This window comes from Rhizobium sp. 21-4511-3d (genome assembly GCF_053522545.1).
Genome location: NZ_JBNWCF010000001.1, coordinates 492979 through 602427, shown reverse-complemented (window position 1 = coordinate 602427; position 109449 = coordinate 492979). Strand labels below are relative to the sequence as shown.

The window sequence follows — 109449 nt, the reverse complement described above, 5'->3', positions numbered from 1 at the left end:
ATGAGAGCGGTACCGAGAGAAGAGCGGGACATGAGGCAATCCTTTCCATCATTGGATTTAGTGGTATATGCCACTATATTGAGCCGAGACGGATTATCCGCAAGAGCAGCCGCCAGATTTTTTAACGCCGATGTTGACGGCAGAGGGCCGAAGCGCGGATACCGGCGCAAGGAGAATGGCGATGAGTGACCAGAACACGCGTTTCGAGAGCTGGCAGGTCTGCAGCAACAGCGCGATCCGCCGTGCCACGCGCCAGCTCGGCCAGCTCTTCGACGAGGTGCTGGCGCCGAGCGGCCTGAAGGGTACGCAGCATACGCTGCTGACGCAGATCCATATGAGCGGCAATCCCTCGCTGAAATTCCTGGCCGACAGCATGGTCATGGACCTTTCGGCGCTCGGCCATACGCTGAAGCCGCTGATCCGCGACGGCCTGGTGGAACTCGTGCCCGACACGAAGGACCGGCGCGTCAAGCGCGTGACGCTGACCGCTTCTGGCCTCGCAAAATGGGAAGAAGCCCACCGCCTCTGGCAGGACGCCCGTCAGCGCTTCGACCAGAACTTCGGCCCCGAAGCTGCCCAGGAACTGCGCAACGCCCTCAATCTGATCTCGTCCGATACTTTCGCGGACAGCTTCCGGCAGTGAGGGTTAGAGCCAGGTGTAGCCGCCCCGGCTCTGGGGACTGCAAGTGATCTCCGGACGGGAGGATATGTCCGGACTGTTGAAGCGGCTCTCCCCCTTGAAGGTCCAGCTGCCGTAGGACCAGTTGAGGACCCTGCGCCCCTCGGGATCATCGATGACCAGAATAGCATGGTTGCGAAGATATAGCGCTCCCCCACCGCGCTGCGTTACCGGCCGTTCGCGCAATGTCAGTATCGACAGGTCAAGAGTATTGCGGACAGGCTCCACGCCGGACTGAATGCAGTAAGGACGGCCTGCGGCAATTTCGACCGCTGACCGGTGCACTGCGGCAGCGGTGCCCGCGGTAACGACGCCGATCGTCACGAAAGCCAGAAAGCCGACGGCGCAGATCCGTTTGAGAAACGCATCCGGCCACGCGAGCCTTCGATGAGCGGCAGCGCAGGCCAGCGCTATCGCGGCAACCACAATGATGGCGATCATACCTGACATGCGCGCCAGCAGGCCGAACCAGATCAGGAATATCGCCGGCAACATCGCAGCAAAGAGAATGGCCGCCAGCCAATCGCTTGCATTGGAATATCGGGTGAGCGCGGCCTCGCCTGCAGAGTAAGCAGACCTCACGGAACGGGACCGGGTTTTGCGGGCGGCGACAGTACGGACAGCGAGCGGGACGGAAAACACCAGCAGCGATGTGGATGTCAGAACAATCGCCAACGCGACATCGAGGCCCATCCGGTCATCGAAACGCGAGGCTGTCCAGACTCGGTAGTTCACGCAGGCAAGAACGACAGCCAGCAGCCAGAAGACCTTCTCCCAATGGCGATCGAGGCGTAGGGCGAGCCATACCAGCGCCGCCAGAGGCACGACTGCGACGATCAGGGAGAAGGCAAGGACCGCAATCATCCGCAACGACGCCTACAGCCGGATCACGTAATCCTTGCGAGTCGTTTCAATGACTTCCCAGGTTCCCTTGAAGCCGGGTCTGAGGATCATGCGGTCGCCGGCCTTGAGGTGAACAGGTGCGTTGCCGTCTTCGGTAACGATCGAGTGGCCGGAGAGGACGTTGAAATATTCCCATTCGTCGTAGGAAATGCGCCACTTGCCGGGTGTCGCTTCCCAGATGCCGGCGTAGAGGCCGCCCTCGGCTTCCTCGAAATTCCAGGTGCGGAACTGCGGATCGCCGGAAAGGATGCGGTCCGCATCGGGAGCGCCGGCCTCCGGTTCGACCGCGTCGATATCGAAAACGAACTGGTTCGGCATAGGGCCTCCTAGCGGGCGGATGTAAGGAGCTTCATGCCGAAGCCCATGAAGATGACGCCGGCCATGGCATCGATGGCCCGGCGGCCGCGGGCATAGGCACCGGCAACGGCCGGATTGCGCAGGATCGTCAGCACCAGCGTGTACCAGAGCGACGAGACCAGAACCATGGTGGCGACGGCGAGCGCGCCATGCATCCAGGAGTGATCGGCAGGCAACGTCGCGGCGAAGAGACTGGCGACGAAGAAGGCGGATTTCGGATTGGCGAGATTGGTGGCGAGGCCGGACCAGAAAGCCTGCTTCGGGCTGATTGCGGGGCAAAGCACGGGTTCGCCCGGCAGCGCACCGTTCCGGTAGGTGCGCCAGAGCAGCTTGGCCCCGAGCCAGAGAAGATAGGCGCCACCGGCGATCTTCAGGAAGAGATAGGCGAAGGGGGCGGCCGCAAATAGCGCGCTGATGCCGAGCCAGCCCGCCAGTCCCCAGCAGAATGTGCCGAGAATGACGCCCGCGATCACCGCGACCGCAGCGCGCGCAGAGCCTTCGAGCGCCGTGCGCACCACGAGGAAGAAATTCGGGCCGGGCGTGATGGCGGCAACGGCCCAGATGGCGGCAACGGAGAGAAGAAACATGGGGCTGCGGACTCGCGAGAATGGATTTCGAGCGCGAGCTTAGAGGCTTTGCATCCGGCGGCCAAGGCCGTGGGCGGCGCTATTCGAGCCCGACGCGCGTTGCTCCATCTCGAAAGGGTGCCTGATCGGCCGGGGCCAGGTGGAAGGCGATGAAGAAATCGTCCATGCGATAGCCGGGATATCGTTGGTTCAGCGCCGCGACATGCGCCCGCCCCTCATCGAGCCGGCCTGCGATCGCAAGGCAGAGCGCCGCAATCGCCATGATATGGGCATGCGCATTCGGGCGGGCCGCCGCCCTCGCCGCCCAATCGGCTGCCTCGTCGAAACGGCCGAGGCGCACCAGCGCGATCGCCCGGCTTGCCAATATGCCGAAGAGCATCGGATCGAAGGGGCTAAGCGATTGCGACTGGTCGGCAGCGGCCAGCGCCGACAGCGGATCGCCGGATTGGCATTGAACGAAGGCCAGCGAATAATGCGCGATCGCAAAGCTCGGGCTGAGATCGACGGCCTGCTGCAGCTCGGCGACCGACTGGTCATGCTGCTTGCGCAGGAAATGTGCCCGGCCGAGGGAGAGATGGGCGGCCGGATCGCGGTCGTCGGCCATCAGCCCCTGATTGGCGGCGCGATAGGCGAGCTCGGTTTCCGTGTCACGGTCCGCCCAATGCTGAAAGGCGCTCTGGAAATGCGTGAAGGAGAGCCCGGCATAGGCGCGTGCGAAAGTCGGATCGAGGCTGATCGCCGTTTCGAAGAAATGCCGTGCCTGGTCGTTATCACCCTTGGTGAAGCGGAACATGTGCCAGAGGCCGCGGTGATGCGCCTCCCAGGCATCGAGCGAATTGGGCGGCTTCAGGATGGCACGGTTGCGTTCCAGCGTCTCCACCTCGCGCTCGATCGAGGCGACGACGCGGGTGCCAATCTCTTCCAGCAAGGTCAGCGTTTCCGCCGCGTTCTGATCGAGGCTGTCGGCCCAGACGATGGTGTTGGTCCGCGCCTCCGTCAGCTCTAGCCGGACGATAAGGCGGGTTGCGATGCGCTCGAAGGTGCCGTTGACGACGTAATCGACATCGAGTGCGGCGGCGATCTCGCCGGGAGAGCGCGGCCGCTCCCTCAGCGCAAACATCGTGCCCTGGGCGATCACCCTCAGCGTGCGCAGCTTCGAGAGCCGGGTGATGATGTCATAGACCAGCGCATCCGCCGTGCCGCCGGGGATTGCCAAGGCCGACATATCGTTGAAAGGCATGACGGCGATCGAGGCGCGGCGGGCGCCGCTCTTGGCAGGCTCCGGCGGTTGCGGCTCGGCGGGCTGTGCAGCTGCTGAAGTTCTCGCACTTCGGGCGCCTTCCCAGGTCCGGCGCAGCGAACCGGCATCGAGCCCTTCAGCGGCGAAGACTCTGGCCGCAGCCTTCATATGCTCCTCCGCCTCGCGGAGACGGCCCTCCGAGGCGAGTGTCGCCAGCAGCAGTTCATGCGGTTTCAGATCGAAAGGGGCGATCTCGATCCAGCGGTCGAGATAGGGCAGCCGTTCGCTGGCATCGAGCCGATCGGCGATGGCCGCGAGGATTTCCGCCTGGATTTCACGGAAGCGGCGGCGTTGGGAAACCAGCCATGTCTCGAAGGCCGGATGGCGCTCGATGACGAGGCCATCGAGGAACTCGCCGGATGACCGGTCCGCAAGCTGGCGCAGCCGCTCCCGCGGCAGGCCGCCCAATCCCTCGCGGCAGGCGGCAGCGGCCTCGACGGCATCGATCGCGCAACCGGCAAGATCGAGTGCGACGGTATCGCCATGGGCGATGATGCGCTCGCCGATCAGCGAGCGGATCCGGCTGAGGCACCAGCGCAATTCGCCACGCGGATCGTCGGCCACGTCCCAGAGGAGATCGCAGAGCTGCGCCCTGCCCTGCGGATAGGGAGCAAGGATCAGATAGGCAAGCAGCGCCCGCACCTTGCGCGATCCCGGCAGCTTCAGTTCCGCTCCCTCACGGCGGATGGCCATCGGCCCGAGGAGGCAGATTTCGAGCGGCGGCCGCTGCTGGTCCGCCGTTTCCACGGTCGTTCCCACGCCTGATGACACGGCGCCCCCCATGGCCTGCGCCTATACCAGAGCCGTTCGAAGCGGCAGCACCTGTTCACCGGGCGGCCGCTCTTTAATGCTCAACCAATGTGACCCAGGGAGGTCCAAATGTCTACTTCCGCGGCCCTTGCCGGCATGCCCGCTCAACCTGTAACCGATCTCGCAGCGCTGAAAGCCCGCCAGCAGGGCGCCTGGTCATCGGGCGACTACGCCGTCGTTGGAACGACGCTGCAGATCGTCGGCGAAAGCCTCTGCGAAGCGCTCGATCTGCGTGCCGGTTCGAAGGTTCTCGATGTTGCGGCCGGCAATGGCAACGGCGCGCTCGCGGCCGCCCGCCGCTGGTGCGAGGTGACCGCCACCGATTACGTCCCTGCCCTTCTCGACAAGGCGATGGAGCGGGCGAATGCCGACCGGCTGGCGATGGAATTCATGGAGGCCGATGCCGAGAATCTGCCGTTCAAGGATCAGAGCTTCGACTATGTGATGTCGATCTTCGGCGTGATGTTTACGCCCGACCAGGAGCGCGCGGCCGCCGAGCTCATGCGAGTCTGCAAACGCGGCGGGTCGATCGGCTTATCGAACTGGACGCCGGATGGCTTCATCGGCCAGCTGTTCAAGACGATCGGCAAGCATGTGCCGCCACCGGCCGGCGCCCGCTCGCCGGCCCTCTGGGGCACGCGCGCCAGGCTCGAGGAGCTGTTTCCGGCACATGTCGCGTCGATTGCCGCGACGCCGCGCCAGTTCGTGTTTCGCTACAAGTCGCCGGCGCATTGGCTGGAGGTGTTCCGGACCTTCTACGGTCCGGTGCTCAAGGCCTTCGGCGCGCTGGACACGGCTGGCCAGATGGCACTTGCCGGCGACTTGACCGACCTGATGACCCGTTTCAACCGGGCCGAGGACGGAACGATCGTGGTGCCGAGCGACTATCTCGAAGTGGTCATCACGCGGCACTAGAGGGGGCGCAGGCATGCAGCGGGCGGAAGCGTCCGCTGCATGTCGCGAGACAATTTCACGAGGCATATCATGTCCGAGACGAACGAATTCATCTCCGAGGTGACGAAGGCCGCCCATCAGCTCCAGACACTTGGACAGGATGAGGCTCACCATCTGATCCTCCGGTCGGTCACCGACATACGCACGATGCGCGCGCTGGTCGGCATTCCGGCCAACAGCAATCACGACGCCGTCTTCGATCTCCTGAAGATCGCCACATCGGCCACAAGGCAGACGCCCGGCGATCTCGCACGGGCGCTGCTGATGGCGGCCGACATGATGCGCACACTCGACATGGTGATCGACAGCCGCGCCGCCATCTGCCTGACCGGCATCTGCCAGTCGAAATAGCGGTGTGGGTGTTCGCTCGGATGTGGCTCGTCACATACGATTGACGGGCCAGACGTCATGAGGACGCGACGATGCCGCGCAAGAGCAGGTCGATGCCATCCAGATAGTCCTTTCGGTCGTCGTGGGCGGGCAGCTGCGCCGCCACGCTGCGCGTAAACGGATAGCTCTCGGGATCGAGTGCCGACCAGGCTGCCGAGACTTCCCCGAGAAAACTTGCTCGCTCCAGCCCTTGGACAGCTGCAAGCTTGGCGTTCGCCGCGTTTTGACCCGCCACGCCGAGAATGTAATTGAGCAAGGCAGAAACGGCAGACCATTCGTGTTCGGCAGAAACGCCGAGAGAGCGGACCTGCTGACCGATGCGCTCGAAAATGCGCACCATCGGCAACTGCCCGGGCGCCGACATCAACGCCGCGCCGACCCATGGATGGGCGTCGATGGCATCGAATAGATCCAGCGCCAGGGCGCGGATCGTTTCCTGCGGCGATGCTCCCGCCTGCTTTGCTTCCATTGTCCGGGCGATGATCTCGTCACAGGCTGCCGTCACAAGATCGCTTTTATCAGCGACGTGCCAATAGATGGCACCCGGCCCCGTCGCGAGCAGCTTCGACAACGCCTGGAAGGTCAGACCGCCTTCTCCGCCTTCATCCAACAGCCGGATAGAGGCGTCGATAATCTGTTCTCTGGTGAGGGACCGCTGCCGCCTCGATCGTGTGTCGTTCCGTTCTTTCATGGAACATCCTTGACATGAATGGAACGGCATTCCAACTATGGAATGACATTCCATTAGAATTGCGAGGCAGTTTGTCATGCAGAAATCAATAACGATCATCGGTGCCGGTCTTGGAGGGCTCATGCTCGCCAGGGTCCTCCACGTCCACGGCATCACATCGACCATCTACGAAGCAGAGGCGTCTCCAACCGCGCGTACTCAAGGTGGCATGCTGGATATCCACGAGGAGAACGGACAGCGGGCACTCAAGGACGCCGGGCTGTTCGACGAGTTCACCAAGCTCGTCCACCCTGGCGGCCAGCAGAGCCGGGTCCTCGACATGAACGGCAAGGTCCTGTTCGATCATCCGGACGATGGCACCGGCGGCCGGCCGGAGGTGCCGAGAGGCGAGCTTCGCCGTATTCTGATCGAGTCGCTTCCTGACGGTGCGATCCGCTGGGATCACAAGGTGACGTCGGTCAGCGCGCTGGGCAGCGGGCAACATCTGGTGAAGTTCGCGAACGGTACGACAGCGGCCGCCGATCTTCTCGTGGGTGCGGACGGGGCGTGGTCGAAAGTGCGTCCGCTCATTTCAAGCGCCAAGCCGGTATACTCCGGCATTTCGTTCATCGAGACCTATCTTCACGATGCCGACACCAATCACAAGCAGACCGCGGATGCCGTCGGCGGCGGTTCGCTGTTCGCCGTCGCTCCAGGCAAGGGCATCCAGGCCCACCGCGAACCGGGCCAGGTAGTGCATGCCTACATCGCCCTGAAGCGCTCGGAAGAATGGTTCGAACGCATTGACTTCTCCGATCGCGCAGCGGCATGCGCGGCCATCGCCGGAGAGTTCGATGGTTGGACTCCCGAACTCACCGCCCTGATCACGCGTGCCGACACAGTGCCGGTTCTGCGCATGCTCCACACTCTGCCCGCCGACCATCATTGGGATCGCATCCCGGGCGTGACGCTTGTCGGCGACGCGGCGCATCTGATGATCCCCTCAGGCGAAGGGGCCAATCTAGCAATGTACGATGGCGCGGAACTCGGGAAGGCGATCGCCCATGAAAACGATATCGAAACAGCGCTTTCTGTATATGAACGGGAACTCTTCGCTCGCAGCGCGGCTGCGGCAGTGGATGCCACCGGCACGATGGACGTGCTGTTTGGAGCAGACGCGCCCCAAAGCTTGCTCGACTTCTTTGGGATGAATGTCCCGAGTTGAATATCTGCCTGTGGCCCGGCCGCCGAAAACGTCCTGCTTTCAGGGGGTCTCGGCGGCCGGATCATTAAAACCTGCTGACGCCGGTGTCAGAGGTATGTGACGAACTGCATCAGATCTTCGCCAGCGACTGTTCGAGGTCGGCGATGATGTCCTTGACGTCTTCGATCCCGATCGACAGGCGCACGACGTCGGGGCCGGCGCCGGCGGCGATGCGCTGCTCGTCGGTCAGCTGGCGGTGCGTCGTCGAGGCCGGGTGGATGACCAGCGAGCGGGTGTCGCCGATATTGGCGAGGTGCGAGAACAGCTCGAGGCCTTCGACGAAGGTCTTGCCGGCCTCATAGCCGCCCTTGACGCCGAAGGTGAAGACCGAGCCGGCGCCCTTCGGCGAATAGCGCTGCTGCAGCGCATGGTTCGGATCGTCTTCCAAACCGGCATAGTTGACCCAGGCGACCTTGCTGTGCGCTTTCAGCCATTTGGCGACGGCAAGGGAGTTCTCGCTGTGGCGCTGCATGCGCAGCGGCAGCGTCTCTATGCCGGTCAGGATCAGGAAGGCATTGAAGGGCGAGATTGCCGGGCCGAGGTCACGCAGGCCGAGAACGCGGCAGGCGATCGCAAAGGCGAAGTTGCCGAAGGTCGAGTGCAGCACCACGCCGTTATATTCCGGGCGCGGGCTCGACAGCATCGGGTAATTGCCGGATTTAGACCAGTCGAAAGTGCCGCCATCGACGATGATGCCGCCCATCGAATTGCCGTGGCCGCCGAGGAACTTGGTCAGCGAGTGGATGACGATATCGGCGCCGTGTTCGATCGGGCGAATGAGATAGGGCGATGCCATCGTGTTATCGACGATCAGCGGCAGGCCGTGCTTGTGGGCGACCTCGGCGATCGCTGCGATATCGACGAAGGTGCCGCCCGGATTGGCGAGGCTTTCGATGAAGATCGCCCGGGTTTTGCCGTCGATCTGGCTCTCGAAGCTCTTGGGATCGGCGACATCGCCCCAGCGCACCTGCCAGCCGAAATTGTCGAAGGCGTGGCCGAACTGGTTGATCGAGCCGCCATAGAGGCGCTTGGCGGCGACGAAATTGTCGCCCGGGCGCATGATGGTGTGGAAGACGATCATCTGCGCCGCATGGCCGGAAGCGACGGCGAGAGCGGCCGTACCGCCTTCGAGTGCGGCAACGCGCTCTTCGAGCACGGCCTGCGTCGGGTTCATGATGCGGGTGTAGATATTGCCGAAGGCCTGCAGACCGAAGAGCGAGGCGGCGTGGTCCGCGTCGTTGAAGACGTAAGCCGTCGTCTGGTAGATCGGCGTCGCGCGGGCGCCGGTCGCCGGATCGGGCTGCGCGCCCGCGTGAACTGCCAGTGTATTGAAGCCAGGATTATTGCTTGCCATGAGGCCCTCCCATCGTTGTCGATGGCCGCAGCATAACCAAGGCGCAGCAAATGTTAATCGCCTACCGTTTCAACCAACGGAAGAAACGTGGAAAATCCGTTCGCTATCCCGCAAGCCGCGGAATTTCGATTGCCGGGCAGCGGTCCATGACCACCTTGATGCCGCCGGCTTCGGCGCGCCGGGCCGCATCGTCATCGCGCACGCCAAGTTGCGCCCAGATGACCCTCGGACGCACGGCGAGCGCCAGCGTCTCGGTCACCACTTCCTGCAGATATTCCGAAGCGCGGAACACATCGATCATATCGACCGGCACCGGTATGTCCTCCAGTTTGCCGTAGACCAGCTGGCCGTGAATCTGCTTGCCCGCCTGGCCGGGATTGACCGGGATCACCTGGTAGCCGCGCGAGAGCAGATATCCCATCACGCCATTGCTTGGCCGCGCCGGGTTTGGCGAGGCGCCGGTGAGAGCGATCGTCCGCACCGAATTCAGAATGTCGGCAATATAGCTGTCGCTGTAGTGATCGTGATCCATTGGCCCGTCCCCCGTCGGCATTTTTCCACCCAGTTGAAACCTGCAGTTATTTGGAGCGTATATATAGCCATAGGGTTCCCAAGGAGGAATGGCTCATGAAAAAACTTGCGCTCACGCTCGCCATCGTTCTGGTGGCATCTCCGTCTTTCGCGATCTCCCGTCTCAACCCGCTGGCGATGAGCTGCGCCAGTGCCCGGGCGGCGGTGCATAACCAGGGCGCAGTGATCTTTCGCTGGACCTCGCCGCGCGGCCTGCCGCTCTACGACCGCTTCGTGCGCAACAGCCGCTATTGTGACGCCAACCAATATGCCGAGTGGAAAAACATACCGACTCGCGACGATCGCTCCTGCCCGGTACTCAATTGCCAGAACATAGACAATCTGGACGGGAATTTCCTGATTCCAGACAATTCATTGTGACGTATCGGGGCGTGTGAGAAACCGCTCTCACCCGGGAATGACGGGCGCTGCATTTCGCGCATTTGCGAGGCGATTGCGATGAAATGCAGCCTATGGGAGCACAATTTTCACGATGCCAGAGTAATAGAATAATCTCTATATTTCAGCAGGATAACCAGTTGGTGAATAGATCCGGACACAGATGTTCCACTTCCGTTTCATCTTTAAGCCAGCTTCGTTCACGCGTATATTAGAAGCACCTCACAGTTGAGTTCGACGAATCGGAATAAACGCATGAGGAGTGCTCGCAAAACGGGTCCATGCAAAGTACGGTCTTTCGATTCCGCGAGGCTCAAACAACCGATAAACGTGCCGTCAGGTTGCAAAATATGACAGGCGCATTGCTTTTTGCCCGGCCGGGGCTCATACCGCTGCAGCAGTCTCGCCCCACCGTTTCCGGTCTCGATCGTGCCCCTCGACGTCATTCTTCTGGTTCTCTTCGGCGCTCTTCTCCACGCGACATGGAACGCCATCATCAAGGCCGGCGTCGACAAGTCGCTGGATGCGGCGCTGGTATCGGCGGGCGGCGCGGTCTCGGCCCTTCCCTTCCTCGCCTTCCTGCCGCTGCCCAATGCGGCGGCATGGCCGTTCATCGGCTGCTCGGCGATCCTGCAGTTCGCTTATTTCCAGCTGGTGGCCGGCGCCTACAGGGCGGGTGATATCGGGCTGGTCTATCCCTTGATGCGCGGCTGCGCGCCGCTCCTGATTGCCGCGACCAGCAGCTTCGTGCTTGGCGAAACGCTGACCGGTGGCGCCTTGATCGGCACGATGACGATCTGCGCCGGCATTCTGACACTCGCCTTCGAGGCCCGGCACGGCAGCCGCCACGCGATCATGCTGGCGCTGATCAATGCCTGCGTCATTGCCACCTATACCTATGTCGACGGCATCGGCGCCCGGCTTTCCGGCAATGCGATTTCCTATACGCTGTGGATGTCGCTGCTGCCGCCGGTGCTGCTGTTTGCCTGGGCGATCTCGCGCCGCGGCGCCCGCGTCGTCGCCATCCATGTCCGGGTGCACTGGTGGCGTGGTTTGATCGGCGGCGCAGGCTCGATCGCTTCCTACGGTTTCGCACTCTGGGCGATGACCAAGGCGCCGGTCGCAACCGTCGCGGCGCTGCGCGAAACCTCGATCCTCTTCGCGCTGATCATCTCAGTACTGGTGCTGAAAGAGCGCGCCAGCCCCTGGCGCTACCTCGCCGGCGTCATCATCGCCGCCGGCGGGTTGATCCTGAAGCTTGGGTAGCTTCAGGCGGCCGACTGCGCAGGAATGACCTCGCGCGAAATCTTCTCGCCATTTTCCCGTTCGGCAACGGCAAGATCGAAGGCCGACTGCAGGCTCAGCCAAAACTGCGGATCATTGCCGAAATAACGTCCCAAACGCAGCGCCGTGTCGGGACTGATGGCGCGGCGCTCGTTCAAGATTTCGGATACCCGGCCCGAATTGATGCGCAGCGCCAAGGCAAGCGCGTTGCCGCTCATATTACGAGCCTCAAGCTCTTCCTTGAGAATGCTTCCGGGGTGAACCTCAAACATGTTCGTCCTCAATGATAGTCGACAATTTCCACATCCCAGGCGTGGCCGTCCTCGAAGCGGAAACACAAGCGCCACGGCCCGTTGATAATCATCGCCCATTGGCCTTTGCGATCGCCCGACAATTTGTGCAAGCCCACTGATTTCAGCGGGCTCAGATCGTCGAGTGATTTTGCGTTGTGCAGCATGACCACGCGCTGCTTTGCCTTAACGACGTCGAGGCCGGAAAACTTCGACTTGCCGGTTTTCAGGAACTGTTCAGTCGCGCTTGTCGCCACGCTACGGATCATTCGCCAAACATACTACGCGCAGCGTAGTATGTCGAGCGTTACTCCTCCGGCCAGACCGGCATGCGCTTGCCGAGGAATGCGCCGATCCCCTCTTCTGCATCGGCTGTCAGCATACTGTCGACCATGGTTTCGGCGGCGAAGGTGTAGGCTTCCTCAATCGGCATTTCGAGCTGGCGATAGAAGGCTTCCTTGCCGATGCGGATCGCTTCCGGCGATTTCGAGGCGATGACGGAGGCGTATTTGGTGACCACCTGCGTCAGATACTGCTTCGGCACGATGCGGTTGACGAGGCCGAAATCCTTGGCGGTCGAGGCGTCGATGGTTTCGCCGGTCAACAGCATTTCCATCGCCTGCTTGCGATGCGCGGCGCGCGATACGGCGACCATCGGCGTCGAGCAGAACAGCCCGATATTGACGCCCGGCGTGCAGAAGGTCGCGGTGTCGGTGCAGATCGCCAGATCGCAGGAAGCGACCAGCTGGCAGCCTGCTGCCGTCGCCAGGCCGTCGATCTCGGCGATCACCGGCTTCGGCAGACGGGCGATCTCCAGCATCAGGTCGGCCGCCAGCGCAAAGCTCTCCTCGAAGAAGGCGACGCCGTCGTCGGCATCGGCGCGGTGCGCGGTCAGCTCCTTCAGGTCATGCCCGGCGGAGAAGACGTTGCCGGTCGAGGCGATGATGACGACGCGGACCGTGGAGTCTTCGCCAGCGGCTTGGAGCTCGCCCATCAACGTTTCCATGACGGCGATCGACAGGGCGTTGGCTGGCGGATTGTTCAAGGTCAGCCTGAGAACGCCGTCATTCAGCTGGCGCAGCACCAGCGCGCCCTCGCCCGCCTTGTCTGGATCTTTCCGGAAGGAAACGACTTCGGCCATTGGTCTAACTCCCTGCATGTATCTTTCGTGCTAGATGTTCTGCCACAGCCAGCCGGCAATTTCGAGGAGAAGCGATGCAACCGGTCATGACGATCGACGAGGTCCACCGTTTTCTGGAGACGGACTTTCCGCAGATCCACACGGACGGACGCGTGCTGGAGGTGATCGATATCGCGCCCGGCAAGGCCTCGATGCGGCTCGATCCCTCAGAACGGCATCTGCGGCCGGGCGGCACGGTTTCCGGCCCGGCGCTTTTCACACTGGCGGATGTCACCGCCTATGTCGCCGTGCTCGCGCATATCGGCCCGGTGGCGCTTGCAGTGACCACAAATCTCAACATCAATTTCCTCCGATTGCCGAAGCCGGAGCCGACCTTCTGCACCTGCCGGATTCTCAAGCTCGGCAAGCGTCTGGCGGTGATCGACGCCTCGATCTTTCAGCGCGATGAGAGCGAATTGATCGCGCAGGCCACCGCCACCTACTCGATTCCGCCGCGATAAATGTGAGGTATCATAATACCATATACTTATCGTGTTGATTTTGCTTATCTATTTTTTCGATCGCCCAGTTTCGCGATATTGACCGCGGAAGGCATTGCCTCTATACACACCGCCAGAAATGCAGCCTTTCCGGGCTGCTTTCTTTTTGGTGCGTCCCAGGACCACTAAACCAAGCAACAAGAAACGCCCTTCGCCTTCGGGCACAAGGGATCCAAAAGAGAGTAACTACTATGGCAACTTTCTCCCAGAAGCCTGCAGAGGTGGAGAAGAAGTGGGTCATCATCGACGCCGAAGGGCTCGTCGTTGGCCGTCTCGCTTCCATCATCGCTATGCGCCTGCGCGGCAAGCACAAGGCAACCTTCACGCCCCACGTTGACGACGGCGACAACGTCATCGTCATCAATGCCGACAAGGTCGTATTCACCGGCAAGAAGTATTCCGACAAGGTTTACTACTGGCACACGGGTTACGCCGGCGGCATCAAGGAGCGTACCGCTCGCCAGATCATCGAAGGCCGCTTCCCGGAGCGCGTTCTCGAGAAGGCCGTTGAGCGCATGGTTCCGCGTGGCCCGCTCGGCCGTCGCCAGATGAAGAACCTCCGCGTTTACGCTGGTTCCAACCATCCCCATGAAGCACAGCAGCCGACCGTCCTCGACGTCTCCAAGCTGAACAAGAAGAACGTAAGGAGCGCCTAAGAATGGCTGACCTCTCCTCCCTGAAGGATCTCGGCACGTCCGCTGAAGCAGCTGCTCCGGTTCACGTCCGCAAGGTCGACTCGCTTGGCCGTTCCTACGCGACCGGCAAGCGCAAGGACGCCGTAGCCCGCGTTTGGGTCAAGGCCGGCTCCGGCAAGATCATCGTCAACGGCAAGGACTTCACGGCATACTTCGCCCGTCCGGTTCTGCAGATGATCCTGCGTCAGCCGATCGTCGCTGCTGCCCGTGACGGCCAGTTCGACATCATCGCAACGGTTGCAGGCGGCGGTCTTTCCGGCCAGGCCGGTGCCGTTCGTCACGGTCTGTCCAAGGCTCTCACCTACTTCGAACCGGGCCTGCGCTCGGTCCTGAAGAAGGGTGGCTTCCTGACCCGCGACAGCCGCGTCGTCGAGCGTAAGAAGTACGGTAAGGCCAAGGCCCGCCGTTCGTTCCAGTTCTCGAAGCGCTAATCGCTTTCTGGATATGCTTTTTGGAAAGGCCGGGTGCAAACCCGGCCTTTTCTTATTGGCGGGACGCGTGCTTTGACATCCCAAATTTGTGAACTATAATTCACAGATGATCGAAGTTCGCCAGACTGCCTTGTTCGGGAAATGGCTCGGCGAGCTTCGGGACGCGCATGCCCGCATCCGCATCGTCACACGCATCCGTCGCCTGGAACTCGGCAATCCCGGTGATGTCAAACCGGTCGGCGGCGGCGTCAGCGAGATACGCATCGACTACGGACCTGGATACCGCGTCTATTTCACCCGTGTTGGCGACGCGATCGTCATTCTCTTGTGCGGCGGGGACAAATCCTCGCAAAGCCGAGACATTGCCCAGGCCAAGCAATTGGCGAAGGAGATCTAAGATGCCTCTCGAAACCACGCGCTTCGACGTTCAGGATCATCTGAAGACGGAGGATGAGCGCATGCTCTATCTCGAAGCGGCGTTCGAAGACGGCGATCCGGCCCTCATTGCCCACGCCCTCGGAGACGTCGCTCGCGCCGCAGGCATGAGCGCGGTCGCCAAGGAGGCGGGCGTCACCCGTGAGGCGCTCTACAAATCGCTGAGCGAAACCGGAGATCCCCGGCTTTCGACATTCTTCGGCGTGATCAAGGCCCTTGGCCTGAAGGTCTCGATCTCGCCTGCTGATGCGGATGCCGCCTGACGCCTATTCCTCCTTGTGAAAGAAGGCCTCAAGCCGGTAGCCATCGGGGTCGATGATGAAGGCGGCGTAGTAGAACTGGCCGTAATCGGGGCGGATGCCGGGAGGACCGTTGTCTTCGCCGCCATTGGCAATGCCGGCGGCGTGGAAGGCCTTGACGGATTCCTCGCTGGGCGCGGTGAAGCAGAAGTGCAGACCGGATCGCCGGTCGGCCGGGACCGGGCGCTCGACCTGGCTCACCCAGAAGGCCGGGCCATCGGCACCGTAGCCGACCGTTCCGTCGAAATTCGACAGCCGCTCATAGCCGAGCGGCGCAAGCAGCGCGTCGTAGAAGCGGCGCGAGCGCTCCAGATCCTTCACCCCAATCGATACGTGATCGAACATGCCCATGGGCGCCTCCTTGTCCGTTTCCGCAAACTTCATGGAAGCGATTGCCGAAGTCAACGCGGCATTCGGCAGCCCTGGCTTGCCCGATAAGGGGCCGGCTGTTAAACCGGGATGAGGTTTTCAACCGGACAAGACAGGACCTGACATGGGAGCCACCCCGTCCGCAGACAGATAAGCCGCAGCGACCCTTGATGTTGTTGCGGCGTCTGTCCCGTCAATCCAGACCGATGAGAAGACAGATCGCCGTCGAATGAACGTTCGAACGGATGAAGACACATGCCTTTTCGAAACAGAGACTGGACATACCCCCTCCCCGTGGCGCTGCTTCTGCTTGCGCCCTTCGATATCCTGGCTTCGCTTGCCATGGATATCTATCTGCCCGTCGTGCCCCAGATGCCGGCAGCGCTCGGCACATCGGCCACCGTCATCCAGCTGACGCTCAGCCTCTACATGCTGATGCTCGGCGCCGGACAGCTACTCTTCGGCCCGCTCTCGGACCGTATCGGCAGGCGGCCCGTGCTGCTCGGCGGCGCGCTGCTCTTTGCCGGTTCGTCGCTGATACTGGCCGCCACCTCCTCCGCGCCGATCTTCGTCGTCTTCAGGCTGCTGCAGGCGGTGGGGGCATCGGCTGCGCTGGTCGCGACATTCGCCACCGTGCGGGACGTCTATGCGGCACGGCCTGAAGGCGCCGTCATCTATAGCCTGCTCGGCGCCATCCTCTCCTTCGTCCCGGCTCTCGGGCCGATTGCCGGTGCGCTAATCGCCGGTCATCTCGGATGGCGGGCGATCTTCGTCCTGCTTGGCGTGCTGATGCTGACGGCGACGATCGCGGCCCTCGCACGATGGCACGAGACCCGGCCGGAGACGGCGGCAGCCGGCGCGATCGGTATCGGTACAATCCTCAGAAGCGGTGCCTTCTGGACCTATACGATCGGCTTCAGCGCGGCGATGGGGTCGTTCTTCGTGTTCTTCTCCACTGCGCCCCGGGTGCTGATCGAAAGGGCCGGTTTCTCGCAAATGGTTTTCAGCCTCTCGTTTGCGACATCGGCGATGGTGATGATCGTTGCCGCCCGCTTTGCCGGGCGCTTCGTCAAGCGCTGGGGAACAGCGGGCAGCCTGGCGCGGGGCATGGGGCTGCTCATTCTCGGCGCGATGCTGCTCGGCTTCGGCGAACTCTTTCTCGCGCCGTCCTTCGTCAGCTTCATCCTGCCGATGTGGATCATCTCGCTCGGCATCGTCCTGACGACGGCGGTGACGGCGAATGGGGCGCTGGCCGATTTCGGCGACAGGGCGGGAACGGCGGTGGCGCTCTATTTCTGCATCCAGAGCCTGATCGTTGCCTGCGCCGGGACGGGATTCGTGCTCGTTCTCGGCGGCGATACGGCCTGGCCGCTTGCGGGCTTCTGCACCGTCTCGGCTGCGGTCACTCTCCTCGCACTCCGGCGCCTCAGATAACAGACGACGCGATGGCGGCGGTCCACCTGCCGCCATCGCTTGCAATCAGCAGCATCCTCGCCTAGGCCTGTCTTCCGAAGAGGAATTGCCATGTCCAGCCAGCCCTCACCCTTCGCCGAAACGCCAGAGCCGCCCTATTCCGTCGTGACCTTCTCCTCGACGCGAACCGAGGGCGATCATGGTTATGGCGCCATGGCCGACCGGATGGCTGAGCTTGCGTTGCAGCAGCCGGGTTGTCTTGGCGCCGAGAGCGCCCGCGATGCCGGCGGCTTCGGCATCACCAATTCCTATTGGGCCGACGAGGAAAGCCTGAAGGCGTGGAAGCAGGTCGCGAGCCATCTTGCCGCCCAGCGCATCGGCCGCGACCGCTGGTACAAGCAATACAAGGTTCGCATTGCGCGCGTGGAACGCGCCTATGAATTCACCGCCTCTGATGACGGCGAGCAAGCCTGAGATCGGCGGACAGCCGTCGCCCGGAGCCTTCGCTTGCAATCGGCGGCGTCCTCGCCTAGGCCTTTCTTCCGAAGAGGAATTGCCATGTCCAGCCAGCCCTCACCCTTCGCAGAGACTCCGGAACCGCCTTATTACGTGGTGACCTTTTCGTCGCAGCGCACGGGCGAGGAAAGCGGCTATCTGGAAATGGGCGGCGCGATGGTGGAACTCGCGCAGCAGCAGCCCGGCTATCTCGGTTTCGAAGGCGCTCGGACCGCCAGCGGCTTCGGCATCATCAATTCCTACTGGAAGGACGAGGCGAGCATTCTCGCCTGGAAAGCGGTCGTCGACCATGTCGAGGCGCAGCGCCGCGGCCGGTCCGACTGGTATTCACGCTATGAAATTCGCGTCGCGCTGGTGCAGCGCGCCTATGGCTTCGACAAGACTGCCGCGACAAAGGGAGATTAACTTGGCCAATAAGACCATCGACCACGCCTTTACGGCTAAGAGCCTGACCTCTGCCGCCAGCGACCCGACATTTGCCGGCGCTCTCTCCTTTATGCGCCGCCGCTTCACCAAGGATCTGAAGGGCGTCGATGTTGCCGTATGGGGCGTGCCCTTCGATGCCGCGGTCTCCAATCGGCCGGGCACGCGGTTCGGGCCGCAGGCGATCCGCCGTGCATCGGCGATCTTCGACAACGATCCGCAATATCCATTCAACCGCGATCTCTTCGCCGATATGGCGGTCATCGATTACGGCGACTGCCTGCTCGACTACGGCAATCACCAGGAGACCCCTGCGGCGATCGAGCGTGAGGCGACCACGATCCTCGACAGCGGCGCCTTCATGCTGACGCTCGGCGGCGATCACTACGTCACCTGGCCGATCCTCAAGGCGCATGCCGCCAAGCACGGCCCGCTGGCGCTGGTGCAGTTCGACGCGCATCAGGATACCTGGCTTGACGACGCCGGGCGCATCGATCACGGTTCCTTCGTTGCCCGCGCGGCGCGCGACGGCATCATCGACCCGGATCGCTCGATCCAGATCGGTATCCGCACGCATGCGCCTGACGATTGCGGCATCCAGATCCTCTATGGCCATCAGGTCGAGGAGATGAGTGCGGGCGAGATAGCCTCGACGATCATCTCGCATACGAAGGGGGCGCCCGCCTACCTGACCTTCGATATCGACTGCCTTGATCCGGCCTTCGCGCCGGGCACCGGCACGCCGGTTGCCGGCGGCCCTTCGAGCGCCAAGATCCTGTCGGTGCTGCAGCGGCTGCATCAGCTCGATATCAAGGGCGCCGACGTCGTCGAGGTCTCGCCGCCCTATGATCACGCCGACGTCACCGCCATTGCGGGGGCGACGGTCGCAATGTATATGCTGGGCCTTCACGCCGAAAGGCGCGCGGCCGCCAAATGACGGCTGTTATCAAACTGATTCAACTTCATGGCAAACTGATTCCGAAAGAACCCGGAACCTATTGAAAGCGCAGGATTATCATGGCAGCGAAGATATTCATCGATGGCGAAGCTGGTACGACGGGTCTGCAGATCCGTGAGCGCCTGGCTGGCCGCCGCGATATCGAGCTGCTGTCGATCCCGACCGAAAGCCGCAAGGACAAGGCGGTTCGCGCCGAACTTCTGAACAAAGCGGACGTCGCGATCCTCTGCCTGCCTGACGATGCGGCCAAGGAAAGCGTCAGCCTGATCGAGAACGACACGACCAAGGTCATCGACGCCTCGACGGCGCATCGCGTCGCCGAAGGCTGGGCCTATGGCTTTGCCGAACTCAGCAAGGATCAGGCCGGCGTCATCGCCTCGGCCAAGCGCGTCGCCAATCCGGGCTGCTGGCCGCAGGGCCCGATCGCGACGCTACGTCCGCTAATCGAAGGCGGCCTGCTGCCTGCCGATTTCCCGGTCACCGTCAACGGCATCTCGGGCTATAGCGGCGGCGGCCGGACGATGATCGAGGACTATGTCGAGAAGGGCGAGGATGCGCCGGAATACATGCCCTACGGCCTTGGCTTCAAGCACAAGCACCTGCCGGAGCTGCAGCGCTATGCCAAGCTCGGCCGCGTGCCGTTCTTCCAGCCTGTCGTCGGCAATTTCGCGCAGGGCATGGTCGTCACCGTGCCGCTGCAGCTGTCGCACCTGCCGAAGGTGCCGACCGGCGCTGAAATCCATGCCGCGATCGCCGACTATTTCGCCGGCATCAAGGGCGTCGTCGAAGTCGCGCCGTTCGAGAGCACCGAGCGCACGACCGATCTCAACCCCGAGATCTACAACGACACTAACCGCATGCGCCTGCACGTCTTCGCCAACGATGCGAATGCGCAGGCCCTGCTGGTCGCCGTCTACGACAATCTCGGCAAGGGTGCCTCGGGTGCGGCCGTCCAGAACATGGATCTGATGATCGGCGCCTAAGCGTCACGCTTGATTTCCGGTGGCTGCCTCCATGCGGCCGCCGGCGACCCACTTCCGCAGGCAATCATGTCCGCCTCCCTCTCCTTTGACAGTTTCTCGTCCTGGCTGGTGTCAGCGCTTCCCGATCACGGCGTCTACGCATTGATCTTCTTTGCGCTGATCGCCGGGCTCGCTCGTGGCTTCTCGGGCTTCGGGGCCGCGCTGATCTTCATTCCGCTCGGCGGCGCGATCGTCGGGCCGAAGCTGATCTCGCCGGTGCTGCTGGTCATCGATGGGTTAGCGACGCTCGGGATGATCCCGGACGCCTGGCGCAATTCGAACCGGCGTGAGGTCTTCGTGATGATTGCGGGGGCGGCACTCGGTGTTCCCGTCGGAACGGCAGTGCTGACGCTGATGGACCCGTTTCTGCTGCGCTGGATGATCTGCGCCGTGGCGATCTGCCTGCTGGCCCTCCTGGTTTCCGGCTGGCGCTACCACGGCGAGCCGTCTGCGCCGCTGAGCTCCGGCGTCGGCCTGCTGGCTGGGCTGTTCAGTGGAGCCGCCCAGCTCGGTGGGCCGCCGGTGGTTGCCTATTGGCTCGGCGGCAAGAGCGACTTTCAGCGCGTGCGCGCCAACGTGATCTTCTACTTCTCGATCTCCACGATCTTCAGCACCATCAGCTATTATGTCGGCGGCCTCTTCGTTCAGGCCGTCTTCGCGCTGACGATCGTCATTCTCCCGGCCTATGCAGTCGGGCTTTACGGAGGCTCGAAGCTGTTCGGGCTGGCGAAGGAAAGCACCTTCCGCCTGATCTGCTACCTCCTGATCGGAGCCTCCGCGATATTCGGTCTGCCCGTCCTCGACGGCATCCTTCGCTAGGCGGGCTGGCGCAGCAGGCCCATCTTGACGCTGAGCTTCTCGCCCGGGCCATGCGCAAAAGCAAAGAGCAGCCCGGCCAGGAAGGTGAAGTGATCGACGAAGAAGCCGAACTCGGCCTGATTGCCTTCCCAGCGGTTCGGACCGTGGAAAGCGAAAGCGAGGAAGATCACGTAGACGCCGGCAAGCAGCGCCGCTTCGCTGAAGAAGGCGCCGGTGAGGAAGGCCATCGCGAGACCAACCTCGAAGACGGCCGCGACCCAGGCGAGGAACAGCGGGAACGGAAATCCTGCCGCGGCGATATAGCCCGCGGTCGCGCCCATATCCATGAACTTGAAGCTCGTCGCCATCAGGAACATCGCACCGAAGATCAGTCTTGCGGCGAGAATTGCTGTCGTCTTTGCCATTGTCTTACCCTCTTTCGTGGCCGCAGCCATTGTGGAACCATGCCACAAGGACGGGTGGCAGACAGCATTGCCGACAAGGGGCGCGATATTTTTCTCACGGCATCAAAAAAGCCGCGGCGCATGGCACCGCGGCTTGAAGAATTCGGGAATGTGTCGGCGCGTCAGCTGCGCTCGGCAATCACCGTCTCGCGGGTGAATTCGCCGTAATAGCCACGCCAGTTGGCGATGGCGAAGCCGAAGACGACGAGTGCGCCGCCCTGGTGCAGCAGGCCCCAGTGCAGCGGCACATGCAGCAGCAGCGTGGTGATGCCGATCGCCGCCTGGATGGTTACCAGCGCGAAGAGCACGACGGCGCGGCGGGCATGGGTGGTCTGCGGCGCGGCGCGCAGCGCCATGATCATGTTGATCAGCGTCAGCGCGAAGAGCGTGTAGGCGCCGATGCGGTGGACGAACTGCACGGTCTTCGGGTTCTCGAAGAAATTGATCCAGGCGGGCTGCTGGATCAGCAGGTCGCCGGGAACGACCGAACCATCCATCAGCGGCCAGGTATTGTAGGTGAAACCGGCATCGAGACCGGCAACGAGCGCGCCGAGATAGATCTGGAACAGCGCGAAGATGGCGATAACAGCCGCCCAGGTCTTGGAGCTCGAGGTCGGCGCCGCTTCATTGGAGTGCGGCGAGAGACCGCGCATGATCCACATGCAGGAGGCGAAGATCAGGCAGGCCATAACGAGGTGGGTTGCCAGGCGGTACTGGCTGACATCCGTGCGCACGGCAAGGCCAGACGAGACCATCCACCAGCCGATGAAGCCCTGGAGGCCGCCGAGTGCCAGAATACCCGCCAGCGGCCAGCGCAGACGGCGCTCGACCTTGCCCGTGATCCAGAAATAGAGGAGCGGCAGCGCGAAGATGACACCGATGCCGCGGGCGATCAGGCGGTGAGCCCATTCCCACCAGAAGATGCCCTTGAACTGTTCGACCGTCATGTCGCTATTTAACTGCTGGAACTCGGGAATACGCTGGTAGAGCTTGAATTCCTCATCCCATTCGGCCGCGTTCAGCGGTGGGATGACGCCGTGGATCGGCTTCCATTCGGTGATCGACAGGCCCGAATTGGTGAGACGCGTCGCGCCGCCGACAAGCACCAGACAGAAGAGCGCGAGCAGCACGAAACCCAGCCAGATGCGAATGGCGCGGCGGTTGCGGTCCTGCTTGCGGACTTCGCCCCGGATTGCATGCTCGGTGGTGATATCTGCGACGGCCATGATTGCTCCTTGTTATCGGCAGTTGATTTGCCCTAGCGGCTCATGCAAAACAAGCCCCGAACCTTTGCGGCATGCCGTCGCGCTGGTTCCATCCTGCAATCCGGAAGCCAAGACTGATGCCCGTTCGCCTGCGCAAATTCATCGGCACGATCCTGATCATCATCCTCGTGCTCGGCTATGCGCTGATCGCGAACACGATCGCGGTGGCGACGCTCGGCGAAGCTCCCTGGTGGGGCCATCTCCTCTATTTCGCGCTGACCGGCCTGATCTGGATCCTGCCCGCCATGCTGATCATCAAGTGGATGGCAGGTCCGAAGCAGCAATAGGCATTAACAGGCAGATAACCCTGATCTGCGGAAAACCCGCCTGCTTCGCTTGCGTTTAAACCCTCTCTAGGCCTTGGCCGCTATATCTTCCGGCACGCAATCTTGACCGGAGATCTCCCGTGCGGACGCAGAAGCTCGATGCCGACCACCAGCCGCTTGACGATGCAGGCAAGGCCGATGCCGGTATTTCCCGGCTGAGATCGGTCGGCGCGCAGCTGGCGATCGCCGATCTGGACATCACCGTCCACACAAAACTGGAGCCGTTGGAGAGCGACTGGCGGGCGCTTGAGAAAGATCCCCTCGCCTCGCTGCATCAGGGCTATGAGTGGTGCCGCTCCTGGGTGCGCGCCTATGATAGGCCGCTTGCCGTGCTGAAGGGCACTGCGCAGGGCAAGGCCGCCTTCATCCTGCCGATCGAGATCGAAAGCCGCCAGGGCGTGCGGATCGCCAAGTTCATCGGCGCCGATCACAGCAATATCAATACCGGCCTGTTCTCGGCCGCCTTCCTCGAAGGCGCAGGCGGTCTCGATGCCGGTCGTTTCGCAGCGATCCTCAGAGAGGCGCTGCATGGAAAGGCCGATCTCCTCCTGCTGCAGAACATGCCGCTGGAATGGCGCGGGCGGGAAAATCCACTCGGGCTGTTGCCGATGGTGCAGAACCAGAACCACGCCTACCAGCTGCCGCTGCTCGAAAATTTCGAGGCGACGCTGAAGCAGCTGAATGCCAAGAGCCGCCGCAAGAAATTCCGCGTGCAGTCCAAGCGGCTGGAGGCAATCGGCGGCTTCGACTATATCGACGGCGGCTCACCCGCCGAACAGCATGCGCTGCTCGACCTGTTCTTCAGGCAGAAGTCCGAGCGCTTCCGTTCGCTCGGTCTGCCCGACGTCTTTGCCGATGCCGCGACGAAGGCGTTCCTGCATGGGCTGATCGATATTCGCGACGGCAGCGACTATGGCCTGGAAATGCATGCGCTGCGGCTGAAGGGCGAGTTCGACGGCAAGATTGCGGCCGTCTCGGGCATCTCGCGCAAGGGCGATCACGTGATCTGCCAATTCGGTGCGATCGACGAGAACCTCGTTCCGGATGCCAGCCCCGGCGAATTCCTCTATTGGCAGATGATCTCCGGATTGCAGAACAAGGGCGTCGCGCTCTTCGATTTCGGTCTTGGCGACCAGACCTACAAGCGCTCCTGGGCGCCCGTCGAGACCGACCATCATGACGTGGTTCTGCCGCTGTCGCTGAAGGGCCGGATTGCAGGGACGGCGCATCGCGCCATCACCCGCAGCAAGGCCTATATCAAGGCGCGGCCGGGCTTTTACAGAACAGCCCAGCGCCTGCGCGCCAAGATCGGTATCTGACCGCCTCAGGCGGCGTGGCGGGTGAGATCGGGCTCGGCGCTTTCGCCGCCCGACATCAGCACGACGCGCTGGTAACCGGCCTTTTCGAACTCGGTCATGGCGGTCACGAACTCGTCTTCCAGCACTTCCGGCATGGAGAGGATGATCTCGACATCCTTGCTGCGCGTCAGCCGCGACACGCCGGCGACATCGGCCGCGCCGCATTCGACGACGACGATATCGTAAGCCGACATCAGGGCATCGAGCAGCAGCGACAGGCGGTCGGCGCCACGCATCGCCTTGCGGACATCGCTGGTGCCCTGCGGGATGAGATGCGCATCGGACGAGCGGTCGCCGTGGATCGTGTCGCCGAAGGCAGCTTCGCCACAGAGCAGGTCGGTAACGCCAGGCGCTTCCAGGTCTTCGGCCATCATTGCCGTCGGATAGCCGGAGCCGGTCATGTCGACGAGGATGGCGCGCTGGCCGGAGGCGGCGAGCCTGCGGGCAAGCGCAACGGTGGCTGCGGAGCCGTCGTCACCGGTCGGTGAAATGGCGATCGCCAGCGGCGCGCGGCTGCCGGTGAGATAGTCCGCAACGGAGCCGATCGAGAATTCATTCTCCTCCACAGCTTCGACGGCAACGGCGGGCTCTTCGGCTTCCGGTTCGTCTGCCGGCGCAGAGAGCATGCTGGGGGCCACCGCACGTTTCGTCTTTGCCGGAGCGGCAACGATGATCGTTTCCTCTTCCTCGATACGGGCAACCGGCAGGGCGGGACCAACAGGACGCAACGCGCGGCCACTGAAGAGCTCGGCGAGCATGATGACGATCGAGGTGATGATCAGCGTTGCGAAAGCGGCGACGATGACGATCGGGACGACCTTCGGGAAATAGGGATCGACCGGCTGGATCGCCTTGGAGACGACGCGGGCATCGGCCGGGCTGGAATTGCTGTCGGCGCGCGATGCGGCTTCGCGGTAGCGCACCAGATAGGTTTCGAGCAGCTGGCGCTGGGCATTGGCTTCGCGCTGCAGCGCGTTCAGGCCGACTTCGTCTTCCCCGGCCTTGGCGCTGTTCTGCTGCAGGGCGCCGGACTGGCGCTCGAGCTCGGTGGCACGCAGATCGGCGACCTTGGACTCGTTCTCGATGCTTGTCAGAATCTTCTGCGTCTCGGCGCGGATCTGCGTCTTGATGTCGGCGAGCTGGGCGCGGAGGCTGCGCAGGCGCGGATGATTGTTGAGCAGCGAGGTGCTGAGATCGGAAATCTGCGACTGCAGACCGGACTCGGTGCCCTTCAGGCGCTGCATCGACTGCGAGTTCATGATGTCAGGCAGCGTATCGGAGGCTTCGCCGGAGGACAGCGCGTTGCGCACCGCCTGCGCGCGGGCTTCGGCATTCGCCTTCTCGCCGCGCACACGGGTCAGTTCGGCGGAGATGTCGTTCAGCTGCTGCGTCGGGAAGTTGCTGCCGCCATTGGTCGGCAGCAGGCCGTGCTGAGCGCGGTATTCGGCAACCTTCTGCTCGGCGTCATTGACCTTCTGGCGCAGGCTTTCGATTTCAGGCTCGAGCCAGCGGGTGGCTTCGGAATTGGAGGCGAGCTTAGCGCCGCTCTGGGTAGCGAGATAGACGGAAGCCATCGCATTCGGAATGCGGGCAGCGAGCTTCGGATCCTTGGAGGTGAAGTTGATGCCGATGACGCGCGAGCCCGGCACCTGGAAGACCTGGAGGCGCTCGGTGAAGGCATCGATGACGCGCTCTTCAGGCGGGTTTTCAGCCGGGTTCTTCTTCAGATGCAGGGCAACGAGGATATCCGTCAGCGCCGAGCCGTTGGCGGCCTCGTCGAATTCCGGGAGCTCGTAGAGCTTCTCGCTGTTGATGACCTTCTTGATAAGGTCGGCAGACTGCAGCAGCTGCACCTGGCTCGCAATATTCAGCTCGTCGAGCAGCGGGCCTGCCGTGGCGTCGGATGTCTGGGTATTGGCAAAGGCCGGGGCGCGCTGCTCGATCAGCAGGCGCGTCTCGCCGCGATATTTCGGCGCGATCATCTTGGCGCCGGCGAAGGCAACCCCTGCCCCGATCAGCGTGATCGCAACGACCTTCAGCCGCCGTTCCCATACGGCACGGACAAGCTGGCCAAGATCGATGTCGACATCCTGATTTCCCGATACGCCGGACATACTCGTACTCCAAGAACAAAGGTGCCGCGAAGCGTAAACGACTATAGTAACCCAAGCGTTAATTGCCCCGCCCTCAAGTAAGAGGCGGGAGAATGCACCGGGGACAAAAAAAGCTGCGGATTTTTACCAGCCATTAACCCTAACGGATCGATAACGGCGGGGACCAATTTGTTTTCTGTGAGCCTGCACGGATGCCTCTCGCTACGCCAAAGATGTTTCTGGCCCTTGGCCTTGCCGCGATGACTGCGGTCCTGAGCGGCTGCAACACCTATAAGCCGGCGCCGAAGGCTTTCCAGCAGGCGACGATCCAGCCCTATACGCTGGATAGCGGCGACCGCTTGCGCATCACCGTCTTCGACCAGCCGAGCATGACCAACAGCTACACTGTCGATCAGGCCGGCTACATCGCATTCCCGCTTGTCGGCCAGGTCCCTGCCCGTGGCCGCACCCTGCAACAGCTTTCTGGCCAGCTGGCTGGTAAGCTGCGCCAGGGTTATCTTCGCGATCCCGATGTCACCATCGATGTCGATCGCTACCGCTCGATCTTCGTCATGGGCGAAGTCGGCCAGCCCGGTCAATACGCCTATGTTCCCGGCCTGACGGTTCAGAATGCCATCGCCGTTGCCGGCGGTTACACCTCGCGCGCCAATCAGGCCAGCGTCGACGTGACGCGCAAGATCAACGGTCAGGTCATCACCGGCCGCGTCAACATTTCCTCCGCCATCATCGCTGGCGACACGATCTATGTACGCGAACGGCTGTTCTGATCTGACATGACAGACGAACAACGGCCTCTCCGCATCATTCACTGCTTCAGGTCGCCGATCGGCGGAATCTTCCGCCATGTCCGCGACCTGGTCGAAGAGCACAGCAAGGCTGGACACGAGATCGGCATTCTCTGCGACAGCTCGACCGGCGGCGAGCACGAGGACCGGCTGTTCGACGATATCCGTCCCTATCTTTCGCTTGGGCTGACGCGCGTGCCAATCCGCCGCGCCCCTGGCCTCTCCGATATCCCGGTGATCTGGGATACATACAAGACAATCAAAAGTTTGCGGCCTGATGTGCTGCACGGACACGGCGCCAAAGGCGGTGTGCTCGCGCGGCTCGTTGGCTCAGCCCTGCGGGTGAACAGGTATCGCGTAGCCCGCCTCTATACTGCGCATGGGGGAAGCCTGCATTATTCCCGCACCTCGCTCCTCGGGCAGTTCGTGCTCAAGATGGAGCGGCTGCAGGAATATCTGACCGATGCGCTCGTCTTCATCTGCGAATACGAGCGCGACACCTATGCCAAGAAGGTCGGCAAGCCGAAAACCAAGACGCGGCTGATCTATAACGGCATCGGGGAACGGGATTTCCAGGTCATTCCCACCCGATCCGATGCGGTCCATTTCATCTATATCGGCATGCTTCGGGACCTTAAGGGTCCCGATCTTTTTGTGGATGCCTTCGCCAAGACCGAGCGGCTGGCCGGGCGCCCCCTCTCCGCGCTGATGATCGGCGACGGGCCGGACCGCGACAAGTACCGCGACATGATGGTCGAGCGCGGCCTCGGCAAGCGCATCAGCATGTTGCCGGCAATGCGCGTGCAGGAGGCGTTCACGATGTCGCAGAATGTCGTGGTTCCCTCCCGCGCCGAGGCCATGCCTTATATCGTTCTGGAGGCACTCGGCGCCGGCAAGACGGTGATCGCCAGCCGCGTCGGCGGCATCCCGGAAGCGCTCGGCAAGGAGAGCGCGGCACTGGTGACGCCGGGTGACGCGACCGACCTCGCGCGGGTCATGGCCGAGGCGTTAGCCAAGCCCGAATGGGGGCATCAGACCATGCCTTCGACGGAAGCGGTGAAGGCGGTGTTTTCAGCACCGGTGATGGCGAAAGATGTGCTGAAACTATACTACGAGCTCATCGGCCAGACGCCGACATCTTCAAATATATAAGATCCTGTAAACCTTTCTTAGGGGCTTCCTGCTATGCCGTTTGTATCAACGAGCGGCGGAAGCCTCATGAACAAGGCAGAAAAGAGCGGTCAGTTCGACGTCGAAACGCTGCGCAAGCAGGTCTCGGACATCCATGCGCGCGGCGATACGGCCGAGAAGGCGGATGAGGCAGGGTCGATCAACCCCTACGCCCTGCAGATCGCCGAACAGTTTCGCGAAGGCACGCATTCGCCCGCCATCATCATCGGCCAGTTCCGGCTCTTCGAATTCGCCTCGCAATTCGTCATCGGTCTCCTCGCCTTCCTGATCTGGCCGGGCGACGGCAGCACCGAGACCTTCGCCTCGCGCGTCGCGCTCGCCTTCTTCATCTCCGCCTTTGCCGTCGTCAGCCTGCAGATCAGCGATACCTATTCGATCCCGGCGCTGCGCTCGCGCGTGCGGCTCTTGCCGCGGATCTTCCTCTCTTGGGCAGCCGCGTTCCTGCTGACGGAAATGGTCTTTGCGCTCTTCAACGAGACCTCGTGGGCGAAGATCAACCTGCATCTTGCCTGGTTCTCGGCCGCCGGCCTGTTCCTCATCGGCACGCGCTTCCTCGTCGCCTACGGCATCCGCAACTGGGCGCGCAACGGCGTCATGGAGCGGCGCGCCGTCATCGTCGGCGGCGGCGATCCGGCCAAGGATCTGATCCGCCTGCTCGAATTGCAGCCCGACAACGACATCCGCATCTGCGGCATTTTCGACGATCGCGGCGAGAAGCGCTCGCCGATCATGGTCGCCGGCTATCCGAAGCTCGGCACCGTTGCCGAACTCGTCGAGTTCGTCCGCCTGACGCGCATCGACATGCTGATCATCGCCCTGCCACTCAGCGCCGAAGCCCGCATTCTGCAACTTCTGAAGAAGCTCTGGGTGCTGCCGGTCGATATCCGCCTTGCCGCCCATGCCAACCGCCTGCGGTTCCGCCCGCGCGCCTATTCGCATGTCGGCACCGTGCCGATGCTCGATATCTTCAAGAAGCCGATCCAGGACTGGGATTCGGTCGCCAAGCGCGGCTTCGACATCTTCTTCGCGACACTCGCCCTGCTCCTGCTCTGGCCGGTGATGATCGCAACGGCTGTTGCCATCAAGCTGACCTCGAAGGGCCCGGTCTTCTTCATGCAGAAGCGCCACGGCTTCAACAACGAAGTCATCAACGTCTTCAAGTTCCGCTCGATGTACACGAACATGAGCGACCCGAGCGCGAAGGCGGCCGTGACCAAGGGCGACCCGCGCGTCACCCCCGTCGGCCGCTTCATCCGCAAATCGTCGATCGACGAGCTGCCGCAGCTCTTCAACGTGCTGCGCGGCGAGCTGTCGCTGGTCGGTCCGCGCCCGCATGCCGTCGCTGCGCAGGCCCACAACCGTGCCTTTGGCGATGTCGTCGAGGGCTACTTCGCCCGCCACCGCGTCAAGCCGGGTGTCACCGGCTGGGCGCAGATCAACGGCTGGCGCGGCGAAGTCGACAATGACGACAAGATCAAGTTTCGCACGGCCTACGATCTTTATTACATCGAGAACTGGTCGCTCTGGTTCGACCTGAAGATCCTGTTCCTGACGCCGATCCGGCTGCTCAACACGGAAAACGCGTATTGAGCGCGATCGAGGCGACATATCCGCGCGTTGCCGACCCGCAGCGCGTGACGCTGCGCATCATCGGCTCGGCTCTGGTCGCCTTCGGCGTGTTCCTCTCCGGCTTCGTCATCAACGAGCCGGCGCCCTACGAGCTCTGGATGGCGGGGCTGACCGGCATCTGGTTCATCCTCGGGCTGCGCATCTCCCGATATAGCGGCATCCTGCTGGCACTGCTGATCACCTTCAATGTCGGCGGCATGCTGTCGCTGACGCAGATGAAGGACATGACGGGCGGGCCGATGTATATCGCCGTCTCGACCTTCCTGGCGCTGACATCGGTCTTCTATGCGGCGATCATTGAGGACAATGCCAAGCGCCTCGTGCTGATCTTCAATGCCTGGGTGTTTGCCGCCGTCATCACCTCGCTGCTCGGCATCCTCGGCTATTTCCACGCCTTCCCCGGCTCGGAAGTCTTCACGCTCTACGACCGCGCCAAGGGCGCCTTCCAGGATCCGAACGTCTTCGGTCCGTTCCTCGTCGCCCCCTCGCTCTACCTCGTGCACGGCATGCTGACGCGCAGCCTGCTGAGCTCGCCGGTGCGCGCCCTTGCGCTGCTGATCCTGGCGCTCGGCGTGTTCTTGTCCTTCTCGCGTGCCGCCTGGGGCCTGTTCCTGCTGACCATCGTCATCCTCATCTTCGTCATGCTGCTGAAAGAGCGCACCGGCGCCTTCCGGCTGAAGATCCTGATGATGTCGATGGCGGCGGTGATCCTGATGGTCGCCGCGCTCGTCATCGCACTTCAGATCCCGCAGGTTGCCGATCTCTTCAGCACCCGCGCCCAGCTCGTGCAGCAATATGACGGCGAATATCTCGGCCGTTTCGACCGCCACCGCATCGGCTTCCAGATGATGATGGAGCGGCCGCTCGGCATCGGCCCGATGGTGTTCGGCACGATCTTCCCCGAGGACGAGCACAATATCTGGCTGAAATGCCTGACGACCTACGGCTGGCTCGGCTTCGTCACCTATGTCTCGATGCTGATCTGGACCATCTATCTCGGTTTCAAGAACCTGCTCAAGGACCGCCCCTGGCAGCCCTTCCTGATGATCGCCTGGATCTGCGTCATCGGCCATGCGACGATCGGCAACGTCATCGATATCGACCACTGGCGCCACGTCTATCTGCTGTTCGGCATCGTCTGGGGCTGCGCCGCACTCGAGCACCGCCACCAGCTCGCCGAGATGCGCAAAACCGGCGTCAGCGCCACTTGAGAAGCGGCCCGTCCGCGCTAAACTTCTCCTCATGATCACGGGAACACAGATACGCGGCGCCCGCGCCATGACGGGCATGAGCATCGAGGAACTGGCCGCTGCATCCGGCCTTTCCGCAAAAATCATTTCGGCGCTCGAACAGGGCGAAGGCAGCGGCGAGCCGCAGGCCTTTCTCGCGGCCAAGCACGCGCTGGAAGCGGCAGGCATCATCTTCATCGCAAGCGGCAATCATGACGAAGGCGGTCCCGGCGTGCGCCTCAAGGCACGCGGCAACGGCGACGACGGTCTGCGGCCCGAAGAGCTCAACGCCACCAATGACGATTAATCCGGAACCAAACCGGCCTTCACGCGTTTTCCGCGCGCAATCAATGCGTTGAGGGGAATCATCTTGAATCGTAACAGCAGTCTTTATTTCGTCATCGGCGCGCTCGTGGTCGTCGTCATCGGCCTCGGCGCCTATATTTATCGTGAAGAAAGCAAGCCTGAAGGAGTCGAGCTCAGCATCGGCCAGAACGGCATTTCCGTCGAGCAGAAGTAATCTTCAGAGATAGGCCTTGGTCAGGGCGGCGAGCTTTGCGCCGTCTCTGACACCCTGCCGGTAAAGCTGGATCATCACCGCGCCCAGACGCTCGGCCTCCTGCGTGCGGCGGCCGACGCCGCGGTCCTCGCAGACTTCATCCAGGACATTGGAAATCACGTCGAGATCGTCCGAAAACAGCGGGAGGTCGCGCGGATGGATAGTCGTGTCGAGCATCGAGGCGGCACTTCCTGAAAGCCTGGGCAGGATACCTGCACCGGCAGAGGAGATCGGGAACGCCTGCACTATGCGCGCGGATTTCACGCTTTGCAACTCTCTGAAATCTAGCGGGAACAAAGGGACATGCCCGGCGTTCGGTGCCAGGTTCAAATCAGTACAAAGACCGTGTCATGAGTCAGAGAAGTTTCCCCTCCCCCGTCCGCGTCAAATCCGCAACCGCAGACCTTATCATCTCCACCGCCTGGGATGCCGTCGAGTTTCTGAAGCGCTGGCCGGGCAACCGCGGCCGCGAATACCGCATCGCCATGCAGCATTGCCTCGACGCACTCGACGGCCTGATCAGCGCCAGCAAGGCGCGGCTCTCCTTCATCACCGCCGCCCGCATCGCCGGGCTGCTTGCCTGAACGGCCGAGGCGGCGGTCAGTGCTTGCGCAGCGGCACGACCTCGGCCAGCCGCGGATGCAGAGCACCTTCGGTGATCGCCCTGCCGCTGAGTTCGATGAGATATTCCCCAGCAAGCTCCGTCAGCGCTATCGCGACATCGCCCTCTGCCCATCCGGCCCTGACAGCCTCGTCCGTCAGCGCCTGAAACGCCTCGACCAGCCGCTCCCGCGAACCGTCCATCATCCTGCGACCGGTCATTGCTGTCCCTCCGCCACGCCATCTGGCGCGCCGATAGAATAGATGCGCGGGAGGCGGAAAGACGAGGACTATTCAGGATTAGGCCACGTCCAATTTTGGTGGGGTTTTCGAAAGGCGCGGCTGCGCCATGCGCGAGAAAGCCAAATCATCCGGTGGGAATTTGGTGGAATTTCTCCGACGCTTCGTTCTCCTCTAGGCCATCTCGGCCCTTGGGGGAGAGAACGAAAACCCTTGGTGTTCAAGGGTTTAAATGGTCGGGGCGACAGGACTTGAACCTGCGACCCCTTGACCCCCAGTCAAGTGCGCTACCGGGCTGCGCTACGCCCCGACCTGCCTAAACGGCTTGCATCGTTTAGTTTTTCGACGGCTTGAATGCAAGCGGAAAAAGGATCTATCCGCTCAAAAAGCCGACAGTTGATTACGCCCTGGCGATCGAGATGGCGCCGGGCTTGGTTTCGACACGGAAATCCGCGTAGCCGTCGGTTTCGGCATGGGGTGTTTCGAAGGGCGTTGCGTGGGTCGTGGTGATAACCACGACGTCGGCGCCGGCGGCTTCACCGGCGAGAATGCCGGCGACGGCATCTTCGAAGACGAGGCAACGGGCCGGATCGACGCCGAGGCGCTTGGCGCCGAGGATGTAGCATTCCGGGCTCGGCTTGCCCGCCGAGACTTCCTCGCCTGTTACCATGACCTTCGGCAGCGGAATGCCGGCCGCCTTCAGGCGCTTGAAGGCGAGTTCGGCAGGGGCCGAGGTGACGATCGCCCAGCGATCCTCCGGCAGGCTCTTGACGAAATCGATGGCGCCGGGGATTTCGATGATGCCCTCGACATCCTCCATCTCGGCGTCGAGCAGCAGCTTTGCCTCATGGAAGGGATCGACGCCCGGCAGGCCGAGATTGCGGACGGTATCGGAGGCACGAACGCCGTGCACCGTCTTCATGAACACCTCCGGCTCCAGGCCGTGGCGCTTTGCCCAGTCGCCCCAGACGCGCTCCACGACGGCGATCGAGTTCACCAGCGTGCCGTCCATGTCGAAGAGGAAAGCGTCGTAGTCTTTGCCGAAGATATTGGAGTTGGGCACTGCGTATTCCTTGTCTGCTAGGTGATTGGCGGGCGATGGTCCGGTTCAGCCGGTCTGCTTTTCCATCGGCCAGGTGTCCGAAAGGCGGTAGCCCGCGGGATAGGGATCGGAGGGGTCGAGCATCAACTGCTGCGTTCCCGTCACCCAGGCGCGGCCGGAAATGATCGGCACGATACCCGGCCTGCCGCCGATATCGGCTTCGGAATCGATCGAGCAATGGAACTCGGAGCCGATGATCGAGCGGCCGGTGAATTTGTCGCCGACCTTCATCTGTCCCCTCGCATGCAGCACGGCCATGCGCGCCGAGCAGCCGGTGCCGGTCGGCGAGCGGTCGATCTTGCCCGGCCGGATGGCGACGGCATTGGCGCCGGTCAGGATGCCGCCCTCGACGGCGACGGGGGCTGCGAACTGGCAGAAGGAGATGTGGTCCCAGCCGCTGTTGACCGGGTGGACGAAGCCGAACTGCTCGTTGGCTGCTTTGGTGATCTTCATGCCGAGTTCGGCGAGATCGCGGGCCTCGTGCGGGGCGATCGAGAAGCCGAGCGCATGGGCATCGACGATGACGAAGCTGTCGCCGCCATAGGCGGTGTCGACGGTCAGCGTGCCGAGCCCCTCGACCTCCAGCTTGGCATCGAGCTTGTCGGCGAAGGAGGCGACGTTCTTGACGCTGATGCGCTCGGCCTTGCCGTTGCGGCAGGTGGCAGTGACCTCGATGAGACCGGCCGGCGGCTCGAGAATCATTCTGGTTTCCGGCTCCTGCATCGGGATGATGCCGGTATCGAGAAGCACGGTCGAAACGCAGATCGAATTGGAGCCGGACATCGGCGGCGTGTCGGCGGGCTCCATGATGATCCAGCCCATCTGCGCCTTCGGGTTCTTCGGCGGCACCAGCAGGTTCACATGGCGGAAGACGCCGCCGCGCGGTTCGTTGAGCACGAAATTGCGCAGCGTCTCATCCGTGGCGATGAACCGGGACTGATCCCAGACCGTGTCACCGGGTGGCGGCGCGACGCCGCCGACGATCACATCGCCCACCTCGCCTTCGGCGTGGCAGGTAACGACATGGATGACCTTGGATGTTCTCATCGCCCCCAGCTCCTCTTCAGGCCTCCTGTCTAACCGTGGCAGCGGCGCTTGCCAAGGTCAGTAGCGGCCATCCGGGTGTGTCGCCTCGCGAACATTGGCGAGGCCGCGATTGGCATCCTTGCTGCCGGTCGCAGCCGCCGCCTCGAAGACGCGGGTGGCATCGCCATACATCTTGAGGTTCAGGTAGCAGTAGCCGCGCAGCACCATAAGGTCGATGGTTTCCTGCTTCAACTGGGCGCGCTGGTCGAGATAGATCAGCGTTTCGCGATAGCGCTTGGCGCCATAGGCGGAGAGCGCACGGTCGGCGAGGATCGCGACCTGCAGCTCGGCAGCGCGCTGGCGGTTCTGTGGGGCGCGGGTTGCGGAGACGGCAGCGTTGTTAGAAAGGCCGGCGCGCAGATAGGCGAGGCTCTGGCCGTAGGCGGCATCTTCGCGGTTCTGCCGTGCCGGGCTCTTCAGCGCCGTCTCGAAGGCGGCAATCGCCTCCATCGGGCGGTTGAGATCCATCAGGCACCAGCCGCGGGTCAGCGCATCGCCGGGGCTCAGCATGCTGGCATCGATCGTCGTGGCGCAGCCGCGGGGGGCGCGTGCCGTCTGCTGAACGGCGGCGGGCCGGGACGGCTCGGCATCGTAGCTCGCAACCTGCGTGCGCTGGCGCTGAACCGGCTGCTGGTAGGCCTGCTGCTGTTGCACGGGCTGATACTGCTGTTGCACCGGCTGATATTGCTGCGGCGCCTGCTGGTACTGTTGCTGCTGCACCGGCTGCGGCGTGGGCGCCACGGCGACGGGTGCATTGGTCTGCGGCGCCTGGGTCGGGCCCGGCAGCGGCGCGGAGACGTTCGGCGTCAGCGACGAGGTGTCGTCGAGCGTGGCGATACGCTGCGAGCGGCCGGCCCAGAGCCTCTGGACTTCGGCTACGCCCTTGCGGTCGTTCAGTTGCTCGCGGGTAATCGCCAGACCATAGGCGGAAGGCTCGTCATCGGGCTTCCAGCGCAGCGCCGTTTCGAACCAGCGCGCGGCCGTCTGCGGCTGATTGAGCGAACGGGCATACCAGCCATATTGCTGGGCGGTCGGCACGTATTTCTGGGCGATGATCTCGGTCGCCATGCGGCCGAGCACGTCCTCGGTGATGTTGGCCGGGGGCTGCAGCGCCATCAGGTTGGCGGTGGCAGCCAGATAGGTGTCCATCGCGTCCTTGGAATCGTTGCGCCACTTGAACATGACGTCTTCGGCTTCCTGCGGCGCCTTGCGGTCGACCAGCGCCAGAGCGAGGCCTTCGGAGGCCGAGGCGCTGTCTTCCTTGGTGCGGGCGGCACGGAACCACTTTTCGGCATCGGTCGCATTCTGGCGGCGCAGCTGGTACCAGCCGAGCAGCAGGGCATCGGCCGGTTCGCCCTGGGCTTCGGCAAGGCGCTCGACGCGCGAGATGTAATCGGCAGCGATCGTCAGCTTGTCGTCGGCATTGCCTTCGGCGAGAAAGCGGCGGGCAAGGTCGTCACGAATGCTGTCGAATTCGCGCGCGCCGCTGACGGCCGGCTGTTCGAGCGCGAGCAGCGACTGCATCGGCTGGTACGGCAGCACGGCTGAGGCCTTCTGGATGGTCGCCAGGCGCTCCTGCGGATTGGTGCAGTTCTTCAGGATATAGGTATAGGCGTCGATGCCGCGCTGCTGGCGATCCGTATCGACGAAGGCTTCGGCGACGCGCCAGAGCACATCGATATCGCTGCAGGTCAGCAGGCTCGGCGTCGCGGCGCCGATATCGACGACGGTCGCATATTGCTTGAGATCGGATGCGTTGATCAGCCGCGCACGGGCTTCGGCGACATCGAGGCGGTCGAGCAGGTCGGCCGGTGGCTGCCAGGCGGGCTCGGCGGTCTGCCGGTTGGCGATCGCCGAACGCAGCTCGGCATAGCGGCCCTCGGAATAGAGCTGCCACATGGTCTCGAGCTGCTTGTCGCCGCTCTGCGGCACGGCCAGCGGATCGGCCGGGGGAACCCAGTTCGGATAGAGCGCCTGAAGACGGGAGATTTCGGCCTGCAGACGCACCTTGTCGCCGCGGCTGGCGAAATAGCGCAGCGCGCTTTCATCGACCTTCGGCTGTCCCTGGGCCTGGTTCTGCGGCTGCGCAGCAGCTGTTGCCGGTGCGGGCTGCGTCTGCTGTGCTGTCTCGACCGGAGCGGCATCGGCACTGACCGGTGCGGCCGGCGTCACGGTGACCGGCGGAACGGCCGAAACCGGCGCCTGTCCCTGCCCTTGCGCCTGTGTCTGGGCAGTCAGAACGGGCGCTGCAGCCTGCAGCCGGTCGGTGATCGCCTGAACGTCGATCTTCGGATCAGCCGGCGCATCCGGACCCTTGATGCGCTCCATCAGCATCAGGTTAGGAGCGTTGTCTTCTTCACCAATCCCGAAGCGCTGCTGTAGCGCCGCGCGATCCTTCAGGCCGGTAATGACACCAGCCACGACGACTGCCGCGGAAATTGCAACGAGAGAGGACTTCACAGACACTCCGGATGTTTCTCCCCAACGAATGCCAGCCCGAGCAGCTGGAGGGTGGACGGATAGTAGAGCGCTGGCGAGAACTGCAGAGCTGATTCTGGCAGTTTCGTACCATGCACCACACAGGCCACAACATCGTTAACAATTCGATAACCAGCGTCCGAAAGCGCGGCTTTCGGTTTACCAGTGGTGAGGTCGATGGTGGCCGGAGCCCCGTCCACGGTCATGCCCTGCTGCAGCCGTCCGAAGAGCTCGGCATCGGTTACACCGGCGCGCGCGAGATAGAGCGGGATGCGGATGGCATTATAGGCAAACTCGGCATCGAAGCCCTCTGCAGGTGCCGGCATGCGCGCCAGGCTCACCCATTCGGCCGGCAGCTTGCGCGGGCCGAACTGCATGCTGCGCAACAGCGCCAGGCCATCGTCGCTGAGCTTCTGCCACTGATCGGAGGGCGCCAGCAGCGCCATGACCGGCAGCGCCTCGTAGATCCAGTAGGACGGGTTGATGACGGGACCATCCTTGCGGCCGGGCGGCATGAAACCTTCGACGCCGGGCATCAGCAGCGTGCGGCCGCCGGATTGCACGACCGCCTCGGTCAGCAGCGAATGCGCCATCTTGGCTGCCGCCTCGATATATTCGGGCTTCTTCCAGGCAGCACCGGCAAGCGCCAGCGCATAGGCGATCAAGAGGTCGCCGTCGGAGGCGTTGTTGATGTCTGTGACGTGCGGCCTGGAATTCGGATCCCATTTCCAGACGGCCAGCCCGTCGTTACGCAGCAGAAGCTCGGTGCGGGTGAAGTACCAGATCTGCTCGAAATCGGAGGGGCTGTTGGCGAGGTAGGAAAGCAGCAGGCCATAGCCCTGCCCTTCGCTGTGGCTGATATTGCCGTTGCCATTGTCGATGACGCGGCCGGTCTGATCGAGGAACTGCGTCTTGTAGGCCGCCCAGGCCTGAGGAGCGACCAGAACCTGTTGTGCCGCAGCTGGCTGCCACAGCAGGTTGAGGGCAACGACGCCCGCCATCAGCCGCGTCGCGATCCCCCTCATTTTCCTCGTCCCAGTCTGCCGAGCATGCTCGATGTCGCGACGCCGATCAGCATCGACAGGACGACCAGCAGGAAGGCGTAGGAGAGAATGTTGGTCGACAGCCAGTTGGCGGCGATCAGACGGTAATTGGCGATCGTCCAGGTCTGCGACGGCACGAAATCGAAGCGCGTCACCGGGACGCTTTCGACCTTGCCCGTCTTCGACGAATAGGTGGTGATGTGGCCTGATATCTGCGGCCAGTTGGCCTGAGAGGTCAGCGCTTCAGCGCCTTCGCGCAGATCCTTTGCCGAGGGTGCGGTGACCAGCGTCCAGGTGCCGTTGCCTTCAGGGCTCGTGCCCTGCGCCACCATCATCGTTGCGACATTCGACGGGGCGAAGACTTCTTCGGCGCCCGGCACGAATTGCAGCGAGCTCAGCGAAATGTCGAAGTTGCGGCGCATCCATTCCTGGAAAGCGGTGACCTGCCCCTTCCAGGCGCCGCCGCTGACCTTCGAGCGCCATTCGTCGAAGGCGGCGTTGGTGTCGGGCGCCGCCGCGCCGGTATCAGGCACGGGGCGCCAGGAGGCCTGGCTGGCGGTCGCGACATTGACCTGCGACAGCGCGGTTGCCGGAAGCTGCGAGATCGAGCCGATGAACATCGCGTCGCGGTCGCCGATCGTGCTCGGCGATGCCGAGGTTTCGATATCGATCGGGTGACCGGCCATGCTCGCCATCTGGCCGAGCAGGGTTGCCGCAGCGGAGAGCGTGTCGGCATCTGCGCGATCCAGGAACAGCGGCATCGGTGCGGTCAGGCGGCCATAGGGATAGGCAGTGCCGGCCATTGCCGCGAGGTTCGGCCGTTGTCCGACGCGAGCGAAATCCGGCATGTGGAATTCGGTCGTATCGAAGAGCGCGAAACGCGGCGTGCCGCCGGCTGTCGAACCGGGCGCGCAGGCGGCGTCTTCCTTGGTCTGCAGGATCGCTTCGAGCGCCAGCTCGTTCAGGCCCGGCTTGAAATGCCGCATCGTGACGCGGATCGGCAGATGGCGCAGGATACCGCCGCCGGTCGAAGTGATCGGCACGGTCGAGGCGATGTTGCCGTTGACATAGATGTCGATATGGCTGCCGGGGAGAACGTTCTCTGTATAGGCGGCATCGAGCAGCACCGTCGCCTCGCCATAGGCATTGGCATAGAAATCGGCGGGAACGGCGACGTTGAAATCGGTGCGGAAGCGGCGGCCGGAGAATTCGGTGGTCTTGACGCCGAGCTTCTGGAAGCTGAGGCGCGTGTCCTCGAAAAGCAGCGGCGCATCCGGCGCCGTCCAACGCTGCGTCGTCAGCACGTCACGGCGTACATCGGGCGAACGGTCGGTGGGCTGAACGATCGTATCGATCGCCTGCGAGATCGCCGGCCAGGACGGGCCGCTGATCAAGAGCACTGTCGAGCCCGTCCGCGGATCGGTCGCGAAGGTGGCGAGCGGGGCGGACTGGACGGCCGGAGGCAGCGCCGGGAAGTAAGGCGCGAGCTCGGCCGGCGTGCCGACGAGGACGGTGAGCTTGCCGGCACCGCCGTTCGGCAAGCGATCGGCGCTGAAGGAGAAGGTCTGGTTCGGCATGCCGCTGAGGACAGAGAGGCCCTGCGTCAGACGCAGCAGCGGCTTCGTCGTACCCGGCTGCTCGAGCGCCGGGACCAGCAGATCGAATTCGGTTTTGCCCGCACCATCGACGCCGATTGCGCGGATCGCATCGGTGCTCGACAGGCGCGCAGCATCCTGCCCGGCAAAGCTGAAATAGGTCTGCGACGGATCGATATTAGACCACAGCTCATAGGTGGACTGGATGCTGCAATCGGTGCGGTGGCGCTGGTTGGTCTCGAAGGTCAGCAGATTTGCGCCCGGCTGCAGCAGCCCGCGCGGCACGTCGAAGCTGACGGAAGACTGGCTGTCCGGCGAGCCCACCTGCTGCTGGCCTACCGGCCGGTTGTTGATCAGCACGGTGATCTGCGAGGCCTCGGGGGCGACGACGATCGAGTTCTGGTAGGCGAAGTTGAACTTTGCCGGGGCAGCCGCCTGCTCGGGCGTCAGATAGACGGACCAGGACTTGCGGTCATATTCGCCTTCCAGGCCGAACTTGGCGGCAGGCACGACATAGCGCACGACATTGCCGGCTGCACGGGCAGTGGCTGCCGCATCCGGCGTCGCAGGCGTCTGTTGCGGCTGCGGCTGCGCTGCGGGCTGCTGTGCGGCGACGGGCGACGCGGGAACCGGGGATGCCGGGACAGGTGCCGGAGCGGCCGCGGGCTGCGACAGGACCGGCGGCGTTGCCGGAACGGCAGGAACGGGTGCAGGCTGCGCAGCGACGGGTGCGGCCGGGACAGGTGCAGCGGGAGCCGGCGCCGGCTGAGCCGGGGCCGCAGCAGGCTGCTGCGCGGGCAGCGTCATGCGCGGCACCATCGGCTGCAGCCCGGCCGGACGTTCGCCGGACATATCGAAGGGTGCGGGCGCCTGCGCGGTCTGCGCATAGGCGATTGCCGAGGCGCTGAGAAGCAGAGCGGAGGCAGCGGCAAGCTTCTTCATCAGCCGTTCGCCTTTGCCGTCTGTTGCTGTTGCTGCTGTTGCGCCTCGCGCTCCGGCCGCATGCTGCGGAAGAAATACACCAGGCCGCGGCTGGTCTGATAGAAGGACAGGCCGAGGAACCAGATGGTGCCGCGGATGAGGCCCGGGTTGCGGCGGCGGCTCTGCTGGAATTGCGTCCACTGGTCCGAGTTCGCAAACATCAGGTCGGCGATCAGACGGTGGTCGAGAGCGTTCTTCGGAACATACTGGCAGCCGACCATGGTGATGTCGCCCGAAGGCTCCATGTTGCGGACGATGAGCGGCAGGGTTTCGAGATCGGCACCGCTATAGGGACGGAAGCGGATTTCGCCCTCGGCCCCGACGGTCATCTGATCGAGCTGCTTGTTGAAGACATGCAGGCGGGCGCCGTGGACGGAAACGTCCTCGATCGAGGCAGTGTACCATTTGCCGTTGACCCCGAGTTCGCAGCGGCGGTTGACGCGCACACGCCGCGACGAGGAGCGCTCGCCGCGCTCGGAGACGACGCCCAGCGCACAGCCGGCCATGATCAGGTTGATGATGTTCCAGCCGCCGACGACAAGCGTCACGTCGGCCTTATAGGGCTCGGCATAGATGCGGTAGATGGTGATGATCAAGGCGATGATCTGCACGGCGAAGATGACGAAGAACGGACGGCTGATTTCCGACAGGCGGCTGACGGCGATCGACTCGTCCTTCGCCGTCACCTTGAAGGTCGGCTTGCGCGGATTGAGCATGACCGAGACGACGGCGGGCAGAAGGTGGACCGTCTGCACATATTCGTAGAGCTCCGAGATCCACGGCCAGCGGAACGAGCCGTAGAGATAGTTCTGCATCATCAGGTTCACGAGCATGTAGGCCAGCGTGTAGGCCAGGAACTCGCCGCCCGAAGCGGTGAAGATTTCGAGATCGAAGAACAGGTAGAAGAGCGGCGCGAACAGGAAGATCGTGCGCGGGAACGGGAACAGCCAGAACAGCGTCGACGACATGTAGCACAGACGCTGCGGGATCGTCAGGCCGCGCTTCAGGAGCGGGAAGCGGAAGCGGAGGATCTGCATCATGCCCTGCGCCCAGCGGCTGCGCTGACCGATGAAGCTGGCGAAGGTGGCGGGCTGCAGGCCGGCGATAAGCGGCTTGTCGACATAGATCGAGTTCCAGCCGGTGCCGTGCAGCGCCAGCGCCGTTTCGCAGTCCTCGGTGATGCTGATACCGGAGAAGCCGCCCTGGCTCTCCAGCGCCTTGCGGCTGAGAACGGCTGCTGAGCCGCAGAAGAAGGCGGCATTCCACTTGTCGAGACCGCGCTGGATGATGCCGTAGAACATCTCGTTCTCGCTCGGCATGTTGTCGAAGGTGCGCAGGTTGCGCTCCAGCGGGTCGGGATTGATGAAGAAGTGCGGCGTCTGCACCAGGAAGAGCTTCGGGTCGTCGTCGAAATAGCCGACGGTCTCCAGCAGGAAGTCGCGGGCTGGCGCGTGGTCGGCGTCGAAGACGGCGATCAGCTCGCCGGTCGAGTGTTTCATGCCGTTGTTGAGGTTGCCGGCCTTGGCATGCTCGTTGCGGTCGCGCGTCAGATATTTGACGTCGAGATCTTCGCAGAGCTGCTTCAGTTCGGCGTGGCGCGCGACTGCGGCCTGTGCCTCGACGAGCTTGTTGGAATTGCGCTTCTGCAGCGTACCGCCGTCATCGAGCAGCCAGACATGCAGCTTCTCTTTCGGATAGTCCATCGCCTTGGCAGCGGCCAACGTGTTGGCGAGCAGGTGGGCGTCTTCGTTGTAGGAGGGAACGAAGACGTCGACATGTGGGAAGCGCTCCTCGCGCGCGGCACGCGACGGGCGCGGCGGCAGCGGGGTGGCGACGATGAAAAGGCTGAGCGCCAGCATCGCCACCGAATACATTTCGGCGAGATAGAGCAGCAGGCCAGGGATGAAGTTTTCCAGCTGATTGACCGGCGGCAGCGTGTTGGTCGTGCGCCAGTAGACGTAGCGCAGAACGATGGCGGTACCGAAGGCCAGCGCGATCAGCCGCCAGGTCCCCTCGCCCTTCATCACCTTGATGATCGCCATGATGGTGACGACGGTGATGCTGGCGATGAGCTGGGTCTGCAGGTTCACCGGCAGCGTGATCAGCGCAATCGTGCAGAGCGAGACAACCGCCCATATCAGGATGCTTCGGGCCTTATGCATCGACGTTCCTTCGAAATGACAGAACCGGGCCAGAAGGCCCGGGCATGCAAGTCTATCTCCGGCAGGCGGCCGTCATGGCCGCATCGCCTATGCAGTCTGGCGAGGGCACGGCGACACCGCCTGCCCGCGCGGATTGTTGTGCCGGAGCCGCCGGCTGCGCGGGACTACCCGGAACAACCATCTGCGAGCTCTGTTGCGGCGCATCCGGCAGCGGCACACGCGGCCCGACCGGCGGCGCCTGCTGCACGACCGGCTGCGGTGCCACGGCGGGTTGTGGCCGCGTGACGACGGCACGGCGCACGGTGACGCGGTTGACAGCCTGTGGCGCCGGTTCATAACCGAGTGGCATCGACATCTGACGATAGCCGCCCTCATCCGGATAGATCGGCGTGCCGGTCTGGCCGAGCGTCGGGTCGGCGCCGCGAACGTCGCCGTAGGGATTCCAGATCTCGCCGTTCAGCGTGCCGGTGATCGTGTAGCCGTACATGACGGCGAGCAGCTGGCGCTCGCTGGCGCGGGCATCGCAAAGCCGGAGCTTCACCTGGATCATGCCGAAATTGCGGGTCTGCGTATGCGCGGCGCGGCTGGAGCGGATTTGCTGCCAGCCATAGATGCAGGTATCGCCACCGCGGCTGCGGCCGGAGGCGTAGGAGAACGGGCCGTAGCTGTTCTGCAGGAAGGTCGTGTTGCGCGCCATGGCAACGCCGGGCACGGAAGCGAAGGCTTCGCGCGACATGCCGGTTTCGCTGAACATCCTGTAGCCGGCGCTTCCGGTATCCGGATTGGAGCCGCTGGCGCCCAGGAACTGCACCTTCATGAAATTCTGGCCAGAAACCGAGGACGACGTGAACAGCGACAGCGTCTGCTCGACGCCATTACCGCGCTTGGTCTCGACGACGCTGACGATCGACGGCCCGCCGGGCGGCGGCATGACCAGCGCTTTTTCGCTGGCAATGGCTTCCGGGCCGGACGGCTGCTTGACGCTGCCGCTCGTTGTACTGCAGCCGGCCATCACGCCCGCCACCGCAACGATCGATATCAGATTCAGCAAACGCATTCAGGGAGCCGCCGTTATCGTCTTTCCTGTTCCCCAAAACGGGAAAATTCGCCCAGCGGTTTCTCGAATCAACAAGCCGCCAGCATTCAGGATGGAATAAACGCCGCTTATGGTTAATCACTTATTAACGGGATACGCAGAGATCGCGGGCAAAAAGTCTCAGCAGCGACCATCGGGAAAGGCTAAGCCGCGGATGCGCCATCCGTTTTAGTAAGGACTCAATTACTATCATTGCGCTTGACGGTTGAAATGCGCCCCTGCCGCTCGCACATTGACATATGGCAGGAGGAAGAGTGGAGGAGTGAATGAACGCGGTGACAGAACGCGGGATACACGATCCGGTCGCGCCCGAAGAGGTCGATGTGCTTCAGGCCGTCTTCGATACGGTAGCGGCCGAGCGCCAGCTTCACAAGCAGAGTGTGGAGGCGCTGGATGTCGCCCGCAGTGTCATTCGCTTCTATTTCGATGGCATCCAGGACTACGATACGCTGCTCGCGATGATGCGCGTGGAGCTCGCCGCCCGCTGAGATCGGCGGGCTGATTTGGGAACAACGAACTTTCCGCCACGTTTCCATGACGGCTGGGTAGGAAAAGGAGTTTATCCCATGCGCAAGATCATGCTGGCCACGGCCGCCGCACTGCTGACGGTTAGCTCTGCTGCCTTCGCGCAGAGCACCGTCATCGTCACCGATCCGGCTCCGACCGGTGCGATCGTCCTTCCGGGCGAAGTCCGCACCTATGTGATGGAGCAGCAGACGCCTTCGGTCGTCTATGACGGCGATGTGGTCGTCGGCACGGCACTGCCCGATACCGTCGAAGTCCATACCGTCCCCAATATGGATGGCTATGCCTATACCGTGGTCAATGACCGCCGTGTGATCGTGGAACCGCAGACGCACCGCGTCATCCAGGTTCTCGAATAGACCGGCGCGCGTCACAAGACCGCGGAGAGAAAGGGGCGAGACCTGGAGGTCCCGCCCCTTTCCTCGTTCATGAGGACACTGTTTCCTCGACCTTCCGCTCGCTCGGCGGCGTTTCATCACTCGCCAAACTGGCCAAATGATCGGCAAGCCTCAGCGCCAGAGCGATGGCCGGCAGCGTCGGATTGGCCTGTCCACCCGTCGGAAAGACGCTGCTGCCGGCGACATAGAGATTGCCGACATCGTGCACCCGACAATCGGCGTTCACCACGCCGCTACCGGGATCATCCGACATGCGGGTCGAGCCGATCTGGTGGTAGCCGTCGAGTGCCTGATCCCTGACGGCATCGTGCCGCTCGTCACAGCGGTGGATGTAGTCGAGATGACCGAGCTTCTCGCGCCGCAGCCACCGATCGATGATCTCATGGGAGCGGACGATGGAATCGAAATCCTGCATGCCGAACCGCAGGTCTATTTCGAGACCGGCCGCTTTCCCTTCGCCCTGCGTCTGCAGCCGGACGATGCTTTCGGCATTCGGCGCCTGCTCGGCGTGATAGCGCAGCAGATAGCGGCCCCGCGGATTGCGCACCGCGCCCGCCGCCCGCCGGAAGCGCCGCAGCAGCATGTCGAATAGCGTCCGCGCCGCACCCGGGATAACTGCGACATCATTGCGGATGTTGCGCCAGTGGGCGCGGTAGAGGCGTTGCGGCGTTATCGATGTTGCAGGCGCCAGGCCACGGGCAATGCGCGGGTAGAGGCCGGTCAGCGCGAAGATCAGATAGACCAGCGACAGCGCGCCGCTGCCATGGCTGGGATCGGCGATCGAAAGGCTCTCCAGCCAATAGGCGGCATTGAGCAATCCGTTCGCCGCCTGCACCGGGGGATCAATCATCAGGCGCTGGCGAACGATATCGCCGCCGCTCGCCCTGCGAAACCAGAGAAGGTTCTCGGTCTCGACGTTGTTGAATTCGACGACCCCGAGATAGCCGGTCAAATGTCCCGCATAGAAGCGTCCGAGCGGTCCTTCCCGTCCACCGAATTTCTCCGGATGTCTCTCCTGCGCGGCCAGCAGAAGCCGGGTGTTTTCGAGACCGCCTGCCGCCAGTGCGTAGCGGCCGGCCTGCAGGTCCCTCCGGCCCTCCGATGTCAGCAGCTCCAGCCCTTCGATATCTCCATCGCCGGAGACCTTCATGGCGCTGACGCGCGCATTGGTGATCACCGTGATACCGGTGGCGGCGACCAGGCGCTCGCGATATCTGCCGCCGAGATCAGGCTCCGGCGCCCAATGCTCCAGCGAATCCATCCGCACGTCGCCTTCGGCTCGCGACTTCATCACCGAAGCCCTGGGATCGCAGCCGAGAAAATTCAGGGCATCGGGATAGTAGGGTTGCAGCGCGTCAGCCGGGATCGGCCAGCCCGACATCGGGACGTGGCCGCGCCTGCCGAAGTCCAGCGGATCGAGTGCCACGCAACGACCACCCCAAAGCCGAGACGTGCCGCCGATGCCGCTTGCGACCGAGACCGCGCTTTCGACGTGATGACCGTTGGTGAAATGGACGGGACCGGGTGCGATATCGCCACCACTGCCGTCAGCGGAACCTGCCTCGACAATCGCTACGGAAAGACCGCGTTCGGCGCAGCGGAAAGCCAGCGAAAGGCCGACCGGACCGGCACCGACGATGCATATGTCAGATGAAGGCAATGCCCCGGCAGCGCCGTCTATAATCATCCAGAATTCCCCGTGCCGGATGGCTTACGGGGAGTTAGCTAGAAGCATGGGCCATTGAAACAAGGGCAAAAGCGACTTCCGTCAGCGTACCTGGTCGAGCAGGCGCTTGCATTCCAGGAGGTCGTAGAGCGCTTCCTGGAGCAGCGCGCGGTCTTCCTTGCCGACGCTCGACTTGCCGATCGAGACTTCGCCCTGCTCATCCTCGCCGGCGACGAAATTGAAGAAGCGGCGGGTGATCGGCGCCTTGGCGCGGCCGACGAGCTGGTCTTCATCGGCCATGCTGACGCGGGGTTCGGAGGACGAAGAGCCGCCGCCATCCTTGGAACTCGCCGCCAGCGCCTCGACGCTGGCGAGATCGCCATGGGCGACGGAGACGACAAACTTGTTGCCGTTGGTCTTCAGGAGCTTCTGCACGCCCTTTATCGTGTAGCCGTGATCATAGAGCAGATGACGGATGCCCTTCAGGAGATCCACATCTTCAGGGCGATAATAACGGCGTCCGCCGCCACGCTTCATCGGCTTTATCTGCGGAAAACGAGTTTCCCAGAAGCGCAAGACGTGCTGCGGCAGATCAAGATCATCCGCAACTTCGCTGATGGTTCGAAAAGCATCAGGGCTCTTGTCCAACGTCCTACTCCCTACGCGACCTCGGTGGCGGTCCAATCCGCGACTCATCATATTTCAACGGTTTGAACCGCCGAATTCAAGTCACGTCTTCGGGTTCCCACAGTTCGCGGGCAATGACATCAATGATTTATCGATTAGGCAGAGCCGATGGAACGGGCTCAGGAGGCCGGATTTGCGGGCTTCTGCTTGACCTTGCGCAGCGTGTGAGCCTTGAGAATCCGGGTCTTCAGGACGTTCGACGCCTTGAAGGTCATGACGCGGCGCGGCGAGATCGGCACTTCTTCGCCGGTCTTCGGGTTGCGGCCAATACGCTCGTTCTTGTCGCGCACCTGGAAGGTCGCGAAGGAGGAGAGCTTGACCGTCTCTCCACGGACGATGGCGTTGCAGATTTCGTCAATGACGGTTTCGACGAGTTCGGCGGACTCTGTTCGAGAGAGACCAACCTTCCGGAAAACTGATTCCGCCAGGTCTGCTCGCGTCACTGTCTTTCCGGTCATGGTTTCCCCGCCCAAGCTGCAAAATATCTTATGAAAGCGAGCAAAGACTATTTGTCTTGCGCCTTACGGTCAAGCTCTTGTTCGTCGTCAGTTTTTTGCGATTTGCAGCACTACCAGCGCAGCAGCACGGCGCCCCAGGTGAAGCCGCCGCCCATGGCCTCGAGCATGACGAGATCGCCCTTCTTGATGCGTCCGTCACCGGCTGCAACGGCAAGCGCCAGCGGAATGGAAGCCGCCGAGGTGTTGCCATGCAGATCGACGGTGATGACGACCTTTTCTGGGGCGATGTTCAGCTTCTTGGCCGAACCGTCGATGATGCGTCGATTTGCCTGGTGGGGGACCAGCCAATCGAGATCGTCAGACGTCGTGCCGGTGGCGTCGAAAGCCGCCTGGATGACGTCCGTGATCATGCCGACCGCATATTTGAAGACTTCGCGGCCTTCCATGCGCAGCTTGCCGACGGTGCCGGTGCTCGACGGGCCGCCATCGACGAAGAGCTTGTCCTTGTGCGAGCCGTCGGAGCGCAGATGCGCGGTCAGAACGCCGCGATCCGAGGTCTTGCCCTCGCCTTCGGAGGCTTCGAGAACCAGCGCGCCGGCACCATCGCCGAAGAGAACGCAGGTGGTGCGGTCATTCCAGTCGAGAATGCGCGAGAAGGTCTCCGCGCCGATGACGAGAACGCGCTTGGCGAGACCGCCGCGGATATAGGCATCAGCCGTGGTGACGGCATAGACGAAGCCGGTGCAGACGGCCTGAACGTCGAAGGCGAAGCCATGGCTCATGCCGAGACGGTTCTGGATGTTGACCGCCGTTGCCGGGAAGGTGTTGTCAGGCGTCGAGGTGGCACAGATGATCAGGTCGATATCGGCGGGCGTCAGGCCGGCATTATCGAGTGCTGCGCGCGCGGCCTGCTCGCCGAGCGACGACGTCGTCTCGCCCTCGCCTGCGACATAGCGCTGGCGGATGCCGGTACGCTGGACGATCCACTCGTCCGACGTGTCAACGACATCTTCCATGTCGCGGTTGGTCATTACGCGTTTCGGAAGTGCGGCTCCGAACCCGCGAACCACTGAACGGATCATTCTTGCTAAACCCCGTCGCTCACGCAGCTTCCGGCCCGATGGGCGGCTGCCGCTTGGCATGATATTTCTTGAGATCGTTTTCTATTTTCTGATTGAGGCCATTCTTGGCCATGTCGTAACCGACTTCGATCGCGGCCGCGATACCTTCGGCATTGGCGCCGCCATGGCTCTTGATGACGATGCCGTTCAGGCCGAGGAACACGCCGCCATTGACCTTGCTCGGGTCCATCTTCTCGCGCAGCATGTCGAAAGCGCTTTTTGCCAGCAGATAGCCGATCTTGGCCATCAGCGTGCGCGACATCGCGGCACGCAGATAGGTGCCGATCTGCTTTGCCGTGCCTTCGGCGGCCTTCAGCGCGATATTACCGGAGAAACCTTCGGTGACGACAACGTCGACCGTGCCCTTGCCGATATCGTCGCCTTCGACGAAGCCGGAATATTCGAGCGAATCAAGATTGGCTTCGCGAAGCAGGCGGCCCGCTTCCTTGACCTCTTCCTGACCCTTGATCTCTTCGACGCCGACATTGAGCAGGCCGATGGTCGGGCGCTCGATCTCGAAAAGCGCGCGAGCCATGGCGCCGCCCATCAAGGCGAAATCCATCAGCTGCTGCGAATCCGCGCCGATCGTCGCGCCGATATCGAGAACGATGCTCTCGCCGCGCAGGGTCGGCCAGATGCCGGCGATCGCCGGGCGCTCGATATTGGCCATGGTGCGCAGACAGAATTTCGACATCGCCATCAGCGCGCCGGTATTGCCCGCCGACACCGCAACGTCGGCATCGCCGGACTTCACGGCTTCGATGGTGCGCCACATGCTGGAGACGTAGCGGCCGCGGCGAAGCGCCTGGCTCGGCTTCTCGTCCATGCGCACGGCAACCTCGCAGTCATGGAAGACCGACTTGGCTGCGACTTTCGGGAACTTGGCGAGAACGGGCTCGCACTCTTCCTTCAACCCGTAGAAAACGAAGGAAATATCCGGATGCCGCTCCAACGCTTTGGCGGCACCTGGGATGACAACCTGGGGACCAAAGTCGCCGCCCATGAGGTCGAGAGAAATTCTGATCACGCGTCCCTGATCCTTCTTTTTCGCCGGGGGAGGCGAAATTTCGGCCAAAATACCGGTTTTCCCATCGCTTACAACTGAATTGTGTCAAATACCCAACGGGTATTCAGTCCTTCTTCCAGTCCTTGAGCGCAGCGAATGGCGACGGCTTCTTGTCGTTCTGGCCATCGTCCTCGATATGCCCGTTGAATTCGATGCCGGGTTTGCGCGGATAGGGATCGATCGCCATCGCGGCGAATTCGGTCACCACGGCGCCGGCATCGATGCTGTCGCCGGTAAAGGGCTCCGGCAGATCCGGGCCATCGGGATCGAGCACCATCTCGCCGGCATCATTGGCCGGGCGGCGGGCAAGCTTGGAATTTTCCGGCACGAAGATCTGCTCGAAGGGCTCGTCGATATCCGAGATAACGGGCTCGAGCGTCACGACACAGGCCTGCACGATACGGGCATGCACCCTGCCCTTGACGCGGATGCCGTCCTTCTTCCAGCGATTGACCTGCAGCTCGGCGCGCAGCTCATCGACGGAGAGAATGTTCCAGCTCTCGGCGAGCGCCTTACGCTCCTTCTCGTCGGCTTCTAGGCGCACCTCGACGGGATTGGCCGAGATATGGCCGACCTTTACCAGATAGGAAAAGGGAATGGCGTCGTCCTGATGTTTCATGTCTTCCTCCTCAGGCCGCGTCCGGCAGCGTCGCCGAGCCGGTCGCTATCTGATCTTCGGACTGCTCCGAGAGTGCCGCTTCGGCCTTGAACATCCAGGCGGCGAGCGCGCTCATGTCGGCCGGAGCTTCCGCCTTCGGGTGAATGTTGCGCGACAGCGCCGTGGACAGTGCTTCGCTGTCACCGGCATCCATCGCCTTGGAATAGGCTTCGAGGCGGCCGTAGAACATGCCCGCCAGCTTCTTCATGCGCTTCGGCACGCTGTTGTCGCCGATGCCGAGCTCGCGGATCGAATAGTCGATATCCTGAAAGAAGGCGTCGACGATCTCCTGGGCGATCTCCTGGCCGCTGGTGCCGGAGGCCCGCGTGCGGCGGAAGAATAGGATCATCACCAGCGAAAGCATCTCGAAGCGGCCCATGACGGTGTCGGGCACATCCATGCTTTCGTAGAACTCGGGCGTGCGGGCGGCCGACGTCAGCGTCGAATACTGCCGCTCGACGATCGCCTGATTGTTGTTTTTCTTACGAAAGAGCCCGAAGATCATTGTTTTTTCCGGAAATGCCTCATTCTTCACGCGGAGTTGCGTGGGCCGTGTTGCATGAATTCGAAAGCTGGTTTACCGAAGCAGGCGCGAATTGCAATGCCGAAGGTGGCCACTTTCGGGACAGCGCCCTTTCAGGGCAGCGACGCGGCGAATTGGGAGAATTCGACCCCGGAAAGGCCACAAAGGTTTTGCATCAGCGGTGCTTCGCATGGTCAAAAGCCGCCTACCGATACTCAAGGGGAGTAGATGTCGTTGAAGAAACGGTATTTCAAGTCTGACGTAAAGTTCTTCAGCAGCGCGGCCATTGCCATCATGATTGCCTCAGCAGGACTTGCCGGTTGCCAGACCGGCACCGTGCTGAACGGCGGCTATGTCGTCGATCAGGAATCGCTGAACCTCGTACCCGAAGGTTCGAGCCGCGAACAGGTTCTTCTGTCGCTCGGCACGCCCTCGACGACGGCGACCTTCGACAACGAAGTCTTCTATTACATCTCGCAGAAGCGCACGCGCTCGATCGCCTACCAAAAGCTCAGGGTGGTCGATCAGAGCGTTCTCGCCATCTATTTCGACAAGGACGGCGTCGTGGCACGCCGCGCCAACTACACGCTGCAGGACGGCAAGGTGTTCGACACGATCTCGCGCGTAACGCCGACCGGCGGCCGCGAACTGACGTTCCTTCAGCAGGTTCTCCAGGGCGGCGCGGGCAGCGCGGCAAAGAGCCTGTTCGGCACGCCGCAGGGCAACCCGCAGAACCCGGCCAGCATCCAGTAAGCACTGGAACGCATCAGACAATAAAGAAACCCGCCGGAGCGATCCGGCGGGTTTCTTCGTTTCAGCCCTGCCCTTCCCTTACATGCCGGCGAGAACCGCGAGCAGCAGGAGAGCAACGATATTGGTGATCTTGATCGCCGGGTTGACGGCGGGACCGGCTGTATCCTTGTAGGGATCGCCGACGGTGTCGCCGGTGACGGATGCCTTGTGGGCTTCCGAACCCTTCATGTGACGATTGCCGTCCTTGTCGACGAAGCCGTCTTCGAAGGACTTCTTGGCATTGTCCCATGCACCGCCGCCCGAGGTCATCGAGATGGCGACGAAGAGGCCGTTGATGATCACGCCGAGCAGCGAGGCGCCGAGGGCGGCGAAGGCCGAGGCCTTTGAACCCGAGATCAGCAGCACGCCGAAATAGACGACGATCGGTGCCAGAACCGGCAGCAGCGACGGGATGATCATTTCACGGATCGCCGCCTTGGTCAGCAGATCGACGGCGCGGCCGTAATCCGGCTTCTCGGTTCCCTGCATGATGCCCGGCTTTTCACGGAACTGCTTGCGCACTTCCTCGACGATCGCGCCGGCCGCACGGCCGACGGCGGTCATGGCGATACCGCCGAAGAGATAGGGGATCAGACCGCCGAACAGCAGGCCGGCGACGACATAGGGGTTCGACAGATCGAAGGAGATCGTGCCAATGCCCGCAAAGTACGGATACTGGTCGCCGTGAGCCGCGAAATACTGCAGGTCGTTCGAATAGGCGGCGAAGAGCACCAGCGCGCCGAGACCGGCCGAACCGATCGCGTAACCCTTGGTGACGGCCTTCGTCGTGTTGCCGACGGCATCGAGCGCGTCGGTCGACTTGCGCACTTCCGGCGGCAGGTGGGACATTTCGGCGATACCGCCGGCATTGTCCGTAACCGGCCCGAAGGCATCGAGCGCGACGATCATGCCGGCAAGGCCGAGCATTGCGGTCACCGCAATACCGGTGCCGAACAGGCCGCCGAGCTGGAAGGTAGCGAGAATACCGCCGACGATGACGACCGCCGGCAGCGCCGTCGATTCCAGCGAGACCGCGAGGCCCTGGATGACGTTGGTGCCGTGACCGGTGACCGATGCCTGGGCGATCGAGACGACCGGGCGCTTGCCTGTGCCGGTATAGTATTCGGTGATGACGACGATCAGCGCGGTGACGACGAGGCCGACGAGACCGCAGATGAAGAGGTTCGTGCCGGTAATGTCATGCCCGGCGACCATGCCCAGCGAACCCCAGCCGACGGTCAGCGAGGTTGCTGCACCAAGGCCGATGATCGACAGCAGACCGGTGACGATGAGGCCCTTGTAGAGAGCGCCCATGATCGAGCCGTTCGAGCCGAGCTTGACGAAGAAGGTACCGACGATCGAGGTGATGATGCAGACGCCGCAGATCGCCAGCGGATAGATCATCGCCGACTGCAGGATCGGTGCACCGGCAAAGAAGATCGCGGCGAGAACCATGGTGGCAACAACCGAGACCGCATAGGTTTCGAAAAGGTCGGCCGCCATGCCTGCGCAGTCGCCGACATTGTCGCCGACGTTATCGGCGATGGTTGCAGGGTTGCGCGGATCGTCTTCCGGAATACCGGCTTCGACCTTGCCGACGAGGTCGCCGCCGACGTCTGCGCCCTTGGTGAAGATACCGCCGCCGAGACGGGCGAAGATCGAGATCAGCGAGGCGCCGAAGCCGAGCGCGACCAGCGCATCGATGACTTCGCGCGAGCCGGTGTCATGACCGAGCACGCCGGTCAGGATGTAATAGTAGATGGAGACGCCGAGCAGCGCCAGACCGGCAACGAGCATGCCGGTGATGGCGCCAGACTTGAAGGCGATGTCGAGACCGGCCGAGAGGCTGTGGGAAGCAGCCTGGGCCGTGCGCACATTGGCGCGGACCGAAACGTGCATGCCGATGAAACCGGCGGCACCGGAAAGTACGGCGCCGATCAGGAAACCGATCGCGGCCGTGCCGGAGAGAAGCAGCCATGCTGCAATGAAAACAACGATGCCGACAATGGCAATGGTCTTGTACTGACGCGTGAGGTAGGCCTGCGCGCCCTCGCGGATATAGCCCGCGATCTCCTGCATGCGGCTATTGCCCTGATCGGCGGCCAGCACCGAACGGGTTGCCCAGATGGCATAGACCACCGAGAGCAGACCGCATGCGATTACGCATAAAAGAATGGTCATTTCGCTCTTTCCTCCAAAAGTGCCGGAACACTCCTCCGCCCGGCCACGCAAGCAGCCGAATCGTCTTCTCTCCTCAGAAACGCTCTAGCTTTGCGTGCGGAGATTGCTTGGTGGAAAACACGACGTCAAGACCGCAAGGGCCTAAAACCCTTGCAGCACAATGGATTGAGCGATTTGGTCCGATGGAGGACGGAGGAAGCTTACTTCCTGGTGTCGCCGCGTACCTGCTTGGCAATGCGGTCGAGAACGGCATTGACCAGCTTCGGCTCGTCGTCTTCGAAGAAGGCCTGGGCGATTTCCATATATTCCGTGACGATGACGGCGACGGGAACGTCCTTGCGATCGGTCAGTTCGAACACGCCGGCGCGCAGGATGGCGCGGACCGTGCTGTCGAGACGCGACAGCGCCCAGTCGTCCTGCAGGGCAGAGGCGATCAGCGGATCGAGGCGGCGCTGTTCGCGCACGACGCCCGATACGATCGAGCGGAACCAAGACGGATCGGCCTTCAGATAGGTCTCGCCGTCAATTTCCTGGCCGAGGCGATGGGCTTCATATTCGGCGACGATTTCCAGCACGCCGGTGCCGCCGATATCCATCTGATAGAGCGCCTGTACGGCAGCGAGACGCGCAGCGCCCCGCTGATTGGCCGACTTTACCTGGCGCTCCGGAGTTTCGTTGGTCATTCAAGCCCACCCAGCTTCTTCTTCAGCTCGATCATCGTGAGAGCTGCGCGGGCAGCAAAGCCGCCCTTGTCCTTGTCCGAGCGGCGGGCGCGCGCCCAAGCCTGCTCGTCATTTTCGACCGTCAGGATGCCGTTGCCGATGGCAAGGGACTCGCTGACCGCCAGATCCATTATTGCACGCGAGGATTCGTTGGAGACGATATCGAAATGATAGGTCTCGCCGCGAATGACCATGCCGAGGGCGACAAAGCCGTCATACAGCACGCCGCCATTGTCTGCCCCGTCGAGCGCCATGGCAATGGCCGGCGGAATTTCGAGCGCACCGGGAACGGTGACGACGTCGAACGTGGCACCGGCTTCCTTCAGCGCGTGGGTCGCGCCATCGAGAAGGGCGTCAGCCATGTCATCGTAGAAGCGTGCTTCGACGATCAAAATATGGGGAGCATCATCCCGGGCCATGGTTCACCTTCGGTTTTAGAGAGTTCAGCCGTGCAGCAGGCCGCGGTCAAAACACGCCTACGCGCGAATGGCAAGCAAATTCCGATCATGGCTGAAATGCAAATCCTGAAATCGCTGCAAGCATATAGCGGCAGGTTATGCTGCACTGCATCAAGGACGGCCTCCGGCCGCCTCGATCATGGCGAAAAGAAGGCAGCAAACGTGAAGAATAATTAACGCGATTTCAGTGACTTAGCCCATTGAAGGGAGAGGTTTTGCGCCCCAATTCCTTTCTCGTAACGCAGACGATCCCCTGCACGACAGCCGACCGTCAGAGCAGATGAAAGGACACTACCATGAACCGCGTTGCTAAGATTGCCATCGTTTCCGCTTTCTCCTCTCTCGCCTTCGTCGGCGTCAGCCGTGCGGAAAACCTGAGTATGAACTCCGCCTCCGGGATCGAGCACACCTTGCGTACGTTCCAGGGCAACGACTTCGCCGTCCAGCAATATCAGGACTGGCGCAATATCGACAGCATGGACCAGTTCGGCCCGCGCTCGGCCCCGGTACGCGACGCCCAGGAAGTCCATCAGATCCAGGCCTCGATCGACGCCAACAAGAGCCTTACCCGCAAGCTCGCGGATCAGGGCGTCAGCGTCAGCAATGTCATCAACGCCGAACAGGCGGCGGATGGCAGCATCACGATCTATACCGATTAGCAGCAGACGGGCGGCGCGTTCCTCGCGCGCCGCCCGTCCATTTCTCACGTCCCTACTCTTGAAAATTGCATGCGAATGATGGTCTGTTGCGCCCCAAAAGGGAGACGAGACATGCCATCAGAAACAACCAAGCCGGTGATTGACCCCACCACGCTCGCACTCGAGCACTGGACGCAGGGCACGCTTTACGAAGGCACCGACATTTCTTTCGGCAAGCTTCTCGGCCTTTCCAATCTCGGCGTCAGCTACAATGCAGTGCCTCCCGGCAAATCGGGCTGTCCGTTCCACAATCATCATGTCGAAGACGAGCTGTTCATCGTGCTTTCGGGCAACGGCGAATACCGCTTCGGCGCCGAGCGGCATGCGATTGCGAAGGGATCGGTTCTCGGCGCGCCGGCGGGCGGCACGGAAACGGCGCATCAGATTCTCAACACGGGCAGCGAGCCGCTGATCTATATCGGCGTCTCCACCATGTCGCCGACGGAGATCGTCGAATATCCCGATTCCGGCAAGTTCCTGGCGAAGACCCGCAAGGATGGCGGCTATCCGAGCTTCAGGGTCATCGGCCGCTCGGACGAGAGCCTCGACTACTGGCACAACGAACCCGGCGCATAAGACAGAAAGCGATTTTCAATGCTGAATATTCCGACGATCGAGACGGAGCGCCTGATCCTGCGCCCGCACCGGAAGACTGATTTCGAGGCCTACGTTACCTTCTGGGCTGACGAGGATGTGGTGCGCCACATCACCGGCGTGCCGAGCACGCGCGAACAGACCTGGGCGCGGCTGCTGCGCGCCACCGGCATGTGGCACCATATGGGCTTCGGCTTTCTGGCCATCGAGGAAAAGGAAACCGGCCGCTTTGTCGGCGAATGCGGCTTTCTCGAAACCCGACGCGAAATGACGCCGTCGATCGAGGGCACGCTGGAAACCGGCTGGGCGCTCTCGCCGTCTTTCCATGGCCGCGGCTATGCGAGCGAAGCGCTGCAAGCGATGATCGCCTGGGCCGAACAACGCTTTCCCGACATGGAGATGACCTGCATCATCTCGCCGGAAAACGCGCCGTCGATCCGCCTTGCGGGAAAGCTCGGTTTCCGCGAGGTCACCCGCACCGATTACAACGGCGAGATCATTCTGTTTTCGCGGCAGGGAACTCGGCAAGCCTAGCAGCGTAGCGGGCCATGGTATCGACTTCGAAATTGACGAAGTCGCCTGCCTTGCGCTCGCCCCAGGTCGTGACCTCGAGCGTGTGGCGGATCAGCAGCACGTCGAAATCCGTGCCTTCGACGGCATTGACCGTCAGCGAGGTGCCATCGAGAGCGACCGAGCCCTTCGGCGCCACGAATTTTGCCAGATGTTCCGGCGCGCGCAGGCGATAGCGCGTTGCGTCGCCTTCGGCCGTCACCGAGAGGATTTCCGCCTTGCCGTCGACATGGCCGGAAACGATATGGCCGCCGAGCTCGTCGCCGATCTTCAGCGAGCGCTCGAGATTGATGCGGCTTCCGGCCTTCCATCCGGCGATCGTTGTCAGCCGCAGCGCCTCCTCCCAGGCTTCGACCTCGAACCAGCGGCCGTTGCTGCCTTCGTCCGGCAGGCCGGTGACCGTCAGGCAGACGCCGGCATGCGAGATCGAGGCGCCCATGTCGATGGTCGCCGGATCGTAGCTCGTCGCAACGCGCAGCTTGACGCCCTCGTTCATCGGGGAAACGGATTCGATCGTGCCCATATCAGTGACAATGCCGGTGAACATCAAAGCTCTCTTTCGTATTCGTCCATCCGGTCGGGGCCGAATGAAAATGTGCCCCTGTGGGCGAAACCGGATGGCATATCGGTCTTCGTGACCGGCGATTCAATACCATCGGCGCCGATCACCACATCGCCCTGATAGAGCTGGATGCGATCGACGAGACCGGTATCGAGGAAGAGTTTTGCCGTCCTGGCGCCACCTTCGACGATCAACGAGGAAATGCCGCGGGAGGCCAGCGCCGGGAGCAGGACTTCCGGGTGATAGGGATTGCAATAGAGGACTTCGACGCCGAGGGCCTCGAGGGCGGTGCGGCGGGAGTCGAGATCATCTGCGGCGTTGGTGGGTGGGTTACCCCCCTCTGCCCTGCCGGGCACCTCCCCCACAAGTGGGGAGATTGGCTGGGGGGAGCCGCTCGCTTCAACATCGATTGCTTGGGGAGGTGCCGTCCGCGGGTCGATCTCCCCCGTTGTGGGGGAGATGTCCGGCAGGGCAGAGGGGGGTGAACCCTCGACAGCCCCCAGATCCGAAACATCCTCACGCGCCACAACGATCACCGGCACCTGCCGCGCCGTTTGCGCCAGCTTGCCCGTCACCGGCAGCGACAACGCCGGATCGAGCACGATCCGCACCGGCGAGCGATCCTCCTGCCCCGCAATCCGCACCGTCAGTTCCGGATCATCGGCGATCGCCGTGCCGATACCAACGAGAATGGCATCCGACTGCGCGCGCAGCTTCTGCACCTCGGCGCGCGCCGCAGGCCCGGTGATCGCCACCTGGCCCTCGCCCGCACGGCCGATCATGCCGTCGGCGGAAACTGCAAGTTTGAGAGTCACATAGGGCCGCTTCTTCGTCTGCCGGGTGAGATAGGCGGCGAGCGAGCGCCTGCCCTCTTCCTCCAGCACGCCGGTATCGACCTCGATGCCGGCATCGCGCAGCATGCCGATGCCGCGGCCGGAGACGCGCTCATCGGGATCGGTGACGCTGATGACGACGCGGGAGACGCCAGAGGCGATCAGCGCGTTGGCGCAGGGCGGTGTCTTGCCGAAATGCGAGCAAGGCTCGAGCGTCACATAGGCGGTGGCACCCTCCGCCCTCGCCCCGGCCTCGGCCAGTGCCTGCGGCTCGGCATGCGGGCGGCCGCCAACAGCGGTCGTGCCGCGGCCAACGATCTCGCCGTCCTTGACGACGACGCAGCCGACGGAGGGATTTGTGGAGGTTTGCCCAAGATGCAAAAGGCCGAGGCTTATAGCCTCGGCCATGTAACGTTCATCGTCTGATGCTGACGTCATCGCTCAACTGTCCAAAGTATCGCGGCCGATCTTGGCGTTGATCTCGGAAATGACCTTCTCGAAATCCTCGGCATGCGAGAAATCGCGGTAGACCGAGGCGTAACGGACGAAGCCGACGTCATCCAGGCTCTTCAGCGCTTCGAGAACCTGGAGGCCGATGGCCTCCGAACCGATCTCGACCTCGCCGGAGCTTTCCAGGCGCCGGACGATGCCTGAGACGGCGCGTTCGATCCGGTCACGATCGACCGGGCGTTTGCGCAACGCGATCTCGAAGGAGCGCACCAGCTTGTCGCGGTCGAAAGGCACCTTGCGGCCGGTCTTCTTGACGACCATCAGCTCGCGCAGCTGCACGCGCTCGAAGGTCGTGAAGCGGCCGCCGCAATCGGGACAGATACGCCTGCGGCGGATGGACGTGTTGTCCTCCGCCGGGCGTGAATCCTTGACCTGTGTGTCTTCCGATCCGCAGAATGGGCAGCGCATGCGCTATCCTTAGCCGATGTAGTCGTACATTGGGAAGCGGTTGGTGAGGTTCACCACCTTATCCCGCACGGCGCCTTCGACAGCGGCATTGCCTTCGTCGGAATTGGCAGCCTTCAGTCCGTCGAGAACTTCGACGATCAGGTTGCCGATTTCCTTGAACTCGGCTTCCTTGAAGCCGCGGGTCGTGCCGGCAGGCGCGCCGAGACGGACGCCCGAGGTGACGAACGGCTTTTCAGGGTCGAACGGGATGCCGTTCTTGTTGCAGGTGATGTAGGCGCGGCCGAGGGCGGCTTCCGCACGCTTGCCGGTGGCGTTCTTCTTGCGAAGGTCGACGAGCATCAGGTGGTTGTCGGTGCCGCCGGAGACGACGTCGAGGCCGCCTGCGATCAGGGTTTCGGCAAGCGCCCTGGCGTTCTTGACGATCTGGGCCGCGTAATCCTTGAATTCCGGCTGCAGCGCTTCCTTGAAGGCAACGGCCTTGGCAGCGATGATGTGCATCAGCGGACCGCCCTGGAGACCCGGGAAGACGGCCGAATTGAACTTCTTTGCCAGATCTTCCTCGTTCGTCAGGATGACGCCGCCGCGCGGGCCGCGGAGCGACTTGTGGGTCGTGGTCGTGGCGACGTGGCAGTGCGGGAACGGCGACGGATGCTGGCCACCGGCGACGAGACCGGCGATGTGGGCCATGTCGACCATCAGATAGGCGCCGACTTCATCGGCGATCTCGCGGAAGCGCTTCCAGTCCCAGATACGGGAGTAAGCGGTGCCGCCGGCGATGATCAGCTTCGGCTTGTGGGTGCGCGCCTTCTCGGCAACGTCGTCCATATCGAGCAGGTTGTCGCCTTCGCGAACGCCGTAGGAAACGACGTTGAACCACTTGCCGGACATGTTGACCGGCGAACCGTGCGTCAGGTGACCGCCCGAATTCAGGTCAAGACCCATGAAGGTATCGCCCGGCTGCAAGAGCGCCAGGAACACGGCCTGGTTCATCTGCGAACCGGAGTTCGGCTGAACGTTGGCGAAGTTGACGCCGAAGAGCTTCTTGGCACGCTCGATCGCCAGTTCTTCTGCGATATCGACATACTGGCAGCCGCCGTAATAGCGCTTGCCCGGATAGCCTTCGGCGTACTTGTTGGTCATGATGGAGCCCTGGGCTTCCAGCACCGCGCGCGAAACGATGTTTTCCGAGGCGATGAGTTCGATCTCGTGCCGCTGACGGCCGAGCTCCTTTTCGATCGCGCCGAAGATTTCCGGATCGGTATCGGCAAGATTGCGATTGAAGAAGGTCTGAGTGGAAGCATTGGTCATGGGCGGGCTCCTCAACTGGAATGGCCGCAGCTTTAGCCTTCCGTTTGCGCCAGAGCAATACGAAGAACGACATTTGCTGGGCAATCTACGCGCGGGGTGACCTCCCTCCCTCATTCCTGTGCTCGTCACAGGAATCCAGGCCACCGCGCGTCTGCGCGGTGAATGACTCATAAGCCAAGAGGAAGTGTCTTCTGCACCCAAGGACTTGGGTGCGCTGGATCCCTGTGACATCCCTTGGGCGTAGCCCTAAGGGCACAGGGATGAGGGAGGAAAGGTCTTGCCAAACAAAAAAGGCCGCGCAATCCGCGCGGCCTTTCCAAACTCAAAGAGAACCAGCCCTTACTGAACCGGCTGTTCCGTCGTCGCCGTCGTGTCCAGCGCCAGTTCGGCATTGCCGTCCATCTGGTAGATGTCGTCGCGGAACTGGACGATGCCGTCGGGCATGCCCCAGGCGGAGATGTAGACGAAATAGACCGGCACTTCTTCGGCGAGCTTGATCGGCGTGTTGACGCGGCTGGCGATGACCTGCTCCATCTGCTGGCGCGGCCAGCCGGGGGTCTCGCCGAGCAGCCAGGTCGTCAGGTCGCGGACGTTCTGGACGCGCACGCAGCCCGAGGATTCGAAGCGCATCAGCTTGTTGAACAGGCCCTGCTGCGGCGTGTCGTGCATGTACTCGCCGTTCTTGTTGTAGAAGTTGATCTTCGTCGACGCCATGGCGTTGATCTTGCCCGGGTCCTGGCGGAAGGTCAGGTTCGGTGCCTTTTCGGCGTTCCAGTCGATGGTTTCAGGCGCGACTTCGCTGCCCTTGCCGTCGATCAGGCGAATGTTGTTGCGCGTCAGGTAGGTCGGGTCCTTGCGCATCAGCGGCACGATGTCCTTTTCGACGATCGAGCGCGGAGCCGTCCAGTATGGATTGAGGATGACTTCGTAGATCTTCGAATTGACGAGGTGCGTCGGGCGGCTCAGACGGCCGACGATCGCGTTGTGGCGGGTCGCGACGCTGCCATCCTGGACGGCTTCGACGTAAGCGGCCGGAATGTTGACCATGACGTGACGGCGGCCGAGATCTTCGGGGAAGGTCTGCAGGCGGATCAGGTTGGTGTTCAGCTGCTGCAGGCGGACATCGACAGGGATGTTCATCGCCTTCAGCGTGAATTCGCCGATGACGCCGTCAGACGGAAGGCCGTGACGGGCCTGGAAGCGCTTGACCGCACCGTCGACATAGGAGTCGAACGAAGACGACATGCCGGCTTCCTGCGGAAGATCGCCGGTGGCGAAGAGACGCTGGCGCAGCGCCTGGACCGACTGGTCGGTGACGCCGAGCTGCAGGCGCTGATCGGCCGGCGGATTGACGGTCGGCCAGCCGCCGGCAGATGCGATCTGCTGATACTGGGCGATCGCCTGCTGCATGCTGGAAACGGACTGCGGTCCGAGGATCGGGGTATTGGAAACGATGGCGTTTGCGGTGCGCGATGCGGCCTTGGCATCGAACTGATCGTCCCAGTCGCCGCGTTGGGGCGCATTGATCAGCGCATCGACGGCCGTCTGCGCCAATGCCGGGGCGGCCAGTGCGCTGACACCGAACGTTGCCGCGGAGGCAAGAAATGCGCGGCGCGAGAGAGCTTCAATTCCGTTTTTCTTCGACATAGTCCCAACCACTGAATGCCGCAGCTCTGAGAGGAAAACCGCGGGCTTTGCGAGTCACTGCGCGATAACGCAGACCACTATCATTCCGTTCTGCGGCGCATCACCGATTTTCCGCGTCCAGCCATCACAAGATTGCGAGCCGGAAGCGTGAATGCGTGAACTGCTGTTCGAGGGCGCCGTCTGCTGTGCATTTCCGCTGCCATACCAATATGGCCAATTCGTGTCGCCTGCCCTTCCGGGCACCTACCAGCGGTAGGAGACGGCACGCATCAAACCATAGCAATCCGTAAACGGTGCTGGTTAATAACGGCTAAAAAACGGCCTGAATACAGGCGATTACGCTTGGCAGGCATGCGTTGCAAAGATGACACGCTGGCGGTGAGTGGCAGGGGAACCAGACGCATGTACTAGGAACGTTTCTGGTGCCCGCTGGGTGATTGACCAGCAGGAACATTTGCAGCACCAAGTTGTAGAGATACTTGGAGCGGGGGAATTCGCGCAAATGATGCTGCACAACGTTGCTGGATGGAAGGAATTAGCTCTGAAGCTAGCTGGCTGGGTTATCTCAGCCGCAATCATCCTTAGCCTTGCGATAGAAATTATCGGCCTTCTGCCGCAATTTGTCGCGCGGGAGGACTACACCGCGATTACGGTTCTCGTGGCCGTGTCGGGAGCCATTGTTGCCATAAGCCAGTTTCGCAGCACGGCCAGAGAACGCGTCCGCACAAGAGCGCGAATGCTCGCGTTTGTTGCTCAGCTTTGCGGCGAGGCTACCAATCTACTGATGCGACCTGTTCCAACTGGCCACATAGGAGAGATTCCCGATCCATGCGTGCTGGAACCTCGGGATATCGCTACGCGCAAACCTCACTTAGATGAGATTGGAAAGGCGCTTTTAGCATTCGATATTAAAGAGCTTCCTAGCGCGGAAGCCATGGCAGCAGTCGTGGAACTCCGTTCGGTTTTGAACCAAGTCGTCGCCTTTCTCCAAGCGCTCCCAGATGGACGCGTGAATTTCGACGACTTCGTTTCTCGCCTGATCTCCGCATCCATTCGGCTCGGAACAGAGCGAGACAAACTGTATCCAACGTATAGCATTGGCAAGTTGTTACTACAGCATCCGGATGTAGAACGGCGTTAGGTCGCACCACAAAAACGGACGTAACGGGGCGCCTTCTCTCGCCCCGTTACGTCCGTTTTGCCACTTTGAATTGTTACCGAGCCATCGGGAATAACGGCTCAGGAACTTAGAGGCGGTACATGATGCTGTCGTTCCAGAAGCGGTCGAGGCGCTGCAGGAGCTTGTTCATCTGGGTGAACTCGTCGGTGCCGATGCCGCCAACCTTGTCGATCGAGGTGATGTGGCGTTCGTAGAGCTTGGCGACCGTCTCGGCGATCTCGGTGCCGGTTTCCGTCAGGCTGATGCGGACGGAGCGGCGGTCGATGCGCGAGCGCTGGTGGTTGATGAAGCCGAGGTCGACGAGCTTCTTGACGTTGTAGGAGACGTTGGAGCCCAGGTAGTAACCGCGGGAGCGGAGCTCGCCGGCGGTCAGTTCCGAGTTGCCGATATTGAAGAGCAGGAGCGCCTGGATGGCGTTGACGTCGCTGCGGCCCTGACGGTCGAATTCGTCCTTGATGACGTCGAGCAGACGGCGGTGAAGACGTTCAACAAGATGAAGGGATTCCATGTAAAGATCACGGATGTCCTGATCCTGCTGGTCACGGAAGTTCGATACCGCCTGCGGCTTGATTTTCGTGTTCATGATGACTGCCTCACTGTTTGTTTGGCGGTGTTGGTTTTCTTCCCGCCTTGAGACAGACCCTATCGAATACAAATAAAATTCTACTTAAACTGCAGGCTTAACAGCACCTTACCGAAAACCTCCCGTTGTATCAGGGTAAATCAACGCTTACCTGACGCCGCTGGCGGCGGCGCTCGAACCAGAGCGCCAAGCGGAATGCCAGGTACATTGCGGCCACCAGAACATGGGTAATGACGATCAGATGATTGGAGCCGAAGGTCTCCGGCAGGAAGCCGTGCATCAGCACCTGCAGGCCCGCCGCAAGCACCCAGACGACCGGTCCCCAGGAGACCGTGAGCCACAGGCCGAGCGAGGCGACGGGGAAGACGACGGCGAGCGTCGTGGCCGCCACTTTCCAGGGAAGGCTCAGGAGATCGAAGCGGCCGGCGCCGAACAGCGAGTAGCCGACAAGCATACCCCAATATTGCAGGCCGAACCAGAAACAGGTGATCGCCACCAGCCTCAGGAAGAGGATGAACATCAGGTCGGTCAGCGTACGCTTCGGCAGGGCCGGAGAATCATTTTCCATGGGGCGGACTTTATGGTTCCGTTCGGTCATTCGCCAGACGTTGCGCGCCGGCGCGGCCAATCGTCCGGTTTGGTTTTCGAAGATGGCATGATAATGAGCGCGCCAGCAAATGGAATGGTCAGGGACAAGACAATGCAGGACAAGACCCACCTCGTCGACGACATCACCGGACACCGCCGCATGCGCCGCAACCGCAAGGCGGACTGGACGCGCCGCCTGGTGCAGGAAAACCGGCTGACGGTGGATGACCTGATCTGGCCTGTCTTCGTCGTTCCCGGCAGCGGCATCGTCGATCCGATCCCGGCCATGCCCGGCGTCGTCAGGATGAGCGTCGACAAGCTCGTCGAAGCCGCCAAGGAAGCCGCCGATCTCGGCGTGCCCGCGATCGCCACCTTCCCGAATATCGAGATGGAGCTGCGCGACGAGACGGGTTCGAACAGCCTCGAGGCCAACAACCTGATCAATCAGGCGACGATGGCGCTGAAGAAGCATGTGCCCACTATCGGCGTTATCACCGACGTGGCGCTCGATCCCTTCACCAGCCATGGCCATGACGGGATCCTGCGCGGCGTCGAGATCGTCAATGACGAGACGGTCGAGCAGGTGGCGCGCGCCGCCGTCATGCAGGCCGATGCCGGTTCCGATATCATCTCGCCCTCGGAAATGATGGACGGCCGCATCGGCGCCATCCGCCGGGCGCTCGATGCGAGCGGCCACCAGAATGTCGGCATCATGAGCTACGCGACGAAATTCGCCTCCGCCTTCTACGGCCCCTACCGCGAGGCGATCTCGACCGGCGGGCTGCTGAAGGGCGACAAGAAGACCTATTATATCGACCCGGCCAACGGCACCGAGGCGATCCGCGATGCGGCACTCGATGTCGAGGAAGGCGCCGACATGCTGATGGTCAAGCCGGGCCTGCCCTATCTCGACATCTGCTGGCGCATGAAGGAGGCTTTCGGCCTGCCGACCTTCGCCTATCAGGTCTCCGGCGAATATTCGCAGATCAAGGCTGCGGCGATGAACGGCTGGATCGATGGCGAGCGCGCGATGATGGAAACGCTGCTGGCCTTCAAGCGCGCCGGCTGCGATGGCATCCTGACCTATTTCGCGATCGAGGTCGCCCGGGCGCTCGCCAAACGCTGAAAACCGCGCATCATTGCATCTCCGGCCGCCGACACCATATCAGTGGCATCGTTTCACAAAGGAGACCCTAGATGAGCCTGAACCCCAACCCTGTCTATGCCGCACCGGAAGACTGGCGCGCCTATAGCGGGACGCTCAGCCGGCGGGTATTTGCGTTCATCCTGGATTACATCGTCGTCCTGCTGCTGTGCATTCCGGCAGCGGTCGTGCTGTTCTTCCTGTCGATCGTGACGCTTGGCCTCGGCTTCTTCCTCTATCCGGCGCTCTTCGTGCTGGTAGCGGGCATCTATTTCGGCCTGACGGTCGGCGGTCCGGCGCAGGCCTCGCTCGGCATGCGCGCCATGGGCATCCAGATGATGCGCGTCGACGGACGCCCGCTCGATTTCCTGACGGCAATCGTTCACCTGGCGCTGTTCTGGATCCTGAACTCGGTGCTGACGCCGCTGATTCTTCTGGTCGGCCTGTTTACCGAGCGCAGCCGCCTGATCCACGACTTCCTGGTCGGCACGGTCACGGTCCGCACCGCCTGACCGCGGAAATAAAGTCCCCGGCTGGCCTTTGCGGGCCGGTTCGGGGCGCCATATCAAAAAGCTACGACAAAATGATAGCGCGGAGAACCCGGCCGCGCTGTTGACGTTTTTTATTCTTAAGTCATGCTGTCAAGATTGACGGTCACCGAAGGAACCATCCGCGTCAGATGAATACGCAGTCCACGCCATCCCCTCAGTTTTATCTGACGGCACCGGCTGCATGCCCGTATCTGCCGCAGGAGATGGAGCGCAAGGTTTTTACCCATCTCGTCGGCCCCCGCGCCGCCGAAATGAACGATATCCTGACGCAGGGCGGTTTCCGCCGCTCGCAGAACATCGCCTACCGTCCCGCCTGCGAAGCCTGCCGCGCCTGCGTTTCCGTGCGCATCCTGGCGCAGGAATTCCAGCCGACGAAATCGATGAAGCGGGTGCTGGCCAATAACAGCGACCTGATCGCCACCGAATTTCCGGCCCAGCCTTCGAGCGAGCAATATTCTCTGTTCCGCAGCTATCTCGACTACCGCCACCAGCAGGGCGGCATGTCTGATATGACCGTGCTCGACTATGCGATCATGGTCGAGGACACCCACGTCAACACCCGAATCGTCGAATACCGCCGGCGCGAGGAAGGCTCCGGCCTCGAAACCCGGCCGCGCGGCGAGCTTGTCGCAGCAGCGCTGACCGATACGATGAGCGACGGTCTCTCCATGGTCTATTCCTATTTCAATCCGGAATATGACCGCCGCTCGCTCGGCACCTTCATGATCCTCGACCACGTCAAGCGCACCAAGGCCCTCGGCCTTCCCCATGTCTATCTCGGCTACTGGGTGCAGGGTTCGCGAAAGATGGACTACAAGACCCGCTACCAGCCGCAGGAGCATCTGACGCCACGCGGATGGGAGCGTTTCGATCCATCGGTGTTGGAAGAGAGTCGCGGGGAGTAAGACGGCCCCTGCTCTGCGTGAGCAGCGCGGCACTGCATAACGACAACGCCGCGCCAGCTTTGGCGAAAAGCTAGCTCGCTAGCCGATCGACCTGGTCGACCTCACGCTCCAACCCTTCCATCACATGCGCCCAGCCCTGGCGGGTCTTTTCCTCGTGAGCCGACCATTCGGAGCACATTTCGTGCGTCAACGTCAGGCGGCAGCCGCTGCCGAGCGGTTCAAGGTCGATCTGGACGCGGTCGGTGCAGTGGTCGTGATCTTCGACGGAAAAGCTGAAGACCATGCGTTTCGGGCGGTGGAGGTCGAGGAAGATGCCGCTGTGGCAGGCATCGCCGGTTGGGCGCCGGTCGACGACGAGGAAGCGGCCGCCCACATGGGCGTCGATCTCGGCGCGGATGACATGGCCGTCATCGGTGGCGAAGAGGAAGCGCTTGGCGATCGCAGGATTCAGCCATGCGTCATAGACGACGGATGGCGGCGCCTTGTAGCTATGCGTAACGGTGAGTTTGATCTTTTCGGCGGCAGACATTGATTTTTTCCTCCGTGTTTTGGGCTCAGAGCACACCGCATGACATTGCCTTGCGGGGCCATTCCGTCCGCCTTTCGGAATGGAGCCGTTCCCAGTTTTTGGTGACAGGACTGAGATAGAGGAAGCGAGCCGCCCGCCAAGGGCGGATCGCCAAATTGTTACCGGTGTCAGCCGGCGAACTTGCCGCTGCGCGGGAAGCCCTTCGGCACGGTGCGTCCGGCCGTTGCGCGGTCAGCCAGCCATTCGGCCAGCTCGTCCTTGTTCTTGTTGAACATACGGCCTGCGCTGTCTTCCCATGAGAGGCCCGCATCGATCGCAAAGCAGCGGACATCGGAGATGCCGCCATCCTTGTAGCGCTGCAGGCGAACGCCCTTGCCGCGGGCCATTTCCGGCACCTGCGCCAGCGGGAAGACCAGCATCTTGCGGTTCTCGCCGACGACGGCGACGTGATCGCCGCTGACCGGAACGATCAGCTTGGTCTCGTCGGGCATCGAGACATTCATGATCTGCTTGCCCTTGCGGGTATTGGCAGCCATCTCGCCTTCCGCCACGACGAAGCCGTTGCCGGCCGTCGAAACGATCAGCTGCTTGCGCTGGGGATCGTGGACGAAGGCGGTGAGCACGTCCTGATCGTTGTCCATGTCGATCATGATGCGCAGCGGCTCGCCATGGCCGCGCCCGCCGGGCAGCTTGTCGCCGCCGAGGGTGAAGGCCTTGCCGCCGGTGGTGACGATCAGGATCTTGTCTGTGGTCTGAGCCGGGAACGCCACCTTCAGCGCATCGCCTTCCTTGAAGGTCAGCGATGCCGTGTCGGAGATGTGGCCCTTCAGCGCGCGAATCCAGCCCTTTTCGGAGACGACGACGGTGATCGGTTCCTTTTCGATCATCGCCTGCTGGATCGCCTCTTCGTCGGCTTCCGGCGCATCGGCAAACTGGGTGCGGCGGCGGCCGAGCTCGGTCGCCTTGGCAAACTTCTTCTTCACCTCGCCGATTTCCCAGGCAACGGTCTGCCACTGCTTCTCGTCGGAAGCGAGCAGCGCCTCGATGCCGGCCTTTTCGGCGGTGAGTTCGTCGAACTCCTTGCGGATTTCGAATTCCTCGAGCTTGCGCAGCGAGCGCAGGCGCATGTTGAGGATGGCTTCGACCTGGATTTCGGTCAAATCCCAGCGGGCGACCATCACCGGCTTCGGCTCGTCTTCCTCGCGGATGATGCGGATGACTTCGTCGATATTCAGGTAGGCGATCAACAGGCCGCCAAGAATTTCGAGACGCCTCTCGATCGCGGCAAGGCGGAAGCGCGAGCGGCGCTGCAGCACGTCGCGGCGGTGGTCGAGCCATTCCTTGAGAACCTCGTTCAGCGCCATGACGCGCGGAATGCGGCCCATGGAGAGAACGTTCATGTTCAGCGGGAAGCGGCTTTCGAGCTCGGTGAGCTTGAACATCGATTCCATCAGGATCGTCGGATCGACGGTGCGGTTCTTCGGCACCAGGACTATGCGGACGTCCTCGGCGGATTCATCGCGCACGTCTTCGAGCAGCGGCAGCTTGCGGGCAAGCAGCAGCTCGGCAATCTTTTCGATCAGGCGCGATTTCTGCACCTGGAAGGGAATTTCGGTGACGATGATCTGGTAGCCGCCGCGGCCGAGATCTTCCGTCTCCCACTTGGCGCGGGTGCGGAAGCCGCCGCGGCCGGTCTTGTAGGCCTCGACGATGCTGGCGCGGCTGTCGATGATGATGCCGCCGGTCGGGAAATCCGGGCCGGGAATGAAGGATTCGACCAGCGTCTCGACCGTCGCATCCGGATGCTTGATGAGATGCAGGGCCGCATCGCAGAGTTCGTGGACGTTGTGCGACGGAATGGAGGTCGCCATGCCGACGGCGATACCCGAGGAGCCGTTTGCCAGAAGATTCGGGAAGGAGCCCGGCAGAACCACCGGCTCCTCGTCTTCCTCGTTATAGGTCGGGCGGAAGTCGACTGCGTCCTGCTCGATACCGTCGAGCAGCAGCGCAGTGACTTCGGTCATGCGGGCTTCGGTGTAACGATAGGCGGCGGCGTTGTCGCCGTCGATATTGCCGAAGTTCCCCTGCCCGTCGACCAGCGGATAACGCTGCGAGAAATCCTGCGCCAGACGCACCAGCGCATCATAGACCGACTGGTCGCCATGCGGGTGGAATTTACCGATGACGTCACCGACGATACGGGCGCATTTCTTGAAGGCGGCGTTCGGCCGGATGCCCATCTCGCTCATCGCGTGGATGATGCGGCGGTGGACCGGCTTCAGGCCGTCGCGCACGTCAGGAAGGGCGCGGTGCATGATGGTCGACAGTGCATATGCCAAGTAACGCTCTTCGAGCGCAGCCTTGAGGTCGACCGGAAGGATGCTGTCGTCGTCTCCGCCAGAGGGCGGCAAAATCTCTTGTCCCATAGGCCTTGACTAGCCTAGAAGGCTCTCCACGGCAAGGAATCGGGAGGCTTGCGCCTGTGGATGACGTACCAGAATGACATCATGTGGCCATCAAGCATCGGCACGTCATTTGGACTTCGTTTTCTTTGCCTATCAACTAAAATTTAGAGTTCGCATCAATATAACGCGCGTCGACTTCGCAATAGACTAGCCTTAACCGCCACTAGAGGATTTCGTCATGACCTTTTACCGGACCACCCGGCTTATGCTTTCCGGCGCAGCATTCCTGTCGCTCGCCACCAGCGCATTCGCCCTTGATGGCCAGGATCTGCTGAAGAAGCTCAACGCCGCCTATATCGCCCAGGGCGGCACGCTCGTCGCTGACGGCGTCGATGTCGACGACACGACCGTGACGCTGAAGAACGCAAGCTTCAAGCCTGCGGCCGGCGATGCGCTGAAGATCGGCGACATCACGATGACCGGCGTCGAGGAAGACGAAGACGGCGGCTACTACATCGAGGAAGCAGCCTTCCCCGACATCAATGTCAGCGAAGAAGGCACGACGATCTCCGCCAGCGACATGAAGCTCGGCGGCATCTCGATCCCGGCCGATGCGACCGGCGACGGCGTCGATTCCATGCTGCTCTACGAGACGGCCCATACCGGCCCGTTCAAGGTTTCGAAGGACGGCAAGGACATCTTCTCGCTCGGCCAGACCGACATGAACCTGACGCTGCGCGAAGACGAATCCGGCTTCGATTTCGACGGCGCCTTCAAGAACATGAAGGCCGACCTGACCGATGCGCCCGATCCGCAGTACAAGGAAGGGATCGAAAAGCTGGCGCTCGAGCATGTCAACGGCGACATCACGATGAAAGGCGCCTGGGATCTCGGCCCCGGCACGATCGATATTTCCGAATTCGCCTTCGACGTCACCAATGTCGGCCGCCTGAACCTCGCCTTCAAGATCTCCGGCTACACGCCTGCCTTCATGAAGTCGCTGCAGGAAGCCGCCAAGGCCTCTGAAGCCAACCCGAACAAGGAAGAGGCCCAGCAGGCTCTCGGCCTCGCAATGCTCGGCCTGCTGCAGCAGCTTTCGTTCAACAGCGCCGAGGTCCGCTTCGACGACGCCTCGATCACCAAGCGCGCGCTTGAATATGCCGGTGCGAAGCAGAACATGAGCGGCAAGCAGATGGGCGACGCGCTGAAGGCAATGGCGCCGCTCGCCGTCGCACAGCTCAACGTTCCCGAGCTGCAGAACGCGATCTCGGCCGCCGTCAACACCTATCTCGACGACCCGAAGAACTTCGCTGTCTCGGCAGCACCGGCCCAGGCCGTGCCGTTCCCGACGATCATGGGCGCTGCCATGGGCGCACCGAACACGCTGCCGAACGTTCTCGGCGTGAAGATCACGGCAAACCAGTAACGTTCAGCCTCGCTGAAACGAAAAGCCCGGCAGCGATGCCGGGCTTTTTTGTTTGTCAGTGCGAGCCGGTGGAGGCCAGTGCAGCATCACCCTTGTCATGCAGGGCGAAGCGGTCGAGCATGTTGGCGCTCGCCTCGTTCAGGCCGCGGACATCGACGGCGATGCCGCGGCGGCGATATTTCAGGACCACCTTGTCGAGCGCGCCGACGGCGGTGATGTCCCAGAAATGCGCGGCGGTGACGTCGATGACGACTGACGTCACCTGCTCCTCGAAGTCGAAGGCAGCGGAGAAGCTTTCCGCCGAGGCGAAGAACACCTGGCCATCGACCCGGTAGGTCCGGACACCGGTCTCGCCGTCCAGCGACGAGCGGACATGGAACAGCTTGGCGACCTTGCCGGCGAAGAACACACCCGACAAGAGAACGCTGACCAGCACGCCCTTCGAAAGATCATGGGTCGCGACGACGGTGACAACGGTTGCCAGCATGACCAGCGACGACGACGGCGGATTGCGGCGAATATCGAGGATCGAACGCCAGGAGAAGGTGCCGATCGACACCATGATCATGATCGCGACCAGCGCCGCCATCGGCACGACGCGCAGGATATCGTCGAGCACCAGAAGCAGGATCAGAAGGAAGGCACCGGCCACGAAAGTCGACAAACGGCCGCGGCCGCCGGAGGCGATATTGATGCCAGACTGGCCGATCATGGCGCAGCCACCCATGCCGCCGATCAGGGCGGAGGCGATATTGGCGGCCCCTTGCCCGTAGCATTCCGTGTTCTTGTTGCTCTGGGTATCCGTGAGATCATCGACGATCTGCGCCGTCAGCAGCGATTCCAGCAGACCGACGGCGGCAAGGCCGATCGAATACGGGAAGATGATCTGCAGCGTCTCGAATGTCAGCGGCACCTGCGGGATGGTGAAAACAGGCAGGCTGGTCGGCAGCTCGCCGAGATCGCTGACCGTGCGGACATCGAGCCCCAGCATGACCGTTGCCGCCGTCAGCACCGCGATCGCCACCAGCGGCGACGGGATGACCTTGGTGACATAGGGGAAGAGGTAAATGATCAGCAGGGCCGCCGCGATCATCACATAGGTCGTCTGCGGCATGCCGATCAGTTCCGGCAGCTGCGCCATGAAGATCAGGATCGCCAGCGAGTTGACGAAGCCGGTCATCACGGAGCGCGACACGAAGCGCATCAGCCGCCCGAGCTTCAGCATGCCCGCAATCATCTGCAGGATGCCCATCAGGATCGTGGCAGCGAAGAGATATTGCAGGCCATGCTCGCGCACGAGCGAGCCCATCAGCACCGCTGTCGCGGCAGTTGCCGCCGAAATCATGCCCGGCCGGCCGCCGGCGATGGCGGAGACGCAGGCAATGGCAACCGAGGCGAAAAGCCCGATCTTCGGATCGACGCCGGCAATGACAGAAAAGCCGATGGCCTCCGGGATCAAGGCGAGCGCCACGACGATGCCGGAAAGAATGTCACCACGAATGTTCGAAAACCATTCGCGCTTGTAAGCGGAGAGTTTGTTCATGTCGGATTGTTCACAAGGTTCAGCGCGACCGGACGAAAGTCCGGTTCAACATATTGGAAGATGTTGTGCGTTGTCTGGCGGATCGGCGGCCAGAAGAGCCACCCGGAGTTTCACCGGGTCCGGGGCGAATAGGCAAGCTATAGCCACGAAAAACGCCGGCTGCAAGCTGCAGCCGGCGTTGATACTTGCTGAAGGTAGGAGGCCCGCTGTTTGCGGGTCTCTTTGGGATCGATCAGTCTTTCTTCGGCTGCGGCATGACGCGCAGCGACAGTTCCATCAGCTGCTTCGGCGTTGCCGGCGACGGCGCGTTCATCAGGAGGTCCTGCGCCTGCTGGTTCATCGGGAACAGAGTGATTTCGCGCAGGTTCTTGGCGCCGAGCAGCAGCATGACGATACGGTCGATGCCGAATGCGCAGCCGCCATGCGGAGGCGCGCCGTACTGGAAGGCGCGGTACATGCCGCCGAAGCGTTCTTCGACATCCGCCTGGCTGAGGCCGACCAGCTCGAAGGCCTTGACCATGGCTTCCGGCGACTGGTTACGGATCGAGCCCGAGGCGATTTCGAAGCCGTTGCAGACGGCGTCGTACTGGTAGGCCTTGAGCGACAGCGGCTCCTTGGTCTGCAGCGCCTCGAGACCGCCCTGCGGCATCGAGAAGGGGTTGTGCGCGAAGTCGACCTTCTTGTCTTCCTCGCTCCATTCGTAGAACGGGAAGTCGATGATCCAGCACAGCTCGAACCGGTCGCGATCGACAAGGTTCAGGTCTTCACCGGCCTTGGTGCGGGCTTCGCCTGCGAACTTGTAGAACTTCGCCGGTTCGCCGGCGACGAAGAAGGCTGCGTCGCCTGCTTCAAGGCCAAGCTGAATGCGCAGGGCTTCAGTGCGCTCTTCGCCGATATTCTTGGCGAGCGGGCCGGAACCGCCGACCTTGCCGTCTTCTTCCTTCCAGAAGATGTAGCCGAGACCCGGCTGTCCCAGCGACTGCGCCCAGGCGTTCATGCGGTCGCAGAATGCGCGCGAACCGCCGGTCTTGGCCGGGATCGCCCAGACTTCGACCTTCGGGTTTGCGGCGATCATGCCGGCGAAAACCTTGAAGCCGGAGCCGTCGAAATGTTCGGTGACGGCCTGCATCTCGATCGGGTTGCGCAGGTCCGGCTTGTCGGAGCCGTATTTGCGGATCGCGACGTCATAGGGAATGCGCGGCCATTCCTTGGTGACCGGCTTGCCTTCGGCGAACTGCTCGAACACGTTTGTGATGATCGGGGCCATCGTATCCCAGACATCTTCCTGGGTGACGAAGCTCATTTCGACGTCGAGCTGGTAGAATTCGCCCGGCAGGCGGTCGGCACGCGGATCTTCATCGCGGAAGCAGGGCGCGATCTGGAAGTAGCGATCGAAACCGGCAACCATCAACAGCTGCTTGTACTGCTGCGGCGCCTGCGGCAGCGCGAAGAAGGTGCCGGGATGGATACGGCTGGGGACGAGGAAGTCGCGCGCGCCTTCCGGCGAGGATGCCGTCAGGATCGGCGTCGTGTATTCGCCGAAGCCGGCCGAGGCCATGCGGTTGCGGATATCCGAGATGATCTGCGTGCGCTTGACGATGTTCTTGTGCAGCGTCTCGCGGCGCAGGTCGAGGAAGCGGTACTTGAGGCGAACGTCTTCGGGATAATCGGGCTCGCCGAAGATCGGCAGCGGCAGCTCCTTGGCGGCGGCCAGAACTTCGATTTCCTGGGCGTAGAGTTCGATCTCGCCGGTCGCCATGTTCTTGTTGACGGTGTCTTCCGTACGGGCCTTGACGAGACCATCGATACGGATGACCCACTCGCCGCGAACGGCTTCGGCGGTCTTGAAAGCCGGAGAATCCGGATCGGCGACGACCTGGGTGATGCCGTAATGGTCGCGAAGGTCGATGAAGAGAACGCCGCCATGGTCACGAACGCGGTGAACCCAACCGGAAATCCGGACGGTCGAGCCGACGTCCGACTTGCGGAGGGCGGCACAGGTGTGGCTGCGGTAGCGATGCATAATCTCTATTCCCGATGTCTGCTGAGACGGCTGCAAGGGCAAATTTCCACCCTCAAGCGCCGACAAGAAAATCGGGCGGACAAGCGCATGGACGGTCTGATTTGTCAAGACTTGGCGCGAGAGCGGGCCGGTTTCACGGCGGTTTATTGCCACCGCCACTGCGGCAGTTTGGCCGGCATTTGCTTATTGATGAAACCGCCAGTCAACTTTAAAGATGGCGAATATCAGCTGCCGGAGCCTCGCATGCCCCTCCTCACCCGCCGAAATCTGCTCAAAGCCTCAGCCGTTGCCGGTGCTTACGGTGTCGGGATCGGCGTTGCCGGGAAGTTCGGTTTTGCGGAAGCGGCACCCGAGCCGCAGCTGTTGAAGGCGGTCAAGACCGAGGCCGTACTGACGGAGTTCGGCTCGACCAGGGACATCATGACGTGGGGCGACCAGGGCGTGCCGCCGGTATTGCGCATGCAGCGCGGCAAGCCCTATGCGGCGCGGCTGACCAACGCTCTCGACGAGCCGACGACGATCCACTGGCATGGGCTGCGCATCAACAACAAGATGGACGGCGTGCCGTTCATGACGCAGCCCTACGTCTACACCAACGACAGCTTCGACTATAATTTCACGCCGCCGGATGCGGGTACCTTCTGGTATCACCCGCATTGCAACACGCTGACGCAGATGGGTCACGGGATGACTGGCGTCATCGTCGTCGAGGACGCAGCCGATCCTCTCTTCGATGCGGAAGTGGTGCTCAATCTTCGTGACTGGCGGCTTGGCGGCGACGGGCAGTTCATCGCCCCCTTCCGGCCGCGCGATGCGGCAAAAACCGGCACCTATGGCACGGTGCGTACCGCCAACTGGCACCAGGAGCCGCAATATGATGCTCCGGCCGGCGGGTTGGTGCGGCTGCGCATCGCGATCACCGATGTCACCCGCATCTATTCCTTGAAGATGGAAGGCGGCGAGGCCACCGTCATCGCCATCGACGGTAACCCTGTGCCGAAACGTTTCCCGCTCGAGCTCCTGCAGCTTGGCCCCGGCCAGCGCCTCGACCTCGCCGTACGCATGCCCGATAGCGAAGGTGCCGTCGCGACGCTCGAAGACATCCGCGGCACGACGCCGAAGACGCTCGCGAAGCTGCGCGCCACCGGCCAGTCGCTGAAGCGCGACGTCGCCGATCTCGGCGCTCTCGCCGCCAATCCGGTGCCGGAGGCCGATCTTTCCTCGGCGGAAAAGATCCCGCTGGTGCTGAGCGCTACCGCCGAGAACGCGCCCGTCGACAGTATCTGCGGCACGCTGGGCTACAGCTTCTGGGCGATCAACAAGGTGCCGTGGCCGGGCGATACCGCCGATCCGACGGCGCCGCTCGCCGAACTCAAGCAGGGCAAGAGCTACATCTTCCAGCTTGAGAACGTCACCCCTCACCTGCACCCGATCCATCTGCACGGGATGAGCTTCAAGGTGATCTCGTCCTCGACACGCGAGGTCATGCCCGTGATCTCCGACACCTACCTGATCCAGCCCGACGAAAAGGTCCAGCTCGCCTTCGTCGCCGATAATCCCGGCGACTGGCTGTTGCATTGCCATATTATCGAGCATCAGAAGACGGGGATGACGAGCTACGTCAGGGTTGCTTAGGGCGATTGACCTTTTCAGCCCTTTCCGCAACCATAGCATGCAACGCAGGGGAGGATCGGCGTTGCGTGAAATCGAGCGAACAAAATACCTGGCGAACGCAATAGATAGAGCCTCAACCTCCTGTCTAACAGTTGGCGTGTTCGCTCCGATTGCAGCCGCCCTATACTCGGCAACAGGCACGCTCGCATCGACCATAACCTTCGTGATCGGCGCATTCTGTTGGCTTTTGGCGGCGGTTGCATTACATTTAGCCGGAAGACGCGCACTCAAAGGTTTGCCATCATGAACGGCATCGAAATCTTTGCTTTCATCATTCTACCGGCCATCGTCGCTGCCGGAGGCTGGATTGCCGTGCTTGCGAACGAGCGTAGCAATCGCATCAAGCATCGCCTTCATCCCGGCGAATAGACACTTCTGCGCAACACGCACCGGTTCAACGTATTGACATATCTCTTCGAAAGGAGAAGGAAGGTTAACCGACCTTTTTCCTTGTGAATGAATTGATATGATCGAAACCACCGCCGATTTGGCGGCCGCGTGCAAAGAGCTGGCCAAGTCTGACTTCATCACGATCGACACCGAGTTTCTGCGTGAAACGACCTTCTGGCCGGAGCTTTGCCTGATCCAGATGGCAAGCCCGACGACAGAAGTCATCGTCGATCCGTTGGCGAAGGGCATCGATCTGACGCCATTCTTCGAGTTGATGGCGAATACTGCCGTCCTCAAGGTTTTTCACGCCGCGCGGCAGGATATCGAAATCATCTTCAACCGTGGCGGGCTGATCCCGCATCCGATCTTCGACACGCAGGTCGCCGCCATGGTCTGCGGCTTCGGCGACAGCGTCTCCTACGACCAGCTCGTCAGCCGCACCAAGGGCGTTCAGATCGACAAGTCGTCGCGCTTCACCGACTGGAGCCGCCGGCCGCTCTCCGAAAAGCAGCTCGATTATGCGCTGGCCGACGTCACGCATCTGCGCGATGTCTATCTCTATCTCAAGGACGAGCTCGCCCGCGAAGGACGCTCCTCCTGGCTTTCCGAGGAAATGGATATCCTCGAAGCGCGCGAGACCTACGATCTCCACCCTGACGATGCGTGGCAGCGCCTGAAGATGCGCCTGCGCAAGCCGCAGGAACTGGCGATCCTGAAATATGTTGCCGCCTGGCGTGAACGCGAGGCGCGTTCGCGCAACGTGCCGCGCTCGCGCGTATTGAAGGACGACGCGATCTACGAGATCGCCCAGCAGCAACCGAAGGATACGGAAGCGCTTGGCCGCCTGAGAACCATCCCGAAGGGCTGGGAGCGATCCTCCTCCGGCGCGGCCGTCCTCGAAGCCGTCAACGAGGCGCTGGCGCTGCCAAAGGCCGACATGCCGCATGTGCCGCGCCACACCCAGGCGCCCGAAGGGGCCGCCGCCGCCGTCGAGCTGCTCAAGGTTCTGCTGAAGCTGATCTCCGAGAAGCATGGCGTCGCGCCGAAGGTCATCGCCAATAGCGAAGATCTCGACAAGATCGCTGCCGAAGGCGAGAAGGCCGAGGTTTCGGCGTTGCATGGCTGGCGCCGGGAGCTCTTTGGCGAGCCTGCCCTGCAGCTCATCAAGGGCGAAATCGCACTGCGCTTTGCAGGCCGGAAGGTCGATACCGTCCTTCTCTAAATTACCTGCCTTCGAAATGCCTTGACCGGCGCCTACATGGCCGGACACTATCAGGCAAATCAAGGCGATGGCGCATGCGAGAAATTTCTCCAGTCCAGAACTGGCTGCTTTTGACGCTGGTCATGGCTGGCAGCGGCGTGCTCTACGACGTCCTGTTTTACGGCGACAGCCGACCGTTCATCGGCGCCACCTTTGCGCTGTTCATCGGCATGCCGATCCTCGCCTTCGAGCGCAAGGCGATTCTGCGCGGGCTGTCGCGGCGCATCCAGAAGCTGCCGACCTTCACCTATTTCCTGGCGCAGCTTTTCATCTACGAAGTGCTGATGAGCGCCGGCTTTGCCGTTGCCGGCGTTCTCCTGCGCGCCGTTGGCGCCATCCAGCCGACCTCGTGGATCGAGGCCACCATCCTGCCGTTCAACGTCTTCATGTATGCGCTCGTCGTCTGCGCGGCGATCATCTTCGTCGTGCGGGTGCGCGAGTTGCTTGGGCGAGACGTGTTCCTGGCGATGCTGACCAGCCGCTACCGCAATCCGGTCAGCGAGGAGCGCATCTTCCTGTTCGTCGATCTCGTCGATTCCACCCCCTTCGCCGAGAAGCATGGCGATCTGCGCGCCCAACAGATGTTGAATTCGCTGTTTGCCGCCTTTGCCGAACCGGTGCGTCGCAACAGGGGCACGATCGACGATTATGTCGGCGATTCCGCCATCATCACCTGGCCGCTTGCGCGCGGCATGAAGAATGGCCGCTGCGTGCGCTGCGTCTTCGATATCCTGAACGCGATCGAGAAAGAGGCGCCAAGCTGGCTGAAGCAGTATGGGCAGGTGCCGCGGCTGCGCGCAGCGCTCCACGGCGGTTTCGTCATCACTGCGGAAATCGGCGTCGATCACCACAAGATCACCTATTTCGGCGACACGGTGAACACGACCTCGCGGCTTGAATCGCTCTGCAAGACGCTGAACCGGCCGATCCTCATTTCCAGCGAGCTCGCCAACCGGATGACGCTGCCCGACTTCGTCAATGCCGAGGATCTCGGCATGCACGCACTGAAGGGCCGCGGCCAGGGGCTTGGCGTCATGGCGCTCGCCCAGGCCATTCCGGCCTCTGCACAGTCACCAAAGCTTCACTCAACCGTCAATTCGGCGACATAGATCGGCTGCTAATCGGGACCGCCACTTCATTTTTTGGGGGTCTCCATGAAAAAAGCTCTTTTCGCTTCCGTTTCCTTGTTTCTTTTGATTGCGACGTCCGCTTCGGCCGACCAGCAGGAATTTACCGCCACTCTTGCTGGCCAGGCGATCCTGCCTGCCAACACGATGACACCGGCTCCTGCCGATGCCCCTGAATTTCTCAAGCATTCCGGCAAGTTCACCACGCCGGATCGCAAGCGCACCGAAGCGCTCGGCACCGTGCCGGGCAAGGACGGCGCCCGCGTGACCGATATCAAGCTGCCGTTCGACGGCCAGCCGATCCAGGGCTTCTCCGGCATCAAGACGATGCCCGACGGCACCTTCTGGACCCTCTCGGACAACGGCTTCGGCTCAAAGTTCACCTCGTCGGACTCGATGCTCTTCCTGCACCGGATGAAGTTCGACTGGGCGACGAACAAGGCTGACGTCGTCGAGAACCTGTTCCTCTCCGACCCGAACAAGATCGCCCCCTTCCCGATCGTCATGGAAGGCTCGGAAAAGCGCTACCTTACCGGCGCCGATTTCGACATCGAATCCGTGCAGCCGGTCGCCGACGGCTTCTGGCTCGGCGACGAGTTCGGTCCTTACCTCCTGAAATTCGACACCAAGGGCGCGCTCACCGACGTCATTCCGACGACCGTCGACGGCAAGCCGGTCATCTCGCCCGACAACGCGCTGATCCAGCTGCCGGGCACGCCGGTCGGCAAGAACCCGGTCTTCAACCTGAAGCGTTCCGGCGGCTTCGAGGGACTGGCAATGTCGAAGGACGGCAGCAAGCTTTACGGCTTGCTCGAAGGCGCGCTCTATCAGGACGACGGCAAGATGGAGACGGTTGACGGCCACACCGCGATCCGCGTCATCGAGTTCGACGTCGCCTCGAAGAAGTGGACCGGCCGCAGCTGGTTCTACCCGTTCGAAGACAAGGGCGCCTCGATCGGCGACTTCAACATGCTGGACGAAACGACCGCGCTCGTCATCGAACGCGACAACGGCGCCGGCACCAAGGACAAGGCCTGCGCCGATCCGAAGCAGCCGAAGCCGGATTGCTTCGAGGCTCCGGCCGAGCTGAAGCGCGTCTACAAGATCGAGTTCAATGATGCCAACGCAGGCAAGGCCGTCCGCAAGATCGGCTATATCGACCTGCTCAACATCAAGGACCCCGACAACAAGAAGAAGGCCGGCAGCAAGGATGGCGTCTACGACATGCCGTTCGTGACGATCGAGAATGTCGATCGCGTCGATGCCACGCATATCATCATCGGCAACGACAACAACCTGCCCTTCTCGGCAGGCCGCGCCGTCGATAAGGCTGACAACAACGAGTTCAGCCTGCTCGAAGTCGGCGACTTCCTGAACGCCAAGTAAGCGCCGGATCCGGTTCGCAAAACGGGGAGCGCCCGGCCATGGCCGGGCGCTCCCTTTGCGCGTCTGGGGCATCGAACCCGCTTGTCCACGCGATCCATGTGATGACAGAGCCCCTCCCCAGCGATACCTTGCCCGCCGCATCAAGGGTATCCCCATGGCAAGGAAGCGTGATCGCGAGGTGAAGTCCTGGTACGAGGCCCCGGCGACGGCGGTCTGTCCGCTCTGCGGGCGCGTCGTGCCGGAAGATCAGCGTGACCTGCATCATCTGGTGCCGAAGAGCCGTGGCGGGCGCGAGACGCAGGTGTTGCACCGCATCTGCCACCGGCAGATCCATGCGCTGTTCTCAGAAGCGGAGCTGGAGAAATCCTATCCGACCATCCCGCAGCTGCTGGAACATCCGGCCATCCTGAAATTCGTCGCCTGGGTGCGCAAGAAGCCGCCGGGCTTCTACGACGGGACGCGGAAAAGCGGTCTGCGGCGGTGATCGCGCGGCGTCACATCTTGACGCCCGGCAATGCCGCCGCCTGCCTGATCCATGCGGCAAACTGCGCCTCATCCATCGCGTCTGTCTCGCGGATATCGAGATAGCGGACCTCGGCCTGTTTCGATTGTCCGGGCGGGATGGGGTCGAGCAAGCCGCCCTGAAAGAACGAGACCTTCACGTATTTCTCGAAGCAGTGGAGGCCCAGAAACCAGGTCTTCTCGCCTGCCCCATAAAGCGGCGAGTTCCATTTGACCGCCTTGCGCACGCCAGGAAGGACCCGCTGCACGAGCCGATCGATATTGCGGCAGACCTCCTGCTTCCAGCCGGGGACGGCGTCGATATAGGCCTGGACCGGAGCATCGCCCTCCCCCGTCGGTATCTGCGGGTTACCGCCCGCCAGCAGTTTCGGCTTTTCCAACGGTGTCCTCCTTCCGTTTCAGTGAAGGAACCTAGCAGAAGACGGGCTCTCTGTCCGCCTTCTGCCGGCCGTGTCAGGCGGACATCGGCTCGCGCTTGGCGAGCTTCAGGCCGAGAACCAGCGGAATGCCGATCGCATAGAGCGCGACAACCGAGAGCCAGATGGCGCCCGGCCAGGCATCGCGCACCACGAAATAGAAGCTCGAAAAGCCGAGCGGCGCGATGATCGAGGCAAGGCTGACGACGGAGGCGAGCACGCCCTGGAACTGGCCCTGCTGGTCTTCGCCGACCTGGCGGGTCGCAAGCGACTGCAGCGCGGGCACGCCGATGCCGCCGAGGGCAAAGAGCGGCATGATCGCAAAGATCATCCAGCCCTCGGTCGCAAAGGCCATGATGGCAAGCGCGATGCAGACGGCGCCGACGCCGGTGAGGATGGCCGTGCGCTCGCCGAGCAGTTTGACGGCAGGCCCCGGCAGGAAAGCCTGCGACAAGGTCTGGCAGATGCCGAAGGTGCCGAGCGAAAGCCCGATCCAGAGGCCGTTCCAGTGGAAGGCATCGCTGCCCCATAGCGCCCAGCAGGTGCCGTAGGCTTCGCCGGTGCCGCTGAAGACAAAGAAGATCAGGATCACCGGCAACAGGCTCTTCATCGAGAAGATCCAGCGCAGCGGCCGCAACGGATTGAGCGCGGCAAGATCGATCCTCTCGCGGCTCGGCTTGCGCGTTTCCGGCAGCACGGCGAATGCCAGCAGGAGATTGGCAGCGTTCAGCACTGCCGCGGCGATGAAGGGCAGCCGCAGCCAATAGTCCCCGAGCGCGCCGCCAAGGACGGGGCCGATGATGAAACCGATACCGAACATGGCGTTCAGCAGGCCGAAGCGTCTGGCGCGCATCTCCGGCGGCGAGATGTCGGTGACATAGGCGGTGGCGACGGAGACATTGGCGCTCGTCAGCCCGGCAATGGCGCGGCCGATCAGCAGCAGCCAGAGATTGGGGGCGAAAGCGAGCACCAGATAGTTGATGGCCGCGCCGCCGAGCGAGATCAGCAGGACCGGGCGGCGGCCGAGCCGGTCGCTGAGCGCGCCGAGCACCGGCGCGAAGACGAATTGCATGGCCGCATAGAGCGCGGTCATGATGCCGATATACTGGGCGACCTTATCGGCGCGGGTGACCTCCTGCAGCAGCGAGGGGAGAATGGGGAAGATGAGGCCAATGCCGACGGCATCGAGGACAATGGCAGTGAAAATGACAACAAGCGGTCTGTTCATGGCGCGATCCGATCGACGCAAACGCGCGGCGCGCACGCCGGGAGCTTGCGATTGGGGCCTGACGACGTCAGGCGTTGCGGGTTTGGGAAACGCTGGCCGAACCATGCAGATAGCGGCATGGCTGACTTGTACTCGGCCGCCTGGACGCCAATTCGTCCACCTGTTTACTCACGCCAGAGGCGGATCAAGGGAAGCAGCCGCTTTTCGCGACCGGAATGATGTACACCCGGCCGCGGGCCGCGGCAAGCCCTTCGCCATTCAGTTGACCGCTTCGCCTTCGCGGAAGACGAGCTCGAGGAGGATGCCGCCCGGCGTGCGGACGAAAAGGCGGCGCTCGCCGAGATCCGGCAGATCCATGGTGGAATAGGGTATGGCTGAGGTGTCGAGCTTCCGGCGATGGGCGTCATAGCCTTCCAGCCGGAAGCCGACATGGTCGATCGTCTCCGCATTGCGGCCGACGGCGGCGCCGCCACCGGGGATCAGGTGAACGACGGGTTCGCCGCCGCTATAGAGCCAGTAGCCGGGGAAGCCGAAATCGGGTCGGCTTCCCGCGGTCAGGCCGAGCAGGTCTTCGAGGAAATGCCTGGTCGCTTCCAGATCGGCGGTGCGCAGGGTGACGTGATCGATGAGCATGGCATCACCCGATCACGCCGCCGCCATCGACGCGGACGGTCGAGCCGGTTGCGAAAGGCGTCGTCATCAGGAACAAGACGGCATTGGCGATATCGGAAGGCTTGCCCACCGTCTTTGCCGGCAATGAGCCCGCGACACGCTCGAACATCGCGTTGCGGTTCGCCTCATCCATCTTCGACCAGAGCGGCGTATCGATCAGGCCTGGCGAGACGGTATTCACACGCGCCGGGGAGAGTTCGAGCGCGAGGCCCCGGGCCAGCGATTCCAGCGCCGCATTGATGGCGCCCTGGAGCACAGAGGATGCCGATGGGCGCTCGCTCAGGAAGCCGGAGATGAAGGTCAGCGAGCCGCGTTCGGCAAGCTTTGCTGCCCGGGCGATGCGATAGGCGCCCCAGAACTTGCTCTCCATGGCGCGCTTGGCGTCGTCGAGCGAAAGCTTGCGCACCGGGCCGGAGGGCGTTTGCGCCGCGGAGATGACGATGTGGTCCCATGCTTCGTTTGCCGTGAAGAAGGCGTCGATCCCAGCCTCATCGGCGGTGTCGATGGCGGCGGTGCGCACGCCCTGCCCGATCCGGCTGGCGGCTTCGGCAAGCTTGTCTGCCGAGCGGGATGCGATCGTGACTGCGGCACCGGCGGCTGCCGCCTGCTCTGCAACGGCCAGACCGATACCGGAACTGCCGCCGACCACGAGAACGCGTTGATTTGCAAGGGATGTCATCTGCTGCTCTCCTCTTTGCGGCAACCGTGCCGCCGTTTCGATGAGGCGACAATAGTCCGGCGCCTCTCTTGCCGGAACGGAGATTGTCGTCGACTGTCTCTTGCGATATTAGCAATAATATGAGCGACAATTTTCTCGACATGCTGGTCTTCGTGCGCGTCGTGCAGGCGGGAAGCCTCTCCGCTGCGGCACGCGAGCTGAACTTCTCGCTGACCGTCGTCAGCCGCAAGCTGTCTCGGCTTGAGGAGAGGCTCGGCGTGCGGCTGGTCAACCGGACGACGCGCTCGCTGGCGCTGACGGAGGAAGGCGCGCGCTTCTACGAACGCTGCGTGCAGATCCTCGCCGAGATCGACGATGCCGAGACGGAAGCGTCGAGCGGACGGGATACGGCAAGCGGGCTTCTCAAGGTCACGTCGACCTTTGCCTTCGGCTGCCGCTGGCTGGCGCCGATCCTACAGGAATTCCAGGAGGCGCATCCGGAGCTTCTGGTGCATCTCGATACCGATGACGGCGTCGTCAATATCGTTGAGGAAGGCTACGACCTTGCCGTGCGCTTCGGGGCGCTTTCGGATTCCAGCCTGATCGCCCGGCAGATCGCCCCGAACCGCCGCGTCATCTGCGCCTCCCCCACCTATCTCGACCGCCGCGGGCGACCGACGGCGATCGACGACCTGCCCGGCCATGACGTGATCGCCTTCGGCGAGCCGCCCAACACGCACTGGGTCTTTGCCGACGGGCGCAGCGCCAATGTCCGGTCCAAGCTGACGACGAACAATGGCGAGCTCGCGCATCGCTGGGCACTAGCCGGCGCCGGGCTGGTGTTGAAATCGATCTGGGACGTGCGCGACGATATCGATAGCGGCAAACTCGAAATCGTGCTGCCGGAGGCGAGGCTCGCGGCAGCGCCGATCCACGTCGTCTTCCCTCACAGCCGCTTGGCGGCGGCGAAGGTCCGGCTGTGCATCGACTTCCTGTCGCAGCGGCTGCGCAAGGCCGCCGTTGCCGAGACAGCGCTATGACCAGGTGGCGGGCTCATGTAATGAGTTCAGCTCCAGATAGGGGAAAACGCCGTTGAGCCAGCGAATTTCCGATTTCGATGCCAGCCTGCTGATGACATTCGACATGCTTCTGAAGGAGCCGAATGTCACGCGGGCGGCGGCGCGGCTGAATATCAGCCAGTCCGCCCTCTCCGCCCGCCTGAACCGGCTCCGGCATCTGCTCAACGATCCGCTGTTCATCCCCTCCGTCTCCGGCCGTGGAATGACGCCGACGCCTCATGCGGTCGCCCTTCAGCCGGAACTCACCCGGCTGCTGGAGCGCTTCGAGGATTTCGTCAACACCGCCCATCTCTTCGATCCGGCAACCAGCAAGCGGGTTTTCCGGATCGCCGCGACCGATAATCCCGCCGCCATCCTGGCGCCCGATCTCATTCCGCTGATCAAGGCGCATGCGCCCGAGGTCAGGATCGCCTTCACCCTGCCCGACAAATCGAAGATCGCCGGGCTGCTGGAACAGGGCGAAATCGATCTCTTCGTCGGCGCGGCGGAAGACGGATCGAATGAGCTGATATCGAGCACGCTCTTCGAAGAGAAGTTCATGACCGCCCAGAGGCGCGGCCATCCCAGGGGCATGCGCGAGCTGACGCTCGACGAATTCTGCGCTCTCGACCACCTGCTGATCTCCACCAGCGGCGGGCATTTTACCGGCATGATCGATAATGCGCTGGCCGAAACCGGCCGCGAGCGCCGTGTGTCCGTATCCGTGCAGAGCTATGCCATGGCGCCGCTGGTGCTGGTGAGCACCGACTGCATCTGCACATTGCCGCTTCGCTTCCTGCAACGCTTCACCGATACGCTCGATCTGTTCGAGCCGCCGGTGGCGCTCTCGCCGTTCAGCATCAATCTGTTCTGGCACCCGCGCATGCGCGCCGATCCGGCGCATAGCTGGCTCAGGAAGATGGTGATGAGCGCCTCACGGCCAGCCAAGAGCTGAACGCGGCAACCGGCGGAGATATCGACCGGCGCGCTAGGTGCGATCCACAGGATCGATTGGTCAATATTCTCACGCACCGGCATGGTCGCGGGACGCCTTCCCCTCGCGAAGGCCGCGACAAAGGATATAGCCGATGCTTGATTTCTATTTTCACGCGACACCGAACTCGATGAAAGTGGCGGTGCTGCTGCACGAACTCGACCTCGCCTTCAAGGTTCACCCGATCGATATCTTCAAGGGCGAGCAGCACGCGCCCGAGTTTCTGAAGATCAATCCCAATGGCAAGGTCCCTGCCCTCCGCGATGACGGCGTGACGGTCTTCGATTCCCACGCCATCCTGCTCTATCTCGCCGGGAAGCATGGGCGCTTCATTCCCGCCGGTGCCGTCGAGAAGGCGGCGATGCTGTCCTGGCTGCAGCTGGTGGCGACCGGCCTCTCGCCGTTCTCGGGACAGGCGATCCACTTCCTGCACTATGCGCCGGAGGATATCCCCTATGCGAAGAACCGCTACGTGAAGGAGCTGGAGCGTCACTACCGCGTGCTCGACCAGCGCCTCGGCGCATCACCCTGGCTGGCGGGAGCCGAATACAGCATTGCCGACATGGCGCTGTGGGGCTGGGCGGGGTCTGCCGGCTATGTCTTCGGCGAGAAAGGCTTGGACGACTATCCCAACGTCGCCCGCTTCATGACGAAGATGGCGGAGCGGCCCGCCGTCCAGCGCGCCCTACTGCTGAAGCAGGAGCATACGTTCAAGCACACGCTCGACGAAGAAACGCGCAAGGCGCTGTTCCCACAAAACGCTGCCGCCTAACTGAGATAAACGGGAATGCGGCCGGAAGACCGCATTCCCGGAGACTCATTCGAAAACGAAGGCGAGGCGCTTGTTGGTGAGTTTCGCAAGTTGCTGCAGGCGGCCGTCGAGGCGTTCGCCGGTGAAGTCGTGATACTCGTGCGGGACGACGAGCTCGATGTCGATATCGGGCTGCGCCGACTTGCGGAAATGCAGGTTCTTCACTAGGCCCGGCATCGATGCCGAGAACAGGTAGACGACGCGCAGCATGCCGCCCAGGAGCTTGGCGCGGTCGACGAATTGCGGGCCGGCGATGGTCGCGAGCGGCGCCGTCGAGCCGTCGTCGTGCAGACCTTCGAAGCGGTAGTAATTGGTCAGCGCGATGAAGGCGCGGCCCGGGTGGCTGATGCCGACGAAGGACGAGTGGGCAATCAGGTTCAGCGCCTGCAGGCCGCGGTAATCAGGATGCGCGCGCCAGCTGATATCGGCGAGCAGGCATGCGGCCTGGCGGTAGCGGGATTCTTCCTCGGTCTCGGTGATGCCGAAGCAGGGCATCATCCGGCCGGTCCATTCGGCCAGTTCGCGCGCATGCTCGGGTGAACGGGCACGCAGGATCGCGAGTTCACCGGCAGCGGCCAGCAGCGGATCGGCGCGGCGCTCGCCTTCCGACAGCAGCGAATAGAGATAGCCTTCGCGAACGCCCTGCGCCGAGAAGGAAATGATCGAGGGCTTCATGGCGCTCAGCACTTCCTTCATGGCGACAGCGCCGAAGGGAAGCAGTGCGCGGCGATGCTTGGAGACCGCCTGGAAGGCAGGATCCTTGCTGTCTCTTGCGACTTCGACCTGATCGAGAAACTGCATCATGCTGTCGAGCGTGACTTCGTAGCCCTGCATCATGTGCAGCGGATACTGGGTCATCTCCATGTGCAGCTTGGCGATGTTTCGCCAGGTGCCGCCGACTGCATAGAAGGTGCGGCCGGTGCCCTTCCCCAGGATCTTCGTGGCGCTGCGCACATGCTTGCGGGCAAAGCTGCGGGCCTTGTCGAGCGAGCCGCCGGCATATTCCGACAGGCGCAGACCGCCGAGCGGCAGGGTGATGCCGGTGCCGATCTCGCGTTCCCTGATATCGATGAGCTCCAGCGAGCCGCCGCCGAGGTCGCCGGCGATGCCGTCAGGATGGAAGAAGCCGCTGACGATGCCAAGGGCGGAAAACTTTGCTTCTTCCTCGCCCGAGAGCACGCGCACCTTGCGCTTCAGGATGGTCTCGGCCTTGTGGATGAAATCCGGGCCGTTGGAGGCTTCGCGTGCGGCAGCGGTCGCGAGCACATACATGGTCGCGGCGCGGGCCTGATCGGACAGGGCCTTGAAACGGTGGAGAGCTGTCAGCGCCCGATTGACGCTGTCCTCGTCCATCTTGCCGGTCAGCGCGATGCCTTTGCCGAGGCCACACAGAACCTTTTCGTTGAAAAGGATCGCAGGCGAGCGCGACATACCTTCATAGATGACTACGCGGATCGAGTTCGACCCGATATCGACGACGGAGACCGGGGCAATCCCTGGCAGGCGCCCCTGGGCTTCTGATTCAACCATGCAGGTCCAGTTATCTCTTGGTCCGGCCGGAAAGCAGACCGGCAATCAGCTTGGGCGCACTGGATTTCAGGGCTTCACCGCGGCCGGAAAGGCTGGGGTTGGTCATGAAATACTGCTGCGCGTTGAACGGCTCCTCGCCCTTGCGCACCTCCATGCGCCTGGACGTTCCGTCGGGCAATATCTCGTAGCTTTGCTGATTGTCAATGATATTGCCCAGCATGATCTGGGACAAAACCTGCTCCTTGACGGTCGGATTGGTCAGCGGCACCAGCGTCTCGACGCGGCGGTCGAGGTTGCGCGGCATCATGTCGGCCGATCCGATATAGACGAGCGCCTTGTCCGACGGCAGGCCATAACCGTTGCCGAAGCAGAAGATGCGGCTGTGTTCCAGGAAGCGGCCGACGATCGACTTGACGCGGATATTCTCCGACAGGCCGGGGACCTGCGGGCGCAGGCAGCAGATGCCGCGCACGACCAGATCGATCTCCACGCCGGCATGGCTTGCCGTATAGAGCGCGTCGATGATCTCGGGGTCGACAAGCGCGTTCATCTTCATCCAGATCGCCGCCGGGGCGCCGTTCTTCGCATGCATGATCTCTTCGTCGATGTGACGCAGGATGCGCGAGCGCAGCGTATAGGGCGAGACCGCCAGCTTCATGCTTTCTTCCGGCTCGCCGTAGCCGGTGATGAAGTTGAAGATATTCGCCATGTCATGGGCGATCACGGGATTGCAGGTGAAGAAGGACAGGTCGGTGTAGATCTTCGCGGTGATCGGATGGTAGTTGCCGGTGCCGAGATGGCAGTAGCTGCGCAGCTTGCCCTCCTCGCGGCGCACCACCAGCGACATCTTCGAATGGGTCTTCAGTTCGATGAAGCCGAAGACGACCTGCACGCCGGCGCGCTCGAGGTCGCGCGCCCAGCGGATGTTCGCTTCTTCGTCGAAACGCGCCTTGAGCTCGACCAGCGCCGTCACCGACTTGCCGGATTCGGCCGCATCGATCAGCGCACGGACGATCGGGCTGTCGTTGGAGGTGCGGTAGAGCGTCTGCTTTATCGCCAGAACGTCAGGATCGCGCGCAGCCTGAAGCAGGAACTGGACCACCACGTCGAAGGACTCGTAGGGGTGGTGAACCACCATGTCCTTCTCGCGGATGGCGGCGAAGCAGTCGCCGGCATGCTCGCGGACACGTTCGGGAAATCGGGCATTGTAGGGCGGAAACCGGAGATCGTCGCGCGGCGCCTTGGTGATCTCCGACAGCGTGTTCAGCGCCAGCAGACCCGGCAGAACGGCGATACGGTTTTCGGGAACGCTGAGCGCCTGGACGACGAAATGGCGCAGCGAAGCCGGCATTTCGGAATCGGTCTCGATGCGGATCACCTTGCCGCGGCGGCGGCGCTTCAGCGCCGTCTCGAAGAAGCGCACGAGATCTTCGGCCTCTTCTTCGACTTCGATATCGCTGTCACGGATGATGCGGAACGTACCCGAACCCTGCACCTCATAGCCCGGATAGAGCCGGTGGATGAAGATGTTGGCGACGTCCTCGAGCGTGATGTAGCGGATCGTGTTGCCGTCGTCGGGCAGGCGCACGAAACGGTCGAGCGCCGGCGGCAGGCGCAAGAGCGCCGTCATCGGCTCGCGGCCATGCTTGCTGGCGAGCTGCAGGCCGATCGAGAAGCCGAGGTTCGGGATGAACGGGAACGGATGGGCCGGGTCGATCGACAGCGGCGTCAGGACCGGGAAAATCGCCTGCTCGAATTCGGTCGCCAGCCACTGACGGTCGGTATCGCTCAATGCGCCCGGGCGGACGATGAGGATATCCTCGCGGGCCAGATACTGCTGGAGCACGGCAAGCGATGCCTGCTGCTCCATCTGCAGATTATCGATCTCCTGCAGGATGGCATCGAGCTGCTCGGCCGGCGTCTTGCCGTCAGGCGTGCGCACGGCGATGTTCTGGCGCACCTGGGCCTCGAGGCCGGCGACGCGCACCATGAAGAATTCGTCGAGGTTGGCAGCCGAGATCGACAGGAAACGGACACGCTCAAGCAGCGGATGCTCGGTGTTCAGCGTCTCTTCGAGAACGCGGCGATTGAACTGCAGCCAGGAAAATTCCCGGTTGATGAAGCGCTCGGGGCTCTGCAGCAATTCTGCAAGTGGAGGGACGGCGGAGGACGCTTCCGGCTTCGGTTCCTGATGCTCCGCAACTGCACTGTCCATAGGCCGATCCGTCCCCTTTTATTCGCCATCGCGAATTATATCAGTTTCACGACAGAACTGTGACAGTCAATCGACCGGGCCGGAATTTCCCAATTCATTCAATACTTCGGCCGCCATTGCCCGGGTGATCTTCGTGCCGCGCGACCAGGCGAGCCGGTCGAGCCGCTCGACGATCGTCTGGGCGGCGTTCAGCGAGCGTTCCATCCGGTTGACGATATAGAACACCAGTTTGTCATCTATATTAAGCTGCCGGTCAGAGAAGAGCTTGACGATCACCTGCGACAACAGCTCCTCGTCCGGCTCGCCGATCTCGACGACGGTCGCAGCCTTCAGGCGCGAACGCAGGTCGGGAAGCTCGACCGGCCAGGACATCGGCCAGAGGCGGCTCGTCATCATCAGGCTGTGGCCGTTCTCGCGCACGCTGTTGATGACGTGGAAGAGCGCCGTGTCATCGAAGCCCTCGCGGTCGACATCCTCGAACAGGACGGGACCGGCGGCGGCAGCGACCGCGGCATCGGAACCGGCCTTCGGATGAATGCTCTGCGCGCCGCTGTGCTCCTTCCAGATGCTGGCGAGATGCGACTTGCCCGAGCCGACGGGTCCGGCCAGGATTACCACCGGCGACGGCCATTGCGGCCAGGCATCGACGATTGTGACGGCCGCGCTCAGACGGTCAGAGATCAGCAGATCGTCACGACCGGTCGCGGCATCATGGGTAAAGACCAGCGGAAGCTGCTCTCCGGCCTTGCGCTTTGCATCGTTCATTTGGATTCGGCTTTGCTCTTGCGGGCAACGGATTTCGACTGACCCGCATAAAGATCGCTCTCAAGGTAGCGCGACAGGGCAAAGCGGACAAGAACGCCGACGGCGGCGGCTGCAGGCACCGCGATCAGCAGGCCGACGAAGCCGAAGAGCGCGCCGAACGCAAAGAGCGCGAACATCAGCCAGACCGGGTGCAGGCCGACGCTATGGCCAACGAGCTTCGGCTGCAGAATATTGCCTTCGAGGAACTGGCCGCTGAAGAAGACGGCGAGCACGGCGCCAACCCAGATGTAATCGGGCCAGAACTGCACGATGGCGACGCCAACGGCGATCAGCAGGCCGAGCATCGAGCCGACATAGGGGATGAAGCTGATCATGCCAGCGAAGAGACCGATCAACAGGCCGAAATTGAGGCCGACCAGCGACAGACCGGCGGCATAGTAGATGCCGAGGATGAGGCAGAGCGAGCCCTGCCCGCGGATGAAGCCGGCGATCGCCTGATCGATCTCGCGGGCGATCTGGTGAACATTGGCAACGTAGTCGCGCGGAATGTAACGGTCGATCTGCGCCACCATGCGATCCCAGTCGAGCAGCATGTAGAAGGCGACGACGGGCGTGACGATCAGCAGCGAGATCAGGTTGACGACGGCAAGGCCGGAGCTCCAGATCTGCGCGAACAGGCCGGTGAGGAAGCCGACGCCCTGCGAGAGGATTTCCGAGAAATTGTTCTTGATCGTGCCGAGCTGGCTCTTGATCCATTCCGGCAGCAGCGAATTCTGCGAGGTGGTGATGAACTGCTGCAGCTGATCGATATAGCCGGGGAACTTGCCTGCGAAATCTGTGAACTGGCTCGCGAGGATCGGGATCAGCGTCATCAGCGCAATGACGATGACCAGCACGAAGCAGACGAGGATGACGATCGTCGCCATCATCCGGCTGAGGCCAATACGCTGCAGCCGGTCGGCCACCGGATCAAGGAAATAGGCGATCGCCATTCCGGCCAGGAACGGCAGCAGGATGGAGCTGAAGACAAGCAGGAACAGGATGAAGAATGCGAGCACGCCGAGCCAGAAGAAGACCTGGCGCTTCAGACTTGTCCCGCTGACCTGATTTGGCATCGATTACCCCGTGTTGTCCCGCGCGCAACGCGATTTTGGCCGCGAACGCTTTCAAAGCACATAGGATGCAGCCCGGAAGATGGTCAACCCTGCCTGGAGAAATCCCGTCTGCCTGCCTTGAAAGAGCGGGAAATTGGGGCTTTTCTCTGTGCACCGCCTTGCATAAAGCGCACTCTCATGCAATTGCGACCGGCATGTGACGGGGTCGTTTGTCCCCATATCGTCCGCACGTGCAAGAACCACCGGAGAGCAGCATGAGCCAGTCTGGAAAAAACGGCCTGACCTATAGCGATGCAGGCGTCGATATCGATGCCGGCAACCTGATGGTGGAGAAGATCAAGCCTGCCGTGCGCTCGACGCGCCGCCCCGGGGCAGACGGCGAAATCGGCGGCTTCGGCGGCCTCTTCGACCTCAAGGCCGCAGGCTTCAAGGATCCGGTTCTGGTTGCCGCCAATGACGGCGTCGGCACGAAGCTGAAGATCGCCATCGACGCGGATTATCACGACACCGTCGGCATCGACCTCGTTGCCATGTGCGTCAACGATCTCGTCGTCCAGGGCGCCGAGCCGCTGTTCTTCCTCGACTATTTCGCCACCGGCAAGCTCGACCCGAACCAGGGCGCGGCGATCGTCGAAGGTATTGCCGCGGGCTGCCGCGATGCGGGCTGCGCGCTGATCGGCGGCGAGACCGCTGAAATGCCCGGCATGTATTCCTCCGGCGACTACGACCTCGCGGGCTTTGCCGTCGGCGCTGCCGAGCGCGGCGAACTGCTGCCGGCAGGCGACATTGCCGAAGGCGACGTCATTCTCGGCCTCGCCTCCTCCGGCGTTCACTCGAACGGCTTCTCGCTGGTACGCAAGATCGTGGAACTCTCCGGCCTCGGCTGGGATGCACCGGCACCCTTCGCAGAAGGCAAAAAGCTCGGCGAAGCGCTGCTGACGCCGACCCGCATCTATGTGAAGCCGCTCCTGAAGGCGATCCGCGAGACCAAGGCGATCAAGGCGCTCGCCCACATCACCGGCGGTGGTTTCCCTGAGAACATTCCGCGCGTGCTGCCGAAGCATCTGGCCGCCGAGATCGACCTGTCGGCCGTCAAGGTTCCCTCTGTGTTCTCCTGGCTTGCCAAAACCGGCGGCGTCGAAGCCAAGGAGATGCTGCGCACTTTCAACTGCGGCATCGGCATGATCGCCGTCGTTTCGGCCGAGAATGTCGAAGCCGTGACCAAGGCGCTCGAGGCCGAAGGCGAGAAGATCGTCGTGCTCGGCCGGATGATCGCCCGTGCCGAAGGCGCGACCGGCACCCAGTATCAGGGTACGCTCGCCCTATGAGCACGCCGCGCAAACGCGTCGTCGTCTTCATCTCCGGCGGCGGCTCCAACATGCTGGCGCTCGTCGCCGCCGCCAAGACTGCCGATTTCCCGGCGGAGATCGTCGGCGTGATCTCCGACAAGGCGGATGCCGGCGGCCTCGCCAAGGCGGCCGCCGAGGGCATCCCGGCCTTCGCTTTCGTGCGCAAGGACTATGCCAGCAAGGAAGCCCATGAGGCGGCGATCTTCGAAGCGCTCGATACACTCTCGCCCGACATCCTCTGCCTCGCCGGCTACATGCGCCTGCTGAGCGCGACGTTCATCCAGCGCTACGAGGGACGGATGATCAACATCCACCCTTCGCTGCTCCCCCTCTTCCCCGGCCTCCACACCCACCAGCGCGCCATCGACGCCGGCATGCGGATCGCAGGCTGCACCGTGCATTTCGTTACCGAAGGCATGGACGAAGGCCCGGTCATCGGCCAGGCGGCAGTACCGGTGCTCTCCGGCGATACGGCCGATACGCTGGCCGGACGCGTGCTCACGGTCGAGCACCAGCTCTATCCGCAGGCGCTCAGGCTATTTGCCGAGGGCAAGGTGCGGATGGAAGGCGGCAAGGCCGTCGGGACCGGTGCCGGCGCTGCGGCGGGGACTGAGCGGGTTATTTCGCTGATCGCGTGACGGTTGACCGGTCCGCCGATGCGGATCATCATGGCTCCGGTATTGATGGAGCCCACGCATGACGATAACCGTCAGCATAGAAGACACAACGCTTGCCGAGCTTCTCGCAAAGATTGAAGCAGGCGAGGAAATTATCCTCGTCCGCGGCGACGTGCCCGTGGCGCGCATGGCTGGTGTTGCAACTCAAAAGCGCGACACCCAGGACATCATCGATACAATCATCCGCGAGCGCAGCACTCGTAAACCGGTGACACAGGCCGAAATTGCCGAGTGGAAACAAATCGGCCGGCGTTGATGACCCTAGTAGTCGATGCCTCGATCGCCGCTGTCTGGTTTCTGCCTGATGAGGCTACTCTGTTTGCAGATAAGGTGCTGCAGCGTGTCGCTAGCGATGGCACCCTTGTGCCAGATCTGTTCTGGCATGAAATGCGGAACGTTCTCACCTTGTCTTGCCGCCGTCAGCGGTTGTCGCGCGACGAGGTGCGGCGGTCGATGTTGCGTCTGACACAGCTCAATGTCGTCACCGCGACCTCATTGGACGGTGAACTCATTCTCGACCAGGCAGAGCGGCATAGGCTGACCGCCTACGACGCTGCTTATCTGGCGCTCGCGATCGGATCGAAACTGCCGCTTGCCACCCTGGACAAGCAACTGATCGAAGCAGCCGCACGCGAAAACGTACCGCTGCTTTCGTGATCGGAAAGCCGTCTTAGGCCGCAATCGCCTGAAGCCGATGCAGCGTGCCGTCGCTATAGACGAACTGCCCGGCGCGGAACGTCGCGCGGATGCGGTGCACATCCCCCTTCTCGACCGCCACCAGATCGGCGCGCTGACCGACGGCGATCTCGCCGCGATCCAGCAATCCGGCCGAGCGGGCCGCATTCGACGTCGCCATGGCAACGGCGGCCGGCAGGTTGTTATCCATCGCGTCGGCGATCTTGAAGATGCCGGGGACGAAGGCGGCCGGGTGGTAGTCGGCGGCGATGACGGAGAGAAGGCCTGCCTTGGCGGCATCCAGGGCGCTGAGATTGCCGGACATCGACTGGCCGCGCAGCGCGTTCGGCGCGCCCATCAGCGTCCAGAGGCCACGGCGGCGGGCTTCTTCGGCGGCCGGCAGCGTCACCGGGAATTCGCTGATCGTCACGCCGAGATCATGCATCTCGGCAACCTTCTCGGCGCTGTCGTCATCATGCGAGGCGAGCGAAAGCTTGTGCTGCAGCGACAGCGCGACGATCTCGCGGAGCTTGGCGTCGATTGCCGGATCCTCGCGCATGGCGATGCGCTTCTGGACGATTTCCAGCGCCATGTCCTTGGTGATCGCGCGGCGCTCGGAAATGCTCGCGACATAGGCTTCGATATTGTTGTACTGGCCCTGCCCCGGCGTGTGGTCGGTCAGCGAGACCATGTCGACCTGATCGGCAACGAGCAGCTTTTCCAGCGTGGCGGCAGCGCCGACATTGGTGATCTCATAGCGCGCATGAACCTTGTGATCGATCAGCAGCGAATTGCGCAGACGGTTGATGCCCTCGATGACGGCAGAGGTGGTCGCCAGCGAACGGACATGGCCGTAGACGCTCTCGGTCGCAAAGGAGATCGCGGCATAAGCCGTCGTCACGCCGGCTGCGGCGAGCTTCTTGTCGAGCTCGTGAATACCGAAATCGATCGGCATCATCGCATTCGGACGCGGGGCGATCTCGCGCTCGATCATGTCGCCATGCAGATCGACGAAGCCTGGCATCAGGAAGCGTCCGCCGCCATCGATCGCCGCACCGGCGACCGGCGCATCACGGATTTCGGCGATGACGCCATCCTCGACACGCACCGAGCCGTGGCTCACGATTTCACCGGGAAGGACGAGCGTGAAATTACTGAGCCACATGATTTTTCTCCTGTTGGGGCAAGGCGGGAAGACAAACCGCAGCGCATAGGCCGGATTCGTGACAGGGGGATGACCAATGCTTATGTGACCTCTTCCACCGGATCAAATCTGGGGATTCGAAAAAAGCGAAGGCGCGCACGCTCATAATAACTACAGACCGCGGTCATAGCGGCGATACTATAGTTTGGGCTCAATTCGGCCTCCCGCCCGTTCGGAAACCAAAATCCGCTATTGGGAGAAATCGATCGTTCATCTTCACGCCACTTACCCAGATAGGCAGCGACAAGACCAAGATGATCGTCAGGACAATTGCTCAGAAGCCGCCCAAACGCCCGGTTCATCAGCGAGATGGGCATGGTATCAACCCGATGCGTTTCAGGCCCGGCCACTCGACCCGATGAGTCCAGAACTCGAAAAGCCGACATTTCCTCCCAAGCCTCAGGAGGACTGTCGTCGGAAACAATGAGATGAATGACCGCAGCATATGGGAATCCCAAACGAAGAAGATGACATGCTTGGGTATAGCCGAAGTCGTTAGGGGATTTTCCCTGACGCTGATAGCTAGCTCTGATCACCTTAAGCTCAACCGCAACGATCTTATTGGCGACGAGGTAATTTCCCTCATAGGGAATGATAAGGAGATCGATATCGCCCGGGTTATTCTGCCCCGGAAAAATCGCGGAAGTCGGTGCGCATTGATGGACGAGCACGCCGCTATCTTGGGGCATACGCCAAAAATACTCCGATTGCACTGATTGATAGACCTCGCCGAAAAGCCGGCGATCGCACATCATCAGTGCCGCAAGAGCGATCTCGTCTTTCTTTCGAGCAAGCCTAGCATCCATGAAAAACGCTGGCTCTCCGCTGCGCCTGTAGCGCGGAAGTCTTTCTACTTTTATTAGCGTGGTACTAGCCTCGCTGCAAAATGGTTACCCTGTTAATCGCCGCCCATTGCAGCAGGATGATCGTCTTCATGTCGCGGATGTCGCCGTTGCCGATCATGGCGAGCGCGTCGTCGAGCGCCACCTCCAGCACCTCGATATCCTCATGCTCCTCGGCCAGTCCGCCACCGTTTGAAACGCGATCTGCGGTATCGACCTCGGCGGCGAAGAAGTGGACGATTTCGGCGTTGGAGCCGGGCGAGCTGTAGGCCTTGAACAGGAAGCGGACGTCGCGGATGCGGAAGCCGGTTTCTTCCATTGCCTCGCGGCGGATGGCGGCTTCGGGCTCGTCGCCGTCGAGCAGGCCGGCGGGCGTCTCGAACATGAAGGGCATCTCGCCGTGCAGATCGGGCGGCAGGCGATATTGGCGCACGAGCACGACGGTGCCGCGCTTGGCATCGTAGAGCAGGATCGTTGCGGCCGGGGTCCGGTGATAAACCTCGCGGTCGAGCCGGTGGGTGATGCCTTCGGAATCGGTATAGTCGATCTTGTAGGCGCTGAGCTTGGTCCAGCCCCGGGAGAGCACGGCTTCGCTGACGATTTTGGCGCCAGCCTTCTCGAATTTCGTCATGCGGCGTCCTTGCGTAGCCAGACCTTGTTGTCGTGGACGGCGGCACCGCCATAGGGCGCGACGGGATCGGCGCCGGTGAGCACGTTGATCCCCTCGCCGTCGACATGCGCCTTGTTCGGCCACAGGCCCTCGGCGATAAGAACGCCGGGCTTCACTTCCTCGGTGATCTTCACATGGATGCGCAGGTCGCCTCTGGTGTTGCCGATGTGGACGAGATCGCCGCTCTCGATGCCGTTCGCTTCGGCATCAGCCGGATTGACCATCAGTTCCGGGCGACCTTCCTTCTGGCGCGAGGTCTTCGTCTCGGCGAAGCTCGAATTCAGGAAATTACGGGCCGGCGAGGTCGCGAGGCGGAAAGGATGGTCGGCATCGGCGAGCTCGATGACATCCACCTGATCCGGGAAAGCAGGCAGCTGCTCATGCGGGCCGAAGGCGCCGAGGACTTCAGGCGGCTTGTTCGGCGCGGCGCCGTTCACCCAATCCGGGCGGAAGTGGAACTTGCGGTCGGCATGGGCAAAGCCGTTCAGGAAATGCGCGTCGTCGAATTCCGGCTGGCGGTCGAACCACTTGTTTTCGAGGAAATAGTCGTAATCCGGCAGATTGCTGTCCTTCAAGACACGGTCGACCATTTCGCGCGCCGTGAAGCCGAAGCCCGGTCGGTCGGCGACGCCGAGGCGCTTGGCGAGTTCCTCGATGACGAAGAGATTGGTGCGCACGGTTTCCGGCGGCTCGACGAGCTTGGGGCCGAGCAGAATGTGGTTCTGACCGCCGGCGCGGTAGATATCGTCGTGCTCGACGAACATCGTCGCCGGGATGACGATATCGGCCATCTCGGCGGTATCGGTCATGAACTGCTCGTGGGCGGCGACGAAGAGGTCGTCGCGGGCAAAGCCCTGTTTCACCAGCCGCTGTTCGGGGGCGATATTCACCGGATTGGTGTTCTGAATCAGCATGGCGGTAACCGGGCCGCGGTGGCGAAGCGCCACGGCATCGCCGGTCAGCGCCCGGCCGATCTGCGACTGGTCGATCATCCTGATGTCAGGGTCCTTCATCGACTTGCCGGTCAGTTCCGCATTGTTCATGCGGAAGATATCGCTGTTCGAATGGAAGGCGCCGCCGCCCTCATATTGCCAGGAGCCGAGAACGGTGGCGATCGAGGCGGCCGCATGCATGGCGACCGCGCCGTTGCGCTGGCGGGTGAAGCCGTAGCCGAGGCGGAAATAGCTCTTCTTCGTGGTGCCGACGAGTTTTGCGAAATCCTCGATCTCGGTAACGGAAAGCCCGGTGATCCCGGCCGCCCATTCCGGCGTCCTGGTCTTTAGATGCGCTTCGAGACCGGCGGGATCGTCGGCGAATTTGGCCATATAGGCTCGGTCGGCGTAGCCGTCGCGGAAGGCGATATGCATGACGGCGCAGGCGAGTGCCGCATCGGTGCCGGGCTTGACGATCAGCGCCATGTCGGCCTGCTTCATCGTCGGATTGTCGTAGATATCGATGACGACGATCTTCGCGCCGCGTTCCTTGCGGGCCTTGATCGCGTGGGTCATGACATTGACCTGGGTGGCGACCGCATTGGTGCCCCAGATGACGACGCAATCGGTGCGCGCCATCTCGCGTGGGTCGGGGCCACGCAGCGTGCCGGTTGCCATCGTGAAGCCGGTCCATGCCGGGTTGGTGCAGATCGACGAGAAGAAGCCGGAATAGCGCTTGGCATGGCGCAGACGCTCGATCGAGTCGCGCTGCACCCAGCCCATGGTGCCGGCGTAGAAATAAGGCCAGATCGCTTCGCTGCCGTCCTTGGCTTCCGCCTTGACGAAGGCTTCGGCGATTTCATCCAGCGCGTTGTCCCAGGAGATCTGCTGCCAGCTGCCTGCCCCTTTGGCGCCCTTGCGGCGCAGCGGATGCATCAGTCTATCAGGATGATAGAGGCGCTCGGCATAACGGGCGACCTTGGCGCAGATGACGCCCGACGTGTAGCTGTGGTCGCCTGCCCCGCGCACGCGGCCGATCCGGCCGTCATCGCTGATGTCGACCTCCAGCGCGCAGGTGGAGGGACAGTCGTGCGGACAGGCGGTGTGCCCGACCCGGGATTTCGCGTGAATGGGGGTCGCAATGTTCATATGATTTCTATATGCGAAGCGGAAAGCGGCCAAAAGCCGGAAATTGCGCCGATCAGGCGAATTCATGACAGGCATCAGCAACGATGAACTACCGCCATATCTATCATGCGGGCAATTTTGCCGATGTGCTGAAGCATGCGGTGCAGGCACGGCTGATCCGCTATCTTCAGAAGAAGGACGCAGCCTTCCGCGTGCTCGATACGCATGGCGGCATTGGCCTCTACGACCTCTCCTCCGAGGAAGCGCAGAAGACCGGCGAATGGCAGACGGGTATCGGCAAGCTGATCGAGGCCGATCTCGATCCGCAGGTGGCCGATCTGCTTGAGCCCTATCTCTCGGCGGTTCGTGAGCTCAATCCTGAAGGCGGCATCCGCTACTATCCGGGTTCGCCGAAGCTTTCGCGCATGCTGTTCCGCCCGCAGGACCGGTTGTCCGCCATGGAGCTGCATCCGGAAGATTTCGTGCGGCTGCATCGCCTCTTCGAAGGCGACCACCATGTACGTATCACCGAGCTCGACGGCTGGCTGTCGCTCGGTGCGCATCTGCCGCCGAAGGAAAAGCGCGGCATGGTGCTGGTCGATCCGCCGTTCGAAGAGGACGGCGAGTACGAGCGGCTGGTGGACGGACTGGTCAAGGGCTACCGCCGTTTTCCGGGCGGCACCTATTGCCTCTGGTATCCGCTGAAGAAGGGCGCGCCGATCAAGGAGTTCCACGAAGCGCTGCAGGCGACCGGCATCCCGAAGATCCTCTGCGCCGAACTCAGCGTGCGCAGCGACCGCGGCATCACCGGCCTGACCGGCTCCGGGCTGATCATCGTCAACCCGCCCTTCACGCTGAAGGACGAGCTGCACCGGATGCTCCCTGCCCTCAAGGATATCATGGCGCAAGACCGCTACGCATCGCACCGCGCCTTCTGGCTGCGCGGCGAAGAGAAGGCCGCGCGGGACGATTGACGCCTGCCCAACGACGACTGGCTATCGCCCCGATTGACCATGACGGCGGCGTGCGGAATAGTCCGCCGCGCCAACGCATTTCCATAGGTGTATGATGAAGCTCCTCTGCGCAACGACCTCACCCTATTCGAGCAAAGTCCGCATGGCGGCGCGCTATCTCGAGCTCGATGTCACGGAAATCCGCGTCGATACCAATGCCGGCCCGGCGATCCTCGTCGACAACAATCCGCTGGGCAAGATCCCTACCCTTCTGACCGACGATGGCGCCTCGGTTTTCGACAGCATCGCCATCATGCATTATTTCCACCGGCTGAAGAAAAAGAAGCTCTATCCCGACAAGAACGGCAAGCGCACCGAGGCCGAGATTTTGGAAGCGCTTTGCGACGGCATCTGCGATTGCCTGCTGGCGATCGTCTATGAACGCCGCTTCCGGGACGAGGAGAAAGTGCACCAGCCCTGGATCGACCGGCAGTGGAAGAAGGCCGTCAGCGGCCTCAACCATATCAGCGCCCATCCGCCGAAACTCGGCAAGAAGCTGCACGGCGGCCATTTCGCGCTCGCTGCCGCAATCGGCTATCTCGACCTGCGCTTCAAGGGCCAGTGGGAAGCGGATCATTCCGAGCTGATCGGTTGGATCCGGGATTTCGAGAAGAAGTTCCCCGCCTATCCCGATCTCAAACCGCAACAATAAAAAAAGCCCGGCTCGAAGCCGGGCTTTTTCTTTGACCGGAAACCGATCAGAACTTCACGCCGATACCGACCTTGACGCTCTGCTCGTCATAGCCGCGCGAAACGCTGCCGATGCCGGTGTCGTAGTTCTTGTTCTGGTAATCGCTGAAGCGATATTCGACGCGAGCGGTGATGTTGTTCGTGACGAAAGCTTCTGCGCCGACGCCGACGGTGTAGCCGTAGGAGGTCTTGTCGTCAGAATCGCCGCCGGCGCTAACCTTGTTGTTGGTCGCGGCAAGACCAGCCGTGCCGTACAGCAGGAAGGGGTTCAGGTCGTAGCCAACGCGGCCGCGAACGGAGCCGTTGAAGCGGTTCTTTTCGGTAACGCCGCCAGCCGAATGGTCGAGGCCGGAATAGCCGAGGTCGGCTTCAACACCGTAAACGATCTGACCAGCCTGCCAGTTGTAGCCCGTGTAGAGCTGACCACCGAGGGCGTAGCCGTCACGGCTGTTGTTGAAGTCACCCATGTTGTAGGTGCCTGCACCGCCGAGGTAGAAGCCTTCCCAGTTACCTGCCGGGGTAACCGGCTCGTTCTGGGCTACCGGAGCTTCCGGGACCTGGTCAACTGCATCGGCAGCATTTGCAGCGGTGAAGCCGGCTACGACGAAGGCAGAAGCCATCAGGCTAGCAATGAGTGTACGCATACTTGTCTCCTTTCAGTCCCGCGCTCTTCGTCAACTGTTTTACACCGAAGCATTCGCGAGCAATTACTAGATGTCCCTCTCGGATCGAGGGTGAAAGTGGAGCCCAATTGCGGATTTGAAAGAGCCAAATTGTGAAATGATTGTGGCGGCGGGGTGGCTGAAATTCGATGTTGCTATAGCGCAACAGACTATTTGTTAACCATAATGAATGGTTAAATTCACAATACTTATTTTACGAAAATCTATTCTCAAATAATACATAGAATAAATCGGCCTGAAACGCAATTGCGTTCACCTATTTATCTACTCTTCGCCCGCCCCTATATAGGAAGCACTTAGATTCATTGATGACAAAGGCAAGCTTTTGAGCGGGAAAAGACTTAAGGCCGCACTGGTAACCGGTGCCGCCAAAAGAATAGGCCGGGCGATTGCCAAGGATTTGGCGGATAACGGCTTTTCGGTCGCAGTCCATGCGAATGGCTCGCTCGCCGAAGCCGATCGCTTTGTGGCCGAATTGCGGCAGAGCGGTGCGCGGGCGATTGTGGTCCAGGGCGATCTTACAAAAATAAATGAGACGGCAAACCTGATCGAAAAGGCTTCTGCGGAGTTCGGATCGCTCGATCTGCTCGTCAACAACGCCTCGATCTTCGCCGAAGATTCGCTGCGCAAGTTCGACGCCGCAATCTGGGACGAGCATTTCGCCGTGCATCTCCGCGCGCCGTCGATTCTCGCCGCCAAATTCGCCGAGCAGCTACCGGATGGCGCCGACGGGCTGATCGTCAACATCATCGACCAGCGCGTCTGGGCGCTGCGGCCGAGCTTCTATTCCTATACGCTGTCGAAATCGGCTCTGTGGACGGCGACGCAGACGATGGCGCAGGCGCTGGCGCCGCGCATCCGCGTCAACGCGATCGGGCCGGGACCATCGATGCCGAGCGAAAGGCAGCTGCAAGAAGACTTCCAAGCGCAGGTCGCAGCTCTTATCTTGAAGAGAGGCCCCGAATTGGAGGAATTTGGGCGAACGATTCGTTTTCTGTTCGAAACGCCTTCGATCACGGGTCAGATGATTGCACTCGACGGCGGCCAGCATCTCGCGTGGCAGACGCCGGATGTGCTGGAGATCAAGGAATGAATGCCAAGAAGCTGCCGGATGGCGGTGTTCTTTATGATGAAGCCGACGAGAACGAAGACGATATCGAGGTGGAAGGCGATGCTTCCGCCGCGCCGATTTCGGCCGGGATCGACTGGAACGAAGGCGGGGTCAACGAAACAGGGCTGGTTGGCCAGGACCTGATCGCCGAATTCGTCAAGCGGCTGCCGAACAGTCCGGGCGTCTATCGCATGTTCAATGCCGATGGCGACGTACTCTATGTCGGCAAGGCGCGCAGCCTGAAGAAGCGCGTCGGCAACTATGCCATGGGCCGGGTGCATTCGAACCGCATCGCCCAGATGGTGCGGCTGACGGCCAATATGGAATTCGTGACGACGCGCACCGAAACGGAAGCGCTGCTGCTCGAAGCGAATCTGATCAAGCGCTTGCGGCCGCGCTTTAATGTGCTGCTGCGCGACGACAAGTCGTTTCCCTATATCCTGATCACCGGCGATCACCGGGCGCCCGCGATCTTCAAGCATCGCGGCGCGCGGGCCCGCAAGGGCGATTATTTCGGCCCCTTCGCCTCTGCCGGGGCCGTCGGGCGTACGATCAACTCGCTGCAGCGGGCCTTCCTGATCCGCACCTGCACCGACAGCGTCTTCGAGACGCGCACGCGCCCCTGCCTGCTTTACCAGATCAAGCGCTGTTCGGGTCCCTGCACCCATGAGGTCAGCGATGCCGGCTATGGCGAGCTGGTGCAGGAAGCCAAGGACTTCCTTTCCGGCAAGAGCCAGAAGGTGAAGGCGCATATGGCGGAAGCGATGAATGCCGCCGCCGAGGATCTCGATTTCGAGCGGGCCGCCGTCTATCGCGACCGTCTCGCCTCGCTGTCGCATGTCTCCAGCCATCAGGGCATCAATCCGGCAGGCGTCGAAGAGGCAGACGTTTTCGCCATCCATCACGAGGGCGGCGTTTCCTGTATCCAGGTGTTCTTCTTCCGCACCGGGCAGAACTGGGGCAACCGCGCCTATTTTCCGAAGGCCGACCCGCAGCTGACGGGCGCCGAAGTGCTGAACGCCTTCCTGGCGCAGTTCTATGACGACAAGCCGGTGCCGAAGCAGATCATGCTCTCGGAAACCGTCGAGGAAATGGAGCTGCTGGCCGCCGCACTCGGCGAAAAGGCCGGGCACAAGGTGTCGATCCTCGTGCCGCAGCGTGGCGAAAAGCGCGATCTCGTCGATCACGTCGTCGGCAATGCCCGCGAGGCGCATGGCCGCAAGCTGGCCGAGACGGCGTCGCAATCGCGCCTGTTCGACGGCTTCAAGGATACGTTCGCCCTGCCCTACACGCCGCAGCGCATCGAGATCTACGACAACTCGCATATCATGGGCACCAATGCCGTCGGCGGCATGGTGGTTGCAGGGCCGGAAGGCTTCGTGAAGGGCCAGTACCGCAAGTTCAACATCAAATCGACCGACATCACCCCCGGCGACGACTTCGGGATGATGAAGGAAGTGATGACGCGGCGCTTCCAGCGGCTGATCAAGGAAGAAGGCATTCCCGACCGCTCGCAGCCCGCTGTCGCAGCCGACACGGATGCCGCCGACATACCCTTCCCCGCCTGGCCCGACGTCATCCTGATCGACGGCGGCCAGGGACAGATGACGGCGGTGCGCGGCATTCTGGCCGAACTCGGCATTACCGACAGCGTCATCGCCATCGGTGTCGCCAAGGGCGTCGACCGCGATGCCGGCCGCGAGCGGTTCTTCCCGCCCGGCAAGGAAAGCTTCACGCTGCCGCCGCGCGATCCGGTGCTCTACTTCATCCAGCGCATGCGCGACGAAGCGCACCGCTTCGCGATCGGCTCGCATAGAGCACGGCGCAAGAAGGAGATGGTCAAGAACCCGCTCGACGAGATCGGCGGCATCGGGCCCTCGCGCAAGCGCGCCCTCCTGCAGCATTTCGGCACGGCGAAGGCTGTTTCGCGCGCTGCTCTTGCCGATCTGATGGCCGTTGAGGGCATTTCGGAGACGGTCGCGAAGACAGTCTATAATCATTTTCACGACGACGCCGCGAAATAGGCGGCAGCGGTCGCAAATTCCACGCAAAAGGAAGCGAAAAGCAGAAAGAATATTGACGGTTGAGGACCAAAGCCGTCATCTACGGGCACATCGTTTCAGAGAACAGTTTCATGGCATCGCGCGCATACAATATCCCGAACCTGCTGACCTACGGACGCATTCTTGCGGTGCCGCTGATCGTGCTCTGCTTCTTCGTCGAGGGGCGGCTGCAGAGCTCCGACCTCGCCCGCTGGGTCGCCTTCTGGATCTTCGTGATCGCCTCGGTGACCGACTTCCTCGACGGCTATCTGGCACGCATCTGGAACCAGACCTCGAATATCGGCCGCATGCTCGATCCGATCGCCGACAAGCTTCTGGTCGCCTCGATCCTGCTGCTCGTCGCTGCCGACGGCACGATTGCCGGCTGGTCGATCTGGGCGGCGATCATCATCCTCTGCCGTGAAATACTGGTCTCGGGGCTGCGCGAATATCTGGCGGCGCTGAAGGTCAGCGTTCCCGTGACACGGATCGCCAAATGGAAGACGACGGTGCAGCTCGTCGCCATCGCCTTTCTGCTCGCCGGCCCCGCCGGTGATGCCGTGCTGCCCTACACGACGCAGATCGGCATCGGCCTTCTCTGGATCGCCGCGCTGCTGACGATCTATACCGGCTACGACTATTTCCGCGCCGGCCTCAAGCACATCGTGGACGAAGAGTGATGACACGCCTCGTCTACTTCGCCTGGGTGCGCGAGCGGATCGGCAAGAGCGAGGAAGAGATTTCGCTGCCCGCCTCCGTCGTCACAGTCTCCGATCTTCTGAGTCATCTGAAGGGCTTGGGCGAAGAGTATGAGACAGCGCTTCAATATGAGAACGTCATTCGGGTAGCGCTCGATCAGGAGCATGTGGAGCACGACGAACCGATCGGGAGCGCCCGCGAGATCGGGATTTTTCCGCCGATGACTGGTGGGTGAGACGGTGAGCGCCGCGCCAGTTCGCCCCCCTCTGCCCTGCCGGGCATCTCGCCCACTGGCGGGGAGATTGGCTGGGCGCACCGGCTTCGCTACAAAATCTCAACATTCGCAAATGCCGGAGTGGTCCTGGGAGCATGCCGCTTGTGATCTCCCCACCTGTGGGGGAGATGCCCGGCAGGCCAGAGGGGGGCTGGCACGGCACGACCTCTCCGCCGCCGCGAGGGTGTGCCCATGACCCCCACCATCCGCGTCCAGCGCGACGACTTCGACCTGCAGGCCGAAACCGCCCTCATCTCCAGGGGCAAACCCGGCATCGGCGCCATCGTCACCTTCACCGGCCTCTGCCGCGACGAGGGCGGGACGCTTTCGGCGCTGGAGCTCGAGCACTACCCGGGCATGGCGGAAGCCGAGATGATCAGGATCGCCAATCTCGCCATCGAGCGCTTCGAACTCAAGGGCCTCACCGCCATCCACCGCTACGGCAAGATCGCCGCCGGCGAGAATATCGTGCTGGTGATCGCCGCCGCCCCGCATCGGCAGGCGGCCTTCGACGGCGCCAATTTCGTCATGGATTACCTGAAAACGTCAGCGCCCTTCTGGAAGAAGGAACACGCCAAGGACGGCAAGAGCGGCGACTGGATCGCCGCCAAGGACAGCGACGACAGCGCCCGCGACAAGTGGAAATGAGCAGAACCTTTTAAGGTATCGCCCGTTCGCGCCGGCTCATCACCAGCAGGAAGACCAGCAGCGAGAAGACCGCAAAGTCGCGCCAGAGGAACGAACCGTAGGCCGTCCAGAGCGTTTCCGCGAAGCCGACACCGGCCGCCCCGCCTGCTGATTTCAGCGGATCGGAGTAGCCGCCGGCGGCCGAGATCATCAGCACTTTCAGGCCGAAGAGCAGGCCGGCGCCGAAATCCATCGTGCCGTAATAGAAGGTCGTGAGGATGCCGCAGCAGGTGGCGAAGAAGATCGCCGCGACATAGGCTATCAGGAAGACGCGGCCGGAGCTCGTGCCGCAAAGTTCGGCGGCGAGCGGATCGTCGGTGACGGCGCGCCAGATGCGGCCGAGGCGGGTGTAGCGCAGGATCAGTGCTCCCGCAGCAATCAGCGCGATCATCAGGCCGGTATTGACGAGCTGCATCAGCGTCAGCGTCACCTTGAAGGAGGCGTCGCTCCAGAGCACGACCGTGGTGTTCAGCAAGGGCGGCAGCCAGAGCTCGCGGGTCTGCGAGGCGAGCCTTGCCGTTTCCATGAGAAGAATCGTGACGCCGAGGGCGGCGACGATAACCGTATTGGCGGAGCGGCGCACCAGCGGCCGCATGATGCTGCGGCCGATCCAGAAGCCTGTGAGCAGCGAATAGACGAAGGACAGGCCGATGCCGATCGCCAATGCGGCGGGCAGCACCAGCCACAGCTTGTTATAGGCGAAATCGGTGAAGAGCAGCAGGATCTGGCCGGCGAAAGCGAACATCGCGCCATAGGTGATATCGGCCCGCTTGGTGACGCCGAAGGCCAGCGAATAGCCGAAGGCCAGCGCCGCATAGAGCGCGGCGAGCGGCACGGCATTGGCCAGTTGCTGCAGCAGATATCCCATTCCCTGCTCCGTATCGCCTAAAATAATAACTGGCAAAATACGTTTTACCAGTTATATTTTCAGCATGAGCTTTACCTGGACCCCGCATCGCTTTTCCGGTGGCGCCCTGGCGCTCGATGTCGCCAACAGCGTCATTCTGCGCCATGATGCCGAGCGCAGCATCGACCGTTTCGCCTCGACAGCGCAACTCGACGCCTTTCCGGCGGCGGCGACGGAATTCTGCGCCGAGCGGGCGCTGTTCGGCGATGTCCTGCCGGTCCATCAAGAGAACCGGCCGGCCTTTCTCGGCCTTCGCGAGGCTGTCGACCGCTATTTCCGCCAGCGGGTGCTTGGTGAGGCCGATGATGCGATGCTGGCCGATCTTCTGGAGCGGATCGCATCGGCGCTGCGCGGGGCGCGGTCGGATGGCCTCGATGCGGCGACAGCGCATTCGGCGCTCAGGCTGATCGCCATGCCGGATCCTGACAGGATGAAGATATGCCGGAACTGCGGCTGGCTGTTCATCGACCGCAGCAAGAACAGGAGCCGCGCCTGGTGCGATATGGCGGTCTGCGGCAACCGGGCAAAGGCCAACCGCCATTACCGGCGCAAGAAGGAGGAGATGCCATGAAGATCAAGGCGATTGCCGCGCTCGGCCTCTCGGCCCTGCTGATTGCGGGCTGCCAGCG

Annotated in this window: 117 protein-coding genes, 1 tRNA gene, 1 pseudogene and 1 other annotated feature (2 of these 120 cut by a window edge); of the genes and pseudogenes, 59 read left to right on the top strand and 60 right to left on the bottom strand. The window is 62.4% G+C overall.

The features are described from left to right. Positions 1-32, bottom strand: the 5' end (the start) of a protein-coding gene (locus ACQZ5H_RS03215) for an SDR family NAD(P)-dependent oxidoreductase (protein WP_413709258.1). It extends 766 nt beyond the left edge of the window; only the first 32 of its 798 coding nucleotides appear in the window; its start codon is at positions 30-32; the stop codon falls past the left edge of the window. A gap of 149 nt (positions 33-181) precedes the next feature. Here ACQZ5H_RS03215 and ACQZ5H_RS03210 point away from each other — a divergent pair, with 149 nt between their 5' ends. Further along, positions 182-643: a MarR family transcriptional regulator gene (locus ACQZ5H_RS03210; RefSeq protein ID WP_112718695.1), complete on the top strand. Its 462-nt coding sequence runs from the start codon at positions 182-184 to the stop codon at positions 641-643. 3 nt (positions 644-646) lie between these two features. Here the strand turns inward: ACQZ5H_RS03210 and ACQZ5H_RS03205 are convergent, their stop codons facing one another. The 4 genes from ACQZ5H_RS03205 to ACQZ5H_RS03190 form a co-directional block, all read right to left on the bottom strand. Further along, on the bottom strand, positions 647-1543 hold the full coding sequence (locus tag ACQZ5H_RS03205; protein ID WP_449096720.1) for a hypothetical protein: 897 nt from the start codon (positions 1541-1543) through the stop codon (positions 647-649). Between the two features lie 12 nt (positions 1544-1555). Further along, the gene (locus tag ACQZ5H_RS03200) at positions 1556-1900 is read right to left on the bottom strand and encodes a cupin domain-containing protein (RefSeq protein WP_449096719.1); all 345 of its coding nucleotides are present in this window, start codon (positions 1898-1900) and stop codon (positions 1556-1558) included. A gap of 8 nt (positions 1901-1908) precedes the next feature. Then, entirely contained in the window at positions 1909-2526 is a 618-nt protein-coding gene (locus ACQZ5H_RS03195) for a LysE family transporter (protein ID WP_449096718.1), read from the bottom strand. Between the two features lie 79 nt (positions 2527-2605). Then, positions 2606-4597 carry a tetratricopeptide repeat protein gene (locus tag ACQZ5H_RS03190; RefSeq protein ID WP_449096717.1) on the bottom strand — a complete coding sequence of 664 codons (1992 nt, stop codon included), beginning with the start codon at positions 4595-4597 and terminating at the stop codon, positions 2606-2608. Between the two features lie 108 nt (positions 4598-4705). Here ACQZ5H_RS03190 and ACQZ5H_RS03185 point away from each other — a divergent pair, with 108 nt between their 5' ends. Next, positions 4706-5551 (top strand): class I SAM-dependent methyltransferase, encoded by an 846-nt coding sequence (locus ACQZ5H_RS03185; protein WP_449096716.1) that lies wholly within the window; start codon positions 4706-4708, stop codon positions 5549-5551. A 69-nt stretch (positions 5552-5620) separates the two neighbouring features. Beyond that, positions 5621-5941 carry a hypothetical protein gene (locus tag ACQZ5H_RS03180; protein WP_449096715.1) on the top strand — a complete coding sequence of 107 codons (321 nt, stop codon included), beginning with the start codon at positions 5621-5623 and terminating at the stop codon, positions 5939-5941. Between the two features lie 55 nt (positions 5942-5996). Here the strand turns inward: ACQZ5H_RS03180 and ACQZ5H_RS03175 are convergent, their stop codons facing one another. After that, a complete protein-coding gene (locus ACQZ5H_RS03175) occupies positions 5997-6671 on the bottom strand; it encodes a TetR/AcrR family transcriptional regulator (RefSeq protein ID WP_449096714.1) in 675 nt (224 codons plus the stop codon). Positions 6672-6747: 76 nt separating this feature from the next. On the opposite strand from ACQZ5H_RS03175, the gene ACQZ5H_RS03170 reads away from it, so the two are divergent. Then, positions 6748-7875: an FAD-dependent oxidoreductase gene (locus ACQZ5H_RS03170; RefSeq protein WP_449096713.1), complete on the top strand. Its 1128-nt coding sequence runs from the start codon at positions 6748-6750 to the stop codon at positions 7873-7875. 109 nt (positions 7876-7984) lie between these two features. On the opposite strand, the gene ACQZ5H_RS03165 is transcribed toward ACQZ5H_RS03170, so the two are convergent. Both ACQZ5H_RS03165 and ACQZ5H_RS03160 read right to left on the bottom strand, forming a co-directional pair. Continuing rightward, positions 7985-9268, bottom strand: a complete 1284-nt coding sequence (locus tag ACQZ5H_RS03165) for an O-acetylhomoserine aminocarboxypropyltransferase (RefSeq protein ID WP_112718709.1) — start codon at positions 9266-9268, stop codon at positions 7985-7987. 103 nt (positions 9269-9371) lie between these two features. Beyond that, entirely contained in the window at positions 9372-9800 is a 429-nt protein-coding gene (locus ACQZ5H_RS03160; RefSeq protein ID WP_112718710.1) for a CoA-binding protein, read from the bottom strand. A 95-nt stretch (positions 9801-9895) separates the two neighbouring features. Here ACQZ5H_RS03160 and ACQZ5H_RS03155 point away from each other — a divergent pair, with 95 nt between their 5' ends. Both ACQZ5H_RS03155 and ACQZ5H_RS03150 read left to right on the top strand, forming a co-directional pair. Next, complete coding sequence (locus tag ACQZ5H_RS03155; RefSeq protein ID WP_112718711.1) at positions 9896-10219, top strand: hypothetical protein; 324 nt, start codon at positions 9896-9898, stop codon at positions 10217-10219. A gap of 447 nt (positions 10220-10666) precedes the next feature. Continuing rightward, positions 10667-11503, top strand: coding sequence for an EamA family transporter (locus ACQZ5H_RS03150; RefSeq protein WP_112718713.1), 837 nt, complete (start codon positions 10667-10669; stop codon positions 11501-11503). 2 nt (positions 11504-11505) lie between these two features. Here ACQZ5H_RS03150 and ACQZ5H_RS03145 read toward each other — a convergent pair whose 3' ends face one another. From ACQZ5H_RS03145 to ACQZ5H_RS03135, 3 genes are read right to left on the bottom strand one after another with little or no spacing between them, the layout of a single operon-like run. Further along, entirely contained in the window at positions 11506-11793 is a 288-nt protein-coding gene (locus ACQZ5H_RS03145; RefSeq protein WP_112718714.1) for a HigA family addiction module antitoxin, read from the bottom strand. Between the two features lie 8 nt (positions 11794-11801). Next, positions 11802-12080: a type II toxin-antitoxin system RelE/ParE family toxin gene (locus ACQZ5H_RS03140; protein WP_449096712.1), complete on the bottom strand. Its 279-nt coding sequence runs from the start codon at positions 12078-12080 to the stop codon at positions 11802-11804. 38 nt (positions 12081-12118) lie between these two features. Further along, complete coding sequence (locus ACQZ5H_RS03135) at positions 12119-12952, bottom strand: enoyl-CoA hydratase (RefSeq protein WP_199628767.1); 834 nt, start codon at positions 12950-12952, stop codon at positions 12119-12121. Between the two features lie 74 nt (positions 12953-13026). On the opposite strand from ACQZ5H_RS03135, the gene ACQZ5H_RS03130 reads away from it, so the two are divergent. From ACQZ5H_RS03130 to ACQZ5H_RS03110, 5 genes are all read left to right on the top strand, one after another. After that, positions 13027-13452, top strand: coding sequence for a PaaI family thioesterase (locus ACQZ5H_RS03130; RefSeq protein WP_199628768.1), 426 nt, complete (start codon positions 13027-13029; stop codon positions 13450-13452). Positions 13453-13682: 230 nt separating this feature from the next. Beyond that, on the top strand, positions 13683-14147 hold the full coding sequence (rplM, locus tag ACQZ5H_RS03125) for a 50S ribosomal protein L13 (protein ID WP_112718718.1): 465 nt from the start codon (positions 13683-13685) through the stop codon (positions 14145-14147). Positions 14148-14149: 2 nt separating this feature from the next. Next, positions 14150-14617 (top strand): 30S ribosomal protein S9, encoded by a 468-nt coding sequence (gene rpsI, locus ACQZ5H_RS03120; RefSeq protein ID WP_112718719.1) that lies wholly within the window; start codon positions 14150-14152, stop codon positions 14615-14617. A 106-nt stretch (positions 14618-14723) separates the two neighbouring features. Then, positions 14724-15014 (top strand): type II toxin-antitoxin system RelE/ParE family toxin, encoded by a 291-nt coding sequence (locus tag ACQZ5H_RS03115; protein ID WP_199628769.1) that lies wholly within the window; start codon positions 14724-14726, stop codon positions 15012-15014. 1 nt (position 15015) lies between these two features. Then, complete coding sequence (locus ACQZ5H_RS03110; RefSeq protein WP_130282662.1) at positions 15016-15315, top strand: addiction module antidote protein; 300 nt, start codon at positions 15016-15018, stop codon at positions 15313-15315. Between the two features lie 3 nt (positions 15316-15318). Here ACQZ5H_RS03110 and ACQZ5H_RS03105 read toward each other — a convergent pair whose 3' ends face one another. Next, a complete protein-coding gene (locus tag ACQZ5H_RS03105; RefSeq protein ID WP_449096711.1) occupies positions 15319-15696 on the bottom strand; it encodes a VOC family protein in 378 nt (125 codons plus the stop codon). A gap of 279 nt (positions 15697-15975) precedes the next feature. On the opposite strand from ACQZ5H_RS03105, the gene cml reads away from it, so the two are divergent. The 6 genes from cml (at position 15976) to ACQZ5H_RS03075 (ending at position 20871) form a co-directional block, all read left to right on the top strand. Beyond that, the gene (gene cml, locus ACQZ5H_RS03100) at positions 15976-17154 is read left to right on the top strand and encodes a CmlA/FloR family chloramphenicol efflux MFS transporter (protein WP_449096710.1); all 1179 of its coding nucleotides are present in this window, start codon (positions 15976-15978) and stop codon (positions 17152-17154) included. A 90-nt stretch (positions 17155-17244) separates the two neighbouring features. Next, positions 17245-17607 carry an antibiotic biosynthesis monooxygenase family protein gene (locus tag ACQZ5H_RS03095; RefSeq protein ID WP_449096709.1) on the top strand — a complete coding sequence of 121 codons (363 nt, stop codon included), beginning with the start codon at positions 17245-17247 and terminating at the stop codon, positions 17605-17607. Positions 17608-17691: 84 nt separating this feature from the next. Beyond that, a complete protein-coding gene (locus ACQZ5H_RS03090) occupies positions 17692-18054 on the top strand; it encodes an antibiotic biosynthesis monooxygenase family protein (RefSeq protein WP_449096708.1) in 363 nt (120 codons plus the stop codon). Position 18055: 1 nt separating this feature from the next. After that, the gene (gene speB, locus ACQZ5H_RS03085; protein ID WP_449096707.1) at positions 18056-19009 is read left to right on the top strand and encodes an agmatinase; all 954 of its coding nucleotides are present in this window, start codon (positions 18056-18058) and stop codon (positions 19007-19009) included. An 80-nt stretch (positions 19010-19089) separates the two neighbouring features. Further along, a complete protein-coding gene (gene argC / locus ACQZ5H_RS03080; RefSeq protein WP_449096706.1) occupies positions 19090-20013 on the top strand; it encodes an N-acetyl-gamma-glutamyl-phosphate reductase in 924 nt (307 codons plus the stop codon). 66 nt (positions 20014-20079) lie between these two features. Beyond that, positions 20080-20871 (top strand): sulfite exporter TauE/SafE family protein, encoded by a 792-nt coding sequence (locus tag ACQZ5H_RS03075; RefSeq protein ID WP_449096705.1) that lies wholly within the window; start codon positions 20080-20082, stop codon positions 20869-20871. Here the strand turns inward: ACQZ5H_RS03075 and ACQZ5H_RS03070 are convergent. Then, on the bottom strand, positions 20868-21275 hold the full coding sequence (locus tag ACQZ5H_RS03070) for a DoxX family protein (protein WP_449096704.1): 408 nt from the start codon (positions 21273-21275) through the stop codon (positions 20868-20870). The genes ACQZ5H_RS03075 and ACQZ5H_RS03070 overlap by 4 nt on opposite strands. Positions 21276-21436: 161 nt before the next feature. Continuing rightward, positions 21437-22540, bottom strand: coding sequence for a COX15/CtaA family protein (locus ACQZ5H_RS03065; RefSeq protein ID WP_449096703.1), 1104 nt, complete (start codon positions 22538-22540; stop codon positions 21437-21439). A 116-nt stretch (positions 22541-22656) separates the two neighbouring features. On the opposite strand from ACQZ5H_RS03065, the gene ACQZ5H_RS03060 reads away from it, so the two are divergent. Continuing rightward, positions 22657-22866, top strand: coding sequence for a DUF2842 domain-containing protein (locus ACQZ5H_RS03060; RefSeq protein ID WP_112718728.1), 210 nt, complete (start codon positions 22657-22659; stop codon positions 22864-22866). A 119-nt stretch (positions 22867-22985) separates the two neighbouring features. Further along, positions 22986-24224 (top strand): GNAT family N-acetyltransferase, encoded by a 1239-nt coding sequence (locus ACQZ5H_RS03055; protein ID WP_449096702.1) that lies wholly within the window; start codon positions 22986-22988, stop codon positions 24222-24224. 5 nt (positions 24225-24229) lie between these two features. Here the strand turns inward: ACQZ5H_RS03055 and ACQZ5H_RS03050 are convergent, their stop codons facing one another. Then, entirely contained in the window at positions 24230-26377 is a 2148-nt protein-coding gene (locus tag ACQZ5H_RS03050; RefSeq protein WP_449096701.1) for a GumC family protein, read from the bottom strand. A gap of 191 nt (positions 26378-26568) precedes the next feature. Between ACQZ5H_RS03050 and ACQZ5H_RS03045 the strand changes: the two genes are divergently transcribed. From ACQZ5H_RS03045 to ACQZ5H_RS03020, 6 genes are all read left to right on the top strand, one after another. Continuing rightward, the gene (locus ACQZ5H_RS03045; RefSeq protein WP_112718731.1) at positions 26569-27144 is read left to right on the top strand and encodes a polysaccharide biosynthesis/export family protein; all 576 of its coding nucleotides are present in this window, start codon (positions 26569-26571) and stop codon (positions 27142-27144) included. Between the two features lie 6 nt (positions 27145-27150). After that, positions 27151-28314 carry a glycosyltransferase family 4 protein gene (locus ACQZ5H_RS03040; protein ID WP_199628782.1) on the top strand — a complete coding sequence of 388 codons (1164 nt, stop codon included), beginning with the start codon at positions 27151-27153 and terminating at the stop codon, positions 28312-28314. A 66-nt stretch (positions 28315-28380) separates the two neighbouring features. Then, the gene (locus tag ACQZ5H_RS03035) at positions 28381-29943 is read left to right on the top strand and encodes an undecaprenyl-phosphate glucose phosphotransferase (protein WP_449096700.1); all 1563 of its coding nucleotides are present in this window, start codon (positions 28381-28383) and stop codon (positions 29941-29943) included. Continuing rightward, entirely contained in the window at positions 29940-31193 is a 1254-nt protein-coding gene (locus tag ACQZ5H_RS03030; RefSeq protein WP_449096699.1) for an O-antigen ligase family protein, read from the top strand. The genes ACQZ5H_RS03035 and ACQZ5H_RS03030 overlap by 4 nt, the downstream gene beginning before the upstream one ends. A gap of 31 nt (positions 31194-31224) precedes the next feature. Next, the gene (locus ACQZ5H_RS03025; protein WP_112718735.1) at positions 31225-31518 is read left to right on the top strand and encodes a helix-turn-helix domain-containing protein; all 294 of its coding nucleotides are present in this window, start codon (positions 31225-31227) and stop codon (positions 31516-31518) included. Positions 31519-31581: 63 nt separating this feature from the next. Continuing rightward, on the top strand, positions 31582-31731 hold the full coding sequence (locus tag ACQZ5H_RS03020; protein ID WP_165402739.1) for a hypothetical protein: 150 nt from the start codon (positions 31582-31584) through the stop codon (positions 31729-31731). A 3-nt stretch (positions 31732-31734) separates the two neighbouring features. On the opposite strand, the gene ACQZ5H_RS03015 is transcribed toward ACQZ5H_RS03020, so the two are convergent. Then, positions 31735-31947, bottom strand: a complete 213-nt coding sequence (locus ACQZ5H_RS03015; protein ID WP_112718736.1) for a hypothetical protein — start codon at positions 31945-31947, stop codon at positions 31735-31737. Between the two features lie 173 nt (positions 31948-32120). Between ACQZ5H_RS03015 and ACQZ5H_RS03010 the strand changes: the two genes are divergently transcribed. Beyond that, complete coding sequence (locus tag ACQZ5H_RS03010; RefSeq protein ID WP_199628785.1) at positions 32121-32354, top strand: DUF982 domain-containing protein; 234 nt, start codon at positions 32121-32123, stop codon at positions 32352-32354. Positions 32355-32370: 16 nt separating this feature from the next. Here ACQZ5H_RS03010 and ACQZ5H_RS03005 read toward each other — a convergent pair whose 3' ends face one another. The 9 genes from ACQZ5H_RS03005 to bcsN form a co-directional block, all read right to left on the bottom strand. Further along, a complete protein-coding gene (locus ACQZ5H_RS03005; protein WP_199628786.1) occupies positions 32371-32592 on the bottom strand; it encodes a hypothetical protein in 222 nt (73 codons plus the stop codon). 251 nt (positions 32593-32843) lie between these two features. Then, positions 32844-32920: transfer RNA gene (locus ACQZ5H_RS03000), tRNA-Pro, on the bottom strand. 90 nt (positions 32921-33010) lie between these two features. Next, positions 33011-33622, bottom strand: a complete 612-nt coding sequence (locus ACQZ5H_RS02995; protein ID WP_449097016.1) for an HAD family hydrolase — start codon at positions 33620-33622, stop codon at positions 33011-33013. A 96-nt stretch (positions 33623-33718) separates the two neighbouring features. Further along, positions 33719-34759 carry a trans-3-hydroxy-L-proline dehydratase gene (locus tag ACQZ5H_RS02990; protein WP_449096698.1) on the bottom strand — a complete coding sequence of 347 codons (1041 nt, stop codon included), beginning with the start codon at positions 34757-34759 and terminating at the stop codon, positions 33719-33721. 57 nt (positions 34760-34816) lie between these two features. Continuing rightward, entirely contained in the window at positions 34817-37258 is a 2442-nt protein-coding gene (locus ACQZ5H_RS02985) for a cellulose synthase (RefSeq protein ID WP_449097015.1), read from the bottom strand. Then, positions 37255-38301 carry a glycosyl hydrolase family 8 gene (locus tag ACQZ5H_RS02980; protein WP_449096697.1) on the bottom strand — a complete coding sequence of 349 codons (1047 nt, stop codon included), beginning with the start codon at positions 38299-38301 and terminating at the stop codon, positions 37255-37257. The genes ACQZ5H_RS02985 and ACQZ5H_RS02980 overlap by 4 nt, the downstream gene beginning before the upstream one ends. Further along, positions 38298-40856, bottom strand: a complete 2559-nt coding sequence (locus ACQZ5H_RS02975) for a cellulose biosynthesis cyclic di-GMP-binding regulatory protein BcsB (protein ID WP_449096696.1) — start codon at positions 40854-40856, stop codon at positions 38298-38300. Before ACQZ5H_RS02975 ends, ACQZ5H_RS02980 begins: the two co-directional genes overlap by 4 nt. Continuing rightward, entirely contained in the window at positions 40856-43057 is a 2202-nt protein-coding gene (gene bcsA, locus ACQZ5H_RS02970; protein WP_112718827.1) for a UDP-forming cellulose synthase catalytic subunit, read from the bottom strand. Before bcsA ends, ACQZ5H_RS02975 begins: the two co-directional genes overlap by 1 nt. A gap of 52 nt (positions 43058-43109) precedes the next feature. Further along, positions 43110-44114 carry a cellulose biosynthesis protein BcsN gene (gene bcsN / locus ACQZ5H_RS02965; protein WP_449096695.1) on the bottom strand — a complete coding sequence of 335 codons (1005 nt, stop codon included), beginning with the start codon at positions 44112-44114 and terminating at the stop codon, positions 43110-43112. 305 nt (positions 44115-44419) lie between these two features. Between bcsN and ACQZ5H_RS02960 the strand changes: the two genes are divergently transcribed. Then, complete coding sequence (locus ACQZ5H_RS02960) at positions 44420-44641, top strand: hypothetical protein (RefSeq protein ID WP_112718744.1); 222 nt, start codon at positions 44420-44422, stop codon at positions 44639-44641. A 78-nt stretch (positions 44642-44719) separates the two neighbouring features. Next, positions 44720-45037: a DUF1236 domain-containing protein gene (locus ACQZ5H_RS02955; protein WP_449096694.1), complete on the top strand. Its 318-nt coding sequence runs from the start codon at positions 44720-44722 to the stop codon at positions 45035-45037. Positions 45038-45104: 67 nt separating this feature from the next. Here ACQZ5H_RS02955 and ACQZ5H_RS02950 read toward each other — a convergent pair whose 3' ends face one another. From ACQZ5H_RS02950 to ACQZ5H_RS02920, 7 genes and pseudogenes are all read right to left on the bottom strand, one after another. Next, positions 45105-46763 (bottom strand): FAD-dependent oxidoreductase, encoded by a 1659-nt coding sequence (locus tag ACQZ5H_RS02950; protein ID WP_449096693.1) that lies wholly within the window; start codon positions 46761-46763, stop codon positions 45105-45107. 81 nt (positions 46764-46844) lie between these two features. Further along, entirely contained in the window at positions 46845-47438 is a 594-nt protein-coding gene (locus ACQZ5H_RS02945; RefSeq protein ID WP_112718747.1) for a MerR family transcriptional regulator, read from the bottom strand. A gap of 110 nt (positions 47439-47548) precedes the next feature. Then, positions 47549-47887 (bottom strand): integration host factor subunit alpha, encoded by a 339-nt coding sequence (locus ACQZ5H_RS02940; protein WP_112718748.1) that lies wholly within the window; start codon positions 47885-47887, stop codon positions 47549-47551. A 110-nt stretch (positions 47888-47997) separates the two neighbouring features. Next, on the bottom strand, positions 47998-48969 hold the full coding sequence (locus tag ACQZ5H_RS02935) for a beta-ketoacyl-ACP synthase III (protein ID WP_112718749.1): 972 nt from the start codon (positions 48967-48969) through the stop codon (positions 47998-48000). 19 nt (positions 48970-48988) lie between these two features. Then, a complete protein-coding gene (plsX, locus tag ACQZ5H_RS02930; protein ID WP_112718828.1) occupies positions 48989-50035 on the bottom strand; it encodes a phosphate acyltransferase PlsX in 1047 nt (348 codons plus the stop codon). Positions 50036-50138: 103 nt separating this feature from the next. Beyond that, entirely contained in the window at positions 50139-50693 is a 555-nt protein-coding gene (locus ACQZ5H_RS02925; RefSeq protein ID WP_112718750.1) for a YceD family protein, read from the bottom strand. 10 nt (positions 50694-50703) lie between these two features. Next, positions 50704-51293: pseudogene (locus ACQZ5H_RS02920) on the bottom strand (ubiquinol-cytochrome C chaperone family protein). A gap of 190 nt (positions 51294-51483) precedes the next feature. On the opposite strand from ACQZ5H_RS02920, the gene ACQZ5H_RS02915 reads away from it, so the two are divergent. Then, positions 51484-52008, top strand: a complete 525-nt coding sequence (locus ACQZ5H_RS02915; RefSeq protein ID WP_449096692.1) for an outer membrane protein assembly factor BamE — start codon at positions 51484-51486, stop codon at positions 52006-52008. A 78-nt stretch (positions 52009-52086) separates the two neighbouring features. Here the strand turns inward: ACQZ5H_RS02915 and ACQZ5H_RS02910 are convergent, their stop codons facing one another. From ACQZ5H_RS02910 to ribH, 3 genes are all read right to left on the bottom strand, one after another. Continuing rightward, on the bottom strand, positions 52087-54228 hold the full coding sequence (locus ACQZ5H_RS02910; protein WP_130282708.1) for a sodium-translocating pyrophosphatase: 2142 nt from the start codon (positions 54226-54228) through the stop codon (positions 52087-52089). Between the two features lie 200 nt (positions 54229-54428). Beyond that, positions 54429-54911, bottom strand: a complete 483-nt coding sequence (gene nusB / locus ACQZ5H_RS02905) for a transcription antitermination factor NusB (protein ID WP_112718754.1) — start codon at positions 54909-54911, stop codon at positions 54429-54431. Next, the gene (gene ribH / locus ACQZ5H_RS02900) at positions 54908-55369 is read right to left on the bottom strand and encodes a 6,7-dimethyl-8-ribityllumazine synthase (RefSeq protein ID WP_112718755.1); all 462 of its coding nucleotides are present in this window, start codon (positions 55367-55369) and stop codon (positions 54908-54910) included. Before ribH ends, nusB begins: the two co-directional genes overlap by 4 nt. A 335-nt stretch (positions 55370-55704) precedes the next feature. Here ribH and ACQZ5H_RS02895 point away from each other — a divergent pair, with 335 nt between their 5' ends. From ACQZ5H_RS02895 to ACQZ5H_RS02885, 3 genes are all read left to right on the top strand, one after another. Continuing rightward, positions 55705-56067: a hypothetical protein gene (locus tag ACQZ5H_RS02895; RefSeq protein WP_112718756.1), complete on the top strand. Its 363-nt coding sequence runs from the start codon at positions 55705-55707 to the stop codon at positions 56065-56067. A 111-nt stretch (positions 56068-56178) separates the two neighbouring features. Then, a complete protein-coding gene (locus ACQZ5H_RS02890; protein ID WP_449096691.1) occupies positions 56179-56682 on the top strand; it encodes a cupin domain-containing protein in 504 nt (167 codons plus the stop codon). A gap of 18 nt (positions 56683-56700) precedes the next feature. After that, entirely contained in the window at positions 56701-57234 is a 534-nt protein-coding gene (locus ACQZ5H_RS02885; RefSeq protein ID WP_199628794.1) for a GNAT family N-acetyltransferase, read from the top strand. Here ACQZ5H_RS02885 and ACQZ5H_RS02880 read toward each other — a convergent pair. From ACQZ5H_RS02880 to ACQZ5H_RS02860, 5 genes are all read right to left on the bottom strand, one after another. Beyond that, on the bottom strand, positions 57197-57817 hold the full coding sequence (locus ACQZ5H_RS02880) for a riboflavin synthase (RefSeq protein WP_130282716.1): 621 nt from the start codon (positions 57815-57817) through the stop codon (positions 57197-57199). The genes ACQZ5H_RS02885 and ACQZ5H_RS02880 overlap by 38 nt on opposite strands. Beyond that, positions 57817-59103: a bifunctional diaminohydroxyphosphoribosylaminopyrimidine deaminase/5-amino-6-(5-phosphoribosylamino)uracil reductase RibD gene (ribD, locus tag ACQZ5H_RS02875; protein WP_449096690.1), complete on the bottom strand. Its 1287-nt coding sequence runs from the start codon at positions 59101-59103 to the stop codon at positions 57817-57819. The genes ACQZ5H_RS02880 and ribD overlap by 1 nt, the downstream gene beginning before the upstream one ends. A gap of 3 nt (positions 59104-59106) precedes the next feature. Then, a complete protein-coding gene (gene nrdR / locus ACQZ5H_RS02870) occupies positions 59107-59583 on the bottom strand; it encodes a transcriptional regulator NrdR (RefSeq protein WP_112718761.1) in 477 nt (158 codons plus the stop codon). A gap of 9 nt (positions 59584-59592) precedes the next feature. Beyond that, positions 59593-60891: a serine hydroxymethyltransferase gene (gene glyA, locus ACQZ5H_RS02865; protein WP_449096689.1), complete on the bottom strand. Its 1299-nt coding sequence runs from the start codon at positions 60889-60891 to the stop codon at positions 59593-59595. A gap of 339 nt (positions 60892-61230) precedes the next feature. Then, positions 61231-62538, bottom strand: a complete 1308-nt coding sequence (locus tag ACQZ5H_RS02860) for a L,D-transpeptidase family protein (RefSeq protein WP_112718764.1) — start codon at positions 62536-62538, stop codon at positions 61231-61233. Positions 62539-62971: 433 nt separating this feature from the next. On the opposite strand from ACQZ5H_RS02860, the gene ACQZ5H_RS02855 reads away from it, so the two are divergent. Then, the gene (locus ACQZ5H_RS02855; RefSeq protein ID WP_449096688.1) at positions 62972-63679 is read left to right on the top strand and encodes a hypothetical protein; all 708 of its coding nucleotides are present in this window, start codon (positions 62972-62974) and stop codon (positions 63677-63679) included. A gap of 106 nt (positions 63680-63785) precedes the next feature. Here ACQZ5H_RS02855 and ldtR read toward each other — a convergent pair whose 3' ends face one another. Beyond that, positions 63786-64301: a transcriptional regulator LdtR gene (gene ldtR / locus ACQZ5H_RS02850; RefSeq protein WP_112389587.1), complete on the bottom strand. Its 516-nt coding sequence runs from the start codon at positions 64299-64301 to the stop codon at positions 63786-63788. A gap of 130 nt (positions 64302-64431) precedes the next feature. Continuing rightward, positions 64432-64869 carry a DUF6163 family protein gene (locus ACQZ5H_RS02845; protein ID WP_413709229.1) on the bottom strand — a complete coding sequence of 146 codons (438 nt, stop codon included), beginning with the start codon at positions 64867-64869 and terminating at the stop codon, positions 64432-64434. Between the two features lie 132 nt (positions 64870-65001). On the opposite strand from ACQZ5H_RS02845, the gene hemB reads away from it, so the two are divergent. The 3 genes from hemB to ACQZ5H_RS02830 all read left to right on the top strand — a co-directional run bounded on the left by hemB (position 65002) and on the right by ACQZ5H_RS02830 (position 67489). After that, entirely contained in the window at positions 65002-66015 is a 1014-nt protein-coding gene (gene hemB, locus ACQZ5H_RS02840) for a porphobilinogen synthase (RefSeq protein WP_449096687.1), read from the top strand. Positions 66016-66086: 71 nt separating this feature from the next. Then, positions 66087-66545 carry an RDD family protein gene (locus ACQZ5H_RS02835; RefSeq protein ID WP_130282724.1) on the top strand — a complete coding sequence of 153 codons (459 nt, stop codon included), beginning with the start codon at positions 66087-66089 and terminating at the stop codon, positions 66543-66545. Between the two features lie 167 nt (positions 66546-66712). Next, positions 66713-67489, top strand: a complete 777-nt coding sequence (locus tag ACQZ5H_RS02830) for an arginyltransferase (protein WP_449096686.1) — start codon at positions 66713-66715, stop codon at positions 67487-67489. Positions 67490-67559: 70 nt separating this feature from the next. On the opposite strand, the gene ACQZ5H_RS02825 is transcribed toward ACQZ5H_RS02830, so the two are convergent. Together ACQZ5H_RS02825 and parC are read right to left on the bottom strand one after the other, a co-directional pair. Beyond that, positions 67560-68018, bottom strand: a complete 459-nt coding sequence (locus ACQZ5H_RS02825; RefSeq protein ID WP_112718770.1) for an SRPBCC family protein — start codon at positions 68016-68018, stop codon at positions 67560-67562. A gap of 167 nt (positions 68019-68185) precedes the next feature. Further along, a complete protein-coding gene (gene parC, locus ACQZ5H_RS02820) occupies positions 68186-70444 on the bottom strand; it encodes a DNA topoisomerase IV subunit A (RefSeq protein WP_112718771.1) in 2259 nt (752 codons plus the stop codon). Between the two features lie 217 nt (positions 70445-70661). Between parC and ACQZ5H_RS02815 the strand changes: the two genes are divergently transcribed. Continuing rightward, positions 70662-71849, top strand: coding sequence for a hypothetical protein (locus tag ACQZ5H_RS02815; protein ID WP_449096685.1), 1188 nt, complete (start codon positions 70662-70664; stop codon positions 71847-71849). Positions 71850-71904: 55 nt separating this feature from the next. On the opposite strand, the gene ACQZ5H_RS02810 is transcribed toward ACQZ5H_RS02815, so the two are convergent. Together ACQZ5H_RS02810 and aspS are read right to left on the bottom strand one after the other, a co-directional pair. Continuing rightward, positions 71905-73392 (bottom strand): SulP family inorganic anion transporter, encoded by a 1488-nt coding sequence (locus ACQZ5H_RS02810; RefSeq protein ID WP_449096684.1) that lies wholly within the window; start codon positions 73390-73392, stop codon positions 71905-71907. Positions 73393-73460: 68 nt separating this feature from the next. After that, positions 73461-73516, bottom strand: a sequence feature (sul1 is cis-regulatory element that is thought to sense ions involved in sulfur or methionine metabolism; They are found in Alphaproteobacteria). A 108-nt stretch (positions 73517-73624) separates the two neighbouring features. Continuing rightward, on the bottom strand, positions 73625-75415 hold the full coding sequence (aspS, locus tag ACQZ5H_RS02805) for an aspartate--tRNA ligase (protein ID WP_449096683.1): 1791 nt from the start codon (positions 75413-75415) through the stop codon (positions 73625-73627). A gap of 243 nt (positions 75416-75658) precedes the next feature. Here aspS and ACQZ5H_RS02800 point away from each other — a divergent pair, with 243 nt between their 5' ends. The 6 genes from ACQZ5H_RS02800 (at position 75659) to ACQZ5H_RS02775 (ending at position 81737) form a co-directional block, all read left to right on the top strand. Continuing rightward, positions 75659-77050: a multicopper oxidase family protein gene (locus tag ACQZ5H_RS02800; protein ID WP_449096682.1), complete on the top strand. Its 1392-nt coding sequence runs from the start codon at positions 75659-75661 to the stop codon at positions 77048-77050. Positions 77051-77332: 282 nt separating this feature from the next. Further along, on the top strand, positions 77333-77458 hold the full coding sequence (locus ACQZ5H_RS02795) for a hypothetical protein (protein ID WP_354540981.1): 126 nt from the start codon (positions 77333-77335) through the stop codon (positions 77456-77458). Positions 77459-77555: 97 nt separating this feature from the next. Continuing rightward, positions 77556-78701: a ribonuclease D gene (gene rnd / locus ACQZ5H_RS02790; RefSeq protein ID WP_203429139.1), complete on the top strand. Its 1146-nt coding sequence runs from the start codon at positions 77556-77558 to the stop codon at positions 78699-78701. A gap of 74 nt (positions 78702-78775) precedes the next feature. Then, positions 78776-79849: an adenylate/guanylate cyclase domain-containing protein gene (locus tag ACQZ5H_RS02785; protein WP_112718778.1), complete on the top strand. Its 1074-nt coding sequence runs from the start codon at positions 78776-78778 to the stop codon at positions 79847-79849. Positions 79850-79894: 45 nt separating this feature from the next. Beyond that, entirely contained in the window at positions 79895-81253 is a 1359-nt protein-coding gene (locus tag ACQZ5H_RS02780; protein ID WP_449096681.1) for an esterase-like activity of phytase family protein, read from the top strand. Between the two features lie 154 nt (positions 81254-81407). After that, positions 81408-81737 (top strand): HNH endonuclease, encoded by a 330-nt coding sequence (locus ACQZ5H_RS02775; RefSeq protein ID WP_449096680.1) that lies wholly within the window; start codon positions 81408-81410, stop codon positions 81735-81737. 10 nt (positions 81738-81747) lie between these two features. Here ACQZ5H_RS02775 and ACQZ5H_RS02770 read toward each other — a convergent pair whose 3' ends face one another. From ACQZ5H_RS02770 to ACQZ5H_RS02755, 4 genes are all read right to left on the bottom strand, one after another. Next, positions 81748-82155, bottom strand: a complete 408-nt coding sequence (locus ACQZ5H_RS02770) for a DUF1801 domain-containing protein (RefSeq protein WP_449096679.1) — start codon at positions 82153-82155, stop codon at positions 81748-81750. A gap of 73 nt (positions 82156-82228) precedes the next feature. Continuing rightward, positions 82229-83419 (bottom strand): TCR/Tet family MFS transporter, encoded by a 1191-nt coding sequence (locus ACQZ5H_RS02765; RefSeq protein WP_449096678.1) that lies wholly within the window; start codon positions 83417-83419, stop codon positions 82229-82231. A gap of 258 nt (positions 83420-83677) precedes the next feature. Next, the gene (locus ACQZ5H_RS02760; protein WP_449096677.1) at positions 83678-84052 is read right to left on the bottom strand and encodes a VOC family protein; all 375 of its coding nucleotides are present in this window, start codon (positions 84050-84052) and stop codon (positions 83678-83680) included. Between the two features lie 4 nt (positions 84053-84056). Next, positions 84057-84770 (bottom strand): SDR family oxidoreductase, encoded by a 714-nt coding sequence (locus tag ACQZ5H_RS02755; RefSeq protein WP_449096676.1) that lies wholly within the window; start codon positions 84768-84770, stop codon positions 84057-84059. 119 nt (positions 84771-84889) lie between these two features. Between ACQZ5H_RS02755 and ACQZ5H_RS02750 the strand changes: the two genes are divergently transcribed. The 3 genes from ACQZ5H_RS02750 (at position 84890) to ACQZ5H_RS02740 (ending at position 87573) form a co-directional block, all read left to right on the top strand. After that, on the top strand, positions 84890-85789 hold the full coding sequence (locus ACQZ5H_RS02750) for a LysR family transcriptional regulator (RefSeq protein WP_130282744.1): 900 nt from the start codon (positions 84890-84892) through the stop codon (positions 85787-85789). A 52-nt stretch (positions 85790-85841) separates the two neighbouring features. Beyond that, positions 85842-86762 carry a LysR family transcriptional regulator gene (locus ACQZ5H_RS02745; RefSeq protein ID WP_449096675.1) on the top strand — a complete coding sequence of 307 codons (921 nt, stop codon included), beginning with the start codon at positions 85842-85844 and terminating at the stop codon, positions 86760-86762. Between the two features lie 133 nt (positions 86763-86895). After that, entirely contained in the window at positions 86896-87573 is a 678-nt protein-coding gene (locus ACQZ5H_RS02740) for a glutathione S-transferase family protein (RefSeq protein WP_449096674.1), read from the top strand. A 45-nt stretch (positions 87574-87618) separates the two neighbouring features. Here ACQZ5H_RS02740 and ppx read toward each other — a convergent pair whose 3' ends face one another. The 4 genes from ppx to ACQZ5H_RS02720 form a co-directional block, all read right to left on the bottom strand. Continuing rightward, positions 87619-89142, bottom strand: coding sequence for an exopolyphosphatase (gene ppx / locus ACQZ5H_RS02735; RefSeq protein ID WP_130282748.1), 1524 nt, complete (start codon positions 89140-89142; stop codon positions 87619-87621). Positions 89143-89152: 10 nt separating this feature from the next. Beyond that, positions 89153-91357: an RNA degradosome polyphosphate kinase gene (locus tag ACQZ5H_RS02730; protein WP_112718788.1), complete on the bottom strand. Its 2205-nt coding sequence runs from the start codon at positions 91355-91357 to the stop codon at positions 89153-89155. 66 nt (positions 91358-91423) lie between these two features. After that, positions 91424-92122, bottom strand: coding sequence for a DnaA regulatory inactivator HdaA (gene hdaA, locus ACQZ5H_RS02725; RefSeq protein ID WP_130282750.1), 699 nt, complete (start codon positions 92120-92122; stop codon positions 91424-91426). Next, positions 92119-93237, bottom strand: a complete 1119-nt coding sequence (locus ACQZ5H_RS02720; RefSeq protein WP_112718790.1) for an AI-2E family transporter — start codon at positions 93235-93237, stop codon at positions 92119-92121. Before ACQZ5H_RS02720 ends, hdaA begins: the two co-directional genes overlap by 4 nt. A 254-nt stretch (positions 93238-93491) precedes the next feature. Between ACQZ5H_RS02720 and purM the strand changes: the two genes are divergently transcribed. Genes purM through ACQZ5H_RS02700 form a run of 4 tightly spaced genes read left to right on the top strand, consistent with a single transcriptional unit; the run spans position 93492 to position 95920 of the window. Continuing rightward, positions 93492-94565, top strand: a complete 1074-nt coding sequence (purM, locus tag ACQZ5H_RS02715) for a phosphoribosylformylglycinamidine cyclo-ligase (protein WP_449096673.1) — start codon at positions 93492-93494, stop codon at positions 94563-94565. Beyond that, a complete protein-coding gene (gene purN, locus ACQZ5H_RS02710; RefSeq protein ID WP_112718792.1) occupies positions 94562-95224 on the top strand; it encodes a phosphoribosylglycinamide formyltransferase in 663 nt (220 codons plus the stop codon). The genes purM and purN overlap by 4 nt, the downstream gene beginning before the upstream one ends. 58 nt (positions 95225-95282) lie before the next feature. Then, on the top strand, positions 95283-95519 hold the full coding sequence (locus tag ACQZ5H_RS02705) for a type II toxin-antitoxin system Phd/YefM family antitoxin (protein ID WP_449096672.1): 237 nt from the start codon (positions 95283-95285) through the stop codon (positions 95517-95519). Beyond that, complete coding sequence (locus tag ACQZ5H_RS02700) at positions 95495-95920, top strand: type II toxin-antitoxin system VapC family toxin (RefSeq protein ID WP_449096671.1); 426 nt, start codon at positions 95495-95497, stop codon at positions 95918-95920. The genes ACQZ5H_RS02705 and ACQZ5H_RS02700 overlap by 25 nt, the downstream gene beginning before the upstream one ends. Before the next feature lie 13 nt (positions 95921-95933). On the opposite strand, the gene ACQZ5H_RS02695 is transcribed toward ACQZ5H_RS02700, so the two are convergent. From ACQZ5H_RS02695 to ACQZ5H_RS02680, 4 genes are all read right to left on the bottom strand, one after another. Beyond that, entirely contained in the window at positions 95934-97103 is a 1170-nt protein-coding gene (locus ACQZ5H_RS02695; protein WP_449096670.1) for an alpha-D-ribose 1-methylphosphonate 5-triphosphate diphosphatase, read from the bottom strand. Positions 97104-97183: 80 nt separating this feature from the next. After that, positions 97184-97948 carry a hypothetical protein gene (locus tag ACQZ5H_RS02690; protein ID WP_199628815.1) on the bottom strand — a complete coding sequence of 255 codons (765 nt, stop codon included), beginning with the start codon at positions 97946-97948 and terminating at the stop codon, positions 97184-97186. A gap of 64 nt (positions 97949-98012) precedes the next feature. Beyond that, positions 98013-98615, bottom strand: a complete 603-nt coding sequence (locus ACQZ5H_RS02685) for an NUDIX domain-containing protein (protein ID WP_449096669.1) — start codon at positions 98613-98615, stop codon at positions 98013-98015. After that, complete coding sequence (locus ACQZ5H_RS02680; RefSeq protein WP_449096668.1) at positions 98612-100735, bottom strand: molybdopterin oxidoreductase family protein; 2124 nt, start codon at positions 100733-100735, stop codon at positions 98612-98614. Before ACQZ5H_RS02680 ends, ACQZ5H_RS02685 begins: the two co-directional genes overlap by 4 nt. 83 nt (positions 100736-100818) lie before the next feature. On the opposite strand from ACQZ5H_RS02680, the gene ACQZ5H_RS02675 reads away from it, so the two are divergent. Both ACQZ5H_RS02675 and ACQZ5H_RS02670 read left to right on the top strand, forming a co-directional pair. Next, positions 100819-101688 (top strand): 23S rRNA (adenine(2030)-N(6))-methyltransferase RlmJ, encoded by an 870-nt coding sequence (locus tag ACQZ5H_RS02675; protein ID WP_112718798.1) that lies wholly within the window; start codon positions 100819-100821, stop codon positions 101686-101688. Positions 101689-101782: 94 nt separating this feature from the next. Beyond that, entirely contained in the window at positions 101783-102379 is a 597-nt protein-coding gene (locus ACQZ5H_RS02670; RefSeq protein WP_130282768.1) for a glutathione S-transferase, read from the top strand. Between the two features lie 46 nt (positions 102380-102425). Here the strand turns inward: ACQZ5H_RS02670 and ACQZ5H_RS02665 are convergent, their stop codons facing one another. Then, positions 102426-103061 carry an outer membrane protein gene (locus ACQZ5H_RS02665; protein WP_199628818.1) on the bottom strand — a complete coding sequence of 212 codons (636 nt, stop codon included), beginning with the start codon at positions 103059-103061 and terminating at the stop codon, positions 102426-102428. 364 nt (positions 103062-103425) lie between these two features. Between ACQZ5H_RS02665 and ACQZ5H_RS02660 the strand changes: the two genes are divergently transcribed. The 5 genes from ACQZ5H_RS02660 (at position 103426) to ACQZ5H_RS02640 (ending at position 107874) form a co-directional block, all read left to right on the top strand. After that, positions 103426-104193, top strand: a complete 768-nt coding sequence (locus ACQZ5H_RS02660; protein WP_449096667.1) for an SDR family oxidoreductase — start codon at positions 103426-103428, stop codon at positions 104191-104193. Further along, complete coding sequence (gene uvrC, locus ACQZ5H_RS02655) at positions 104190-106235, top strand: excinuclease ABC subunit UvrC (RefSeq protein ID WP_449096666.1); 2046 nt, start codon at positions 104190-104192, stop codon at positions 106233-106235. Before ACQZ5H_RS02660 ends, uvrC begins: the two co-directional genes overlap by 4 nt. Before the next feature lie 110 nt (positions 106236-106345). Continuing rightward, a complete protein-coding gene (pgsA, locus tag ACQZ5H_RS02650; protein ID WP_112718834.1) occupies positions 106346-106933 on the top strand; it encodes a CDP-diacylglycerol--glycerol-3-phosphate 3-phosphatidyltransferase in 588 nt (195 codons plus the stop codon). Then, positions 106933-107187 (top strand): molybdopterin converting factor subunit 1, encoded by a 255-nt coding sequence (moaD, locus tag ACQZ5H_RS02645; RefSeq protein ID WP_449096665.1) that lies wholly within the window; start codon positions 106933-106935, stop codon positions 107185-107187. The genes pgsA and moaD overlap by 1 nt, the downstream gene beginning before the upstream one ends. 225 nt (positions 107188-107412) lie before the next feature. Beyond that, entirely contained in the window at positions 107413-107874 is a 462-nt protein-coding gene (locus ACQZ5H_RS02640) for a molybdenum cofactor biosynthesis protein MoaE (protein ID WP_449096664.1), read from the top strand. Between the two features lie 10 nt (positions 107875-107884). On the opposite strand, the gene ACQZ5H_RS02635 is transcribed toward ACQZ5H_RS02640, so the two are convergent. Beyond that, positions 107885-108781, bottom strand: a complete 897-nt coding sequence (locus ACQZ5H_RS02635) for a branched-chain amino acid ABC transporter permease (RefSeq protein WP_449096663.1) — start codon at positions 108779-108781, stop codon at positions 107885-107887. 64 nt (positions 108782-108845) lie between these two features. Here ACQZ5H_RS02635 and ACQZ5H_RS02630 point away from each other — a divergent pair, with 64 nt between their 5' ends. Together ACQZ5H_RS02630 and ACQZ5H_RS02625 are read left to right on the top strand one after the other, a co-directional pair. After that, the gene (locus ACQZ5H_RS02630) at positions 108846-109391 is read left to right on the top strand and encodes a CGNR zinc finger domain-containing protein (RefSeq protein WP_449096662.1); all 546 of its coding nucleotides are present in this window, start codon (positions 108846-108848) and stop codon (positions 109389-109391) included. Further along, positions 109388-109449 carry the start of a hypothetical protein gene (locus tag ACQZ5H_RS02625; RefSeq protein ID WP_203429158.1) on the top strand. 448 nt of this gene lie beyond the right edge of the window, so only the first 62 of its 510 coding nucleotides appear in the window; its start codon is at positions 109388-109390; its stop codon lies beyond the right edge, outside the window. Before ACQZ5H_RS02630 ends, ACQZ5H_RS02625 begins: the two co-directional genes overlap by 4 nt.

Coding starts and splice junctions, on each gene's coding strand:
- ACQZ5H_RS03210 (WP_112718695.1), top strand. CDS start 182: ATGAGTGACCAGAACACGCGTTTCGAGAGCTGGCAGGTCTGCAGCAAC.
- ACQZ5H_RS03205 (WP_449096720.1), bottom strand. CDS start 1,543: ATGATTGCGGTCCTTGCCTTCTCCCTGATCGTCGCAGTCGTGCCTCTG.
- ACQZ5H_RS03200 (WP_449096719.1), bottom strand. CDS start 1,900: ATGCCGAACCAGTTCGTTTTCGATATCGACGCGGTCGAACCGGAGGCC.
- ACQZ5H_RS03195 (WP_449096718.1), bottom strand. CDS start 2,526: ATGTTTCTTCTCTCCGTTGCCGCCATCTGGGCCGTTGCCGCCATCACG.
- ACQZ5H_RS03185 (WP_449096716.1), top strand. CDS start 4,706: ATGTCTACTTCCGCGGCCCTTGCCGGCATGCCCGCTCAACCTGTAACC.
- ACQZ5H_RS03180 (WP_449096715.1), top strand. CDS start 5,621: ATGTCCGAGACGAACGAATTCATCTCCGAGGTGACGAAGGCCGCCCAT.
- ACQZ5H_RS03175 (WP_449096714.1), bottom strand. CDS start 6,671: ATGAAAGAACGGAACGACACACGATCGAGGCGGCAGCGGTCCCTCACC.
- ACQZ5H_RS03170 (WP_449096713.1), top strand. CDS start 6,748: ATGCAGAAATCAATAACGATCATCGGTGCCGGTCTTGGAGGGCTCATG.
- ACQZ5H_RS03165 (WP_112718709.1), bottom strand. CDS start 9,268: ATGGCAAGCAATAATCCTGGCTTCAATACACTGGCAGTTCACGCGGGC.
- ACQZ5H_RS03160 (WP_112718710.1), bottom strand. CDS start 9,800: ATGGATCACGATCACTACAGCGACAGCTATATTGCCGACATTCTGAAT.
- ACQZ5H_RS03155 (WP_112718711.1), top strand. CDS start 9,896: ATGAAAAAACTTGCGCTCACGCTCGCCATCGTTCTGGTGGCATCTCCG.
- ACQZ5H_RS03145 (WP_112718714.1), bottom strand. CDS start 11,793: ATGTTTGAGGTTCACCCCGGAAGCATTCTCAAGGAAGAGCTTGAGGCT.
- ACQZ5H_RS03140 (WP_449096712.1), bottom strand. CDS start 12,080: ATGATCCGTAGCGTGGCGACAAGCGCGACTGAACAGTTCCTGAAAACC.
- ACQZ5H_RS03135 (WP_199628767.1), bottom strand. CDS start 12,952: ATGGCCGAAGTCGTTTCCTTCCGGAAAGATCCAGACAAGGCGGGCGAG.
- ACQZ5H_RS03130 (WP_199628768.1), top strand. CDS start 13,027: ATGCAACCGGTCATGACGATCGACGAGGTCCACCGTTTTCTGGAGACG.
- rplM (WP_112718718.1), top strand. CDS start 13,683: ATGGCAACTTTCTCCCAGAAGCCTGCAGAGGTGGAGAAGAAGTGGGTC.
- rpsI (WP_112718719.1), top strand. CDS start 14,150: ATGGCTGACCTCTCCTCCCTGAAGGATCTCGGCACGTCCGCTGAAGCA.
- ACQZ5H_RS03115 (WP_199628769.1), top strand. CDS start 14,724: ATGATCGAAGTTCGCCAGACTGCCTTGTTCGGGAAATGGCTCGGCGAG.
- ACQZ5H_RS03110 (WP_130282662.1), top strand. CDS start 15,016: ATGCCTCTCGAAACCACGCGCTTCGACGTTCAGGATCATCTGAAGACG.
- ACQZ5H_RS03105 (WP_449096711.1), bottom strand. CDS start 15,696: ATGTTCGATCACGTATCGATTGGGGTGAAGGATCTGGAGCGCTCGCGC.
- cml (WP_449096710.1), top strand. CDS start 15,976: ATGCCTTTTCGAAACAGAGACTGGACATACCCCCTCCCCGTGGCGCTG.
- ACQZ5H_RS03095 (WP_449096709.1), top strand. CDS start 17,245: ATGTCCAGCCAGCCCTCACCCTTCGCCGAAACGCCAGAGCCGCCCTAT.
- ACQZ5H_RS03090 (WP_449096708.1), top strand. CDS start 17,692: ATGTCCAGCCAGCCCTCACCCTTCGCAGAGACTCCGGAACCGCCTTAT.
- argC (WP_449096706.1), top strand. CDS start 19,090: ATGGCAGCGAAGATATTCATCGATGGCGAAGCTGGTACGACGGGTCTG.
- ACQZ5H_RS03075 (WP_449096705.1), top strand. CDS start 20,080: ATGTCCGCCTCCCTCTCCTTTGACAGTTTCTCGTCCTGGCTGGTGTCA.
- ACQZ5H_RS03070 (WP_449096704.1), bottom strand. CDS start 21,275: ATGGCAAAGACGACAGCAATTCTCGCCGCAAGACTGATCTTCGGTGCG.
- ACQZ5H_RS03065 (WP_449096703.1), bottom strand. CDS start 22,540: ATGGCCGTCGCAGATATCACCACCGAGCATGCAATCCGGGGCGAAGTC.
- ACQZ5H_RS03060 (WP_112718728.1), top strand. CDS start 22,657: ATGCCCGTTCGCCTGCGCAAATTCATCGGCACGATCCTGATCATCATC.
- ACQZ5H_RS03050 (WP_449096701.1), bottom strand. CDS start 26,377: ATGTCCGGCGTATCGGGAAATCAGGATGTCGACATCGATCTTGGCCAG.
- ACQZ5H_RS03045 (WP_112718731.1), top strand. CDS start 26,569: ATGCCTCTCGCTACGCCAAAGATGTTTCTGGCCCTTGGCCTTGCCGCG.
- ACQZ5H_RS03040 (WP_199628782.1), top strand. CDS start 27,151: ATGACAGACGAACAACGGCCTCTCCGCATCATTCACTGCTTCAGGTCG.
- ACQZ5H_RS03035 (WP_449096700.1), top strand. CDS start 28,381: ATGAACAAGGCAGAAAAGAGCGGTCAGTTCGACGTCGAAACGCTGCGC.
- ACQZ5H_RS03025 (WP_112718735.1), top strand. CDS start 31,225: ATGATCACGGGAACACAGATACGCGGCGCCCGCGCCATGACGGGCATG.
- ACQZ5H_RS03015 (WP_112718736.1), bottom strand. CDS start 31,947: ATGCTCGACACGACTATCCATCCGCGCGACCTCCCGCTGTTTTCGGAC.
- ACQZ5H_RS03010 (WP_199628785.1), top strand. CDS start 32,121: ATGAGTCAGAGAAGTTTCCCCTCCCCCGTCCGCGTCAAATCCGCAACC.
- ACQZ5H_RS03005 (WP_199628786.1), bottom strand. CDS start 32,592: ATGACCGGTCGCAGGATGATGGACGGTTCGCGGGAGCGGCTGGTCGAG.
- ACQZ5H_RS02995 (WP_449097016.1), bottom strand. CDS start 33,622: ATGGACGGCACGCTGGTGAACTCGATCGCCGTCGTGGAGCGCGTCTGG.
- ACQZ5H_RS02990 (WP_449096698.1), bottom strand. CDS start 34,759: ATGAGAACATCCAAGGTCATCCATGTCGTTACCTGCCACGCCGAAGGC.
- ACQZ5H_RS02980 (WP_449096697.1), bottom strand. CDS start 38,301: ATGAGGGGGATCGCGACGCGGCTGATGGCGGGCGTCGTTGCCCTCAAC.
- ACQZ5H_RS02975 (WP_449096696.1), bottom strand. CDS start 40,856: ATGAAGAAGCTTGCCGCTGCCTCCGCTCTGCTTCTCAGCGCCTCGGCA.
- bcsA (WP_112718827.1), bottom strand. CDS start 43,057: ATGCATAAGGCCCGAAGCATCCTGATATGGGCGGTTGTCTCGCTCTGC.
- bcsN (WP_449096695.1), bottom strand. CDS start 44,114: ATGCGTTTGCTGAATCTGATATCGATCGTTGCGGTGGCGGGCGTGATG.
- ACQZ5H_RS02960 (WP_112718744.1), top strand. CDS start 44,420: ATGAACGCGGTGACAGAACGCGGGATACACGATCCGGTCGCGCCCGAA.
- ACQZ5H_RS02955 (WP_449096694.1), top strand. CDS start 44,720: ATGCGCAAGATCATGCTGGCCACGGCCGCCGCACTGCTGACGGTTAGC.
- ACQZ5H_RS02950 (WP_449096693.1), bottom strand. CDS start 46,763: ATGATTATAGACGGCGCTGCCGGGGCATTGCCTTCATCTGACATATGC.
- ACQZ5H_RS02945 (WP_112718747.1), bottom strand. CDS start 47,438: ATGAGTCGCGGATTGGACCGCCACCGAGGTCGCGTAGGGAGTAGGACG.
- ACQZ5H_RS02940 (WP_112718748.1), bottom strand. CDS start 47,887: ATGACCGGAAAGACAGTGACGCGAGCAGACCTGGCGGAATCAGTTTTC.
- ACQZ5H_RS02935 (WP_112718749.1), bottom strand. CDS start 48,969: ATGATCCGTTCAGTGGTTCGCGGGTTCGGAGCCGCACTTCCGAAACGC.
- ACQZ5H_RS02925 (WP_112718750.1), bottom strand. CDS start 50,693: ATGAAACATCAGGACGACGCCATTCCCTTTTCCTATCTGGTAAAGGTC.
- ACQZ5H_RS02915 (WP_449096692.1), top strand. CDS start 51,484: ATGTCGTTGAAGAAACGGTATTTCAAGTCTGACGTAAAGTTCTTCAGC.
- ACQZ5H_RS02910 (WP_130282708.1), bottom strand. CDS start 54,228: ATGACCATTCTTTTATGCGTAATCGCATGCGGTCTGCTCTCGGTGGTC.
- nusB (WP_112718754.1), bottom strand. CDS start 54,911: ATGACCAACGAAACTCCGGAGCGCCAGGTAAAGTCGGCCAATCAGCGG.
- ribH (WP_112718755.1), bottom strand. CDS start 55,369: ATGGCCCGGGATGATGCTCCCCATATTTTGATCGTCGAAGCACGCTTC.
- ACQZ5H_RS02895 (WP_112718756.1), top strand. CDS start 55,705: ATGAACCGCGTTGCTAAGATTGCCATCGTTTCCGCTTTCTCCTCTCTC.
- ACQZ5H_RS02890 (WP_449096691.1), top strand. CDS start 56,179: ATGCCATCAGAAACAACCAAGCCGGTGATTGACCCCACCACGCTCGCA.
- ACQZ5H_RS02885 (WP_199628794.1), top strand. CDS start 56,701: ATGCTGAATATTCCGACGATCGAGACGGAGCGCCTGATCCTGCGCCCG.
- ACQZ5H_RS02880 (WP_130282716.1), bottom strand. CDS start 57,817: ATGTTCACCGGCATTGTCACTGATATGGGCACGATCGAATCCGTTTCC.
- ribD (WP_449096690.1), bottom strand. CDS start 59,103: ATGACGTCAGCATCAGACGATGAACGTTACATGGCCGAGGCTATAAGC.
- nrdR (WP_112718761.1), bottom strand. CDS start 59,583: ATGCGCTGCCCATTCTGCGGATCGGAAGACACACAGGTCAAGGATTCA.
- glyA (WP_449096689.1), bottom strand. CDS start 60,891: ATGACCAATGCTTCCACTCAGACCTTCTTCAATCGCAATCTTGCCGAT.
- ACQZ5H_RS02860 (WP_112718764.1), bottom strand. CDS start 62,538: ATGTCGAAGAAAAACGGAATTGAAGCTCTCTCGCGCCGCGCATTTCTT.
- ldtR (WP_112389587.1), bottom strand. CDS start 64,301: ATGAACACGAAAATCAAGCCGCAGGCGGTATCGAACTTCCGTGACCAG.
- ACQZ5H_RS02845 (WP_413709229.1), bottom strand. CDS start 64,869: ATGGAAAATGATTCTCCGGCCCTGCCGAAGCGTACGCTGACCGACCTG.
- hemB (WP_449096687.1), top strand. CDS start 65,002: ATGCAGGACAAGACCCACCTCGTCGACGACATCACCGGACACCGCCGC.
- ACQZ5H_RS02835 (WP_130282724.1), top strand. CDS start 66,087: ATGAGCCTGAACCCCAACCCTGTCTATGCCGCACCGGAAGACTGGCGC.
- ACQZ5H_RS02830 (WP_449096686.1), top strand. CDS start 66,713: ATGAATACGCAGTCCACGCCATCCCCTCAGTTTTATCTGACGGCACCG.
- ACQZ5H_RS02825 (WP_112718770.1), bottom strand. CDS start 68,018: ATGTCTGCCGCCGAAAAGATCAAACTCACCGTTACGCATAGCTACAAG.
- parC (WP_112718771.1), bottom strand. CDS start 70,444: ATGGGACAAGAGATTTTGCCGCCCTCTGGCGGAGACGACGACAGCATC.
- ACQZ5H_RS02815 (WP_449096685.1), top strand. CDS start 70,662: ATGACCTTTTACCGGACCACCCGGCTTATGCTTTCCGGCGCAGCATTC.
- ACQZ5H_RS02810 (WP_449096684.1), bottom strand. CDS start 73,392: ATGAACAAACTCTCCGCTTACAAGCGCGAATGGTTTTCGAACATTCGT.
- aspS (WP_449096683.1), bottom strand. CDS start 75,415: ATGCATCGCTACCGCAGCCACACCTGTGCCGCCCTCCGCAAGTCGGAC.
- ACQZ5H_RS02800 (WP_449096682.1), top strand. CDS start 75,659: ATGCCCCTCCTCACCCGCCGAAATCTGCTCAAAGCCTCAGCCGTTGCC.
- ACQZ5H_RS02795 (WP_354540981.1), top strand. CDS start 77,333: ATGAACGGCATCGAAATCTTTGCTTTCATCATTCTACCGGCCATCGTC.
- rnd (WP_203429139.1), top strand. CDS start 77,556: ATGATCGAAACCACCGCCGATTTGGCGGCCGCGTGCAAAGAGCTGGCC.
- ACQZ5H_RS02785 (WP_112718778.1), top strand. CDS start 78,776: ATGCGAGAAATTTCTCCAGTCCAGAACTGGCTGCTTTTGACGCTGGTC.
- ACQZ5H_RS02780 (WP_449096681.1), top strand. CDS start 79,895: ATGAAAAAAGCTCTTTTCGCTTCCGTTTCCTTGTTTCTTTTGATTGCG.
- ACQZ5H_RS02775 (WP_449096680.1), top strand. CDS start 81,408: ATGGCAAGGAAGCGTGATCGCGAGGTGAAGTCCTGGTACGAGGCCCCG.
- ACQZ5H_RS02765 (WP_449096678.1), bottom strand. CDS start 83,419: ATGAACAGACCGCTTGTTGTCATTTTCACTGCCATTGTCCTCGATGCC.
- ACQZ5H_RS02760 (WP_449096677.1), bottom strand. CDS start 84,052: ATGCTCATCGATCACGTCACCCTGCGCACCGCCGATCTGGAAGCGACC.
- ACQZ5H_RS02755 (WP_449096676.1), bottom strand. CDS start 84,770: ATGACATCCCTTGCAAATCAACGCGTTCTCGTGGTCGGCGGCAGTTCC.
- ACQZ5H_RS02750 (WP_130282744.1), top strand. CDS start 84,890: ATGAGCGACAATTTTCTCGACATGCTGGTCTTCGTGCGCGTCGTGCAG.
- ACQZ5H_RS02740 (WP_449096674.1), top strand. CDS start 86,896: ATGCTTGATTTCTATTTTCACGCGACACCGAACTCGATGAAAGTGGCG.
- ppx (WP_130282748.1), bottom strand. CDS start 89,142: ATGGTTGAATCAGAAGCCCAGGGGCGCCTGCCAGGGATTGCCCCGGTC.
- ACQZ5H_RS02730 (WP_112718788.1), bottom strand. CDS start 91,357: ATGGACAGTGCAGTTGCGGAGCATCAGGAACCGAAGCCGGAAGCGTCC.
- hdaA (WP_130282750.1), bottom strand. CDS start 92,122: ATGAACGATGCAAAGCGCAAGGCCGGAGAGCAGCTTCCGCTGGTCTTT.
- ACQZ5H_RS02720 (WP_112718790.1), bottom strand. CDS start 93,237: ATGCCAAATCAGGTCAGCGGGACAAGTCTGAAGCGCCAGGTCTTCTTC.
- purM (WP_449096673.1), top strand. CDS start 93,492: ATGAGCCAGTCTGGAAAAAACGGCCTGACCTATAGCGATGCAGGCGTC.
- purN (WP_112718792.1), top strand. CDS start 94,562: ATGAGCACGCCGCGCAAACGCGTCGTCGTCTTCATCTCCGGCGGCGGC.
- ACQZ5H_RS02705 (WP_449096672.1), top strand. CDS start 95,283: ATGACGATAACCGTCAGCATAGAAGACACAACGCTTGCCGAGCTTCTC.
- ACQZ5H_RS02695 (WP_449096670.1), bottom strand. CDS start 97,103: ATGTGGCTCAGTAATTTCACGCTCGTCCTTCCCGGTGAAATCGTGAGC.
- ACQZ5H_RS02690 (WP_199628815.1), bottom strand. CDS start 97,948: ATGGATGCTAGGCTTGCTCGAAAGAAAGACGAGATCGCTCTTGCGGCA.
- ACQZ5H_RS02685 (WP_449096669.1), bottom strand. CDS start 98,615: ATGACGAAATTCGAGAAGGCTGGCGCCAAAATCGTCAGCGAAGCCGTG.
- ACQZ5H_RS02680 (WP_449096668.1), bottom strand. CDS start 100,735: ATGAACATTGCGACCCCCATTCACGCGAAATCCCGGGTCGGGCACACC.
- ACQZ5H_RS02675 (WP_112718798.1), top strand. CDS start 100,819: ATGAACTACCGCCATATCTATCATGCGGGCAATTTTGCCGATGTGCTG.
- ACQZ5H_RS02670 (WP_130282768.1), top strand. CDS start 101,783: ATGAAGCTCCTCTGCGCAACGACCTCACCCTATTCGAGCAAAGTCCGC.
- ACQZ5H_RS02665 (WP_199628818.1), bottom strand. CDS start 103,061: ATGCGTACACTCATTGCTAGCCTGATGGCTTCTGCCTTCGTCGTAGCC.
- uvrC (WP_449096666.1), top strand. CDS start 104,190: ATGAATGCCAAGAAGCTGCCGGATGGCGGTGTTCTTTATGATGAAGCC.
- pgsA (WP_112718834.1), top strand. CDS start 106,346: ATGGCATCGCGCGCATACAATATCCCGAACCTGCTGACCTACGGACGC.
- moaD (WP_449096665.1), top strand. CDS start 106,933: ATGACACGCCTCGTCTACTTCGCCTGGGTGCGCGAGCGGATCGGCAAG.
- ACQZ5H_RS02635 (WP_449096663.1), bottom strand. CDS start 108,781: ATGGGATATCTGCTGCAGCAACTGGCCAATGCCGTGCCGCTCGCCGCG.
- ACQZ5H_RS02630 (WP_449096662.1), top strand. CDS start 108,846: ATGAGCTTTACCTGGACCCCGCATCGCTTTTCCGGTGGCGCCCTGGCG.